Source organism: Streptomyces sp. NPDC001373 (assembly GCF_042895815.1).
In the GTDB taxonomy this organism is placed as follows: Bacteria; Actinomycetota; Actinomycetes; order Streptomycetales; family Streptomycetaceae; genus Streptomyces.
The window spans coordinates 62382-177724 of record NZ_JBIAWQ010000008.1 but is presented as its reverse complement, the minus strand read 5'-3'; the positions used below and the strand labels follow the sequence as shown (position 1 = coordinate 177724).

The window sequence follows — 115343 nt, the reverse complement described above, 5'->3', positions numbered from 1 at the left end:
CTGCCACACGTTGCTCAACGGTCTCGTCCGGCAGCAGCGGGCGCCACATGGCGAACACCGCGCGAGCGTACTCCTCCGTCTGTAGAAGACCAGGCACGGCCTTCGTCGCGTACACATGCAGCTCGACCGCCTGGGTTTCCAACCTCGCCGCGTCGCGGAAGAACGCCGGGAACTGTGCCCGCTCGACCTCCTCCTTCATCTCCTTCAGGACACCGCCCGCGTCCAGCAGCTCATCCGCCTGGTCGATGACCTCCGGCGGCGGAACCCTGCGCCCCTGTTCGTACGCGGCGATGGTGGAGACCGAGTAGCCCAGCCGTTCGCCGAACTCGGGCCGTTCCATGCCGGCCCGCACGCGGAAGCGTTTGAGCTGGCGGCCGAAGGCCCGCAGCACCCCAGCCCCTGAGTCAGGCTCAGGTCCTTGGTTTTCATCAGCTGATTGCGTCGGTTCGCTCATGCCCGGCATCACCTCCATCGGCCAACGCCGCTCCGCGTCCGCCGTCACGCTCCGCCCCGCCTACACCCGCAGACCGGTCGCCTACCGCTACCCGCTGTAAGCGCACCGTCTCTTCCCACGGTAAGGGCGTGGCGGAAGCGTGTACCCCGTGAACAGCGAAACTTCCCCCGCACCAGACGCCCTTGAGTTCTCGATGCACTTCACCTCCTCACCCCGCGGTGCCCGCCTCGCCCGTCGACTCGTCTCCCACCGGCTCGACACCTGGGGCCACCCCTACACCTCCCCCGCCAACGAGACCCTGACGCTGATCGCCGCCGAGCTCACCGCCAACGCCGTGCGCCACGGCCACGTCCCCGGACGGGACTTCCACCTCCGCCTGACCGGCACCGCCGAAACCCTGCGCATCGAAGTCACCGACACCCGCACCGAGCGCCTGCCCCTGCTCTCCCACCGCGAGCCGCCCGGTGACGCCGAGTCGGGGCGCGGGCTGCTGGTCGTGGCCCGGCTCGCGAACCGTTGGGCGATCTCACCGCGCACCAACGCTCCCGGTAAGACGGTGTGGGCGGAGCTGTGCGTTTCACGCCATTGACCAGCGGGTTTCGGCTATGCGCGGGATCTTCACACCCAACCCCCGATAGGCTCGTCGGTCCGTGTGTCCGCCGCACGGGCAATCAAGGGGGACAGTGAACGTGAGCGCCATCCACGCGGGCCCGGCCGGCTACCGCATCTCCATCGTCGACGAGGACCCGCTCCGCGCCCGGCGCGAAGCACGCGAGCTGCTCGCCGCCATCGCCGAGACCGATCCGCAGGCCGCCCTCGACATCCCCAGTCCACAGGCAACCGCAACCGACAACTCCCTCAAGGGCGGGCCGGTCGCGGATCTGATCGGGCTGGTGTTCAGCGGCGGTTCCATGGTCGCCGCCGGTATCCAGATCTGGCTGGCCCGCGTGCCCCAGCGCACCATCGTCGTCACCCGGCCCGACGGGGCCACGCTGAGCATCTCCGGCAAGCAGGCCCGGGCCGACGACGAGCAGATCGAGCGGTTCCTTTCCGGTGGCTCGGAGGTCAGCCACGAGGACGGACCGGCCGCGGAGTGAGTGACAACGACCGGTACGCCATGCTGATCGGCGTATCCACGTACGACAGCGACCGCTACCACGATCTGCCGCCCGTCCGGGCCGACCTGCACTACATGCAGGCGGTACTGGAAAGCACCGAGATCGGTATGTACAACGACTGCGCGATGGTCCCCGAACCGACGCGCGCCGAGATGCTGCACGCCATCGAGGAGTTCCTGGAGGCTCGGCAGCCCAGCGAGACCGCCCTGCTCTACTTCAGCGGGCACGGGGAGTTCTGCGAGGCCGACGGCCAGCTGTACTTCCTCACCCGGGACGCCGACCCGGACGACCTGCCGGGCACCGCCGTGCCCGCCGAGTTCCTGGAACGGATGCTCCAGTCCTGCCGGGCCTCCTCGAAGGTCGTGCTGCTGGACTGCTGCTCCAGCGGCTCGGTCGTCCAGGGATGGACCGCCAAAGGCGCGGCCGACTCGAACGATCGGCCCGCGCCCAGCACCCTGTTGCGGCCGACCGGCGTGTACTTCATCACCGCGTCCGACGCCCTCCAGACCGCTTCCGCCATGGCACCGGCAGGGTCCACCCTCGGCACCTCCCGGTTCACCGGCGAGATCGTGGAAGGGCTGCGGTCCGGGCGGATCAAGGACAGCGGCTGGATCACTCCGGACGACCTGTTCGAGTACCTGACCTCGCAGATGGTGCGCAACGGCGTGCCCCAGGAGCAGCGGCCGACCAAGTCCACGATCCGGGCGACGAACTCCCTGCCGCTCGCCCGCTCCGTGGCGCGATCCGTGAACCTCCCCGCCCCGCCCCGCGACGCCGCCGACCAGGCCGCCCAGACCTCCCCCGCACTGCTGAAGGCCCGTGCCCTGGCCGGGCTCGATGCCCGCGACGGTGTCGACTGGCAGCGGCTGCTGCGCTACTACGTGCACTGCCTCGGCGCGCAGGCCGCGTCGGGCATGCTGCCGGACCGGGACAGCGGGCGGAGCTCGGCGTACTTCCTGCTGGGTCAGGGGTCCGAGACGATCCAGTCCGGGCTCGGCGCCGCCCTGCCCGCGCCCTCCCAGCTGCCGAAACCGAAGAGCAGGGGTGCCCAGGCGGATGGCGCGGGGCTGCAGGAGTACTGGTACGGCTATCCGGCCATCACCCTCCCCGAGCGCGGCGGAGACGCCCGGCGGCGGACCGCGGTACGGATCGCGCCGTTGCTGATCCAGTCGATGGAGCTCGCTCCCGACGAGGACGGCCGCGACAGGCTCCGCCCGAGCGGGGTGCCCTCCCTGCACACGGGCCTGATCACGGAACTGCTGGACGACGACGCAGCCGCCGACCTCCTCGCCCGGTGGCAGCCGACCTGGCAGGAGGGCAACGGCGCGCAGATGGTGAAGGCCGTGCGGGAACTCCTGACGGAGCTCGGCGTACCGGAGTTGGAGCCCCTCGACCTGTCGGCGCTCAGTGAGCGCTCCGTGATGGACTCGCTGCGGCCCGGTGCGCACAACGCCGCCGTCCTCCTCGCGCCCTCGGGCGTGGAGCGGGTCGCGACCGAGGCCCTCGTGGACAACCTGTTCCAGATCTCCACGCGGACCGGGCAGATTCCCGGCACCGCGCTGGACGCGCTCCTGACGGGCGGCGGCGACGGGGACACGAGCCGCGAAACGCCCTTCGTCGTCGCCCCGGGGCCCTGCAACGAGAGCCAGGAGCTGGTGATCTCGTCGGCGATGACCCGCCCGCTGACCGTCGCCACCGGGCCACCCGGTACCGGGAAGAGCGAGGTGGTGACCGCCGTGGTCGCGACGGCTGTCGCCGCCGGCCAGTCCGTGCTGGTCGCGTCCACGAACAACGAGGCCGTGAACGTCGTGGCCGAGCGGTGTGACGCGATCTCGCCGGGGCTGCTCATGCGGACCGGAAACGCGGCGGCGCTGGAGCGCGAGGCCGCAAAACTGGAACGGCTGCTCGCCCAGCCCATCGAGGCCCCGGGGCGGGGGGCGGCGACCGTGGCGGGCGAGCTGCGCAACCGGCACTCCCGGTCGGCCGCGCACCGGACGGAGGCGGCGCGGCTGGTCGGTGACGAGATGCGCCTGCTGGAGCTGCTGCGGCAGCGTGCCCGGCAGGCGGAAGAGCTCGGACTGCCGGTGGAGCTGCTGGCAGCAGCATGGGCCGACAGCGAGGTCACAGCGCTCGCGCGTTGGGAGGAGCGGGCCCGGAAAGCCGCCGGTGCCGGATGGTTCACCCTCGGCCGGTGGCGCAGAGGGCGGGCCCTTTCCGCGTTCGTTGCCGCGTCCGGTGCGGCTCCGGCCGACGCCTGGCCGTCCTGGGCCTCGTCGCGGCCGGCTCGGCCCGAGCTCCTCCTCGCCCTGGCGGAGGCCGTGTCCGTGGAAAGCACGCTGCGGGAGCTCGTACCTCAGCTCCTCGGCCGGGACGAGGAAGAGTTGAAGCGAGCCCGGCTGGAGAGCGCGGCCGGACTGTCGGAGACGTCGGGTGAGCTCGCCCGGGCCGTGGCGGCCGAGGCCATGGTCCGAGGCCGGTCGCTCATGGGCCAGCGGCTCCAGGCACTGCGCCAGCGCTCGGGCTTCCAGAAGAGTCAGCGCAATCTGATGGCGCACCTCAGGGGGTGGGCCATCAGCACCCACTCGGTACGCCAGCTGGAACTCGTCCCCAAACTCTTCGACCTCGTGGTGATCGACGAGGCGAGCCAGTGCTCGATTCCGTCGGTCCTCCCCCTGCTGTTCCGGGCCAAGCGGGCGCTGATCATCGGCGACCCCATGCAGCTCGGGCACATTCCCGGGATCACAGCACAGCAGGAACGGCAGGCACGCGTGCGGGCCGGGCTGAGCGCGGCGCAGCTGGAGGACCACCGGCTCGCCTACCACGTGTACGCCTCGTACCACGCGGCCGCACAGCACGGTGAGGCGGCGTTGCTGCTCGACGAGCACTACCGCTGCCATCCGGCGATCGCGGACATCGTCAACGGCTACTGCTATGCGGGCCAGTTGCAGGTGCTCACCGACGTACGGAGCCAGGTCCCGGCGGCCGATCCTTTCGGCACGGCCGATCCGGCGCCGGTGCTGGGCTGGGTGGACGTGCCGCACGGCGAGTCCGCGCGCGGCGGCGGTGGCCAGTCCTGGCGGAACGCGGCTGAGGCGGAGCGGGTACGGGACACGGTGGACGAGCTGCTGGCGCGGCTGCCCGAGCATGCCACCGTCGGGGTGGTGACACCCTTCCGGGCACAGAAGGAGGTACTGGCCCGGGTCTGGGCGGACGACGACCGGGTTCGGGTGGGCACCGTGCACGCCTTCCAGGGCGGACAGCGCGACGTCATGGTTCTGAGCCCGGTGGCCACCGGCAACACTCCGCCCCGTACGACGCACTGGGTGGCGAGTCAGGTCAACCTGTGGAATGTCGCCGTCACCCGGGCGAAGTCTCAGCTGATCACCGTCGGCAGTCACGCGTTCTGGCAGGGGCAGGCGGGACTCCCCGCGCTGCTCGCGGAGCGGTCGGCGGTGCTGCGTGCGGGGACGTACGCCGACCAGGACCCGGCCGCCAGGGCGAACTCGGTCTCCGGGTTCCGTGAAGAGCTGGCCGACCGGCTCCAGGAGTACCTGGGCGCATGCGGCATCACCGATCTGGAGCGGGCGGCCGTGGTCGGTGGGCACACCGTGGACCTGCTGTTCACGGTGGACGGGGCGAACACGGCGGTCATGATCGACCCCGGCCCCCAGCACGACCAGGACCCGGCGCGCCATCTGCGGCTGCACCACGCGCGCGGCGACCTGCTGACGGGCCTGCCGTCCGGCGGTTCCGGGGCGAAGGCCGGGCCGGTGACACGGACGGTCCGGATCCCGGCATGGCGGATTCTGGCCGGCGACTCGGCGCTGGAGCCGCTGTTCGCCTGAGTCACGCCCCCAGGCTCCGGACGACGTACGTCATGTGCTGGACGTTGCCGACACGGAGCCAGACCGCGGCGTTCCCGGTGCCGGCCGAGCCGTGGCCGCGCCCGCAATCCCGCAGCCAGCTCTCACCCGCGCTGGCCGTCGCACCCCGGAAGTCCGGCAGTTCGAGGAGCTGCCGGGCTGCGGCCCGGTTGACTGCGGTCCGGTCCTCCCCCCGGGCCAGCACCTTGGCGAGGACAAAGGACTCCTCGGTGGTGTAGCGGAGCACTCCCCATGCCGGGCCGCCTCGTCCGGACGACGGCTCGCGACCGATCATCCGGGCGGGCTGGATGCCGTAGTCGCCGTAGCTGAGCCAGGGGACGTAAACGCGGTCGCCGGCGGTCAGCTCGCGCCAGACGTGCCAGTCCGCGCGGGGTTCGGGGCGCAGCCCCTGCTCCAGCATGTCCGCGGTCACCTCGGGGAAGCCGCCGCTCAAGGCTGCGGCGGTTCGCCACGGCGCCAGCGGCATCAATGCGTCCAGCGCGCGCAGCGCCTCCTTCCCGGCGTCCGGCCGGTCCGCGCGGACCGCCCCCAGGTCGAGGAGGAGGTCCGTCTCGACGGCCGGATCCGCGCGGGCGAGCAGGTCACGGACGGTCTGGGCGGAGTCGTCGTCCCACTCGCCCGCGAGCGTGACGCGTATGCCGACGCCGCTCCCGCTGCGCCGGGCCGTCTCCAGCGCCGCGGTCTGCTGGAACTCGGGGCGACCGGGGCCAGTGACCGGGCGCAGCGGACTCAGTTCACCCAGATCTGACATCACGTCGGCGAGGACGGCCAGTTGTGTCTCGCCGGCGAACGGGGCGTCGAGCCAGCCCGGTCGGTGGCGCTGAACCCTGCTCGCAGCGTGCGCCTCGCGCCGCGTGTGTGCGATGAGCAGCTCCTCGGGCAGCCCCGGTCGCGGAGGGAGGTTCCAGAGCGGCATGACGGCCGCCTGAATGGCCGGACTCAGCTGCTCGTAAGCCGCGGCGGCGTGCGGGCGGGTCGGCAGGACGGGAACGTACAGCGGTCCGGACATGGCGGCTCCCCCTTGGCTCAGCCCGTGTCCTCTTGCCTCGCTCTTCAGCATCAGTTGCGTGGCCATTTCGCGGAATGACGCCTTTTCAGCCCACGTGGCTGGAATGCACAAGAACCTGGTACCGCTGTGACCAGCGAGGTACTGTTCGTGATGCTCGGTGGCCGAATCCTCTGCGCAGCACACGCGCATGACAGTGCGTCTGCCGTGACGGATGCTTTGTCGACACCGGCCGTGCTGTGCCCGGCTGCTCCATGATTGGGCACGTGGCTTGAACCACCGGCTACTCGGACTGACAGTGCGGAACTTCCGTACGTTGACGGACACCAAGCTGCCCCTCGGCCCCTTGACGGTCATGGTGGGGCCCAACGCAGCGGGCAAGTCGAACGTCCTGCATGCCCTGGAGTTTCTGGGTGATGTGGCCCGGCAGGGAATTGAGCCGGCATTGGACTCCCGGGGTGGATTCGATGTGCTGGCCTTCCGTGGTGGTCGCCGGCCCGTGTCGCGCATCTCGATCGGCCTCGATGGCGTCTGGTCGGATTTCGCATCCCTGGAAGCCCCGGACCGCTATGAGCTGAGCATCTCTCGGCCTCGGCTGCCGGGGTCGTCTCCTGCCAGGTACAGGATGTTCCGACAGGAACGCTTCACGCAGCATCCGGTGGAGGGCTTCGAGACCGCCGCCCAACTCACGAGCAGTTCACTGAAGCTCGACAGCGCTCTGGAGTCGGACAACCAGGGGAAAACGCTCGGCAGTGTCGGCAGGCCGCTGTCCAGGGCGGTCACGTATCTCCCCGGCCCGCCGGCAAGAACCGTTCCTACGCGGACTTCGTGGAGGACCTGGCGGCCTGGCATGGGGCGGCATAGGCCCACCGGCGCAAGGGCTGCTATGCCCGCTATACGGTGGTACTGATCATCAGGGCATCGGCAAGACAAAGGGGACCGTCGTGAAGCCCACCATGGCCGCCGCCCAGCTGCGCGGCAGTCTGACGCAGTACCTCACGACGACGTACGCCCTCGCCGACGAGGACACCCGGCGGGCCCTGGAGCGCTTCCTCGGCCACCCCGAGACGGGCATCTTCCGGGGCCCCTACCTCCGGATCAGGACCCCGTTCCACCGCGCCGACGACAGCTGGCAGCGGGAGCTCGAGTGGACGGCCGGCTTCCCCGGCTTCGCGCCCTACCGGCACCAGGCCAAGGCGTGGACACGGCTGTCCACCCTGCACGGTCCCGCCCAGCCGACGCTGGTGACCACCGGTACCGGATCCGGCAAGACCGAGTCGTTCCTCATCCCCGTTCTCGACCACTGCCGCCGTCAGCGGGCCCAGGGCCGCCGCGGCATCAAGGCGGTCCTGCTCTACCCGATGAACGCCCTCGCCACCGACCAGGCCGGGCGCATCGGCGAGTACCTGAGCCGGCCGGAGCTCGCGCAGGTCACCGCAGGCCTCTACATCGGCGACCGGCCCGACACCGACTTCCGGCGGGTGATGACGCGGCGCGAGGAAATGCGCGTCACGCCGCCCGATGTGCTGATCACGAACTACAAGATGCTCGACCTGCTCCTCCAGCGCGGTGAGGACCGTTCGCTGTGGGAGGGCGCCGACCTCTCCTACGTCGTCCTCGACGAGTTCCACACGTACGACGGGGCCCAGGGCACCGACGTGGCGATGCTGCTGCGCCGCCTGGCCTCCGCGACCGGCGCGTCACGGCCGGGCAAGCCCCTCGGGTCCATCTGCCCGGTGGCGACGTCGGCCACCCTCGGAGAGGGCACCGCGGGCAAGGAAGCCGGCGGCATCCTCGATGTCGCCTCGCGCGTGTTCGGAATGCCCTTCCCCGCCGACTCGGTCGTCGGGGAAGAGCGGATGTCGGCCGAGGAGTTCACAGGCGCCGTCGACTACGAGCTGCCGGAGCCGCCGACGCCCCAGGAGGTCATCGCGGTCTCGGGCGGTCCCGGCGTGGAGGCGCAGCCCGATCTGCTCGACCTGGACGGCCTGGCCGCCAAGATGCTGGGCCGCTCCGGCCTCGACGCCTTCCGCATCGGGCGGCTGCTCAAGCGGCACGATTTCACGCACGGCGTCCTGTCGCTGCTGGGCGGGGAGCCGTTGGACGAGTGGGGACTACGGGACAGGCTGGCCCGGTTCGGATACTCGTGGGGGCGCACCGCGCGGGAGAATCCGCAACTCGTCCTCCAGGCCCTGTCCCGGTTCGTCGCCCTGCTGTCGGCCGCCCGGGACCCGGAATCCGATGAGCGCAGCCCTCGCCCCCTCCTGCACATCGAAGCGCACCTGTGGGTCCGGCCCGTCACCCGCGTCCTGCGCGGCGTAGGGCCGTCCCCGGAGTTCCGCTGGTACGAGGACAACCGCACAGCTGCCCGCCGGGCCGCCCTCAACGCCGCTCCGCTGGCCGACGAAGATCCTGACGGAGCCTCCGGCGGTTGGCCGTCGGCGAGCCGTCCACAGCCGCTGCCCGGCACGGATACGGCCGTACGCCCGGCCGAGGTGCACCTGCCCGCCGTGTACTGCCGCAACTGCGGGCGCTCCGGCTGGGCAGCCCTGTCCCCCGAGACTGATCCGCAGCGGCTGGTCATGGCGCAGGACCGGATCTGGCGGGCTGCCGTGGGCCGAGACAAGCGGCGCATCCGCTACTTCATCTCCGCCACGCAGCGAGAACGGCAGCAGGTCTTCGACGCCCTGACCGGGGCCCGGCCGTCGGACGGCGGGGTCGACCCGCTGTCGGTGGTGGTGCTGGACGGCGGGCAGGGCACCTACCGGCTGCCGGTGTCTGCGGATGCCACCGAGCTGATCGATGCCTGGTTCGCGCTGGCCCTGCTCGACAAGAAGTCTGCCGACCGGGCTGCGAAGGACGACCGCTGCCCCGCCTGCCACACCGACAACAGCATCCGCTTCCTGGGTACCTCTCAGGCAGCCCTCGCCTCGGCGACCGTCACCCAGCTGTTCACCGGTGGCGAGATCGCGCTCGTTCCCGAAGAGCGCAAGACGCTGCTCTTCAACGACTCCACCCAGGACGCGGCACACCGGGCCGGCTACGTGGCCAATGCGTCCTACAAGTTCTCGCTGCGGTCCCTCCTCGCGCACAATCTGGACGAGTCGGGGGCGCCCACCGCGCTCAACGACCTCATCGGTCATGTGCTGGAGTCCGTCGACGACCCGGACGCCCTGGCCGCCGTCGTGCCACCCGACCTGCACGACGAGCCGGGGGTCGACCGGCTGCTGTCAGGGCGCGGAACCGGCGACGCCCGCACCTGGAAGCTGATCGGCGAGCGCCTCGCCTTCGCCACCGTGATGGAGTTCGGGCTGCGCAGCAGGATGGGGCGCACCCTGGAGCTGACGCGGACCGCCGCGGTCGACGTCGTCGTGGACGAACCCGACCGGGTCACGGACATCGCCCGCGATCTCCATCTTTCCCTGCCGGGGCAGCTCCTGGCCACGGGCGGGCTGCCCACGCCCGAGCGCTACCTCGCCTACGTACGGGGGATCCTGGAGCGCCTCAGGTTGCGTGGTGCGGTACACCACCGCTGGCTCGACACCTGGATGAGGGAAGCCGGTACCAACCGGTACCTCATCTCCGGCCGCAGGCCCGACGGCATGCCCGCCTTCCCCGAAGGCGTCGCTCCACCGCGTTTCCTGCTGGACGGCCAGAAGGACAAGTCCGAGTTCGACGCCATCACCGGACGGCTGGGCTGGTACCAGGACTGGACGCGCAGGTGCCTGGACCTGGATGCGGCCGGCGCCACAGAATACCTGCGCAAGCTGCTTCCCGCCCTCGCCGACCAACGGGTACTCGCGGCACGCACCACGAAGGACCGGCAGACCAGGATCTACGGGCTGCAGCCCGGGCACATCCAGGCGCAGTTGCTCGACGACTCCGTCGTGAACAAGGCATTCGTGGGCTGTGAGGACTGCGGCTGGCAGCAGGTCGTGGCGCCCGAGCGCCTCACCCGCTGGTACGGACACCCCTGTCCCCGCTACCGGTGCAAGGGACAGCTGACCGCTCCCCAGCCCGGTATGCCGAGGAGCGGATCCAGTTCTTCCGGGTTCGGTGGGTCGGTTCGTGAGCGTGACTACACCGGCGACTACTACCGTCGGCTCTACTTGACCGGCGGCACCTTCCGGGTGGTCACGGCAGAGCACACGGGCATGCTGAGCCGGCCCGAACGGGAGCGCGTCGAGCGCAGTTTCAAGGCCGGTACGCACTACACCGACCCCAACGTCCTGTCGTGCACGCCGACCCTGGAACTCGGCATCGACATCGGTGAGCTGTCCGCCGTCCTGCTCGGCTCGCTGCCCGCCGGGCCCGCCAACTACGTACAGCGGGCAGGTCGGGCCGGACGCCGGACGGGCAACGCGCTCGTGGTCGCCTTCGGCGGGCGCAGGGCCCGCGATCTGTACTACCTGGACGAGCCGCGCGAGATGATCGCCGGGACGATCCTGCCCCCGGGCTGCTACCTGTCCGCTGTGGAGATCCTCAGGCGGCAGTACACGGCACGGCTGCTGGACCTCGCGGCACGTGGCGAGCTGCTCACCTCCGACGGCGAAACGCTCTCCCCGGTCCCCCGGCTGTCCTCGGCGCTGTTCGGCACCACGGGCTGGTGCCAGGACCTGGCAGACGCGGCACAGACCCACGGTGCCACGCTGGTCGAGGAGTTCCTCAGCTTCTTCCCGGACGGAAGCGGGCCCGAAGCCCCCGACGGCGCGGGGGTCTCCGCGTATGCCGCGGAGGAACTGAAGGCCTACGCCACCGGCGGGATCGTCAGGGCACTGCAGGAAGCCGAAGAGGACTGGACGGGACGGCGCGAGGAACTCCGTCGCAGGATCGCCGCGATCGACGAGGCCGCCGGGCATCTGGTCCGTACGGACACCGTGCAGGACCGTGAGCGCCGGGAGCTGCTCGCGGAGCGGCGCAGCGCCGGGGACCTGCTCCGGGAGCTGAGCCAGTCCAGTGCCCACGGCACGCTGGTGGAACTGGGGCTGCTGCCGAACTACAGCCTCACCGACACCACCACCCAGTTGGAAGCGACCCTCTACTGGACGGAGACCCGGGACGACGAGGAGGGTGCGCGGGCGGAGAACCCCGCTGCGGATGCGGCAGGCCGGATCTACCGCAGCGAGACGCGCGACTACGAGCGCTCCCGCAAGCTGGCCCTGACGGAACTCGCCCCCGGCAACAGCTTCTACGTCAACGGCTACCGGCACGTCGTGCGCGCGCTCGACGTCGGCACCCCCGACCGCAGGGCCTGGTCGGTGTGGCGGCTCTGTCCCTCGTGCGGGTACGCCCGTACGCACCACAACGCCAAGGACGATACGAGTCCGTGCTCCCGGTGCGGCGGTCGGGAGATCGCCGATGCGGGATGCGTGCAGTACGTGCTCCAGCCGAGGCGGGTCATCTCCCGTGACAAGCGGGACGACGCCCGGGTGCGAGACGACCGTGACGAGCGGGACCGTCGTCACTACGCGGTGCTGACGACGGTCGACGTCGACCCCGAGCGGATCGCCCCGGGATCCTGGCGGCACGAGACAGCCGTGTTCGGCGTGGACTTCACCCGCCAGGCGAAGATCCGGACGTTCAATCTGGGGCTCGACCGCGAGGAAGGGAGCAGCACGGCACCGCTCGCCGGTGCGGACGTGCGGCTCAATCCCTTCTACGTCTGCACCAGTTGCGGAGGAGCCACCGCAGAGGGACGTCCTGTTGTGGACGTGCCTCAGCACGCGCTGACCGAGTCGGGGGCGACCAGCACCCCGGCGGCAGCACACCACCTGCTGTGGTGTCCGCGCCGCCGGGGCAAGGGGACCTCCGCGGGCGACGCAGGCGAGCAGCAGGGCAAGGGCCAGGACGTCCCGTTGCTCCTGGCCCACGAGCTGAGCACCGAGGCCGTGCGCGTCCTGCTGCCCGCCTCCGTGGCCCGGGCCAAGGAACGCTTGGCCTCGTTCACCGCCGCGTTGTTCGCGGGAATCGCCGCCCAGTACGGGGGCGACCCGGACCACATCGACATCGCCGAGGCGACGATGCCCGATCATGCGGGCACCGACAGCTCGGACTGGCCGCGGCGCTTCCTCGTGGTCTACGACCGCCTGCCCGGAGGCACCGGCTACCTGCACCGGCTGGCGTCGGCCGACGGCTTCCGGGACGTGCTGCTCAAGGCGCGCGAGGTCATCGAGAGCTGCGGCTGCCGCGAGAAGGGACTCGACGGCTGCCACCAGTGCCTGCTGCGACGCGTTCCCGCGGCCGACTACGACAAGGTCAGCCGCAACGAGGTGCGGCAGATGCTGGACGATCTGCTGGGCGCGGACGGTGAGCGGTGGCAGACCGCACCGGTCGAGACGACCCGGCACATTCCGCTGGAACGGCAGGCGGAGAGCGACCTCGAGATCATGTTCATCGACACGCTCCAGGACTGGGCCAGACTGTCCGAGTCCCAGGCCGCAGCCGACGCGTACACGACCTCGGCCGGTTCGTACGCCCTGGATCTGCGGCTGACTGCGGCCGACGGCACCACCGTGAGCTGGCGCGTCTCACAGCAGCGCGCACTGGACGGCACACGGCCCGACATACTCCTCGAACGCCTCGATGCGCCCAGCCCGCGTGTTGCCGTGTACCTGGACGGCTTTGCGTACCACGCGACCCCCGCACACAACCGGCTGGCCGACGACGCCGCCAAGCGGACCGAACTGCGCAGCAGTGGGCTGCGGGTGTTCCAGTTGACGTACGACGACGTCAAGGAATGGCGCGAGCGTGTGCGCGACACCGGATATGCGGGGGCAGGCCCGGTGGACCCGGTCTGGGAACCGTACGGGACGGATGCACAGAACCGGGCGCGTGACTACTTCAGCCGGGTGGGCAAGGGGCTGCCCGGTGAGCTGTCCGACTCGGTGTGGGTCAATCCGGCCCGGCTGCTGCTCGCCTATCTACGGTCGCCGGACGCACTGCGCTGGCAGCGCCGGGCGGAGGCCGCTGCCGCCGGTCTGATCGGGACGGCGGGCGTCCGCGGCGCTGCCTTCGGATCCGACACTGTCGGTGTGGGCATCCAGGACGCGCTGCAAGGCCGAACGGTCACTGGCTCGGCCGGGCCCGTAAGGCTGGTCTACGGGCCGGACGGCTCCGGCTGCCGACTCGTCCTTGCCGCAGACGGAAGGCGCACTCCACCGGTGTGGACGGGGATTGCGGTATTGGACGACAGTGCGGCGGCCCTGACCGATACGCAAGTGCATCGGCGGCGCTGGCGGGGCTGGCTGTACTGGAGCAATGTGCTGCAGTTCCTGGAGCAAGGCGGCGGCGACAGCGTGCAGCTCACCAGCAGCCTGCTCGACGGCTTCACGACCGACGTGCTCACCGTGACCGGCGGTGAAGGGTGGCTGCCCTCAACCCGGATCGGGATCCCGGTAGCGGAGCCTGCCTTGGCCGTCACCTCCACGGCACCTGTCGAGGAGGTCGCCGGCGTCCCGAACGGCGAAAGGACAGCCGCCCCAGTCGAGTCGCCCGTGACGCCGGCAACGGGAAGAGATCCGGCATGGGACCAGGTGCTGGAGTACCTGGATCCGGACGAGGCCGGCCTCGTGGACCTCTCCCGGGCCCTCGCCGATGCGGGTGTGCCCGCCCCCCAGGACGGCTACGAACTGGACGAGCGTGGTTGGCAGGCAGAACTGGCCTGGCCTACCGTCCGCATCGCAGTGGTCCTGGCCCCCCGCACAGGAGGCCCGGAATCCACCGAGGAGCCCGACTACGAGTCCGCAGACCGGGACGAGGCATTCGCGGCAGCCGGCTGGGACGCACGCACCGCCACGGCCTGGGACGCTGCCGAGCTGATCGTCCGGTTGACCCGTCAAGCCCAGAATCACGACAGCACCGACAACGGGGAGCACAGGCAATGAACACCTCGGGCGTGACGCTGCGCCTGCTCGACAAGGCCGACAAGGAGATCCTCAAGCTCCCCCGCACGGTCAAGGGCGCCTTCTTCGACTTCCAACACAAGTTCAAGGCCAACCCGCACACGACCGGGCTCAAGCTCCAGCAGCTCAAGGGCGACAGCAGGATGTGGTCGGCGCGTGTCAGCGACGACTACCGTGCCCTGCTGCTCAGACTGGCCGATGACGACTGGCTGATCGTCTCCGTCAAGCACCGCAAGGACGTTTACGACCGGCTGTCCTACGCCGTCAACCAGGTGACCGGCGGTATCGAGTACGTCGACCTGGAGGTGGTGGAGGATAGCGTCCTTCGCCGTCTCCCCGCCCCGCCTTCGGCCCCTGCCGCTGCCGCTGCACCCGAACCGGTCAAACCCGAAGAGCTCTTCGCCGACTGGTCCGACACCCAGCTGTCGGATCTCGGCGTAGCCGCGCCGTTGCTGCCGGTCATCCGGACTCTCACCACCGAAGACCAGCTCCTCGGATTGATCGAATACGCCCCCCAGCTCACGGGTGAGGTGCTGCTCGCACTCTTCGACGGCAAGTCGTTCGACGACGTGCTCGACCAGGTGACGACCCCCGTAGCCGCCGCCGAGCCAGTCGATCCGGAGGACTTCCAGGCTGCCGCCGAGCGCCCGGCCACGGTGGTGACCACGTCCGACGAGACCCTGCGAGAAGCGCTGGAGGGCGGCGACTTCGGCCGCTGGAAGGTCTTCCTCCACCCCACGCAGGCCAAACTCGTGGAACGTCGCTACTCGGGCCCCGCCCGGGTAGGGGGCGGCCCGGGCACCGGCAAGACCATCGTCGCCCTGCACCGGGTACGTCATCTCGTACGACAGCTGCCGCCCGGCCGTGACAAGCCGGTCCTCCTGACCACGTACAACAAGAACCTCGCCGCAGATCTCCGTTCGCGTCTTCTGGAACTGGGCGGCGAGGAGCTCGTGGCCCGGGTCGACGTGAGCCATGTCGACCAGCTGGCGCTGCGTATCGTGCGGGAAGCCGAACCCGGCAGCGGCAAGCAGGCGATAGACGACAGCCAGGCCGTGCGCGAATGGCGTGCGCTCCTGGACGAGCTGGGCGAGGAGGGTTGGGACCCCGAGTTCCTGCACGACGAATGGACCCAGGTGATCCTCGGCCAGGCCGTCGCCACACGGACCGACTACTTCCGTGCGCGTCGCGCCGGGCGCGGCCGGAACATCACCCGCGGCGAGCGCGCAGAGATCTGGCAGCTCGCCGAACGCTTCACCCAGCGCCTCGACCGCCTCGGACGGCAGACCTGGGACCAGGTGGCCGAGCGCGCCGCGCGGCTGGAGATCGGGCGCGAGCAGCGCATCCTCTCGATCGCGCGTCAGCGGGAGGAGGCGGGAGGGCTCGACAACATCCACCTCCAGGACGGTTCAGGGGGCTGGCTGCGCTACCGGTACCGGCACATCATTGTGGACGAGGCACAGGATCTGCGCCCTGCGCACTGGAAGATGCTCCGGGCCATGGCCCCGCGCCAGGCCGACGACTTGTTCCTCGTCGGCGACACCCATCAGCGCATCTACAAGAACCAAGTGACACTCGGCAGCCTCGGCATCAACATCAGGGGCCGTTCCTCGAAGCTGAGCCTGAGCTACCGCACGACCCGGCAGATCCTCCGCTCGGCCCTCGACGTACTGGGGGAGACCTCGTACGACGACCTCGACGGCGCCGACGAGACGTTGGCCGGATACCGGTCCGTGCTCAGTGGGCGAGTGCCTGCCGGTCACCCGTTCGCCGACTGGGCGGCGGAACGGGAAGGCATCGCGGCTCTCATCAAGCAGTGGGACGAGGACCCGGAGTCGAGGATCCCGCACGAGCAGATCGCGATCTGCGTGCCGACGAACCAGATGGCGACCGAAGTCGCCTACACACTGAGTCTGCGCGGAATCCGCCCCGTGGAGATCCGCTCCGACGGCCCGAGCGGGAGTGAGGGCGTACACATCGGCACCATGTTCAGATTCAAGGGGCTTGAGTACCAGCGGATGATCATCGCCGGCGTCACTGACGGTCTGGTGCCGCGTGAAACTGTCAGTCGTCTTCGTACCACCGATCCGGTGCGCTATCGCCATGAGATGCAGCGCGCCCGTTCCCTGTTGTTCGTCGCGGCGACACGCGCGCGGGACAGCGTGGACGTGTTCTGGCACGGAACGCCGAGTCCCTTCCTCGGCCCGGCGTTCACAAGCAGCTGCTAGCGAGACTCGAAGCAGGAAGGACAGGGCGGGCACCCGGCCGGCCCTGATCCGCACAGGACGCGCGCCTCGTCGGCACGGGAGAGGGGAGCGGGCGCCTCGGTCCGCGGTGGCGGATGGGGGCCCGATCCAGGTTCCGCACTGGGCATAGAGGTGCCGAAGAGCCCTGTCACGGCCCGGCCCAGCAGCTCGCGCAAGGGCGGAAATACGGCCGCCATGCTCAGTAGGCCCATGACGGCCATCATGTCCGTGGCCGCTCCTCCGCTCGGAAACACGGCCGCACCTGTGAAGAGGGCCGCAGCGGTCACGAGCCAACCAACTCCGCGCAGCATGCGGTGCCACCATAGGTCCGCGGTCGTGAGCGCTGCATCGTCCGATGCCGGTGCGTGAGTCAGCAGGTGCGCGCTCACGACGACGAGGCTGTTGCGCTGGTCGCGGCCTCTACAACTGTGTTGCAGGGCGTTGGAGACCAACCGGGCCATTTCGCATACGGCCGTGCTCCGTTCCTCCCCCTCGGACAAGAGATAGCTTTCGTTGAGGTGTCCGAGTGCCGCGATCAGCCGCTCCGTATCCTGGCGGACCCGCTCCCGTGTGGTGGCCGGCATCTCGCGTGCCGTGTACTTGGCCTGGGCCCGTAGGGCACGGCACAGCTGGCGGAAGGCCTTGGCCTCGGTATCGAGTGCCGAGTCCTGGGACCGTTGCCGGCCCGGCAGTACCAGCTCCTCAAGGAAGAGTGCCGCCTTCGTGGTTGCCAGACCGGCCGCATCGGAAACAGCGACAGCCCTTACGTCGGCAGCCATGAGAGCGATGGACACCGTGCCGTATCCCGCGAGAGCCACGAACATCCACAGGGACGCGAGCGGCGTCCCCTCCGGTGCGGTGCGCGGCGGCAGAAACGGCGCCCAGGCGATGAGCAGGGGCGTCGCTTGGAAGGGCACGGCGGCACACCTGCCGGCGACGAACCGGTGCCACCGGTCGACGAGCTGCGTCCTGTCCGGCCTGTCCGCCGCGGGTACACCCTTCTCCCCCAGGCCCGCCAGCAGCGCGTCGACGCGCCTTTCGCAAGCCCGACGCCGCACAGCCTTAACGCCAGGGATCCAGCACACTGCACGTCCCGGCACGCGGCTGCGGGTGAACCACAGCATGCCGATCCACATGGCCTCGAACAGCGTCCAATAGGCCCAGTAGTAGGAGAACTCCACAAACGCCGTCCACGCCATGGACGGCAGATTGGCAGACGGCGCAAGCAGGCCACCGTAGAAGGAGAAAACTTCACCCCTCGGATACAGCCAGAGCCCATGCGGGACGGACTATCCGGATGACAGGGCTGAGGGAGGAGCCCTGTTCCTGCTGACTGACGGTGTCGTCAACGTCGAGGGCGAGGGCTGCCGGCTGCTTGAGGCAGAGCCGGACTTCTATGGAAGGGCTCACCCCCCGCCTCCCGATTGGCGGTGTGGGCTCGACTGTTCCGGTTCGGACGGCGATGAAGCTGGCGAGCGTCATTCGAGCGTCAAGATTCCGAGAGATCCGGCGGTGCTGCCGCGGGACTTCCGTCCTCGTCACCCCAAAGCAGCAGGTCAGGCAGCCCCGGCTGTGACCGTCTGCTTCGACCTGTTGTTTGTCCGGAAACAGGTCGAAGCAGGCTACGGAACCGAGAAACCGCAGGTCAGGCGCCCTTCGCCACCGGCTCCAGGATCGCCACGCACTCCACGTGATGGGTCATCGGGAAGAGGTCGAAGACGCGGAGCGTGCGGACGCGGTAGCCCGCGTCCTTGAAGTAGCCCAGGTCGCGGGCCAGGGCCGCCGGGTCGCAGGCGACGTAGGCGATGCGGCGGGCCGAGAGGCTCGCGATGTGGCGGACCGTCTGCTTGCCGGCACCCGCGCGCGGGGGGTCCAGGACGATCAGGTCGCACTCGGTGATTCCGGTGCGCGGGAGGGCGGTGTCGACCTTGCCCTGTTCGATGCGGACCCGGGGGAAGTCCGCCAGGTTGTGGCGGGCGTCCTCCACCGCGCGCTTGCCCGACTCGATGCCGAGGACGGCCCCGGTCTCGCCCAGCCGCTCGGCGAGGGCGCCCGCGAAGATGCCGACGCCGCAGTAGAGGTCGAGGGCCATCTCGCCCTTGCGCGGCATCAGGCCCTGCATGACGGCCTTGATCAGGGTGTCGGCGGCCTGCGGGTGGACCTGCCAGAAGCCGCCCATGCCGACGCGGTACGTGCGGCCGTCGGCGCGCTCGCGGACGAAGGGGCGGCCGTGGACGCGGTGCACCCCGCCGTCCTTCTCCTCCACGCGCAGGACGGAGACCGGCTTGTCGAGCTCGACCAGCGGGAGGCGGCCGCCCGGGCGGGGGGTGAGGACGACCTGGCGGTCGCCGGAGCCGGAGGCGGCGATGGCCTCGACCGTCGCCATCGCCTGCCAGGAACGCTTCTCGATGCCGAGTTCCGTGACCCCGGGAGCCGCGATCATGCAGTGGTCGATCGGCTCGATGTCGTGCGAGCGGTGCTTGCGCAGGCCGACGCGGCCGTCCTCGTCGATGGCGTACTGGACGCGGGTGCGCCACTGCGGGACCTCGCCGGCCGGCAGCTTGTCGCCCTCGGCGGGGGCCACGGTGCCGTCCCAGCCGGCCTCCTCCGGGGTGAGGCCTGCGAGCCGCTTCAGCTGCTCGGCCACGACCTCGCCCTTGAGCCGGCGCTGGGCGCCCGGCTTGGCGTGCTGCCAGTCGCAGCCGCCGCACTTGCCCGGGCCGGCGAACGGGCAGGGAGCCTCGACCCGGTCCTTGGAGGCGGTGAGGATCCTGACGGCGTCGGCGCGCAGGAACCGGGAGTCCGTCTCCCCCTCCGTCACGCGGGCGACGATCTTCTCGCCCGGCAGGGTGTGGCGGACGAAGAGGACGCGGCCGTCGGAGGTGCGCGCGATGCAGTGACCGCCGTGCGCGACGGGGCCGACCTCGACCTCGTACTCCTCCCCGACCAGTGACTGCTTCTCGTTCTGCTCGGTCATGGTGGGGAGACTCCAAGGATCAAAGATCAGAAAAGGAACGGCCGGACGACCGACCCACCAGTTTACGTGGATCCCGTCCGGCCGTTCGCCACCGCTGTCGCCTACTTCGCCGCCGGGTCCTTCGGACGCTGGCGTGGGGTGTCGACGGGGCCGCGGCGCACCGCGCCCGGGGCGTTCCACTCCTGGCGCTTGCGGGCCCGCCGGCGGGCGAGCTCCGAGGATTCCAGCTGGTAGGGCACCGAGGTGACCATCACGCCGGGGGTGAACAGCAGCCGGCCCTTGAGCCGCAGCGCGCTCTGGTTGTGCAGCAGGTGCTCGTACCAGCGGCCGACGACGTACTCGGGGATGTAGACACTGACCGCGTCGCGCGGGTTCTCGCTGCGCAGCCCCTTGACGTACTCGACCACCGGGCGGGTGATCTCGCGGTAGGGCGAGTCGAGGATCTTCAGCGGGACGTTGATGCCGCGCCGGTCCCACTCGTCCTTGAGCGCCTTGGTCTCGGCCGGGTCGACGCTGATGCTGAGCGCCTCCAGGGTGTCCGAGCGGGTCAGCTTGGCGAAGGCCAGGGCGCGCAGGGTGGGCTTGTGGACCTTGGAGACCAGGACGATGGAGTGGACCCGGGAGGGGCGCACGCTGTCGTCGGTGGGGCCCTCGTCCGCGGCGATCTCGGCGGACACCCGGTCGTAGTGCTTGCGGATGGCGGTCATGGTGCCGTAGAAGATCAGCATGCCGAGCAGGGCGACCCAGGCACCGTGCGTGAACTTGGTCGCCAGGACGACGACCAGCACGAGCCCGGTGAAGATGCCGCCGAAGGTGTTGATGGCCCGGGAGCGGTGCATGTGGCGGCGGGCGGCCTGGTCGCGCTCGGTCGCCAGGTGGCGGTTCCAGTGCCGGACCATGCCGATCTGGCTGAGCGTGAAGGAGACGAACACGCCGACGATGTAGAGCTGGATCAGCTTGGTGGAGTCGGCGTCGTAGATCCACACCAGCAGCATGGCGGCGCCCGCGAGCAGCACGATGCCGTTGGAGAAGGCGAGCCGGTCGCCGCGGGTGTGCAGCTGGCGCGGCAGGTAGCGGTCCTGGGCGAGGATCGAGCCGAGCAGCGGGAAGCCGTTGTACGCGGTGTTGGCGGCCAGGAAGAGGACGAGGGCGGTGGCCGTCGCCAGGATGACGAACGGGAGGCTGCCGGCCCCGAAGACGGCCTCGGCGACCTGGGAGATCACCGGGTGCTGGACGAAGTCCTCGCCGACGGGGACGCCGTTGTCGAGCAGGTTGGTGGCCGGGGACTCGGCCATGCGCACGTCGGTGGCCATGGCCAGGCCGATGATCCCGCAGAACATGGTGACGGCGAGGCCGCCCATCAGGGCGAGGGTGGTGGCGGCGTTCTTGCTCTTGGGCTTGCGGAAGGCCGGCACGCCGTTGCTGATGGCCTCGACGCCCGTCAGGGCGGCACAGCCGGAGGAGAAGGCGCGCAGCAGAAGGAAGACCAGCGCGAAGCCGGCGAGCCCCTGGTGTTCGGCCTTGATCTCCAGATGGGCGGTGGGCGCCGTCATGGTGTCGCCCATGACCAGGCCGCGCCAGGCACCCCAGGCGATCATGACGAAGACCGCGCCGACGAACACATAGGTCGGGATGGCGAAGAGTTTCCCGGATTCCTTCACGCCGCGCAGGTTCATCAGCGTGAGGAGCAGAATCATGATGATCGCCGAGAGCACCTTGTGCTCGATGACGAAATCGACTGCGGAGCCGAGATTCTCCACGCCGGAGGAAATGGACACGGCGACGGTCAGGACGTAGTCGACGAGCAGGGCGCTCGCGACGGTGAGACCGGCCTTGGGGCCGAGGTTGGTGTTGGCGACCTCGTAGTCGCCGCCGCCGCTGGGGTACGCGTGGACGTTCTGCCGGTAGGAAGCCACGACGGTGAACATCAGCACGACGACCGCGACCGCGATCCAGGGGCTGAAGTGGTACGCCGACACACCCGCGATCGACAGGACCAGCAAGACCTCGCCGGGGGCGTATGCCACGGACGAGAGCGGGTCGGAGGCGAAGACGGGAAGGGCGATCCGCTTGGGGAGGAGCGTTTCCCCGAGGCGGTCGCTGCGCAGCGCCCGGCCGATCAGGATCCGTTTGGGCACGTCGGTCAGTTTGGACACGCAGAGGATGGTAAGCGTTCGATATCGGACTGACGAACCCCCGCCCCATGATCCTCACCAATGAGCCGCCATTGAGGCACCGGGCGGACCCCAAATCGTCACACTGGTGACCGCCCGTGTGTAGCTTGGGCCATGGTCTGAGACCCTGTTTAGCCAGAGCATGCAATGAGGCTGGAAACCAGCGAGCCGCTGTCAGCCGGAAGGACGGCCGTGCACATCGTCATTATGGGCTGCGGAAGAGTGGGCTCCGCCCTCGCGCAGACCCTGGAACAGCAGGGGCATACGGTCGCCGTCGTCGACCAGGACCCCACCGCATTCCGCAGGCTCGGGGCTTCGTTCGGCGGCCGCCGGGTCACCGGGGTCGGCTTCGACCAGGACACCCTGCGCGAGGCCGGGATCGAGGAGGCGGGAGCCTTCGCCGCGGTCAGCAGTGGTGACAATTCCAACATCATCGCCGCCCGCGTGGCCCGCGAGATGTTCGGTGTGGAGAACGTCGCCGCCCGCATCTACGACCCCAAGCGCGCCGAGGTCTACCAGCGCCTCGGCATCCCCACCGTCGCGACCGTGCGGTGGACCGCCGACCAGATGCTGCGCCGGCTGCTGCCGTCGGGCGCGGAGCCGCTGTGGCGCGACCCGAGCGGCGGCGTCCAGCTCGCGGAGGTGCACACCTCCCCCGCCTGGATCGGCCACAAGGTCAGCAAGCTCCAGGACGAGACGGGCGTGCGTGTCGCGTTCCTCACCCGTCTGGGCGAGGCGATGCTGCCGACGTCGCAGACCGTGCTCCAGGAGGGCGACCTCGTCCACGTGATGATGCGCACGGACGAGATCGACAAGGTCGAGGCGGCATTCGCCGAGGGCCCCGAGGAGGCACACGCATGAGGGTCGCGATCGCCGGAGCCGGGGCCGTGGGCCGCTCCATCGCGGGCGAGCTGCTGGAGAACGGCCACGAGGTGCTCCTCGTGGACAAGGCGCCGACCGCCATCTCGGTGGAGCGGGTGCCGCAGGCGGAGTGGCTGCTGGCCGACGCCTGCGAGATCACCTCGCTCGACGAGGCCGCCCTGCAGCGCTGCAACGTGGTCATCGCCGCCACCGGTGACGACAAGGTGAACCTGGTCGTCTCCCTGCTCGCCAAGACCGAGTACGGGGTCCCCCGGGTCGTGGCGCGGGTGAACAACCCGAAGAACGAGTGGCTCTTCAACGAGTCCTGGGGCGTCGACGTCGCGGTCTCCACGCCGCGCCTGATGTCGGCCCTGGTCGAGGAGGCCGTCAGCGTCGGCGACCTGGTGCGCCTGCTGCGCTTCAGCCACGGCGACGCCAACCTCGTCGAGCTGACCCTGCCGGCCGACTCCTCGGTCGCGGGTACGCAGATCAGCGAGATCAACTGGCCCGAGGACACCTCGCTGGTGACGATCATCCGCGGCAACCGGGTGCTCACGCCGCACGGCGAGGAGACCCTGGAGCCGGGCGACGAGCTCCTCTTCGTGGCCGCCCAGGCCCGCGAGGGCCAGCTGGAGGACCTGCTCCAGGCCAAGCGCTGAGCCGAAGCCGAAGGGGCGGGGTGACCCTGGTCACCCCGCCCCTTCGGCGTGCTGTGCTCAGCCCCGCTTCTCGCGGGCGGCCTCCTCGGCCTCGTACTCGGCGATCACGTCGATCGGCGGCGGCGCCTTCGCCAGGAAGACCCAGGTGAAGTACACGGCCAGCACCATCGGCGGGAGCTTGAGCGCGATCAGCACCCAGCCCAGCTGGGTCTCGTCGCCCCACCAGTACAGCGGGAAGAGGATCGCGTACTTCGCCAGGAAGACCAGGCCCCAGGCCAGGCTGGCCTTGGTGTACGCCTTCTTGCGGCCGGGGTTGCGGGTGCGCCAGGAGAGGTTCTCCTTGAACACCGGCCCCAGGATCACGCCCAGCAGCGGGAAGCCCACCAGCGCCGAGAGCGTGAAGGCCAGGCCGAGACAGACGCCGTAGATCATGCCCGGCAGGTAGAAGCCCTTCGCGCTGCCCGTGAACAGGGCGAAGGCCACGCCCACGGCCACGCCGAAGACCCCGCTGAAGGCGTGCTTGACGGTGTCCTTGCGCAGCAGGCGCACGACGACCAGCAGCACCGCGACCACGCCCGCCGCGATGGCGGACATCGTCACGTCCTTGTTGATCGTGTAGATCATCACGAACAGCAGGCCGGGGAGCATCGTCTCCACGGTGCCCCGGATGCCGCCGAAGGCGTCGAAGAGGGCCGCCTGCGTGACCTCCTTCTGGTCCCCGGAGGGGGTGGAGGGCGCGGACCCTGGCGTGGTCGGTCGGTCGAGTGACGTCACCGTCAGTGCTCCTGTCCGAGCGGTCGGAGTTCGTACTTCGGGTTGAAGAGGACCCGGCGCCCGTGGCTCATCGCGATCCGTCCGGAGGCGATCATGCGCCGCCCGGGCTCGATTCCCACGATCGAGCGACGTCCGAGCCACACCACGTCGAGCGCGGCCGAGCCGTCGAAGAGCTCCGCCTCCAGCGCGGGGACGCCCGCTCGCGGCCGCAGGGTGACGGTACGCAGGGTGCCGGTCACCTTGACTATCTGGCGGTCGTGGCAGTCGCAGATCCGCGTGCACCCCGCGGCTTCTGCGTCCTCCTGCAGCTCCGCCGAATGCAGCTCCTCCTGCGAGGTGGACAGCCGCTCTATCATCCGGCGGAACCGGCCCGCCGGCCTGGCCGGTTTCGCGGGCTTCACGGGACGCGGTTCAGCACTCATACAGGAAGCCTACCGGCGCCCCGGCTCCCCCTCGAAGCCCCACCGCTACTTCTCGAACCGGTACCCCATGCCCGGTTCGGTGATGAAGTGCCGCGGGTGCGAGGGGTCCGCCTCCAGCTTGCGGCGCAGCTGCGCCATGTAGACGCGCAGGTAGTTGGTCTCGGTCCCGTACGAGGGTCCCCAGACCTCCTGGAGGAGCTGCTTCTGGCTGACGAGCCTGCCGCCGTTGCGCACGAGCACCTCCAGCAGGTGCCACTCGGTGGGGGTGAGCCGTACGTCGCGTCCCTCGCGGACCGCCTTCTTGGCCGCGAGGTCCACCGTGAACCCCTCGGTCTCGACCACCACCTCGTCCTCGCCGCTGCCGGCGGCCGGCTCGGCGCGGCGGACGGCCGCGCGCAGCCGGGCCAGCAGCTCGTCCATGCCGAAGGGCTTGGTGACGTAGTCGTCGGCGCCTGCGTCGAGGGCCTCGACCTTCTCGTCGGAGCTGTGCCGGGCGGAGAGGACCAGGATCGGGACACGGGTCCAGCCGCGCAGCCCCCTGATCACCTCGACCCCGTCCATGTCCGGGAGGCCCAGGTCGAGGACGACCACGTCGGGGTGGCGGGCGGCCGCGAGTTCCAGGGCGCCGGCCCCGTCGGCCGCGGCGTCGACCTCGTACCTGCGCGCCTTGAGGTTGATCACGAGGGCTCGGACGATCTGCGGCTCGTCGTCCACCACGAGCACCCGGGTCATTGGGGTCCTGCTTTCTGTCGTTCGGGGAGGTCCCCGGTCCGCTGCTGTCGCTCGGGGCGGAGGTCCCCGGTCCGCTCGGGCCGTAGGGGTTCAGTGTGGTCGGGCCGTAGGGGTTCAGTGTGGTCGACGCCGTCGGGGCCTGGCGGGGTTCCGCCGGGCAGGGCGCGGTCCGCGGCGCGGAGGGTGAGCACCATGGTCAGCCCGCCGCCCGGGGTGTCCTCGGCGGCCAGAGTGCCGCCCATGGCCTCGGCGAAGCCGCGCGCCACCGCCAGGCCCAGGCCCACCCCGGCCCCCCGCGGGGCGTCGCCGTGCCGCTGGAAGGGGGCGAAGATGCGGTCCTTGGCCTCGTCGGGGACGCCGGGTCCGCGGTCGACGACGCGGAGCTCGACCCGGTCGCCGAGGTGGCTGGCCGCGACCAGCACCCGCCGGCCCCGGGGGCTGTACTTGACGGCGTTCTCCACCACGTTGGCCACGGTCCGCTCCAGCAGCCCGGGGTCGACCCGCACCATGGGCAGGGTCTCCGGCACGTCCAGCTCCACGCTGTCCTCCGGTACTCCGCCCAGCGCCATCGGGACCACCTCGTCGAGGTCGATCTCCCGGATCAGCGGGGTCACCGTGCCGGTCTGGAGCCGGGACATGTCGAGCAGGTTGCCCACCAGGTGGTCGAGCCGGTCGGCGCCGTCCTCGATGCCCTCCAGCAGCTCGGCCCGGTCCTCCTCGGACCAGTCCACGTCGTCGGAGCGCAGGGAGCTGACGGAGGCCTTGATGGAGGCCAGGGGGGTGCGCAGGTCATGGCTGACGGCGGCCAGCAGGGCGGTGCGGATCCGGTTGCCCTCGGCCAGCCGGCGGGCCTCCTCGGCCTCCCCCACCAGCCGCTGGCGGTCCAGCACCACGGCGGCCTGGGCGGCGAAGGCCCCGAGCACCCGGCGGTCCTCTGCAGGCAGCACCCGCCCGGACAGGGCCAGGGCCATGTGGTCGGCGATCGGCATGTCCACGTCGGCGTCCTCGGGCCGGGCCGCCGGGGCGGGGCCCACGCTGCCCGCCCGGGTCCACGGCTCCCGCTCGCCGGCCCGCTCCAGCAGGGCCACCGACTCCATCGCGAAGGTTTCGCGCACCCGCTCCAGCAGCGCGTCGAGGGCGGTCTCGCCGCGCAGGACGCTCCCGGCCAGGGTGGAGAGGATCTCGGACTCCGCCCGCAGCCGGGCGGCCTGGTGCGTGCGGCGGGCGGCGAGGTCGACCACCGAGGCGACCGAGACGGCGACCCCGAAGAAGACCGAGATGGCCATGATGTTGCGGGCGTCGGAGATCGTGAACCGGTGCAGCGGCTCGACGAAGAAGTAGTTCAGCAGCAGGGAGCCGAAGGCGGCGGAGGCCAGAGCCGGCCAGAGCCCGCCCAGCAGCGCGGCCGCCACCGTCAGCCCCAGGAAGAGCAGCATGTCGTTGGCGAGGCCGGGGTCCGTGCTGATGTGGGTCAGCAGCAGGCACAGCAGCACCGGGAAGACCACGCCGACCACCCAGCCGGCCACGATCCTGGGCCGGCCGAGTCGGCCCGCGGAGCGGGCCACGGGCAGCCCGCGCCCCTTGGCCGCCTCCTCGTGCGTGACGATGTGCACGTCGAGGTCGGGGCCCGAGTCGCGGGCCACGGTGGCGCCCACGCCGGGGCCCAGGACGTACTGCCAGCTCTTGCGGCGGCTGGAGCCCAGCACGATCTGGGTGGCGTTGACCCCGCGGGCGAAGGCGAGAAGCGCCTCGGGGACGTTGTCGCCGATCACATGGTGAAACGTTCCTCCCAGGTCCTCGACCAGTGTCCGCTGGACCGCGAGCTCCTTGGGAGAGGCCGAGGTCAGCCCGTCGCTGCGGGCGATGTAGACGGCGAGGATCTCGCTGCCGGATCCCTTGGCGGCCATCCGGGAGGCCCGGCGGATCAGCGTGCGCCCCTCGGGGCCGCCGGTGAGGCCCACGACGATGCGCTCGCGGGCCTGCCAGGTGGAGCGGATGCCGTGCTCGCCCCGGTACTGCTGGAGGTACTCGTCGGCCCGGTCGGCGACCCACAGCAGGGCCAGCTCGCGCAGCGCGGTGAGGTTGCCGGGCCGGAAGTAGTTGGACAGGGCCGCGTCGACCTTGTCGGGCTGGTAGATGTTGCCGTGGGCCATCCGCCGGCGCAGGGCCTGCGGAGACATGTCGACCAGTTCGACCTGGTCGGCCCGCCGGACCACCTCGTCCGGCACGGTCTCGCGCTGGCGCACCCCGGTGATCGTCTCGACCACGTCGCCGAGGGACTCCAGGTGCTGGATGTTGACGGTGGTGACCACGTCGATCCCGGCCCGCAGGAGCTCCTCGACGTCCTGCCAGCGCTTGGCGTTGCGCGAGCCGGGGACGTTGGTGTGCGCGAGCTCGTCGACGAGGGCCACGGCGGGACGGCGCGCGAGGACCGCGTCCACGTCCATCTCCGTGAAGGACGCGCCGCGGTGGGTCAGCTCGCGCCGCGGGACCTGTTCGAGGCCGTGCATCATGACCTCGGTGCGCGGGCGCCCATGGTGCTCCACGAAGCCGACGACGCAGTCGCCGCCCCGCTCCACGCGCCGGTGCCCCTCGGAGAGCATGGCGTACGTCTTGCCCACACCGGGTGCCGCGCCCAGATAGATCCTCAGCCTGCCGCGTCCCATGCGCTCATTCTCGGGGACGTTCCCGCTGTTCACGCACCGATCGGCCACCGGACGGAGATCCCTGACGCATCCCTGACGCCGCGGCGGGCAGGGCTGTGCCGGCGGGCCGCCTCTCCGAGGGGCCCGCCGGCCGGTGACGACGGCGCGCGGGGCGGACCGGGGTCAGCGGACCTCGGTGATCTCCGGGCCGCGCTCCAGCTGGCCCATGCCGCCCGAGAAGCGGGAGCTCTCCTGCTCCTCGGCCGTCTGCACGCCGTCCGGCACCATCTGGGCGTCGTTCGGCAGCTTCAGGACGATGGGGTCGCGCGGGGCCATCGGGCCGTCGCCGCGGACGACGACGGTGTCCCGGAAGATCTGCTCCAGCACGCCGGCCGACTCTGGGCGCACCGCGCCCTGGCCGGAGATGACGCCCCGCAGGAACCAGCGCGGGCCGTCGACGCCGACGAAGCGCACCAGCTGGGCGCCGGTCTGGCCGTCGGGCAGCGGAACGGGGACCTGCGCGCGCAGCTCCCAGCCCAGCGGTCCGTCGACCTCGTCGATGAGGCCGCCCTGCTGGGTGATGCCGGAGGCGATCTCCTCGCGGACCTCGCCCCAGATGCCCTCCTTCTTGGGGGCGGCGAAGGCCTGGAGCTGGACGGCGCTGTCCCGCAGGACCACGGTGGCGGCGACGATGGCGTCACCGGCGACCTCGACGCGCAGTTCCATGCCCTCGACACCGGGGACGAGGATGCCGCCCAGGTCGACCCGGCCGTCGGCCGGGTTCCCGAGCACCTCGGAGACGTCCCAGGGCCCGTCGGGCCGCGGGGCCGGCGGCAGGTTCAGCCGTCGGGGCTCGCCGGCTTCGGCCGCCTCGTCGGCGCGCACGCCGTCGACCTGCTCGGCCGCGCCGCCGTCGTCGGCGGATTCGTTCTTCTTGCGACGTCCGAACACGTCACTGTCCTTCCCGGTCGGTTACGACCGAAGCGTAGCCATTCCCACCCTGCTGACCAGCGCCGGATCCGGCCACGGCCGCATGTCCGCCGGTGGAGCCGAACCCCCCGTCGGCCCGGGCCGAGCCGGGAAGTTCCGCCACCTCGTGGAAGCGCACCTTCTCGACCCGCTGGACAACCAGCTGGGCAATGCGGTCGAAGCGCTCGAACCGGACGCTCTCGCGCGGGTCGAGATTGACCACGATCACCTTGATCTCCCCACGGTACCCGGCATCCACCGTCCCCGGGGCATTCACGAGCGCGAGCCCGCAGCGGGCGGCCAGGCCCGAGCGCGGGTGCACGAAGGCGGCGTACCCGTCGGGCAGGGCGATGGAGATGCCGGTGGGCAGGACGGCCCGCTCCCCGGGCTCCAGCTCGGCGCCCACGGTGGTCACCAGGTCGCAGCCGGCGTCACCGGGGTGGCCGTAGGCCGGGAGGGGCACCTCCGGGTCGACCCGGCGGATCAGGACGTCGACGTCATGACGGGTTCCATGGTTCTTCTGGGACATCAGGGGTTCACCTCGAAGGCGCGTGCGCGCCTGACCTGGTCCGGGTCGGCCATCGCCGCCCGGATCTCCTCGGGCCGACCGTTGTCGATGAAGTGGTCGACCTTCACCTCGATGAAGAGCGCGTCGGCGCGGACGGCGACGGGGCCGTCCGGGCCGCCTATCCGGCCCACCGCGGTGGAGTAGATCTTCCGGCCCGCGACGGCCGTCACCTCGGCCTCCAGGTGCAGCACGGTGTCCACGGGGACGGGCCGCACGAAGTCGGTCTCCAGCCGGCCGGTCACCGCGATGACGCGCAGCAGCCAGTTCAGGGAGCCCAGCGTCTCGTCGAGCGCGGTGGCCAGCACCCCGCCGTGGGCGAGGCCGGGCGCGCCCTGGTGGGCGGGACGGACGGTGAACTCGGCGGTGACGCGCACGCCCTCGCCCGCGCGGGCCTCCAGATGGAGCCCGTGGGGCTGGCCCCCGCCGCATCCGAAACAGTGTTCGTAGTGCGCGCCGAGGAGCTCTCCGGGTGCCGGGGCATCGGGATGCCGGACCGGAGCGACGGCATCGGCCGGGGGCGTCAACGCTGTGTTTCGTCCACTCACAGCCGCAGACCTTACCCGCGCGGCTACCCGCCGGTCGCCTCGTGGGACGCTTGAGGGTATGCAGCTCTCCCCCGCGCACCACGACGAACGCCTCTCCGCCCCCCGCTCCTGGTGGGGCATCGCCGCACTGACCGGTGTGGCCGGCGCCCTGATCACCCTTCCGCTCGGCACCCTGCCGCTGCTGGCGGGGTTCGTCGGCGGCGGCGCGCTGGCGGGGATGCTGGTGAGCTCGATGGGCTCCGCGCGGGTGCGCGTGGTGAACGGGGTGCTGGCGGCGGGCGACTCCCGGATCCCGGTGTCGGCGCTGGGCGAGCCCGAGGTGCTGGAGGGCGAGGAGGCGCGGGCCTGGCGCACCTACAAGGCCGACATGCGGGCCTTCATGCTGATGCGCAGCTACATCCCGACTGCGGTCCGGATCGAGGTCACGGACCCGGAGGACCCCACCCCGTACGTGTACGTCTCCACGCGCGAGCCGCAGGCCCTGGCGGCGGCGGTCCGTGCGGCGCAGGAGGCGTCCGCCCCCCAGGCGTGATCGCCGGGGGCGGCCGGCGCGCGGGCGCCGGGGCCGTCAGCGTCCGAACCCGTCCGGATCCGGCGGTTCCGGCAGGGCCGGGGCGGCTCCGGAGGCCCCGGGAAGGGACTGGGCGGGGTACTGCGGGGGCGGGGCGGCGGGGAGCGCCTCCCAGGGCACGGCCCTGCGGCGCAGGTCCCTGCGCACCTTCTCGGCAACCTTCCGGGTGTCCCGGCGGTTCATGGCCGCGCCCACGACGGCGCCCACCATGAAGGGCATCAGGTTCGGGAGGTTGCGGAAGGTCCGCTTCATGACCTGCTGGCGCACTTCGCGCCTCATCTGGCCGCCGAGCGCCGCGTCGAGCGTGGTCGGTCTGGTCAGGTCGATCCCGCGCTCCTCGGACCAGGCGAAGAGGTAGGCGAGGGCGCGGTCCTTCTTCGCGCCGGGCGGCCGCTGCCCGTAGACCTCGTGCAGTTCGGCGAGGAGCTTGAGCTCGATGGCGGCGACGCCGGTGATCTCGGTGGCCAGCTCCGCCAGCAGGGCGGGCGGGACCGGCAGCATGGCCGCGGCGCCGACGCTCGCGCCGACGGCCGAGGTGGCGTTCGCCGCCCCGGCGATCAGCTTGTCGGCCAGCTGGTCGGGGCCGAGGCCGGGGAACTGCGCCCGCAGGGTCGCGAGGTCCCGGACCGGAACGCGCGGGGCGTTCTCGATGATGCGATCGACGATGTACAGGGCGACGTTGCGCGCGCTTGCGCCGCCCTTGCGCACACCGTTCTTGACGGCTTGCATCCGACGCGTCCCGGTCCTGTCCCGGGACTCCTCGTCCGCCGCTGTGGCCGACGGCACCGCCGCGGCGGTGTCGGACGGCACGACGGTCGTCCCGGAGGTCCGGCCGCCGACGGCCCCGGGGCCCGTTTCCGGGCCCGTGGTTCCCGCCTGCGCGCCCGCCTCCGGATCGCCGTTCTTCCGAAAGCGGCGCTTCCGGAACGGCGCCGAGCCGGTCACGGCCGAGACCTAGTCGCAGTCGCGGCAGATCGGCTGGCCGTCCTTCTCGCGCGCCAGCTGGCTGCGGTGGTGCACCAGGAAGCAGCTCATGCAGGTGAACTCGTCGGCCTGCTTGGGCAGCACCCGGACGGCCAGCTCCTCGTTGGAGAGGTCCGCACCCGGGAGCTCCAGGCTCTCGGCGCCGTCGAAGTCCTCGATGTCGACGCTCGAGGTGACCTTGTCGCTGCGTCGCGCCTTCAGCTCTTCGATGCTGTCGTTGTCGACGTCGTCGTCGGTCTTGCGTGGGGTGTCGTAGTCCGTTGCCATTTTTTCGCTCTCCCCCTCTGGGATTTAGCGGTGTCTCAGCGCACGTAACGCGCGAGAGGCCGGACTTGTGCCCGACCTGAGGCGGAGATTTTGCCTCACATCAAGGTCTGTTACTCAATCGACACCCAGCCCCACGCCCGCAGGGGCCTGCGGCTGGGATGACGACCGGGACCGTACACGGTCCGGGGGCCGTCTTGCACGAACGCCACCCCGTGTATTTCCCGCCATTCGAGGGGCCGGAAACCCGGACGTCCCGGGCTTTCCGGCCTTCCAGGGTTCACGGAACGCGCATGCCCGGACACTCGGCAATGTGATCGATCACACAGCCGAGGCCCTCCGCCCCGCGGGGTTATTCCGCTGACAGCGAACAGCCCCGGGGCGGATCAAAGGGGCAACGTGACACGCATCACCAGCCCGCCGCCCTCGCGCGGGGTCGCGAGGATGCGGCCGCCGTGTGCGCGCGCCACAGAGCGTGCGATGGACAGGCCGAGGCCCACACCCTTGTCGCTGCCCGTTCGCTCCGTACGCAGCCGCCTGAAGGGCTCGAAGAGGTTGTCCACCTCGTACGCGGGAACCACGGGGCCCGTGTTCGAGACGAGCAGGACCGCCTGGCCGTTCTGGACCTCGGTCGTGACCTCCACCCAGCCGTCCTCCGGGACGTTGTACCGGACGGCGTTCTGCACCAGGTTGAGGGCGATCCGCTCCAGCAGCACACCGTTGCCCTGGACCACGGCCGGGGCACGCTCGCCGCGGATCTCCACGCCCTTGGCCAGCGCCTCCCCGCGCGCCTGGTCGATGGCGCGCGAGGCGACCTCCGCCAGGTCGACGGGTTTGCGCTCCACGATCTGGTTCTCGCTGCGGGCCAGCAGCAGCAGGCCCTCGACCAGCTGCTCGCTGCGCTCGTTGGTGGCCAGCAGCGTCTTGCCCAGTTGCTGGAGCTCCACCGGGGCACCGGGGTCCGACAGGTGGACCTCCAGCAGGGTCCTGTTGATGGCCAGCGGGGTCCGCAGCTCGTGCGAGGCGTTGGCCACGAACCGCTGCTGGGCGGTGAAGGCCCGTTCCAGGCGGTCGAGCATCTCGTCGAAGGTGTCGGCGAGCTCCTTCAGCTCGTCGTCCGGCCCGTCCAGCTCGATCCGCCGGGTCAGGTCGGAGCCGACCACCCGGCGGGCGGTACGGGTGATCTTGCCCAGCGGGGAGAGCACCCGGCCGGCCATCGCGTAGCCGAAGGCGAAGGCGATCACGCTCAGGCCCATGAGGGCCATCAGCGAGCGGCTGAGCAGGTCGTCCAGGGCGTGCTTGCGCTGGTCGAGGATGCACTGCCCGATCGCGGCGTTGAACTGCTCGATCGACTGGTCGATGCCCACGCCGGGGCAGGTACTGCTGGAGACCTCGACCTTCTGGCCGCCCACGATCTTGAACGGGAGGGCGTTGCCCTCCCGCAGGGCCTGCGCGGCCAGCAGGTAGATGATCGACAGCAGCAGGATCCCGGCGATCAGGAACATGCCGCCGTAGAGCAGCGTGAGCCGTATCCGGATGGTCGGCCGCAGCCAAGGGAAGGGACCCTCGGGCTGGCCGGGGTCCCAGGTCGGCTTCGGTGGTGCCGGTGGTGGCGAGGGGGTCGCGGCCATCGGGTCAGATCCGGTAACCGGAGCCGGGCACGGTCACGATGACGGGCGGCTCGCCCAGCTTGCGGCGCAGCGTCATGACCGTCACGCGGACCACGTTGGTGAAGGGGTCGGTGTTCTCGTCCCAGGCCTTCTCCAGCAGCTGCTCGGCGGAGACCACGGTCCCCTCGCTGCGCATGAGCACCTCCAGCACCGCGAACTCCTTGGGCGCCAGCTGTACCTCACGGCCCTCGCGGAAGACCTCGCGCCGGTTGGGGTCCAGCTTGATCCCGGCCCGCTCCAGCACCGGAGGCAGCGCCACGGTCGTCCGCCGCCCCAGGGCGCGGACGCGGGCGGTCAGCTCGCTGAAGGCGAAGGGCTTGGGCAGGTAGTCGTCGGCGCCCAGCTCCAGGCCCTCGACTCGGTCGCTGACGTCACCGGAGGCGGTGAGCATGAGGACGCGGGTGGCCATGCCGAGTTCGATGATCTTCCGGCAGACGTCGTCGCCGTGCACCAGCGGAAGGTCCCGGTCGAGCACGACCACGTCGTAGTCGTTCACCCCGACGCGCTCCAGGGCCGCGGCGCCGTCGTACACGACGTCCACGGCCATGGCCTCCCGGCGCAGGCCCGTGGCCACCGCATCGGCGAGCAGCTGCTCGTCCTCGACGACGAGTACGCGCACGTCGTTTCCTTCCTTCGAGCCCCGAGGGCACAACCTGAGGGCACACCTGTATTGCGCCTCCATCCTGCCGGTTTCGGCCGTAAACCGGCTGTAAGGCGCCCCTGTACCCCTTCTCGGGGCCCTTGGGGGCACGGAAGTGAGGATTCCCTCGCCTCACGAGGTTTCTGGGCCCAGGGTGCCGGGGAGGACGTCTGCACACCCCATCCACTCCCTGACGGCGGACTGCCCCGCGCTCGTCCGCCGCGACCCACGAAGAGGGGGCGCACCCACCATGGACGCATTCACCGCGGGTCTCCTGCAGCGCATCAGCGCCACGCAGTCGGACCTGAGCAAGGCCCGTGAGACGGGCGACGACTACCTCGCGGACGTGGAACAGGCCGCGTTGGAAGACCTCCAGCGGCTCGCCGCGGAGCACGGCGTGGCGGTCACGGCGGCCTGACCGGGGCACCGCCCCGGTCTGCCTCCGGGCCGCCTCGGCCCCAGCGACAGTCCGCCCGGAAGCCCGCCAGGGCCCCGGGAGGGCACAGAACGGCGACGGACCCCCTGCCGCACCCGCGGCAGGGGGTCCGTTCGCGTCCGTGCCCGGGCCTCAGTCGTGCCAGGCCCCGGCTTCCTCCAGGAGCGGCTGGAGCGAGGCGAAGACCGCCGGAGTGGCGGCCAGCGTCAGCTCCCCCGAGGCCGGAGCGGAGGGCCGCCCCCCGGTCAGCGCGCCCGCCTCGCGGGCGATCAGTTCGCCCGCAGCGTAGTCCCACGGGTTCAGCCCGCGCTCGTAGTACCCGTCGAGTCGGCCGGCCGCGACGTCGCACAGGTCGAGGGCCGCCGAGCCGCCGCGCCGGACGTCCCGCACGAGCGGGATGATCCGCCGGGCCACCTCGGCCTGGTGCTCCCGCCGGCTGCGGAGGTACCCGAACCCGGTGGCGACGAGCGCCTGGTCCAGCGGGGCGGCTGCCCGGCAGGCCAGCCGGGTGGTGCCCGACCAGGCCCCGCCGCCGAGCACGGCGTGGTACGTCTCGCCGCGCATCGGCGCCGCCACCACGCCCACCACTGTCTCGCCCCGGTACTCGGCGGCGACGGACACGCCCCAGGAGGGCAGTCCGTAGAGGTAGTTCACGGTGCCGTCCAGCGGGTCGACGACCCAGCGGACCCCGCTGGTGCCGGGGACGTCCGCGCCCTCCTCGCCGAGCAGCCCGTCCCCGGGCCTGCGCTCCGCGAGGACACCGGTGATCAGCTTCTCGGCGGCGAGGTCCATCTCGGTCACGACGTCGATGGGACTGGTCTTGGTCGCGGCCACCGCCAGATCGGCCGGGCGGCCGTCGCGCAGCAGCTCCCCGGCCCGCCGGGCGGCCTCCAGGCCGACCTCCAGCAGTTCGGCCTTCAGCTCTTCGGAGATCACGCCGTCCCCCTACGCGTACGGGCTGTCCGCGCCGGCGGCCGCCGGGCGGGGCGAACGCGCCGGGCAGCAGCCCACGGCGCACAGGTCGTGGCTCTGGCCCAGCGTGCCCACCCAGCACTCGGCGGGCCGCTCGCCGCGCTCGCGGGCGGCGCGCTCCAGCACCAGCTCCCGGACGGCCGCGGCGAAGCGCGGGTCGGCGCCGACGGTGGCGGAGCGCTCGGCGGGCAGGCCCAGCTCCGCGGCCTTGGCCGCGGCCTCGGTGTCGAGGTCGTAGAGGACCTCCATGTGGTCGGAGACGAAGCCGATGGGCACCATGACGACGGCCGGCGCGCCCTCGGCGTGCAGGGCCTCCAGGTGGTCGCAGATGTCCGGCTCCAGCCACGGGATGTGCGGGGCCCCGCTGCGCGACTGGTAGACGAGCTTCCAGGGGCGGGCCGTGCCGGTCTCGGCCTCGACGGCGTCGGCGATCACCCGGGCCACGTCCAGGTGCTGGCGGACGTAGGCCCCGCCCTCGCCGCCCCCGGTGTGGTCCTCGACCGGGCCGGAGGCGTCGGCCGCGGCGGTGGGGATGGAGTGGGTGGTGAAGGCCAGGTGGGCGCCGTCGCGGACGTCCTCGGGCAGGGCGGCGAGGGAGGCCAGCACCCCGTCGATCATGGGCCGCACGAAGCCGGGGTGGTTGAAGTAGTGCCGCAGCTTGTCCACCCGGGGCAGCTCCAGGCCCTCCTCGGCCAGGGCGGCCAGCGCGTCGGCGAGGTTCTCGCGGTACTGGCGGCAGCCCGAGTACGAGGCGTACGCGCTGGTGGTGAGGACGGCGATGCGGCGGCGCCCGTCCCGGACCATCTCGCGCATCACGTCGGTCAGGTACGGGGCCCAGTTGCGGTTGCCCCAGTACACGGGCAGGTCCAGCCCGGCGTCGGCGAAGTCCTTGCGCAGGGCGGCCAGCAGCTCGCGGTTCTGCCCGTTGATCGGACTGACCCCGCCGAAGCCGAAGTAGTGCTGCCCGACCTCCTTGAGGCGCTCGCGCGGGATCCCTCGCCCGCGGGTGACGTTCTCCAGGAAGGGCACGACGTCGTCGGGTCCCTCGGGGCCGCCGAAGGACAGCAGCAGGAGGGCGTCGTAGGGGGCCGCGAGGCCGTCGGCCGCGGGCGCGTCGGGGGCACGGAGCTGGTCTGACATGCCCCGAATCCTGCCACCCGGGGGGTGCGCGGGAGAACCGGCCGGTCCGCGTGCCGGGACGCCATCCAGGTAAGGTGACCCTAAGTTCCATCACCCGAGATGCCTGACATGTCGGTGGCGGAAGATTGCCCGTGCGGGTGCCTCGTCGGCGGCCGTAACCTGTATGGGCCGACGACATCCCTTACGGAGAGACCTTGCCCAGTCCCTACCGCGCGATATTCGCGGCCCCCGGCACCAAGGCCTTCAGCGCCGCCGGCCTGATCGGCCGCCTGCCGATCTCCATGGTCGGCGTCGGCATCCTCACGATGATCTCGGAGATCACCGGCCGCTACGCGATGGCCAGCGCCCTCACCGGCACCCTGGCCCTCGCGGCCGCGTTCGTCGGCCCCCAGGTCTCCCGGCTGGTCGACCAGTACGGGCAGCGGCGGGTCCTGCGGCCCGCGACCCTGGTCTCCGCCGCCTCCGTCACCGCCCTGGTGCTGGCCGCGGCCAACGGACTGCCCGACTGGACCCTGTTCGTCTTCGCCGCCGTCGCCGGCTGCGTGCCGAGCGTCGGCTCGATGGTCCGCGCCCGCTGGACCGAGCTCTACCGCGACACCCCGCGCGAGCTGCACACCGCGTACTCCTTCGAGTCCGTGATCGACGAGGTCTGCTTCATCTTCGGCCCGATCCTGGCCATCGGGCTCTCCACCACCTGGTTCCCCGAGGCCGGCCCGGTGATCGCCGCCGGCTGCCTGCTCGTCGGCGTCTGGCTGCTCACCGCACAGCGCGCCACCGAGCCGCCGCCGCATCCGCGCAGCCGGGACGGCGACCGCTCCTCCGCCCTGCGCTCCCTTGGCCTCCAGGTCCTGACGGCCACCTTCGTGGCGACCGGCGCGATCTTCGGCTCCATCGACGTGTCCACCCTCGCCTTCGCCGAGGAGCAGGGCCACAAGTCCTCCGCCAGTTTCATCCTGGCCATCTGGGCGGCCGGATCCTGCCTGGCGGGGATCGTCTTCGGCCTGCTGCATCTCAAAGGCCGGACCGAACGCAGGTGGGTCCTGGGCATCTGTGCGATGGCCGTGAGTATGATCCCCCTCCTACTGGCCGGGAACCTTCCGTTTCTGGCCGTGGCGCTCTTCGTCTCGGGCCTCGCCATCGCTCCCACGATGATCACCACGATGGCCCTGATCGAGGCGCACGTACCACGCGCGAAGCTCACCGAGGGCATGACCTGGATCAGCACCGGCCTGGCGGTCGGTGTCGCGGTCGGTTCCTCCGTGACCGGTCTGGTCATCGACGCGGCCGGGGCCCGGCGCGGATACGTCGTCTCAATCGCGGCGGGGCTCGCCGCGGCGGCGGTGGCGTTCGCGGGTTACCGCCGGCTGACGAGGCCGGCGCAAGGGGAGGAGCCCTCGCGTGACGGCGACATCGGGGACAGCAGCGAAGAGCGGGCGGACCGCGTGGCGTAACTGGGCGGGCAACGTCCGCGCCACGCCCGCGCGGGTGGTGACCCCCGCCTCGGTCGACGAGCTCCGGGAGACGGTCGTACGGGCCGCCTCGGAGGGCCTGCGGGTGAAGGCGGTCGGCACCGGCCACTCCTTCACCGCGGTCGCCGCCACCGACGGGGTGCTCGTCCGGCCGCAGGCGCTCGCCGGGATCCTGTCGGTCGACCGGGCCGCGGGCACCGCCACCGTGGCGGCCGGCACGGCCCTGAAGGACCTCAACCGCGCCCTGGCCTCACAGGGCCTGTCGCTCACCAACATGGGCGACATCATGGAGCAGACGGTCTCCGGCGCCACCAGCACCGGCACGCACGGCACCGGCCGCGATTCGGCCTCCATCGCCGCACAGATCCGCGCGCTGGAGCTGGTCACCGCCGACGGGCGGCTGCTGTCCTGCTCGGAGAAGGAGGAGCCGGAGGTCTTCGCGGCCGCCCGGCTCGGGATCGGGGCCCTGGGCGTCGTCACCTCGCTCACCTTCGCGGTGGAGCCGCTGTTCCTCCTGACCGCCCGTGAGGAGCCGATGCGCTTCGACCGGGTGACCGCCGAGTTCGAGCAGCACGTCGCGGAGAACGAGCACTTCGAGTTCTACTGGTTCCCACACACCGGCAACTGCAACACCAAACGCAACAACCGCAGCCAGGGCCCCGCCGCGCCGCCCGGGGCGATCAGCGGCTGGATCGAGGACGAGCTGCTGTCCAACGGCGTCTTCCAGGCCGTCAACACGCTGGGCCGCGCCGTCCCGGCGACGATCCCCTCCATCGCCCGGGTCGCCAGCCGCGCCCTGTCGGCCCGGACGTACACGGACATCCCGTACAAGGTCTTCACCAGCCCGCGCCGGGTGCGGTTCGTGGAGATGGAGTACGCCCTGCCGCGCGAGCGGGCGGTGGAGGCGCTGCGGGAGCTCAAGGCGATGATCGACCGTTCCGACCTGCGGATCAGCTTCCCGGTGGAGGTGCGCACGGCCCCGGCGGACGACATCACCCTGTCCACGGCCTCGGGGCGGGACACGGCGTACATCGCGGTGCACATGTACCGGGGCACCCCGTACCAGGCCTACTTCACGGCCGCCGAGCGGATCTTCACCGCCCACGGCGGGCGCCCCCACTGGGGCAAGGTGCACACCCGGGACGCGGAGTACCTGGCCGCGGCCTATCCGCGCTTCGGGGAGTTCACGGCGCTGCGCGACCGCCTCGACCCGGACCGGGTGTTCGGCAACGACTACCTGCGGCGGGTGCTGGGGGACTGACTCCCGCTCACTCCCGGGCGGCGGGACCGGCGCTGCCCCCGCCCGTACCGGGGGTGGGGCCGGGGTCCGGGGTCTGCCGGGAGGGCGAGGGGGACGGGTCCGGGTCCGGGCGGCCCGAGCCGGAGGGGGTGGGGGTCGGGGCGGGGTCCTGGCCGTGGCCGCCCTGGGAGCCGGAGGGGCTCGGCGAGCTCGCGGTGCCGGGGCTCCACCCGTCCGTCCCCGCCTTGCCGTCCTTGCCGCTCTTCTCGCCCCTGCCGTCCTTCTCGCCCTGCCGGCCGCGTTCGCCGGACTCCGGGCCGGTCTTCGGCTCGGAGGGCCTGTGGTCGGGGGCGGTGCGGAACCCGCCCGACAGGAGGGTGCCGCCGCCGCTGCTGACGGAGGTCCCGGCGAGGGCCTCGTAGGCCCCGAGGCCGCCGATGGCGAGGGCGAAGGCCGCCCCGGAGGCCACCGCCGTGCGCTTCCAGCCCCGTACGCGGGTGCCGTGCACGGTCGGCTCGCCGAACTCCCCCGGCGGCGGGGCCGCGGGCGCCTCCTCCCCGGCGGGCGCGGAGACCTGACGGCCCCTCGAGCGGGCACCCTCGCGCAGCCGGTCGCCGGTGCGGCGGAAGGCGTGCTGGATGACCGGCCCGCCTGCGGTGGCCACCACGCTGACCACGCCGGCGCCGAGGATGGTGCCGTAGACGCCCAGCTGGGAGGCGAGCAACGCGGCCGCCACGGTGGCCAGGGAACTGCCCGCGACCTGGGTCACGCTCAGGTCGAGCCTCCTGCGCTCCCGGCCCCGCGCGTCGTCCTCACGGCCGCCCGGCTCGCCTTCCCCCACCGACTTCTGACCCATCGCCATCCCCTGCGTGTCCTGCCCCTCGCGCTTCTCCTCTTTCAGCAGTTACTGACACATGAGCGAAATGAGAAGTTCCGCTTCTGTGGATTCTGTGAAGCAGGACACCCCGAAACGGCCGCGTACGCAGGCGGAGTGTGTCCCGGACCCGATTCCGGGCAGGCCAACTCCCGCCCCCCGGACAACTTCGGCGGCGCGGCGGTCCACCCAGGTGGCCCGAATGGAGTACTGTGGCGAGCCCTGGGACTGTGCTTCCTTTCGGATGCCCGGACCCGGGAGAGGGGGCCGGCTGACGGAGAAGCGGCGCTCAAGACCGGTGATGCCGCGGTATCGCACGGGCTCCTGCTGCGCACGGTTACCATTTGGTCACTGTGCGTGCCCAACAGGTAACCGTGCCATAACGTCGATCAAGGGCGCATGCCCGACACGCCGGTTTAACTCGGCAAGGTTGTGGCAGGCTGCACCCGGGCAGGCCACACTCGACTAGCGGAAGCAGCGACGCACGTGACGTCGGCAGGCACCACCCGGGAGGTCCCCATGCCCGAACTGCGTGTCGTGGCCGTCTCGAATGACGGAACACGACTGGTGCTCAAGGCTGCGGACAGCACGGAGTACACGCTTCCGATCGACGAGCGGCTGCGGGCTGCCGTGCGCAATGACCGCGCGCGCCTGAACCAGATCGAGATCGAGGTGGAGAGCCACCTCCGCCCCCGCGACATCCAGGCACGCATACGGGCCGGCGCCTCCGCCGAGGAGGTCGCGCAGCTCGCCGGCATCCCGGTCGACCGGGTCCGCCGATTCGAGGGTCCCGTCCTGGCCGAGCGCGCCTTCATGGCCGAGCGGGCCCGCAAGACGCCCGTCCGCCGCCCCGGGGAGAACACCGGTCCGCAGCTCGGCGAGGCCGTGCAGGAGCGGCTCACGCTGCGCGGGGCCGACAAGGACTCCGTCCAGTGGGACTCCTGGCGCCGCGACGACGGCACCTGGGAGGTCCTGCTGGTCTACCGGGTGGTGGGCGAGCCCCACTCCGCGAGCTGGACCTACGATCCGCCGCGCCGGTTGGTCGTCGCCGTGGACGACGAGGCCCGCTCACTGATCGGCGAGTCGGACGACCTGCCCTCGACCCCGGAGCCCAGTTTCCCCTTCGTACCGAGGATCGCCCGGCTGCCGCGCGACCGGCCGCTGGACCGCACCCTCGACCGGCAGATCGAGCGGCCCGACGGCAGGACCGCTCCCCCGCCCGCGCCGGAGCCCGAGGAGGAACGGGACACGCTGACCAGCCTCCTGGAGGCGGTCCCCAGCTTCCGGGGCGACCTCGTGGTCCCGGAGCGGACCGACGTCCCGGCCGAGGAGGCCGAGGCGGAGGAGCCCCCGGCCGCGGCGGCCTCCGCCGGTGCGGCCTACGCGGACGTGCTGATGCCCCGAACGGTCGCGGGACACCGCGAGCGGCTGACGGGGACCACCGACCGGCAGGCCGAGGCCGACGGGGTCCGGCCGGGGCGCCGCGCGGCGGTGCCCAGCTGGGACGAGATCGTCTTCGGGACCCGGCGCAAGAAGCAGGAGTAGCCCGTCCGGCGGCGCCCCGTCGGGGCGCCGCCGGACCGGGACGGTCAGGGGTTGGGGCCGGTGGCCACGGGGCGCTGCGGGTCCGAGGACCAGTGCGACCAGCTGCCCGCGTAGAGGGCGGCCGGGATGCCCGCCACCTCCAGCGCGAGGACCTCGTGCGCCCCGGAGACCCCCGAACCGCAGTACACGCCCACCTCCGTACCCGGCACAGCGCCCAGCTCCGCGAACCGGGCCCTCAGGGTCTCCGCCGGCAGGAACAGCCCGTCGGGGCCCGTGTTCTCGGTGGTCGGGGCCGACACCGCGCCCGGGATGTGGCCGCCGACCGGGTCGATGGGCTCGACCTCACCCCGGTAGCGCTCCCCCGCCCGGGCGTCCAGGAGCAGCCCCGTGCGGGCCAGGGCGGCCGCGTCGTCGGCCTCCAGCAGGCCGAACAGGCCCGGGTTTGGCTTGAAATCACCCTCGGCCGGGGTTGGTGCGTCGGCGGTCACCGGTCCGCCCGCCGCGGTCCACGCGGCCAGACCCCCGTCCAGGACTCGCACGTTCGGGTGACCCGTCCAGCGCAGCAGCCACCAGGCGCGGGCGGCCGCCCAGCCCTGTCCGCCGTCGTACACGACCACCGGTTCGTCCGCGCGCACCCCGGCGCGGCGCATCACGGCGCCGAAGGCTTCGGGGTCGGGCAGCGGATGACGGCCGCCCGACCCGGGCGGACCAGCCAGTTCGCGGTCGAGGTCGACGTACACGGCGCCGGGCAGGTGCCCGGCCTCGTAGGCGGGGCGCTGGTTCGGGCCGCCCAGCTGCCAGCGGACGTCCAGGAGCACCGGAGGACGGGGGGCTGCCAGCTCGTCCATCAGTGCGGAAGCCGAGAGAATCGCAGTCATGGGCCCATCTTCCTCCGCGCCCTCGCACACGTGTGACAAGCCGGACATCGACGGGCCGCAGTGATTCGGTCATCTCCGGCCGGGCCCTCGCCGTCCGGCCCGGTCGGGGCGCGCCGCGCGCCGCGGAGTGGAAGCATCAGCGGCGTCATTCGGGACACGACGGAGGAGACTGCTGACATGACCGAGGCAGCGGGGGCTTCGCGGCGGCCGTCCGGCACACCGTGCTGGGTGAGCCTGATGGTGCACGGCCTCGGGAGGACCGAGGACTTCTACGCCGACCTGTTCGGCTGGGAGTACGAGCCGGGACCCACGCAGCTCGGGCCGTGCGTGCGGGCCATCCTCGACGGGGAGGAGGTGGCCGGCATCGGGGAGATGCCGCCGGACCGGCACCTCCCGGTCGCCTGGACGACCTACTTCGCCACGGACGACGCGGACTGCGCGGCCGAGGCGATCCGCTCCTGCGGCGGCACGGTGGCGGTCGGCCCGATGGACGCCGGGGCCGAGGGACGGGTGGCGATCTGCGCCGACCCGCTGGGGGCGATCTTCGGGATCTGGCAGGACTCGGGACACGGGCGGCCCTACGGCATGCCGGGCACCCCGGTGTGGAACGAGCTGGTCACCCAGGACACGCTGACGGTCGGCAAGTTCTACGAACACGTCTTCGGCCACGAGGCCGAGCGGCACCCGGCCGCCTCGGCCGACTTCGACTACCTGACCCTGCGGCTGGACGGCCGTCCGGTGGCCGCGGTGCACGGGGTGGGCCGGTCGCTGCCGCACGACCGGGGGCCGCACTGGATGACGTACTTCGAGGTCCACGACACCGACGCGGCGACCGCCCGGGTGGCGGACCTGGGCGGCCGGGTGCTCAGCCCGCCCCGGGACCGCATCCGGGGGCGGCTGGCCCTGGTGGCGGACCCGGAGGGGGCGGTGTTCGCCCTGGTGCGCTCCGCCGAAGAGGGCTAGGCCACGGGGAGGGGCAGGGGGCGCTTCGCGGTGCGGCCGTCGCCGGAGGAGGTGCCGCGCAGCCGCCGGCCGAGCCAGGGGCCGAGGAAACCGGCTGCCCAGCCCACCTCAGCCGCCACCGCCCGGGCGACGGTACGGGGCGCCCGGGGCGGCAGGGGGCTGCGCCAGGTGCCGTCGGAGCCGGGCAGGGCGAGGGCCTCGGCCAGCGCGGCGGCGATCCGGGCGTGGCCGAGGGGGCTCGCGTGGAGCCGGTCGGTGCTCCACATCCGCGGGTCGGTCCCCACGGCCGCCCGGGCGGTCTCCGCGACCACGACCCCGTGGCGCGCGGCGGCGGCGCGGACGCGGGCGTTGAGCTCCTCCACGCGCGGGCGCAGCGGCCGGGCCAGCGGCGCGATCCGGGCCACGTCCGGGAAGGTGGCGGTGGCCACCCGGGCCCCGGCGGCGGTCAGCGCGGCGAACATCTCCTCCAGCTCCCCCGCCACCTCGGCGGCGTCGAACCGGGGCCGGAGCAGGTCGTTGACCCCGGCGACGACGGTGGCCACGTCGGGCCTCAGCGCCAGGGCCGGGCCGAGCTGTCCCGCGCGGATCTGGCCGGCGAGCAGGCCGCGGACGGCGAGGTTGGCGTAGAGCAGGCCCGGGTGGGCCGCCGCGAGGTGCTCGGCGAGGCGGTCGGCGAAGCCGCGCAGGCCCGCCGTGTCGTCGCCGTCGCCGACTCCCTCGGTCTGGCTGTCGCCCAGGGCGACGTAGCGCAGGGGTTCACCGTTGCGCATGGGTCTGCTGCCTTTCGCGCAGTACGGCCGCGGTCCGCAGGCACCAGTCCCGGTGCTCCCGCTCGAAGGCCAGGCCGCGCAGGCAGGTCAGGTACCGCCCGACGCGCTCGCCCCGCAGGAGGTACTCCGCCTCGTCCGTGTCGCCTCGCATGTGGTGCAGGAGCTTGCCGAGGAGTTCGAGCTTGGCCCCGGCCGCGGCCGCCCGCTGCTCCAGCTGCTCGATGACGGGGCCGGTGCCGACGCGGTCGGCGGTCTGGACCTTGACGAGGAGGTCGTCGCGGATGAAGGACGGTTTGGACGCGGCCTCGGCGAACCGCTCCAGCTCGGCGCGTCCGGCGTCGGTGACCCGGAAGAGGCGCTTGTTGGGGCGGGTCTCCTGGACCACCTCCCGGCCCGCGACCAGTCCGTCCGCCTCCAGCCGGGCCAGCTCGGCGTACAGCTGCTGGGGCAGGGCGTGCCAGAAGTTGGCGACGCTGATGTCGAAGGCCTTCGCCAGCTGGTAGCCGCTGTACTCGTCGTCGAGCAGCGCCGCCAGGACCGCGTGCCGCAGCGCCATGCCGGACCCCTTCCCTTTCCTCGTACGCCTCGGCATCATACTCAAGAAAGTGACTAGTCAGATTGTTGATTATCCGAGTATCCGACCTAGCCGAGGAATCCCAGGAGGTCCCATGGAGACTGCCGAACGCTTCCGCGCCGCCGTGGAGAAGCGCGATCTCGCCGCGCTGGAAGAGCTGTTCACGGACGACGTCCGCCTCTACAGCCCGGTGAAGTTCGTCCCGTTCGAGGGCCGGACGATGGTCATAGGCCTGTTCGGGGTGCTGCTGCGCACCTTCGAGGACCTGCGCTACCTGGGGCGGCTCGAGGGGGAGGTCGAGACCACCGCGGACGGGGAGGCCGCCCCGACGGTCGTCCTGCCCTTCCGGGCGCTGGTGGCGGGCCGGCAGATCCACGGGATCGACCAGCTGCAGTTCGACGGGGAGGGCCGGATCAAGGAGTTCACCGTGATGGTCCGGCCGCAGTCCGCCGTGCACGCCCTGGGCCGGGCCGTCCTGGCCGGGCTGGTGGAGGACGGCCTCGCCCCCGGGCTCGCCTGAGCGCGTCCTCAGACCGTGGCGGCCGGCGGCGGCGCCAGACCGAGCGTGCCGCCGCCCGGCTCCCGCTCCTGCCCCTCCTCCACGCGGGCCATGGCGGCACGCAGGATGGGCGGGGCCATGAGCGAGGTCACGATCGCGACGAGGACGACGACGGTGTACGCCTCGGGTCCGAGGATGCCCAGCCGCAGGCCCGTCATCGCCACGATCACCTCGATCACGCCGCGGGAGTTCATGCCGGCGCCGAGCGCGAGGGCCTCCCAGCCGGTCAGCCGGCTCAGCTTCGCGCCGGCGTAGGCGCCCGCGAACTTGCCGAGCACGGCCACGGCCAGCACGGCGCACGCCGCGCCCAGGACCTCGGGCCGGGCCAGCGCGGTCAGGTCCATCCGGAGCCCGGCCGTGGCGAAGTAGACCGGTGCGAGGACGGCCAGCACCGTGGTGCGCAGCGGGGCCAGCCGCTCCGGCTCCAGCCGGCCGCTGGTACCGAGCAGGACGCCGCCCACGAAGGCGCCGAAGACGGCCTCCAGGCCCAGCGCGTGCGTGCACGCAGCGCCGAGCAGCACGGTCAGGGCCGCCACAGCGACGGCCGGCCCCGGCTCCGGCGACCGGCCGGCCGCGCGCAGGGCGCGCCGGACGAGGGGCCGGCCCACCAGCAGGGCGAGCAGCACGACGCACGCGGGGTACAGCAGGGAGGCGGCGAGCCTGCCGGCGGTCAGGCCGGCGGTGGCCATCGCCGAGACGACGGAGAGCAGGAACCAGCCGACGACGTCGTCGATCACCCCGGAGGCGAGGGTCAGCTGGCCGACCTCGCGGTGCAGGAGGTCCATGTCCATCAGGGTCTTGGCGATCACGGGGATCGCGCTGACGCACAGGGCCACGCCGAGGAACAGGGCGAACACCGTCGGATCGGAACCGGCGGGCAGCAGCGGACCGGTCAGCAGGCAGCCCGTGGCGGTGCCGAGCCCCAGGGGCAGGACCAGACCGGCGAGGCTCACCCGCAGGGCGGTGGCCCTGCGGCGTCTGACGAGGTCGTACTTCAGCTCCGTTCCGGTGACTCCGACGAGGAGCAGGACGCCCAGCTGGCCGACCGCGTCGAGGAGGTGCATCTGCGCGGGCCGCTCGGGCAGCAGCCGGCCGGCGACGCCGGGCAGCAGGTGGCCGAGGACCGAGGGGCCGACGAGCACGCCCGCGAGGAGCTCGCCGACGATGGCGGGCATCCTGAGGCGCGCGGCCAACTGCCCCAGACAGACGGCGAGGAGCAGGAGAAGCCCCAGCTGGAGCAGGAGCACCAGCAGCGCGTCGTGGGTGAGGACGGGGACGGGCGCGGCGGTCGTCACCCCCGAAGCGTAGGACGGCCGCCTCCCACCGGGCTCCTTCGGCAGGCAGGCCATCGCGAGTTACGGAAGTCCGGTCACCGGGCCGAGAGTTCAGGCGCCTTGCCTCCCGCCGATGGTTCACCTGCCCGGTACGTGCAGCCGACCATGGGGCGGTGGCCTCGGCCCGGTGACCAGGCCCAGGCGACAGGACAGCTGCCCTCGTCGGCCTGGTCGTCCTGCATGAAGATCAGGCTCTGCGGTCCGCGAGCCGACCCGCTGTCGGCGGTCAGGAGAGCGCGAGACTACTCCTTCCTGCCATCCGCCAACTCACGGCAAGGCGACTGCCCCGGTCCCTCACACTCCTATCCGACTTTACGGAGACAGACCTGCCAGGCATCGACCTCGCCCTCCACACGGTCAACCACCCAGAGCTCACCGCAGACCGGAAACGTGTCACCCACCTCAAGGGCATACTGACGCTCCTCGCCATCGTCCACTACAAGCTGGACCGTGAGGGGGCTTCCAGGAAATGACTCCACACGGAGCACGCCGAAGAAGCAGGACGAAGTCTGCCGCGGGACTCCTGGCCTGAGGGAAAACTCATCAATCACGTCGTTACTCCAAGGTGGTGTATCGCGGCCGGACGTACTTCTTGAACTGTTCGAGCGTCATGGACAGGTGTGATTTCTGCCAGGGATTATGCAGGCGGAAACCTCCCTGATCATCCACTCCGGTCACTTCATATGCATGGGCCCATGCTATTCCACCCGGCGGAGAAGGGGCGAGCTGCGTGTAACTCGTCAGCGGACGGCCGGTCCTCTTCTCGAACTCCTCCCTGATCTCCTTCTCGGAAGGCGTACCAACCAGCACTGGTTTTCCTTCGGCGAGTTGCCGGCGGATGTCGCCTATGAGCTGCTTGTCAGGACTGAGGCCATTCGGATCACGATGTTCTGGAAAGTCCCGTACGCTGGCGGGCCTGCCGGTGAGTTGGGTAAGCAGCTCGGCGCGGTCTCTGGGGCTAGTCCCCTGGTCAAGCCGGACGTACTCAGGGATTTCGGGGGCTTTCCGAATCCTCTGGATCTCGGCCCACCAGTCGCGACGCTCTTGGTCCCACATCTGATCGCTTCCTGCGATCGCCTTTTCAAGGATGGGCGCCCACGCTGTTCCCGTGGTCACGGAATCCGCGAAGGCAGGGCTGTCAGGGTCAGTGCCAAAGACCGGTAGATCGGATGTCACGGTCAGATTGATTTCACTGCCTGTGGGCTCGTACCTGTAGCGCGAGTAGTTGTACTTCGCCTCATGCAGCGTGACCTCGTAGTTGCCGTTCCCGGTCTCCCTGACACACTCGCGTATCGCTTCGGGGTGATGGCTGGCCACAGCGCCGAGTGTGGCGACAATGCCACAGTCATTGAGGGCGCCCTGCTTCGCCTGCTCGCGCGAGGGCTCGCCGTCGAAAAGTGGCGTCCGGGTTCCGTCGGCACGGTCGAGAGGGGTCCCGTAACGGTCCGGGGTGTCGGCCGGAGACCGGGCCGGATTCTGGAAGGCCGGGTGATCGACTGTTCCCGTCAGGAGCTCGGACCGCTCTGTCTCCTTTCGGCCCCTTCCCGCCAGCTGTTTCAGCGCGTCCCAGACTCCGCCTTCCACAGCATCATCGCCATCGTCCACACGGTCGTGCCGTCCGGGAGCATCCTCGGTGGCGGGCGCGGCGTCGTTCGGTGGAGGCGCCTCGTCCGGGCCAGAGGCCTCCGAAGCGGCGACAGACTCGGAAGGCACCCCGGGAGTGCCCGAGGAGTCGTGGGGCTGGAACGGGTCGGGCGCCGAGTCGGTGTCGTACGGTGACGTCACTGCGGTGTCACCGGCCGCGCTCGGTGGTTCGACGGCTTCGCCCGACACCGGGACGGGGGCGGGCGCGTCGTCCGCTTCCGGGGAACCGGACCCGGCCGAGTCAACGGCCTCCGCCGGAAACGGGGCTTCATCCGGATCCGGCGCCACGTCCGACGGCGCGGGCTCGGACCTGCCAGAGGCTTCGGCGGACTCAGGAGCCTCGGGCCGTTCCGGCGCGGCCGGGGCCTCCTTGACCGCCTCACCAGGCTGCTCGGCTCTGAGTGATGCGGTGTACGGGGCCGAGTACGGCACGGAGTCGCGGTAGGGCTTGAGTTCCAGCTCCAGTTCGGGAAGCCCGTCGTCCGGCTCCTCTGGATCGCCGGAGCCCTCCGGTCCTTCCGGCTCCTCGCTTTCGGCGGGCGCTTCGGGGTGCTCGGGTTCGGACGGCTCGGATGCGTCGTCCGACGCCTGTAGGGGGGTGGGTGCCTCGTCCGCCTCCGGGGAACCGGATCCGGCCGGGTCAATGGCCTCCGCTGGGAGCGGTGCTTCCGCCGGATCCGGCGCCACGTCCGGGTCCGGGCTCTCGGCCGGACGCACGGGCTTCGCCGTGTCGGCGCGCCGAGTCGGCTCGGCCGGCTCCGGAGCGTCTCCAGGGTCGAAGGTCTCGGCGGGCCCGGGAGCCTCCGCAGTGTCGGAGGACTCCGCGTCGTCCGCGTCGGGAGCCTCGTTCTGGCGTGGGGCGGCATCAGCCGCTGGGCCGGACGGTCCGGACGGCTCGTCCTGGGCTTCCGCAGCGGCGTCGTGCGGTGTAGCCGGTGCGGGGGCTTCGTCCGGTGCCGGGACGGGGGCGGGCGCCTCGTCCGCTTCAGGGGAACCCGATCCGACCGGGTCGACGGCCTCTGCAGGGGCCGGTGCTTCATCCGGATTCGGCGCCACCTCCGATGGCACAGGATCGGACCGGCCAGGGCTCTCGGCAGAGGCCGACGCCCCGGCAGCGTCGGGAGCCCCGGCAGAGTCGGAAGCTTCGTGGGGGACCGGGGCGTCTGCCGGGGTGGAGGCTTCGGCCCGGTCCGTCGGTGGGGACGGGTCGGGGGCGTCCGTGGGTTCCGGCGTGGAGGGTGCTTCCGGACGTGGGGGCTGCTCCGGCGGACGTTCGCTCATCGGGCACCTCCCGGCCGGACGTTCTCGCGGTACAGACGGACCCACGGCAGGGTGTTGCGCTGCCATGCCGCTCGGGCCACGTGGATGAACACGCAGGCCCGGTAGTCGTCCACCGCTGCGTCCCGGTCCCCTTCCGGCCCACGCAGCGGGACGGTGTCGGCGAGGCCGGTCACCCAGTCGGCGGTGTCGCGCCACCAGTCGGCCTGCTCGCGGGACGTCTTCGGGTACGCCGCCATGCGTTCCTTCAGCTTCGTGCCGTGCTCGGGCCACACCGCCGTCGCCGCCCGGGTGCGGAAGATGCAGCGGTGACGGCAGCCTTCACAATCGGGGAAGGGGGCCAGAGCGGCGTCGACCCCCTCGTGGTCGGCAGCCAAGGCGCGGAAACGGGTGCCGAGTTCCGCGTCCGTGGCCAGGGGTGCCCGGCTGACGCCCGCCTCCCTCGCCGCCTGCGCGCGTACGTCGGGGATGCGGAGCAGTCCCGGACGGTCGATGCGGTCGTGGTGGGCGAAGGCCTGGAAGGGCTCCAGGGAGGCGGCGTACCGCTCCAGGTCGGGGGAGAACCGCATGGTTCCGCCGATGAGGTTGCGGTCCTCGGCGGACGGCAGCCGGTGCATGACCTTGAGGTTGGTGTTCTTGTAGGCGTCCTCGACGAGCTTGCCGGGAACCTGCTCGACGATGACGATGCCCTCGCCGTATTTGCGGTTCTCCGCGAGGGTGTTGGCGAAGGCCTGGGCCGCTCGGGCCTGGGCATTGCCCTCCTTCGCGTCGCCACCACGGGCTATCGGCCGCCCGAGCAGGCGGTGGGCCTCCTCGATTACGGTGACGTGTGCGAGGGACCCGCCCTGGCGGTTCGCCTTGTAGTACTCGGTCATGGTCTGCAGGAGCAGCGCCGTGATCAGCGACTGCTCCTTCTCGTTGTCCCCGACTCCGGCGAGTTCGACGATCACCGGCCGCCGCAGCAGCTCCTCCACCGGATAGGAGCGAGCCGTGTCCAGGGTGGTGCCGCACGCCCCCTCCGCGAGGGACTCCGCACGCAGGCGGGACGCGGCGACGATGTTGTCGCGTACCTCGCCCGAGTAGTCCAGCTGCTCGCACTGCTTGCGCATCTCCGTGATGAAGTCACGCAGCGTCGGCCAGGTTCCGGCGTGGTTCGGCTCGGCGATGTCGGTGGGGACGATGCCCTTGCGGGCGTACGTCGCCCGCAGCGCCCGGTTGTAGATGCTGGGCAGCGGGTCCCAGAGGCCGAAGGCCGCGTCGAAGCAGGCCATGAGTCCGGCGATGTGGGTGCTGACGCGAACCCCGGCCGGCACCTCGAAGGGGTTGAGGCGCAGGGGGGCGACGGATTCGTCACCGACCGTGAGGACCACCAGGTCCTCGAACCCGGGGCGGGTGGCCAGCCAACGGTAGTCGTCGAGGACGGAGTTGACGGGCTCGATAACGAGGAAGGGCACGCTGTGGTCCCGCCACAGCTGCTCGCAGAACGCCAGGGTGGTGTTGGTCTTGCCGGAGCCGGTCGTACCCACGATCAGGGCATGCCGGGTGAGGTCGCCGAGGCCGATGCCCAGGGGGCCTGCGGGCCGGTCGTTGACGAGCTGCTGCCCGAGCGTGATGGCGGGGCCGTCCATGCGGTACGCGGTCTCACCGGCGATGCCGGGGCGCCGTACGGGAAAGCCCGTCATGTGGCCGCTGATGGCCAGAGGCAGGCGGAAGGCCGCGGCGGCCTCACGGGCATCGACGAGTTCCGGAAGCAGTCGCAGGGGCGCGGAGAGCTGTTCGGGCAGCCGCCAGCAATGGTCGCCGCCCCAACGCGACTGGTCCAGGGTGGTCAGCTGCCGCCAGGCGGCCGGCAGTTCGCCGGGGGCCGGCCAGGCCACGGTGTGGGCCGCCCCGTTGATCGTCTCGGTGAGAACGCCGCCCTCACGAGCCTGCACCGGCGGGGACACCGTGGCACCGACGAGCTCGGCGAGGGATTCCGGCAGGGGCGCCGGCGAGGCGAGCGCGATCCGGATGCGGAACACCCGGTCGGTGTAGCGGCGGGCGGCATCGGCATAGATCCGGGAGGCGTCCACGGCGAAGGCGTCGGCGGCGAGTTGGGCACCCGGCGACCACAGCCCGTCGGGGAGCTGCCCAGGGGTGCCCAGGCGTCCGTACTGTGTGGCGATGCGGTGCAGGAGCGGCCCGAAGTCGGGCGGTACGACGTACGGCTCCAGGCCGATGCTGAGCATCACTGGATGCGGGTGCGCGGCCAGTGCCTGCCACAGCATGTCCCACGGCGGGGCCGCCGCCGTGAACGGCTGCGGCGCGAGGTAGTAGTGCACCCCGGCGTCGGGACGGTTGGGGAGCCCGCTGTGGTAGCGCTTGCGGATCTCCGCCACCCCCGCCGCCCCATCGGGCGAGAAGGGGGTCAGCAGCCGTGCCGTCTCGCCACCGTCCTCGACGGGCGTGGCGTGCACATGCCGGGGCAGCGCCGCCATGCGGTCACGGAGCGCGCGTGCGGCTGCCTCGGCGCGCTCCGCGGTGGGAGCCGCCACCCGACCGAGCAGGGCACAGGAGATCCTGCGTTCGACCGGGTCGCTGAGGTATCGCAGTTCGATCCGTTCACCGTGGCCGATGTTCCACTGCCCGGTCAGCCAGGCGGTCTCGGCGGCCACCGCCTTGGTCCTGCGCTCCGATTCCGGCAGGTCCGCGTACTCCTGGGTCTCGGTGAGGTCGGCGGCGGCGTCGATGCGAACGGCCGTCCAGGCCCAGACGTTCGTGCCGTCGGTGACGGTGAGCACGCCATCCGGCCCGGCAGCGCTCAGCTTCCGCTCCTGGGAGTGCCGTACGGGGGTGTGGGCGGGGAGGGAGGCGGGGTCGACGGGGCATAGGGGGGCGGCGGGATTCCCGGGACCGACGGAGCCGGGTAGGCCTGGTGCACACGCGGCGCCATGGCCGGAGCCTCCGTCCCGGAGACGGGACCGGCGCCCTGGACCGGACCATTTCCGTTCGTGGTCACCGGCTCGGTCGCCGTGGCACCGGACTGGATGGGCGGCTCCTGGCCGAAGGTCGACACGAGCGGAACCTCGATCCCCTGGACAGCCGTCTCCACCCCCTCACGGGCCGCGGAGTGCACGGCCTCCCGCATGGCACGCGGCGTCTCGGTGCGGAGCATCTGGTTGATCGCACCTGTGCGGTTGAACATCCCGCCTACGAGATCCTTCAGGAAATGACCGATGATCACCACTCCGGAGCGGCTGCGCCACATCGTCCATCCGACGTACAGGCTGGTCCCGTAGCCGAAGACCGTGACGTAGGCGACGTACCGGCCGCTCCTGATGACCAGCCGGTTGTTCACGACCTCCGGCATGATGTCGCTGCGGATCCGGACCGGCACCGCGGACACGGGAATCTTCCGCCGTGCGAGGGCGCCGTAGACGGCCGCATAGGCGGAGGACGACGCCGCGTGCTTGTCCTCCAGCAGGGTCTTCCACTCCGAGACCGGTTCGTTGATGCGCGCGGCAAGAAGGACGACCCAGAAGGCGATGAAACCGAGGATCTGTCCGACGCTCAGCTCACCACCCGCGTCGAAGGGGCCGGAATCCGACAGCAGGGCCGGCAGCAGACCGAAGATCATGAAGACGAGGACGGAGACCACAAAGGCCTGGAACCAGAGCTGGAATACCGTCCGGAACGCCACCGATTCGTCGAAACCCAGCTCGACGTTCTCATACCGCATCGTCTGGTTGCGGTACGCGGCATTCGGCCCCACCGCCCCCGTGGCCGCCCAACCCGCCGCGCCTCCGGCTTGCATACCGTCCATGGCTCCCGTTCCCCCGCCCCAGCAGTCCAGATGATCACAGTAGTGCAGGCATCCGACTCCGGCCAAAGCCCCACGACTATCGTGGAGCGGCTGCCGAGAACGGGGTCCGCGGCCCTGCCGTCAGGCGGAGTTGACGGGGAGGACGTCCGGGGAGAGGGTGCCCGCGTGCGCCGAGGCGGAGGTGGCGCGGCGGCGGTGGTGGCGGCGGCACAGGACCTCGTAGCCGATCTCCTCCGCCGGGCGGTTGACGTCGCCCACCACGACCTGGGCGCCCTCGACGACCATCTCCCCGCCCACCGTGCGGGCGTTGTGGGTGGCGCGGGCGCCGCACCAGCACAGGGCCTCGACCTGGAGCTGCTCGATCCGGTCGGCCAGCTCGATCAGGCGCTGGGAGCCGGGGAAGAGCTTGGTGCGGAAGTCGGTGGTGATGCCGAAGGCGAAGACGTCCATGTCGAGGTCGTCGACGATGCGGGCGAGCTGGTCGATCTGCTCCGGGGCGAGGAACTGGGCCTCGTCCACGATCACGTAGTCGGCCTTGCCGCCCCTGGACAGCAGCTCCACCAGGTAGGCGTACAGGTCCATGCCCTCGGCGGCCTCGACCGCCTCGGTCACCAGGCCCAGGCGGGAGGAGATCTTGCCCTCGCCCGCCCGGTCGTCGCGCGTGAAGATCACGCCCTGGAGGCCCCGCGCGGAGCGGTTGTGGCCGATCTGGAGAGCCAGTGTGCTCTTTCCGCAGTCCATCGTTCCGGAGAAGAACACCAGCTCGGGCATGGGAGGTACGGGACCTTTCGGGTCGTGGGCGGGTGAGGAGGGGTGGAGCAGGGGAGCGCGCGGGCTCAGGTGCGGACTTCGAGCAGCGGGACCAGCTGTTCGGCGGCCGTCATGGAGCCGTGCATGCCGGTGAGGGCCGATTCGTTGGGCTCGTTGCGGGAGGCGGTGATCGCGACGTCGGCCTGGGCCGCGGCGATCACATCGCCGATCCGGCCGAGCACGCGCTCGTCGCACTCCCCCGGCGCCCCGAACCAGCCCAGTTCCAGGGCCTCTTCGCGGCTCGCGACCCAGAAGCGGTCGCCGAGCACCTCGCGCCAGACGGTCAGCACGTCGGCTTCGGCGCCGGGCACCGCGTAGACGTGCCGGGCGCGGCCCTCGCCGCCGAGCAGGGCGACTCCGGCGCCGAGCTCCCAGTCCTCGTCGAAGTCGATGCGGGAGTCCTCGTCGAAGGGGACGTCCACCATGCCGTGGTCGGCGGTGACGTAGAGCGCGGTGCGCGGCGGCAGCTGCTCGGCGAGCCGCTGCACGAGCCGGTCGACGTACATCAGCTGGCCGCGCCAGGCGTCGGAGTCCACGCCGTGGCGGTGTCCGGCCCCGTCGAGCTCGCTGTAGTACGTGTAGACGAGGGAGCGCTCTCCGGCCGCGAGCTGGATCGCGGCGAGGTCCATCCGCTCCTCGCCGGTCATCCGGCCGTGGAAGGTGCCGCCGCTGAGGGCGATCTGGGTGAGCGGGGTGCTCTGGAAGTTCGGGGCGGACACCTGGGCCGTGTGCACGCCGGCCGCGTCCGCGAGCTGGAAGACCGTGGGGTACGGCTGCCAGGGCTTGGGCGGGGTCCACGGGTGCCAGCGGAGCTGGTTCATCAGCTCGCCGGAGGCCGGGTTGCGCACGGCGTAGCCGGGCAGGCCGTGCCGGGCGGGCGGCAGGCCGGTGCCGACGGAGGCGAGGGAGGTGGCGGTGGTCGCCGGGAACCCCGCGGTGATCGGCCGGCCGGTGCCGCCGCGCGAGCTCGCGAGGAGGGAGGCCAGGAAGGGGACGTACTCCGGGTGGGCCTTGATCTGCTCCCAGCCCATGCCGTCGACCAGGAAGACGCAGTTGCGGTCGGCCGGGGTCAGCTCGGCGATCCCGGCGGCGAGGCCGGGCACGCCCTGGCCGGCCGCCAGGGTCGGCAGCAGGTCCGCGAGCGAGCCGGTGCCGTACTGCGGGACCGGGGCGCCGGCGAGATCGAGGAGTTCCGGTTCGTCCTGCCAGTTCGGCGGCGCGGAGTACGACATCAGCGGGTGGCCGCGGTGGCCTCGGAGAGCGCCTGGGCGAAGAGCAGCGTCTGGCGGACCGTCTCGGGGCCGTCGCCGGCTTCGCTGACACGGAGGCTGAGGTCGTCGGCGGTGGAGTTGCCGGTGTAGCCGTGGTCGGAGTCACAGTTGGGGTCGCCGCAGGCGGCGGGCTCCAGGTCGATGCGCGAGACCGCGCCCCAGCCGATGGTCAGGACGACCTCGCGGGGCAGCTGGCCGGGCGTGTAGGACTCCGGGTTGGCGACGACGCGGCTGAGCACCACGGAGGAGATCGTGCCGAGCTTGACCGACTCGGTCGAGGTGGTCGCGTACGGGGACGGGGACCCGGCGTCGGCGGCCTGCTCGTCGGTGTGGCTGACGATGAACCGCGTGTCGGTGAGGACCAGCACGGTCACGTGCCGGCGGACCTCGTTGGAGTCGAAGGTGGTCTCCTGGTGGACCACGTACGACGAGACCGGCTCGCCGCCCACCGCGGCCTCCACGGCCTCGGCCACGAGGGCCGGGTAGTAGCCGCTGCGCTCGATCGCCGCGCGCAGCCCCTGGGTCGTCGTACCGGATTTCGCCATGAGGTCCATCCTAAGGCCCGTACGGGGTCCCCCTACCTGCCCGTGGCTCAGTAGCTGGGCAGGGTCCGCGGGCCGAGGTCGGTCCGCGCGGGCGGGTGGGCGACACGCACGGTGGCGCTGAGCACGGAGAGGCCTTCCGTGGCGACGACGACCGGCTCCAGGGAGATCGCGGTCACCTCCGGATGGTCGTCCACCAGCCGGGACAGCCGCAGCAGCAGCTCCTCCAGGGCGGGGGTGTCGACGGGGTCGCTGCCGCGCCAGCCGAAGAGGAGGGGCGCGGCGCGCAGGGAGCGGACGAGTCCGGCGGCGTCGCGGTCGGTGGCGGGGACCAGACGGTGCGCGGTGTCGCCGAGCAGCTCGGAGGGGACTCCGGCGAGCCCGAAGGAGAGGACCGCTCCGGCGGCGGGGTCGACGACGGAGCGGACGACGGTGTCCACCCCGCGCGGGGCCATCGTCTGGACGACGGGCAGGAGCTCGGCGGGCTTGCCGAGGGTCTCGGTGAGCTCCTCGTACGAGCGGCGCAGCTCGGCCTCGGTGGTGAGGTCGAGGCGTACGCCGCCCAGGTCGGCGCGGTGGCGCAGGTGCGGGGCGGTGGTCTTGAGGGCGACGGGGTAGCCGAGGGCCCGGGCCGCGCGGACGGCGGCGTCGGCGCTGGGGGCGGGCAGGGTGGGCAGGACCGTGATGCCGTAGCGGGCGAGGAGCTCGCGGGCGGCGTTCTCGTCCAGGGTCAGCGCGGCCCCCTCGCCGATTCCGGCGACGAGGGCGGAGAGCTGGGCGGCGGCGCCGCTCTCGTCGATGTCCTCGTACTCGGGGACGTGCCGGACGTCGGCGTTGGCCCGGCGCCACTCGGCGTGGCGGACGGCTTCGGCGAGGGCCTTCACGGCCCGCTCGGCGGCGGGGTAGGCGGGGATCCGGCCGTGGGGGGCGGGGGTACGGGAGGGCGCGCCGGCGGGGGCCGGATCGCGGGGTGCGGCGGGGCCGACGGGCGGCGGGGCGGCCGCGGGGGCGGTGGCCCGGGCGGCGGAGAGGGCCTCGACCAGTTCGCCGAGCTCGACGTGGACGACGGCGACGGGCTTGCCGGGGACCTGGGCGACGGCTTCGCGCAGGGCCTCCGCGAGGTCGTCGGCCAGGGCCCGCTCGCCGACCCAGGGGATGGCGGTGACGACGACGGCGTCGCAGTCCTCGGAGGCCAGGGCGGCGGTGAGGGCCGTGCGGAAGTCGTCCGGGGTGGCCGCGGTGGTGAGGTCCAGCGGGGGTGACGGCCGCAGCCCCTCGGTCAGGCAGGCGTCGTACGTGAGCACGCCGAGGGACTCGGAGTTTCCGAGGATGGCCACCCGGGGGCCGGCCGGCAGCGGCTGCCCGGCCAGCAGGAGCCCGGCGTCGACGAGCTCGGTGACGGTGTCGACCCGGATGACGCCGGCCTGCCGCATCAGCTCGGAGACGGTGGCCTCGGGGAGCCGGGTCCCGGGGACGACGTGCCCGGCGGGGGTGTGGCGGCCGCCGAGGGCGACGACGAGGGGCTTGACGGCGGCGGTGCGGCGGGCGAGGCGGGTGAACTTGCGGGGGTTGCCGAGCGTTTCCAGGTACATCAGGGCCACGTCGGTGGCCTCGTCCTCGTACCAGTACTGGAGGATGTCGTTGCCGGAGACGTCCGCCCGGTTGCCGGCGGACACGAAGGAGGACAGCCCTCCGCCGCGCCGCAGCAGCCCGGACAGCAGGGCGATGCCGATGGCCCCGGACTGCGTGAACAGGCCGATCCGCCCGCGGGCGGTGGCCGGGGCGGGCGCGAGGGAGGCGTTCAGCTCCACCTCCGGTGCGGTGTTGATCACCCCGAAGGCGTTGGGCCCGATGAGCCGCATGCCGTACGAACGCACCTGCCGGACCAGTTCGCGCTGCCGGGCCAGCCCGGCCGGACCGCTCTCCCCGTACCCGGCGGACAGCACCACCAGCCCCTGCACTCCGTGCTCTCCGCAGGCGGCGACAGCGTCCGGCACCCGCTCCGCCGGCACGGCGATCACGGCGAGGTCCACGGGGGCGCCGATGTCCGCGACGGTGCGGTAGGCCCGCACCCCGTCCAGCAGGTCCCCCTCCATCCCCGCCACCCGGGCCTCGTTCACGGCGTAGAGGTGTCCGCGGAAGCCCCCGTCGCGCAGGTTGCGCAGCGCGGCGGCGCCGACGCCGGATCCGGAGCGGCTGACCCCGATCACCGCGACCGAGCCGGGGGCCAGCAGCCGCTGGACGGAGCGGGCCTCGGCGCGCTGCTCGCGGGCGCGCTGGACGGCGAGGGACTCGGCGGTGGGTTCGAGGTCGAGGGTGAGGTGGACGGAGCCGTCCTCGAAGCTGCGCTTCTGCTGGTAGCCGACGTCCGTGAACACCTTGATCATCTTGGTGTTGGCGGGCAGCACCTCGGCGGCGAAGCGCCGGATGCCGCGCTCCCGCGCCACGGCTCCGATGTGTTCGAGCAGCGCGGACGCGACCCCGCGGCCCTGGTGGGCGTCCTGGACCAGGAAGGCCACCTCGGCCTCGTCTGCTGGGGCGGAGGCGGGCCGGCCGTCGGGCCCGATGCGGTCGAAGCGGACGGTGCCGATGAACTCCCCGCCGATGGTGGCGGCGAGGCCGACGCGGTCGACGTAGTCGTGGTGCGTGAAGCGGTGCACGTCGCGGTCGGAGAGGCGGGGGTAGGGGGCGAAGAAACGGTAGTACTTCGACTCGTCCGAGACCTGCTCGTAGAAGCTGACCAGCCGCCCGGCGTCCTCGGTGGTGATGGGGCGGATCCGGGCGGTGCCGCCGTCGCGCAGCACGACGTCCGCTTCCCAGTGGGCCGGGTACGAGGGGTCCGACGCGGTGGTCATGGGGCCAGCCTAAGGGCAGGATCCGGCCGGGCGGCCGGGCGGCTCCGACAGGCCGGGCGGCGCATACGCCGGGAATGAGGCGTACCGGGACGGATCAGTGCAAAGCTGAGCAGGCCCGAACGGCCGCGGGGTCGGTTCCGAGGCCGGTCCGAGCATTCCGGGTGACGTGAGAGACTGGTCTAGACAACCACGAGAACCTGAAGGGCATCACCATGGCAGAGCGCCGCGTCAACGTCGGGTGGGCCGAGGGCCTGCACGCTCGTCCCGCCTCGATCTTCGTCCGCGCGACGACCGCTTCCGGCGTCCCCGTGACCATCGCGAAGGCGGGCGGCGACCCCGTCAACGCCGCTTCCATGCTGGCAGTCCTGGGCCTGGGCGCCCAGGGCGGCGAGGAGATCGTCCTCGCGTCCGAGGCCGACGGCGCGGAGGTCGCGCTGGACCGCCTCGCGAAGCTGGTCGCGGAGGGCCTGGAGGAGCTCCCCGAGACGGTCTGATCCCTTCGTCTCCATCCGAAGCCGCGGTCCCGCCGTTCCGGGGGCCGCGGCTTCGTGCCGTTCCGGGGGCCGCGGCTTCGTGCCGTTCCGGCGGCCCGGCCAGCACCTGCGCGGAGCGGCCCCGGCCCCGGCCCCGGCCCCGGCCCCGGCCCCGACCCCGGCGAATAACCGCTCCGCCGGAAATACGTATCGATGGCATCCGCGCAGCCGGAATTGGCCGGAACGCACCGGCGCGGCCGAAAGGGAATTCCACGGCGGATCCCTTTTCTACGCACCCGGTGTTAATTCCGGCCCCCTGCCGTGTTTACGGCGCGTTGCAAAGTCCTCGCCTTCGGCCGGAACGCGCCCGACGCCCGCTCCGCATGCAGCGCGGCCAGCGCGCGGGCCCGTTCCGCGTCCCCCCGCGCGACCGCGTCCACGAGCGCCCCGTGCTCCGCCCAGGAGTCCACCGGCCGCACCGGCGCCCCCACGTCGTACATCCAGGCGATCTTGCGCCGGGTCTGCGTCACCAGCGCGATCAGCCCGGGGCTGCCGGACGCCTGGGACAGGGTTTCGTGGAACCAGCTCCCCAGCGCCCGCAGATCCTCCCCCTGCGCCCTCCTGGCCCGCTCCTGACCCAGCCGCACCAGCCCCCGCAGCACCTTCAGGTGCGCCTCGGTGCGCCGCCGGGCCGCGCGGGAGGCGGCCAGCGGCTCCAGGAGCATCCGCAGCTCCAGCAGATCGGCCGCCTCCTGCTCGCTCGGCTCCGCGACGCAGGCCCCCGCGTGCCGCCGCGTGGTGACGAACCCCTCGGACTCCAGCGTGCGCAGCGCCTCGCGCACCGGCACGCGCGAGACCCCGTACCGGCGGGCCAGCACCTCCTCGGTCAGCCGGCCGCCCGGCCCGAAGAAACCGGAGACGATGTCGTCACGAATGGCTGTGCACACCGCGTGCGCCGGAATACGCAAGGCCGGACCTCCGCTGGGTTTCGTTCCGATCGAACGTGCTGCGACTGCGACTCTATTGCAACACGTGAGGATTTCCGAGAAAGCCCGGAAATCGGGAACGATTAAGCGCGCGGAACGGCGGAACCGGCGGAACCGGCGGAACCGGCGGAACAAAGAAGGCCCCGGCTCGGGGAGCCGGGGCCTTCTTCGAAGAGGGGCGGGGTCAGATACCGACACCGTGCTGGCGCAGGTAGGCCAGGGGGTTGATGTCCGTGCCGTACGTGGCGCCGGTGCGGGCCTCGAAGTGCAGGTGCGGGCCGCTGGAGTTGCCGGTGGAGCCCGACAGGCCGATCTGCTGGCCCGCTGAGACCGTCTGGCCGACCGAGACGCTCAGCGAGTCCATGTGCCCGTACTGGGTGTAGGTGCCGTCGTTGTGGCGGATCACGACGTTGTTGCCGTAGGCGCCGCCCCAGCCGGCCTCGACGATGGTGCCCGCGCCCACCGCGTGGACGACGGTGCCCTCGTCGGCGTGGAAGTCGATGCCGGTGTGGCTGCCGGAGGACCACATGCCGCCGCCCGCGCCGTACTGGGTGCTGACGTAGGAGCCGGTGATCGGGGCCACGAAGGTGTTGAGGCGCTTGCGGGCCTCTTCCTCGGCGGCCTTCTCGGCAGCCTCGCGCTCGGACTTCTCCTTGGCCTCGGCGGTGCGCTTCGCCTCGGCGGCGCGCGTCTTGGCGTCGGCCTCGGCCTGCGCCTGGGCCGCGACGGCCTCGGCGGCGCTCTGCTGGGTCTCGGCCTGGGTCTCGATGTCGTCCTGGAGGCCGTCGGCGACGACGACGGCGTTCAGCGCGCCGGTGTCCTCGAGGGACGGGCCGCCGTGGGAGTCGGCGGCGAAGGCCGGGGCCGCCAGGGTGCCCACCACGCCCGTGGTGGCGAGGGCGGCTATGCCGGCGTAACCGGCGGTCTTGCGGCTCAGACGGCTCGAACCACGGTGCTTACCGGAACCGGCTGCACGACTGCCAAACGCCATGGCGGGGGTGATCCTTTCCTTCCCTCTCGCCTACCGGGTTAGCTGACGGGTTCGGAGCAGGAAGGTCTCCTACGGGCCCCCTCTGACGAGGCGGTCCGATTCACCCCAGGGACTGATGTGGGTCCCCGGCTCCCCAGGCTCGCGCCTGACGGGGACTCGGCGATCGCTGCCCGGTGCCGCGGGTGCGGCTGGCACAAGTGACGGACAGCACGCCTGACGCTAGGCGGATCATCAGTCAATCGCCAAACAGACGCGCGGATTTGTTGCGTACGCCACACCGCATACCTGAAACCACACCATCAAACGGACAAAGGGGGCCCGGTGGATGCTCCACCGGGCCCCCTCGAAAACAGGCCGACCGCCGGTCATTTGCCGGTCGGCCTCCGGTCAGTTGGCGACGACCGTGACCTCACCGATGCCGAGGGCCAGGACCGGCTCCTCGATCTGCGCCGCGTCGCCCACGAGGATCGTGACCAGCCGGTCCACCGGGAAGGCGCTGACGACCGCCGAAGTGGCCTCCGCCGTACCGGTTTCGGCCAGCCGCGCGTACAGCCGCGCCTGGTAGTCGTCCGGCAGCTCCTGCTCGACCTGGTCGGCCAGGGTCCCGGCGACCGAGGCGGCCGTCTCGAACTTCAGCGGGGCCACGCCCACCAGGTTCTGCACCGCCACGTCCCGCTCGGCGTCCGTCAGGCCCTCGGCGGCGAGGGTGCGCAGCACCTGCCACAGGTCCTCCAGCGCCGGACCGGTGTTGGGGGTGTCCACCGAGCCGCTGATGGCGAGCATCGAGGCGCCCTTGCCGTCGGCCGTGGAGCGCAGCACCTGGCCGAAGGCGCGCACGCCGTACGTGTAGCCCTTCTCCTCGCGCAGCACCTTGTCCAGGCGGGAGGTCAGGGTGCCGCCGAGGCAGTACGTGCCCAGGACCTGCGGCGCCCAGACGATGTCGTGCCGGTCCGGGCCGATCCGGCCGATCAGCAGCTGCGTCTGGACCGCGCCGGGCCGGTCCACGATGATCACGCGGCCCGTGTCGTCGGCCGTCACCGGCGGCACCGGCCGGGGCGCGGCGGTGCCGCCCGTCCAGGCGCCCAGGGTGTCGGCGAGGACGGCGTCCAGGTCGGTGCCGGTCAGGTCGCCGACGACCACCGCGGTGGTGGTGGAGGGGCGCACGTGGGCCTCGTAGAAGGCGCGGACGGCAGCGGCGTCGATCCGCGCGACCGTCTCCTCGGTGCCCTGGCGCGGGCGGGACATGCGCAGCGTGGCCGGGAAGAGCTCCTTGGAGAGCTCCTTGGCGGCGCGGCGCTGCGGGTTGGCCTGCTCGTGCGGGATCTCGTCCAGCCGGTTGCGCACCAGCCGGGCGACCTCGCCGTCGTCGAAGGCCGGCGCGCGCAGCGCCTCGGCGAGCAGCCCGAGCGCCTTGGGCAGGCGGGAGGCCGGGACCTCCAGGGAGACGCGCAGACCGGGGTGGTCGGCATGGGCGTCGAGGGTGGCGCCGCAGCGCTCCAGCTCGGCCGCGAACTCCTCGGCGGAGTGCTTGTCGGTGCCCTCCGACAGGGCACGGGCCATGATCGTGGCCACCCCGTCGAGGCCGTCGGGCTCGGCGTCGAGCGGGGCCGCGATGTTGACCTCGACCGCGACGACCCGCTGGCCGGGGCGGTGGCAGCGCAGCAGGGTCAGGCCGTTGCCGAGGGTGGAGCGCTCGGGGGCGGGGAAGGCCCACGGCGTGGGCTCGCCGGCCTGGGGCTGCGGGTGGAAGTCCATCGTGACGGCTGCGGTGTCGCTCACTGCTCCGCCCCCTCGTTCTCGTCGCTCTCGTCGTTCTCTTCGGCGCCGGTCAGCGGCTCGTAGACCAGGACCGCGCGGTTGTCGGGGCGCAGCCGGGCGGCGGCCACGGCCTGCACCTCCTCGGCGGTGACGTCCAGGACGCGCTGGACGGCCGTCAGCGCCAGCTGCGGGTCGCCGAACAGCACCGCGAAGCGGCACAGTTCGTCGGCGCGGCCGGCGACGGTGCCCAGCCGGTCCAGCCATTCGCGCTCGAGCTGCGCCTGGGCGCGCTCCATCTCGTCGGCCGTGGGGCCCTCGGCGGCGAACCGGGCGAGCTCCTCGTCCACGGCCGCCTCGATGGCGGGCACCTCGACGCCGCTGGAGGTCTTGACGTCCAGCCAGCCCATGGAGGGCGCGCCGGCCAGGCGCAGCAGGCCGAAGCCGGCCGCGACGGCGCTCTGGTCGCGGCGGACCAGGCGGTTGTGCAGGCGCGACGACTCCCCGCCGCCGAGGATCGTCAGCGCCACGTCGGCGGCGTCGCACTCACGGGTGCCGTCGTGCGGGAGGCGGTAGGCGGCCATCAGCGCACGGGCCGGGACCTCCTCCACGATCTCCTCGCGGAGCTGCCCGCCCATGGTCTCGGGCAGGGTGCCGTCGCGGGGCGGCTGCTTGCCGTCGTGCGCCGGGATGCTGCCGAAGTACTTCTCGACCCAGGCGAGGATGCGCTCGGGGTCGATGTCGCCCACGACCGACAGGACGGCGTTGTTGGGCGCGTAGTACGTGCGGAAGAAGGTCCGGGCGTCCTCGAGGGAGGCGGCGTCCAGGTCGGCCATGGAGCCGATCGGGGTGTGGTGGTACGGGTGGCCGTCGGGGTAGCAGAGGGCCGTCAGCCGCTCGAAGGCCGTACCGTACGGGACGTTGTCGTAGCGCTGGCGGCGCTCGTTCTTGACGACGTCGCGCTGGTTCTCCATGGACTCCTCGTCCAGGGCGGCGAGCAGCGAGCCCATGCGGTCCGCCTCCAGCCACAGGGCGAGCTCCAGCTGGTGGGCCGGCATCGTCTCGAAGTAGTTGGTGCGCTCGAAGCTCGTGGTGCCGTTCAGCGAGCCTCCGGCACCCTGGACGAGCTCGAAGTGCCCGTTGCCCGGTACGCTCGCCGAGCCCTGGAACATCAGGTGCTCGAAGAGGTGAGCCAGACCGGTCCGCCCCTTGACTTCGTGCCGGGAGCCGACGTCGTACCAGAGGCAGACGGCGGCGACCGGGGTGAGGTGGTCCTCGGACAGCACCACGCGCAGGCCGTTGGCCAGCCGGTGCTCGGTCGCTGTCAGGCCGCCGGAGCCGGCCTGAGCTGTGGCCGTGTGACCCATGGGCATGTGGTCCCTTCGATCGCGATGCAGAGATTCCCTATCGACCTGCCACTGTATGCAAGCGCGCAGGTGCACGGAGAAGTTCCCATCCCTCACTCCCCCGAGGACTCTCCCCCAGCTACCGCTGGGAGGGGGCCCCCATCCAGGGGGTACCCCAGGGTCGGAGTCGGCGTTGTCGGTGGTTCGGGCCACAATGGTCGGCGGCGACCCCGTCGCACACCCCCGCCCGCACACCCCCCGATCTTGGTTAGGAGCGCCGCAGCGATGGCCCGCCGCAGCACGAAGACCCCGCCGCCGGAGGATTTCGAGGAGAAGATCCTCGACATCGACGTCGTCGACGAAATGCAGGGCTCCTTCCTCGAGTACGCGTACTCGGTGATCTACTCCCGGGCCCTGCCGGACGCCAGGGACGGCATGAAGCCCGTGCACCGGCGCATCGTCTACCAGATGAACGAAATGGGCCTGCGCCCCGACCGCGGGTACGTGAAGTGCGCCCGCGTCGTCGGCGAGGTCATGGGCAAGCTCCACCCGCACGGAGACCAGTCGATCTACGACGCCCTCGTGCGCATGGCCCAGCCCTTCTCGATGCGGCTGCCGCTGGTCGACGGCCACGGCAACTTCGGCTCGCTCGGCAACGACGACCCGCCGGCCGCGATGCGCTACACCGAGTGCAAGATGGCCGACGCCACGTCGCTGATGACGGAGTCGATCGACGAGGACACCGTCGACTTCGCCGCCAACTACGACGGCCAGGAGCGCGAGCCCGTCACCCTCCCCGCCGCCTACCCGAACCTGCTGGTCAACGGCACGTCCGGGATCGCGGTCGGCATGGCCACCAACATGCCCCCGCACAACCTGGGCGAGGTCGTCGCGGCCGCCCGCCACCTGATCCGGTACCCGGACGCGGACCTGGAGGCGCTGATGCGCTTCGTGCCGGGTCCCGACCTGCCCACCGGCGGGCGCATCGTGGGCCTCTCCGGCATCAAGGACGCCTACGAGAACGGCCGCGGCACGTTCAGAATCCGCGCCACGGTGTCCGTGGAGGACGTGACGCCGCGCCGCAAGGGCCTGGTCGTCACCGAACTGCCCTTCACGGTCGGCCCCGAGAAGGTCATCGCGAAGATCAAGGACCTGGTCGGCTCGAAGAAGCTCCAGGGCATCGCCGACGTCAAGGACCTCACCGACCGCGCGCACGGCCTGCGCCTGGTCATCGAGATCAAGAACGGCTTCCACCCGGAGGCCGTGCTGGAGCAGCTGTACAAGCTGACGCCGATGGAGGAGTCCTTCGGCATCAACAACGTCGCGCTGGTCGACGGGCAGCCGCTGACGCTGGGCCTCAAGGAGCTGCTGGAGGTCTACCTCGACCACCGCTTCGAGGTCGTGCGCCGGCGCAGCGAGTTCCGCCGCGGCAAGCGGCGCGACCGGCTGCACCTGGTCGAGGGCCTGCTGGTGGCCCTGGTCGACATCGACGAGGCCATCCGCCTGATCCGCGACAGCGACAACTCGGCGCAGGCCAAGGAGCGCCTGATGGAGCGCTTCTCGCTGAGCGAGGTCCAGACCCAGTACATCCTGGACACCCCGCTGCGCCGGCTCACCCGCTTCGACCGGATCGAGCTGGAGTCCGAGCGCGACCGGCTGACCGGCGAGATCGAGGAGCTGACCCGGATCCTGGACTCGGACGCCGAGCTGCGCAAGCTGGTCTCCTCGGAACTGGCCGCGGTCGCCAAGAAGTTCGGCACCCCGCGGCGTACGGTGCTGCTGGAGTCGGCGGGCACGGCTGTGGCCGCGGTGCCGCTGGAGGTCGCGGACGACCCCTGCCGGGTGCTGCTGTCGTCCACGGGCCTGCTGGCCCGTACGGCCAACGCCGATCCGCTGCCGATCGACGAGGGCTCCGCCCGCGCCAAGCACGACCTGGTCGTCTCGCAGGTGGCGGCGACCGCCCGGGCCGACGTGGGCGTGGTGACCTCGTACGGCCGCCTGCTGCGGCTCTCGGTGATCGACCTGCCGCAGCTGCCGGACACGCACGCCGCACCGAGCCTGGCGGGCGGGGCCCCGGTCTCGGAGTTCGTCTCCGGGCTGGAGGCCGACGAGACGGTGGTCTGCCTGACCTCGCTGGACGAGTCCTCGCAGGGCCTGGCCCTGGGCACCGAGCAGGGCGTGGTCAAGCGGGTCGTGCCGGACTACCCGGCGAACAAGGACGAGCTGGAGGTCATCACCCTCAAGGAGGGCGACCGGATCGTCGGCGCGGTCGAACTGCGCACGGGTGAGGAGGACCTGGTCTTCATCACCGACGACGCGCAGCTGCTGCGCTACCCGGCCGGGCAGGTGCGCCCCCAGGGCCGCCCGGCGGGCGGTATGGCGGGCATCAAGCTCTCCGGGAACGCCAAGGTGATCCACTTCTCGGCGGTCGACCCGGCCCGGGACGCCCAGGTGTTCACGGTGGCGGGCGCGCAGGGGACGCTCGACGGCGCCCCGGCCTCGGGCAAGCTGACCCCGTTCGACCAGTACCCGCGCAAGGGCCGCGCGACCGGCGGCGTGCGCTGCCAGCGGTTCCTCAAGGGCGAGGACCTGCTGGTGCTGGCCTGGGCGGGCAACGCCCCGGCCCGCGCGGCCGCCGCGAACGGCGACCCGGCCGCGCTCCCGGCCCCGGACCCGCGCCGCGACGGCTCGGGCGCGGCACTCCCGGCCGTGGTCGCGGTGCTGGCGGGGGCGGCACTGTAGGACCGTACGGCGGCGTTCGGGTGGTGCGACCCTGGGGACGTACCACCCGAATGCCGACTAGTGTTTTCCTTCCTGGCGTTGGTGGGGGGAGTACACAGCTGATGAGTCGTCGGGCGGGCGGAGTGATCGGGGACTGGGCCGAGGCCCAGCGTCGGCAGCAGCAGACACAGCTGATCCAGCAGCGGGAGGCCGAGCGCCGCGAGCGTGCCTACGAGCGGGACGCGAACCGCAGCCACCGGCAGTACCGCGAGGCCGAGGCCGCGCGCCGCACCGCCGAGATCGACGCCGAGGTGGAGGCCCTCAAGCGACTGCTGGTCGCGGGGTGCGGGGCGCCGGCGTTCCGGATGTCCTCCCTGGTGCGGCCCGAACGGCTGGAGCCCTTCGACCCCGGGGCGCTCGGGCAGCCCGTGCCGATGCCCCGCATCGAGGAGTTCCGGCAGCAGGGCAGCGGCTGGCCGCCCGGCTCGCACCAGCGGGCACAGGCGGAGCGGGAGGCGCACGACCGGTACACCGCCGCCTGGCAGGCGGCGAACGCCGCGGAGGCGCAGCGACGGCAGCAGCTGGCGGCGTACCGCCTGCAGTACGACCGGTGGGCCGAGGAGCAGCTCGCCGGCACGCGTGCCCACAACAGCGGCCTGGCCGCCCTGGCGGATGCCCTGCGCGCGGGCGGCGCCGACGCCGTGGTGGAGTACTTCTCGGCCGCTCTGTACGCCTCGACGGCCTGGCCCGAGGCACTGCCCCGCCAGGTGTCGGCCGCCTACGACCCGGCAGCCCGACAGCTGGTGCTGGACTGGGAACTGCCCGGGTTCGCGGTGGTGCCGGAGGCCAGGTCGGTGCAGTACCTGCCGAGCACGGACCAGGACAGGATCAGGCCCCGTCCCGTCACGGAACGCCGCGCCCTGTACCGGGACCTGCTGGCGCAGTGCATGCTGCTGGTGGTGCGGGAGCTGTACGCGGCGGACGAGTTCGGCGTCCTGGACTCGGTCGTCGTCAACGGGTTCGTGGACTGCCACGACCCCGCCACCGGGCAGGAGGCGAGGTTCGTCCTGTCCACCGTGCCGGCGGGGCGGAGCGCCTTCGCCGGGCTGCGGCTGGAGCAGGTCAGCGCGGTGGACTGCCTGGTGTCGGGGCTGGGCGGGCAGTTGTCGGCGCGCCCCGACCAGCTGACGGAGGTACGTCCGGGGCGTCGGCCCGACGAGGTCGGTGACGTCGTCAGCCATGGGGGGCACACCGGAGGCGACGAGGACGAGCCGGACCTCTTCACCATGGATCCGATCGTCTTCGAGAACCTGGTCGCCGAGCTGTTCCGGGCGATGGGCATGGAGGCGGTGACGACGCAGCGGTCGGGTGACGGCGGGGTGGACGTCGAGGCGCTGGACCCGGCCCCGATCCGGGGCGGGCGGATCGTGGTGCAGGTCAAGCGCTACCGCAACACCGTGCCGCCGACGGCGGTACGGGACCTGTACGGCACGGTCCAGGACAAGGGGGCGAACAAGGGGGTGCTGGTCACCACCGCGTCCTTCGGGCCCGGTTCGTACACCTTCGCCAACGGCAAGCCGCTGGAGTTGGTTCCCGGTGCCGAGCTGGTGGAACTGCTGCACCAGTACGGGCTCCGCGGACGCCTCGGCCCCGGCACTTCCGGCGGGCGCCCGGCCCCCGGGGCGTCCGCGCCGGCCTCCCCGGCGCCGACCCTCGTCGACACGCCGCTGGCCGCCGACTCCGCCGACTGTGCCGACCACAACGTGCTGGGCATGTACTGGTCGGGGGCGGTGGCGCTCGACGTGTGCGCGCTGGTCTGCACGGGCAGCCGGGTGCTGAGCGAGGAGCACTTCGTGTTCTTCAACAACCCCCGCACCCCGGGCGGCTCGGTTCGCGCCCGCCCGCACTCCGCTCCGGACAAGGCCGCCGTCGAAGTGGCCTTCGACGCGCTGCCCGCGCGGGCCGACCGCCTGGTGCTGGTGGCCGCCGTGGACCCGGAGGTCAACCCGGACGCGGACCTGGCGGGCTTCACCGACGCCCACATCCGGCTGCTGGACGGGGCGGGCGGGGAGCTGGGCCGCCTGGAGGTGTCCGACGGCCGCGCCGGTGAGACGGCCCTGGTGCTGGGCTCGTTCCGGCGCCGGGCGAACGGCGACTGGGACTTCGTGATCGGCGGCAAGGGCTACCGCGACGGGCTGGAGGCCCTGCTGGGCGACTTCGGCGTCGAGGTCGCCTAGCTAGTCCTCTTCCGCAGGTGCGTCCCGCGGCGGCCCGGGTACGTAGCGCAGTACGCCCCACATGCTGTCCGGGAGGCCCCGCCCGGGGTCCGCTTCCCGGCAGGCCTCCAGTCCGTGCCGCAGGGCCGGGCCGTCGACGCCCTTGCCGATCAGGACGAGCCGGGTGCCGCGCGGCTCTCCCCGGCCCCAGGGGCCGGGGTCGAAGCGCAGGAAGCGGCCGACCGCGTGGACCTCGTACCGCTCCTGGTGGCCGGGGACTCCGAACCAGACGAAGCCCTTGATCCGGTAGAGCCCGGCGGGGCGGCGGTCGAGGAAGTCGATGAACCGGCGCGGGGAGAGGGCCTGGTCGGTGGCGAAGGAGACGCTCTCGTAGGCCGCGTGGGCGTGTGCGCCGTGGTCCTCGTCCCCGTGTGCGTGCTCCCCGGCCTCCGCCAGCAGGTCCTCGAAGGAGAGCTGGCCCCGGGTCTCGGTCCAGGGGCGGCGGTCGAAGAGCAGTTCCGGGTCGATCCGCCCGTGGTCGGCGCCGACCAGCGGGGTGCCGGGGGCGGCGAGCGCGGCGAGTTCCGCCTCGATGCGGGCCCGTTCGGCGGCGTCGACCCGGTCGGTCTTGTTGAGTACGACCAGGTCGGCGACGGCCAGGTGGCGGTCGGTCTCCGGGTGCGCGGCCCGGGTCGCGTCGAACTCGGCGGCGTCGACGACCTGGACGAGGCCGCCGTAGCGGACGGCCGGGTTCTCGTTGGCCATCAGCATCCGGACCATCTCCTGGGGTTCGGCGAGCCCGCTGGCCTCGATGACGATGACGTCGATCCGGTGGACGGGCGCGGCGAGCTTCTCCAGGTACGCGTCCAGCTCGCTGCCGTCGACGGCGCAGCACAGGCAGCCGCCGCCGAGGGAGACCATCGAGTCGCCGACCTGGCCGGCCACCGACATCGCGTCGATCTCGATCGAGCCGAAGTCGTTGACGACGACCCCGATACGGGTGCCCCCGCGGTGGGCGAGGAGGTGGTTGAGGACCGTGGTCTTGCCGGAGCCGAGGAATCCGGAGAGGACGACGACGGGGATGGGCTGGACGCTGTTCACCCGGACGATCGTAGTCAGCCCAGCGGGGGCACGGGCTGGGGCGGGGTGGGGCCGGTGTAGCGCGCGGCGGGTCGGATGATCTTCGAGTCGGCGGCCTGCTCCAGGACGTTCGCGCTCCAGCCGACCACGCGGGCCGCGCAGAAGGTCGGGGTGAACATCTCGCGCGGCAGCCCGCACAGCTCCATGACCACGCCCGCGTAGAACTCCACGTTGGTGTGCAGCTCCCGGCCCGGCTTGAGCTCGGCGAGGATCTCCTCCACCTGACGCTCGACCTCCACGGCGAACTCCACGAGCGGCCCGCCGAACTCCCGGGCGATGTCCCGCAGCATCCGCGAGCGCGGGTCCTCGGTGCGGTAGACGGGGTGCCCGAAGCCCATGATCCGGTCTCCGGCGAGGACCCGCTCCCGGATCCAGGGTCCGATGCGGTCGGCCGTGCCGATGGCGTCCAGGGTGTCCAGGGCCCGGCTGGGCGCTCCGCCGTGCAGCGGTCCGGAGAGGGCGCCGATCGCGCCGGTGAGGCAGGCCGCGACGTCGGCGCCGGTGGAGGCGATGACACGGGCGGTGAAGGTGGAGGCGTTGAAGCCGTGGTCGATGGTGGAGATCAGGTACCGCTCGACGGCTCGGGCCTTGACCGGGTCGGGCTCCTCGCCGGTGAGCATCCACAGGTAGTTGACGGCGTACGGGAGGTCGTCGCGCGGCTCGACCGGCTCCAGGCCCTGTCCGAGCCGGTGCAGGGCGGTGAGCAGGGTCGGTACGGCGGCGCAGGCGGCGAGCGCGTCGGCGGCCCGGCGGCCGGGGTCGAGGTCGTAGACGGGGCGGAAGCCGGCGCAGGCGCCGAGGAGCGAGAGCGCGGTGCGCAGTCCGGCGAGGGGTCCGGAGAGGGCGGTGGCCCGGGCGAGGGCGGGGAGGGCGTCGCGGACCTGGGCGGGGAGGTGGCGCAGCGGGGCGATCTCGGCGGTGAAGGCGGCCCGCTCGGCGGGGCGGACGGGGAGGGCGCCGCGGAACATCAGGTGCCAGACGTCCTCGAAGGTGCGGGACGCGGCCAGTTCCACGGCCGAGTACTGGCGGTAGTGGTAGAAGCCTTCGCGGCCGCGGACGTCACCGAGCCCGGTCTCGGTGACCACGACCCCCGCGAGACCGCGGGGTACTTCGACGGTGGTGTTCATGGAGCGACCATCCATCTTTGATTGGATCCATGTCAATATTGACTGAATCAACATATGTAGCCTGGCCATCATGAAAGACCACCGGCACGACGCCTCCTTCGACGCCCCCGCGGAGGGCCTCCCCCGCCGGATCACCACGCAGGAGGCGGCCCGGCTCCTCGGGGTGAAGCCGGCGACCGTGTACGCCTACGTCAGCCGGGGCCAGCTCGGCAGCCGCCGTGACGCGGGCGGGCGGGGCAGCACCTTCGACGCCGCCGAGGTGGAGGCACTGGCCCGGCGCAGCCGCCGCGAGGCGGCGGGGCCCGCCGCCCCGGAGCCGGCCGTGCGCACGGCGCTCACCCTCATCGAGCCCGGGGCGGACCGGTACTGGTTCCGCGGAGTCGACGCCGTGGAACTGGCCTCCCGGTACTCCTACGAGGAGGTCGCCGAGTGGCTCTGGACCGGGACCCTGGCGCGCGGAGCCCGGTTCACCGCTCCCCCGGAGCCGCTCGCCGCCGCCCGGCGCGCGGTGGCCGCGCTGCCCGAGCACAGCGGGCCCCTGGACCTGCTGCGGGTCGCGGTGGCCGCCGCCGCGGTCGCGGACCCGCTGCGCTTCGACCTGTCCGGGGCGGCCGTCCTCGGTTCGGCGCGCTGCCTGGTCCCCACGCTGGTCGGCGCCCTGCCCGAGGTGTCCCCGGAGGACCCGGGCGACGGGCGGCTCGCCCGGCGGCTGTGGTCCCGGCTGACCGCGCAGGAACCCGAGCCGGCGGCGGTGGACGCGCTGGACCTGGCGCTGGGCCTGCTGGTCGACCACGACCTGGCCGCCTCCACCCTGGCCGTGCGGGTCGCGGCCTCGGCGCGGGCCCACCCCTACGCCGCGGTCTCCGCGGGGCTCGGCGCGCTCGAAGGCCCCCTGCACGGGGCGGCGGGACGGCTCGCGCACCGGATGCTGGCGGAGGTGCTGGAGCAGGGCGGGGCCGCGCCGGTGGTGGCGGAGTACCTGCGGGCGGGCCGGCGGCTGCCGGGGTTCGGCCACCGTCTGTACCGGGGCGAGGACCCCCGGGCGCGGGCGCTGTCCGGGCGGCTGGAGGGGCTCCCCCGCGCGGGCGCCGCCCTGGGCGCGGCGCGGGAGGTGGCGGGGGTGATGGCCCGCCACGGCCTGCACCCGAACGTGGACCTGGCGCTGGCGGCGCTGACGCTGTCCTGCGGGATGGCCGCCGAGGCCGGGGAGACCGTGTTCGCGGTGGCCCGTACGGCGGGCTGGATCGCGCACGCGCTCGAGGAGTACCAGGAGCGTCCGCTGCGGATGCGCCCGAGCGGCCGGTACACGGGCCCCCGGCCGCCCCGCCCGGTCCCCTGACGCTCAGCTCCCCCCCGGGGCGGCGCCACCGTCCCCCGATCTCACGCGCCCGGCCCGGTGGGCGGCGGCCTCCGCCTCCCGGCCCGGCAGGGCGGCCGGTTCGCCGAGGGTGCGGGCACCGGGGCGGACGGCCACGGTGAACCCGGAGGAGACCGGCGGGGCGTCCCGGGCCCCGCCGCAGCCCGAGCGCCCCGCGCAGCAGCGCGTGGGCGGTGACCGGCTCGCCCGCCAGCCGCGCGCGGGCCTCGCCGAGCAGCCGCTCGAACCACCAGGCGTCGACCGCCTCCCCGGCGAGCCTCGGCGCGTACCCGGACGGCGAACTCACCAGCAGCCGCGCCGGGGTGCGCGAGGCGCGCCCCGGTTCGAGGAGGCGGCCGTCGGTGGCGAGGCCGACGGTGTCGCCGAGGGAGTATCCGCCGGCCTCGGCGGTGCCCCGGTCGAGGGCCACCTCGCCCGCGGTGCGCGGGGCGCGGCCGGCGGTCAGCGGATGGCGGCCGTCCGTGCCGTCGGGGCCGGGGACGTAGGCAGCGGCCAGCTTCCCCATCGTGTTGCCGGCGTGCAGCGGGCTGCCGTCCTTGGCGGAGAGGGTGGCCGAGCCGTCGACGGCCGGCCGGGCCGACGCCGGGGACGGCCGCCAGCCTGGCCACGAGCGCGTCGTCGAGGACGGACTCGCGCTGGTCGGCGGGGGCGCCGAGAGGGTACGTGGGGTCCACGGTGACCGCGGTCCCGTCGAGGTTCCGTGCCAGGGAGGCGCGGTAGGCGGCGGTGGTGGAGTCGGCGAAGACGAGCGAGCCGGAGATGAAGGGCGATCAGCGTCGTCCCCTCGGAGACATGGCGATCGTCCTGGCCGCCGGAGGCCCGGCCGGCATGGTGTACGGGGTCCACGGCGCGGCGACGGCCCTGGCCGCCGCCCTGCTGCTGCGCGAACGTCCGGCCCGGCCCGTCGCCTCCCCTTCAGCCTCCGCGGCCCCCGCCGGCCGCACCGTCTGAGAGCGAGCCCCCGGCGCCCGGACCACGGTCACGCTGGGTGACTGTCCGGGCAGGCCTGAGCGACGGACATTCCGCTTCGGCGCCCGCCGACCTACGGTTACTGGTCATGCGGTTCCTCCCCCCGCGCTCGCGCCGTCTCGGGCTGCCCCGACGCGCCGTCTCGCAGATCCTCTTCACCCAGCTGGCCATTGCCGCCGGGGTCCTCGTCCTGGCCACCGGGCTCTTCCTGGCACCCCTGAGCCACCAGCTGGACGACCAGGCGATGCGGCGCGCGCTGGCCATCGCCCAGAGCGCGGCGGCGGACCCCTCCCTGGCGGCCGACCTCCTGCGCTCGCGGCCCACGGCCGACAGCCCCGTCCAGGCCGCCGCCGAGCGGATCCGCAGCGCGACCGGCGCCGAGTACGTCGTCGTCCTCGACCTGAAGGGGATCCGCCGCTCCCACCCCAGCCCCGACCGCATCGGACGGCCCGTCTCCACCGACCCCGGCGACGTGCTCGCCGGACACGAGGTGATGGAGATCGACCGGGGCACCCTGGGCCGCTCCGCCCGCGGCAAGGTACCCCTCGTCGCCGCCGACGGGGAGATCGTCGGGGCCGTCTCCGTCGGCATCGCCTACGACAGCGTGCGCGACCGGCTCCTCGGCGCCATCCCCGGCCTCCTCGCCTACGCCGGCGGCGCCCTGGCCGCCGGGGCGCTCGCCGCCTACCTCCTTTCCCGTCGCATCCAACGGCAGACCCGGGACCTGGCCTTCTCCGACATCGCCGGCCTCCTCGCGGAACGCGAGGCGATGCTGCACTCCATCCGCGAGGGCGTGATCGCCCTCGACCGCGACGACCGGGTACGCCTCGTCAACGATGAGGCGGCCCGGCTGCTGGGCCTCGACCAGGACCGCGCGGACACCCTGGCCGGCCGGCCCCTGGACGAGGTCCTCGGCGCGGGCCGCACCAGCGACGTCCTCGCCGGCCGCGTCACCGGCCGCGACCTGCTGACCGTCCAGGGTCCGCGTGTCCTGGTCGCCAACCGCATGCCCACCGCCGACGGCGGCGCCGTGGCCACGCTGCGCGACCGCACCGAACTGGAGCACCTGAGCCGTGAGCTCGCTTCCACCAAGGGCCTGATCGACGCCCTGCGCGCCCAGGACCACGAGCACGCCAACCGCCTCCACACCCTCCTCGGCCTCCTCGAACTGGGCCTGCACGAGGAAGCCGCCGGGTTCGTGACCGAGGTCGTGGGCGTCCACCGGACCACGGCCGAGCAGGTCACCGAGAAGGTCCACGACCCCCTGCTGGCAGCGCTGCTGGTGGGCAAGGCCACCGTCGCAGCCGAGCGCGGCGTCCCGCTGCGCCTCGCGCCCAAGTCCCTCCTCCCCGACCGCCTGGTGGATCCCGGCGGCCTCGTCACGATCCTCGGCAACCTCATCGACAACGCCCTGGACGCGGCGGCCGGCTCCACCGCTCCCCTCGTCGAGGTCGACATCCGCGCGCAGGGGCGCTCGGCCGTCCTGCGGGTGCGCGACAGCGGCCCCGGGATCCCCGCCGGACGCCGCGAGGAGATCTTCACGGAGGGCTGGTCGACCAAGCAGCCCGCCGCCCACCGCGAGCGCGGGCTGGGCCTCGCCCTGGTACGCCGCCTCGCGGAGCGGCAGGGCGGCAGCGCCCGGGCCGGTGAAGCAGAGGACGGAGGGGCGGAGTTCTCCGTCGTACTTCCGGAGGCCCTGCGGTGAACGAGTCCCCGATCCACGTATTGGTCGTCGACGACGACATGCGTGTTGCCCGTATCAACGCGGCGTACGTGGCGAAGGTTCCCGGGTTCCAGGTCGCGGGCCGGGCCCATTCGGCCGCCGAGGCAGTGGAGTTCCTCACGGCCCGCCCGGTGGACCTCGTACTCCTCGACCACTACCTCCCCGACGGGACCGGCCTCGACCTGGTGCGGCGCCTGCGCGAGCCGGGCCGGCACACCGACGTGATCATGGTCACCGCCGCCCGGGACCTGGCCACCGTCCAGGCGGCCATGCGACTCGGCGCCCTCCAGTACCTGGTCAAGCCGTTCACCTTCGCCGGCCTGCGCGCCAGGCTGGAGGCCTACGCGGCCCTGCGCCGCTCCCTGTCCGGCGGCGGAGAGGCCGAACAGGCCGAGGTGGACCGGATCTTCGGGGCCCTCGCCGCGGCCGGCACCCCCAATGACCTCCCCAAGGGGCACTCCCCCACCACCGCGGACCTGGTCCGCCGGGTGCTGCGCACGGCCGAGGGCCCCCTGTCCACCCAGCAGATCGCCGACCGGGCCGGCATCAGCCGCCAGACCGCCCAGCGCTACCTGAAGCTCCTTGACCGCGCCGGCCGCGTCTCCCTGGCCCTGCGCTACGGCGAGACCGGCCGCCCGGAACACCGCTACGCCTGGCTCCCGTCGGCCGGGGCCTGAACCGCCGCCCCGCGGACCTCACACCGCGCCGGCCCCTGTGAGGGAACGGACCTCCGTCTGGGCGTACTTGCGCTCGTCCGGCTCCTCCGCGGAGGTGACCGTGCCCAGCCAGCCCGCAAGGAAGCCGAGCGGGACCGACACGATCCCGGGGTTCTGCAGCGGGAAGTACTGGAAGTCCAGCTCGGGGAAGAGGGATCCGGGACTCCCGGACACCACCGGCGACAGGACCACGAGCACCAGAGCCGGGAGCAGCCCGCCGTACACCGACCACACGGCCCCCCGGGTCGTGAAGCTCCGCCAGAAAAGCGAGTACAGCAGCACTGGCAGGTTCGCCGAGGCCGCCACGGCGAAGGCCAGCCCCACCAGGAACGCCACGTTCATGTTCTGGGCGAGCAGCCCGAGGGCGATGGCCACCGCCCCGATGCCCACGGCCGCGGTCCGGGCCACGGCCACCTCGCCGCGCTGCCGGGCCCGCCGCCGCCCGAGGGAGGCGTACAGGTCGTGCGCGACGGAGGCCGACGAGGCCAGGGTGATGCCGGCGACCACCGCGAGGATCGTCGCGAAGGCGATGGCGGCCACAAGCGCGAACAGCACCGCGCCACCGGTGGATTCGGCGCCCCCACCGAGCATGCCGGCCAGGAGCGGGACGGCCGTGTTCCCGGAGGCGCTGGACGCCCGCACCGCGTCAGGCCCGACCAGCGCGGCCGCCCCGAAGCCGAGCACGATCGTCATCAGGTAGAAGCCCCCGATCAGCCCGATCGCCCACACCGCTGACCGGCGGGCGGCCCGCGCGGTCGGCACGGTGTAGAAGCGCGACAGGATGTGGGGCAGCCCCGCCGTGCCCAGGACCAGGGCCAGACCCAGGCTCATGAAGTCGATCCGCGCCGTCCAGCCCCCGCCGTATCGCAGGCCGGGGCTCAGGAACCGGGCCCCGTGCCCGCTGCGTTCGGCGGCGGACGCGAGGAGCTGGTCGAGGTTCCCATGGAAGCGCAACAGGACCAGCACGGTCAGGGCGATCGCCCCGCCGATCAGCAGGACGGCCTTGACGATCTGGATCCAGGTGGTGGCCCGCATCCCGCCGAAGGCAACGTAGACCACCATCAGCGCGCCGACCCCGATCACCGTCAGGGTCCGGGCCCCGGGGCCGGCGTCCGACAGGAGCAGACCCACCAGGCTGCCCGCGCCGACCATCTGCGCGACCAGGTAGAGGACCGAGACCACCACCGAGGAGGTCCCGGCGGCGATCCGCACGGGCCGTTCGCTCATCCGGGCGACGACGACGTCGGCGAGGGTGAAGCGACCGCAGTTGCGGACCAGTTCGGCGACCAGGAACAGCACCATCAGCCAGGCGACGAGAAATCCGATCAGGTACAGCAGGCCGTCGTAGCCGAAGAGCGAGATCAGTCCGGAGACCCCGAGGAAGGAGGCGGCGGACATGTAGTCGCCGGCGATGGCGAAACCGTTCTCCATCGGGGAGAACAGTCGCCCGCCCGCGTAGAACTCCTCCGCCGAGCCGTGCCTCCTGCGGCTGACCCAGGTGGTGATGCCCAGGGTGACCGCGATGAACAGGCTGAACAGGATCAGCGCGAGCGTCTGGTGTTCGGAGGTCACCGGCCCTCCCCCCGCCCCGCACCGGTGCGCTCCTGGCCGCGTTCCCGTTCGAAGACGGTCCAGCGCAGGTCGAGCGCGGCGCCGTCCCGTCGCAGCCGGGCGTGCCGGGAGTAGGCCCAGGTCAGCAGGAAGGTACTGAGGAACTGGCCGAGACCCGCCAGCAGGGCCACGTTGAACGAGCCCACCACGGGCCGGGCCATCAGCCCGGGCGCGGCGGTGGCCGCGATCACGTAGGCGACGTACCAGACGAGGAAGCCGGCGGTCGCGGGCACGACGAACCTTCGGTACCGGCCGCGGACCTCCTGGAAGGCGGCACTGCGCTGCACCTCCAGGTAGATGTCGGACGCGCTCGGGGCGCTCCGGTCCGCCGTGGGCCGATACGGCGGCGGGGCCTCCGAGCCCTTGCCCCAGCCCCCGGCTGGGGCGTCGTACCAGGGGTCGTCAAACCGGACCGTTCCGGCTTCACGACCTTCGTGCTTGTCCACCGAACTCTCCTTGTCCGCCGCCGCATCGGCGGCGTGCTCACAAGGATGTGCCGGATGGTCGCTTTCCGGACTGGCGTCCTGGCGCTCTTCACTCCATCAGGTGAGGGAGCGAAGAGCGCCGGGCGCCGGATCAGGCGTCGATGCGCGAGCGGTCCAGGGTCGCGGCCGAGCTGGTGATGAACTCCTTGCGGGGGGCGACCTCGTTGCCCATGAGGAGGTCGAAGACCTGCTCGGCCGCTTCCAGATCGCCGATGTTGATCCGCCGCAGGGTGCGGTGGCGGGGGTCCATCGTGGTCTCCGCGAGCTGGTCCGCGTCCATCTCGCCGAGGCCCTTGTAGCGCTGGATGGCGTCCTTGTACCGGACGTTCTTGCGCTGGAACTCCAGCAGGGTCTGACGCAGTTCGCTGTCCGAGTACGTGTAGACGTACTTGTCCTGGCCCCGCTTGGGCTGGACCAGCTCGATCCGGTGCAGCGGCGGGACGGCCGCGAAGACCCGGCCCGCCTCGACCATCGGCCGCATGTACCGCTGGAACAGGGTCAGCAGCAGGGTGCGGATGTGGGAGCCGTCGACGTCGGCGTCGGTCATCATGATGACCTTCCCGTACCGGGCGGCGTCGATGTCGAAGGTGCGGCCGGAGCCGGCTCCTATGACCTGGATGATCGCACCGCACTCGGCGTTCTTGAGCATGTCCGAGACCGAGGACTTCTGGACGTTGAGGATCTTGCCGCGGATCGGCAGCAGCGCCTGGAACTCGGAATTCCGGGCGAGCTTGGCCGTACCGAGGGCCGAGTCCCCCTCGACGATGAAGAGCTCGCTGCGGTCCACGTCGTCGCTGCGGCAGTCGGCCAGCTTGGCCGGCAGGGAGGAGGACTCCAGCGCGGTCTTCCGGCGCTGCGCCTCCTTGTGCTGGCGGGCCGCGATCCTGGTCCGGGCAGCCGCGACGATCTTCTCCATCACGGCGCGGGCCTGCTGCTTGTCGTCGCGCCGGGTCGAGGTCAGGAAGGCCTTGAGTTCCTTGGCCACGACGGCCGCGACGATCCGGGTGGCCGCGGAGGTGCCGAGCACCTCCTTCGTCTGGCCCTCGAACTGGGGCTCGGCGAGGCGGACGGTGACGACCGCCGTCATGCCCTCCATGGCGTCGTCCTTGACGACGTCGTCCTCGGCGACGCGCAGCAGCTTCGCGGAGCGCAGCACCTCGTTCACGGTCTTGGTGACGGACCGCTCGAATCCGGCCACGTGGGTGCCGCCCTTGGGGGTGGCGATGATGTTCACGAAGGACTTGACGCCGGTCTCGTAGCCCGTGCCCCAGCGCAGGGCGATGTCCACGCCCAGCTCCCGGGTGACCTCGGTGGGGGTCATGTGGCCGCGGTCGTCGAGGACCGGGACGGTCTCCTTGAAGGTGCCCGTACCGGTCAGGCGCAGCACGTCGCAGACGGCCTTGTCCTGGGCGAGGTAGTCGCAGAACTCGCTGATGCCGCCGTCGTAGCGGAAGGTCTCCTCGGTCTTGCCGGCGCCGTCGACGGCACGCTCGTCGCGCACGACGATGGTCAGGCCGGGCACGAGGAAGGCGGTCTGGCGGGCGCGCTGGTAGAGCGTCTCCAGCGAGAGGCGGGCGTCCTTCAGGAAGATCTGGCGGTCGGCCCAGTAACGGATCCGGGTGCCGGTCTTGCCCTTGGCGATCCGCTTGATCTTGCGCAGGCCTCCGGCCGGGTCGAACGGGCTGTCGGCGCCCTGCTCGGTGAAGAGCCCGGGCACGCCTCGCCGGAAGCTGATGGCGTGCGTGGAGCTGCCGCGGTCGACCTCGACGTCGAGGCGGGCCGACAGGGCGTTGACCACGGAGGCGCCGACGCCGTGGAGGCCGCCGGAGGCCGCGTAGGAGCCGCCGCCGAACTTGCCGCCGGCGTGCAGCTTGGTCATGACGACCTCGACGCCGGACAGGCCGGTCTTGGGCTCGACGTCGACCGGGATGCCGCGGCCGTTGTCACGGACCTCGACCGAGGCGTCCTCGTGGAGGATGACCTCGATGTGGTCGCAGTAGCCGCCCAGGGCCTCGTCGACGGAATTGTCGATGATCTCCCAGAGGCAGTGCATCAGGCCTCGGCTGTCGGTGGAGCCGATATACATGCCAGGGCGCTTGCGGACGGCCTCGAGGCCTTCGAGGACGAGCAGGTGCCGCGCGGTGTAGTTGGAACCGTCCCGGTCTGCTCCGGACAGCAGCGCGCTGGAAGGCACGGACGTGTCGGCGGTCACGCAGTTCGCTCCTCGCTGAATTTCTTTTCTGGCCCACTGGGGCGCAGGGGTGGCTCGGTTGCCGGTCGAAGGGTACCGAGGCCTGGTAGAGCCGATGCAACGCCACCCTCGCGCGTTCCACAGCCTAGTGCAGATCCGCACGGATGTTCGATCCCCCGTGAGGGTGAAGCAAACATCACGTTCCCTTCCAGGCATGAACCATTTAGGGTTCGGGCACGTCCTCATGCACAACCGGCACTCACGCCGGGGAGGACGAGAACTGCTACAAGCGAACGACTGACAACGCGAAACCGTAAAGCAACGCAATACGGCTCCTTCGCCGCCAACCGGCAGCAGCCGGCCAGCTTCGGAAGGAAGTTTCGAGGAAAAGCCGCGAGCGGGAACGTTTTCGGCCTGGTTGGATGTTGACCCTGGTACGACAGCTCGTCGAGCTAGAGAAGAGGCGACGTGACTACTGTTCTGACACCCGCGACCCCGCTGACGGCCGCTGACCGATGCGACCGTTGCGGCGCCCAGGCATATCTGCGCGTCGTCCTCCTGAGCGGTGGTGAACTGCTCTTCTGCGCCCACCACGGGCGTAAGTTCGAGCCGGAACTCAAGAAGATCGCCGCGGAAATACAGGATGAGACTGAGCGGCTGACGTCCGCTCCGGCCGCCCACGCAGCCGACCACGAGGACCGCTGACACAAGGCCTGACCTCGCATCCGACGAGCCAGGACCGGCAAGGCCGGTCGACGGGCGGCGTCTCTGAGACCCAGAGGCGCCGCCCGTCCTCATGTCCGGGGCGCTCTCCCCCCCGCTCGCGGGGGGTCCGCAGGGGCTCCAGCACCCCCGTGCCGGGCCGTACGGGGGTGCTGGAGCCCCTGCGGACCCCCCGCCCGACGCCTCAGACCCCGCCGCGCCGCCGGTCGCCCTGGGGGCCGCTCACGAAGTCGATCAACGGGGCGATCCGGGTGTACACCCCGGGGCTGTCGGCCCGCCCGCAGCCGCGCCCCCAGGACACCAGACCGATCAGTCGGCCCCCGGCCACCAGCGGGCCGCCGCTGTCCCCCTGGCAGGCGTCCTTCCCGCCCGACCGGTCGCCCGCGCACACCATGGAGTCGGCCCGGTACTGACCATCGGAGCCGCCCGGGTAAGCCCGCCGGCAGACGTCGTCGTCCAGCACGGTGACCTGTGCCGCTCGCAGCCCGTACGCGTAGTCCCCGAACCCGCTCGTGTCGCCCCAGCCGTACACCGCCGCCCCGGTGCCCGCCTCGTAGCCGGGGTGGCCCTCGGCTGCCATGGGGAGCACGTTCTCCGCCGGCACCGCCTCGGCCAGTTCCAGCACGGCGAGGTCGCCGACGTTGGTCCCGGGGTCGTACGCCGGGTTGACCCGGGCCGCGCGGACCGCGATCTCCCGCCCCTCGGAGGCCCGCAGCTCCGTCCGGCCCGTGATCACACGGAAGTCGGCGACGGAGTCGACCGGCCCGCCCAGTACCTGGGGGCCCAGGCAGTGGGCCGCCGTCACCACCGTGGTCGGGGCCACGAGGACACCACCGCAGAACTGTCCGTCACGGATACCCCCGAACCGGTCACGGCTGGCGAGGGCCACGACCCACGGGCTGTCGGCCACCTTCACCGGCTTCCCGCCTATGACGACGCTGTCCGCCGCCACCGTGGGCGCCTGGGCCAGCGGCACCACGGCCGCTCCCGCCACCAGGGTCAATGCGCCCGCCAGGGCACGGGCGAAGGGACGACGCATGGGGCCTCCTGACTCCGGGTGTGCATCACTCCACCCAGAGTGGGATGCCCGGTGGCCGCGCGCACCCGCGCGGCCACCGTCGTGCGCCCCTGCCGGTCCGGTCAGTCCAGGTAGTCGCGCAGCACCTGGGAGCGCGAGGGGTGGCGCAGCTTCGACATGGTCTTGGACTCGATCTGGCGGATGCGCTCACGGGTGACCCCGTAGACCTTGCCGATCTCGTCGAGGGTCTTGGGCTGGCCGTCGGTCAGTCCGAAGCGCATCGAGACCACGCCGGCCTCGCGCTCGCTCAGCGTGTCGAGCACCGAGTGCAACTGCTCCTGCAGGAGCGTGAAGCTCACCGCGTCGGCCGGGACGACCGCCTCGGAGTCCTCGATCAGGTCGCCGAACTCGCTGTCGCCGTCCTCGCCGAGCGGTGTGTGCAGGGAGATCGGCTCGCGGCCGTATTTCTGGACCTCGATGACCTTCTCCGGGGTCATGTCCAGTTCCTTGGCCAGCTCCTCCGGGGTGGGCTCGCGGCCCAGGTCCTGGAGCATCTGGCGCTGTACGCGGGCGAGCTTGTTGATCACTTCGACCATGTGCACCGGGATGCGGATGGTGCGGGCCTGGTCCGCCATCGCGCGGGTGATCGCCTGCCGGATCCACCAGGTCGCGTACGTGGAGAACTTGTAGCCCTTGGTGTAGTCGAACTTCTCGACCGCGCGGATCAGACCGAGGTTCCCCTCCTGGATCAGGTCCAGGAAGAGCATGCCGCGGCCCGTGTAGCGCTTGGCCAGGGAGACCACGAGGCGGAGGTTGGCCTCCAGCAGGTGGTTCTTGGCGCGGCGGCCGTCCTCGGCGATGATCTCCAGTTCGCGCTTGAGCTTGGGCGCCAGCTTGTCGGAGTTGGCCAGCTTGTCCTCGGCGAACAGACCCGCCTCGATGCGCTTGGCGAGCTCGACCTCCTGCTCGGCGTTGAGGAGGGGGACCTTGCCGATCTGCTTGAGGTAGTCCTTGACGGGGTCGGCGGTGGCACCCGCCACGACGACCTGCTGGGCGGGGGCGTCGTCCTCGTCGTCGGAGATGACGAAGCCCTTGTTCTCCCCGCCCTCCTCCTCTTCCTCGGCCTCGGCCTTCACCGCGTCGGGACCCTCGTCGACGGTCTCCTCGTCGCCCTCGTCCAGGTCCTTCTTGGCGGCGGTCTTCTTGGCGGCGGTCTTCTTCGCGGCGGCCTTCTTGGCGGGCGCGGTCTTCTTGGCCGCCGTCTTGCGGGCCGCCGTCTTCTTCGCGGCGGGCTCGGCCGCCGGCTCCCCGGCGAGGACGTCGGTGGTATCGGGTTCCGTCGGACCGGCTTCCGCCGCCGGGGCGGCCGCGGCCGGGGCGGCGGCGGCCGGGGCGGCCGCCGATTTGGCCGCGACCGGCCTGGTCGTCGTACGCTTGGCGGGGGTCTTCGCTGCGACGCTCTTGCGTGGGGTGCGCTTGGGCGACTCTGCGGCACTGACCATCAGCGTCACACCCTCTTCCTCGAGGATCTGGTTGAGGCTGCGCAGGACATTCTTCCACTGGGTCGCAGGAATCTGGTCAGCCTCGAAGGCCCGACGCACGTCATCGCCGGCGATCTGCCCCTCGGCCTTGCCCCGCTCGATGAGCGCCATCACGGACTCGGATTCGGCGATCTCCGGCGGGAGCGTACGGGATGTGCTGGCCGACACGAACAACCTCTCGGAACGATGGGAACGGGTTCCGACCCCGGCCTGGTGCTGGACCGGAGCCGACGACCACCGACTGGGGATGGGCCGGGGGCGCGGGCAGGGACCGGGGAGCTGCACAGCACCCCAAGGGCTGCTGTCTTCCCTCCGTCGGCCATCACCGCTTAGGTCATCGCGTGACGTCGCAGAGCGTTACGCCCAATCTTCGTGGCCCAAGTCACACCGACGTCTCGGCACCCCCCGTACACCGGTGTCGCCGGGCCCGAAAACAGGCCCGGCGACCGGTGCGGAACCCCCACGCCCCCGTGCGCCGGGGGGTCAGTGCTCGCGCGGGGCGGGCACCACGCGCTCGACCTCCGGATGCACCGTCAGGAGCTGGCGCATGGCGCTCTCGGCACCCGCGCCGTCACCGGCGGCGAGGGCCTCGACCATCCGCGCGTGGTGCGCCACGCAGGTCTCGCTCGGGCGGTCGCAGGAGGTGACGGGACTGCCGGAGACCTGGAGGGCGGCGGAGACGATGCCCGACAGGTGCTCCAGCATGCGGTTGCCGGCGACCTGGATCAGCAGCCCGTGGAACTCGTTGTCGGCGCGGGCGAAGGTGATCGCGTCGCCCTGCCCGAGGGCGTGGCCCATGATCTCGACCATGTCGGAGAGGCGCTGCTGGACGTCCGGGCGGCCGTGGCCGGCGGCGAGGCGGGCGGCCAGGGGCTCGATGGTCCAGCGGAGCTCGTTGAGCTCGCGGCGCTGGTCGTCGCGCTGGGGGCCGAAGGCGCGCCACTCGATGATGTCGGGGTCGAGGAGGTTCCAGTCGGCGACCGGCCGGACCCGGGTGCCCACGTTGGGGCGGGCGCTGACGAGGCCCTTGGCCTCCAGGACGCGCAGCGATTCGCGGACGACGGTGCGGGAGACCTCGAAGCGCTGGCCGATCTCCTCGGGGACCAGCGGCCGGTCCGCGCCGAGATCGCCGGAGACGATCATCTGGCCGAGCTGCTGGACGAGTTGACCGTGCAGCCCGCGGCCGCGGCTGCCGGCCGCCCGACGGCCCACACGGCTCAACTCGACGTCGGCGCCGTCCCAGTGGGGCGGTCCCACCCGGTCCGATCCGGGGGCCTCCGCATAGGGGTAGCGGTCGAGTTCGCCCGGGCCGGCGAGGCCGGAGTCGGCATGGCGGGCGGCGGTCATCATGGTGTGCGCAAGGGTACTCACGAATCCTTTGTCGGCCGCGCCTCCACCGCCCTTGAGGTCTTTGGTGAAAAGCACACGAAAGGGTGATCGGTGCCACCTACGCAATTGACGACTTATCGTAAAGAACCGGGCCTTTTGCGGGGAGTTGTGGTCCGCTTCGTGTGATCCGACGCGAAGCGGACTTGTCCGGTCCTCAGGGAGTCGGCCGACGCACCGGAACGATCACCAACGGACCCGACCGCGCAGTCCTGTGAACCCATAGGCGCACAACAGGACCGTCAGCGACAACACCAGTGCGGCACCGACGGGTTGGGCCATCACCCGGAAGGCCCCCAGCACCCAGCGGTCCGCCTCCGGGGGCCACGGCGCCGAGGCCAGGCCGCGCAGCCGGGAAGCGAACCCGGTCGCGGGGTACGCGGAGGGCCCCTCCAGCACTTTGCGCACCAGCGGTACGACCATCACCGGCACGGCGAGCACCGCGGCCAGGCCGGCCGAGGCGGAGCGGAACACCGCGGAGCCGAGCACCCCGGCCCAGGCGCAGCCGACCAGCAGCCCCGCCCAACTCGCGCCGGGCGCGACCCACTCCGCCCAGGTGCCCAGCGGACCGCGGCCGAAGACTAGCCGGAGGGCGGCGGCGTCGGCAGTGACGGCGAGGGCGCCGAGGAGAAGGGCGAGGACGGCGCAGACGCCGAGCTTGGCGGTGAGCAGCCCGAGGCGGCGCGGGACGGTGCCACGGTCGGCGGCGAGAGCGGGGTAGCGGTACTCCTCGCCGAAGGACAGGGCGCCGAGCAGCCCCGCCCCGAGCGCGGCGGGGGGCAGCGGGACCAGATCCGGCCAGGCCGCGAGCACCCGGTCGCGGGGGGCGTGCCCGGCCCGGGCCAGCACCAGGGCGGTCAGTGCGGAGACGGCGACGACGAGGGCGGCGGTGAGGAAGGGCGTGACGGTGCCGAAGACGCGGCGCAGTTCGTAGCGCAGCGGGCGCAGCGGCCCGCCCACACGGCGCACCGTGGAGACGGGGGGCGTGGAGCGGGTGGCCGGGGGGCGCGCGCCGGCTGCGGGGCGTTCCCCGGCCTCCGGACCGGGGGCGGGCCAGGACGTGGTCGCGGGGCCTGCCTCCCCGCGGAACCCGGCACCGCGGGCCGGGCGCGGGTCCGTGCGGGAGTCGTGGGGGACGGCGGTGTCGGGGCCCGCGGCGGCGCCCGCCCCGGCTCGGACCGGGGCCCCGGCCTCGATCCGCGCCTCCGTCTTGGCCGGTCCGCCGGCGCGGGCCTGCGGCACGGGCGGGACCGGGGCTCCGGCGTCACCGGTCTCGTCGGCGAGCTGGTGGACGAGGACGCCGTTGCGGAAAGCCGCTTCGCCGACCTCGGCGCAGTCGCTGCCGTACACCGAGAGCCGGCTGCCGCTCTCCGCGACGATCTCCACGGCACGGTGCGCGGCACGGGCCTCGCGGCCCAGGACGTCGGCCAGCCGGGCGGCGTGCGGGGTGCGCACGGCGACCCGCGGGCGCAGCCGGGTGCGGGCGAAGTCCGCGGCCTCCTGGTCGGCGACGAGTCGGCCCGAGGCGATGGAGACGACCCGGTCGGCGCTGCGGGCCGCTTCCTTCGCGTCGGCGGTGGTGAACAGCACGGCCCCGCCGAGGGAGGCGTGGCCGCGCAGCAGTCCGTGCAGCCAGGCGCGTTCCCGGGGCTGGAGGCCGGCGGACGGCTCGTCGAGGAGCAGGGTGCAGGGGTCGGCGAGGAGGGCCGCGGCCAGCCCGAGGCGGCGGTCCATGCCGACCGAGAGCGTCCCGATCCGCTGGTCGCGCAGGCCCGCGATGCCGACGACCTCCATCATGGTGTCCGCCCGGGAGGCCGGTACGCCGACGGCGGCGCAGAGCATGCGCAGCTGGCCGCGGACCGTCCTCGAAGGATGTCCGGGGACGTCACCGAGGAGCACGCCGACCTCACGGCCGGGATGCGGGATCCGGTGCAGCGGGCGGCCGCGGAAGTAGGTGATGCCGCGGCCCGGTTCGAGTTCGAGCATGAGCCGCAGGGCGGTGGTCTTGCCCGAACCCGGCTCTCCGAGCAGGGCGGTCACGCACCCCGGGCGGGCCTCGAAGGTGAGGTCGTCCACGAGGGGCGGCAGATCTCGGCGGGGTGCACTGGTGAGTCCGATGGCCTGGAGCATCGCTTCTCTCGCGGGGTGTGAGACCGCTCTGCGGCAGGGTGAGTACCCCATGCAAGATAACGCGATATGTCCGATTTTCTACGCAACCGCTCCGAGTCGCGGCCGGCATTGCGGCCGTCCGGGGCGGTGCGGGCCCGGAAGGCCCGGTCCGGTTACGGACCGAAGACGGCGGGTCAGACCTCCGGCCGCAGCATCGGCGGGTTGAGCAGGGTCGCCCCGCCGGCCCTGAACAACTGTGCGGGCCGACCGCCCTGACGGGTCGTCGTCCCCCCGGCGGGCACCAGGAACCCGGGGGTCCCGGTGACCTTGCGGTGGAAGTTGCGCGGGTCGAGCGCCACGCCCCACACGGCCTCATACACCCGGCGGAGCTCGCCCACGGTGAACTCGGGCGGGCAGAAGGCGGTGGCCAGCGAGGAGTACTCGATCTTCGAGCGGGCACGCTCCACACCGTCGGCGAGGATCCGTGCGTGGTCGAAGGCGAGGCCCGTGACGGTCTGGTCGGGGCCCTCCAGGAGCTCGTCGACGGGAGCCCAGCGGGCGCTGTTCGCGTCGCCGCCCGCCCGGGGCGCGGGGAGGTCGGGAGCGAGCACCAGGTGCGCCACGCTGACCACCCGCATCCGCGGGTCTCGCTGCGGGTCCCCGTAGGTGGCGAGCTGTTCGAGGTGCGCCCCGTTGTCCACGCCGGGAGCGGCCGGGTCGTGCGCGCACAGCCCGGTCTCCTCGGCGAGCTCCCGCGCCGCGGCGGCCGCGAGGTCCTCGTCCCCGCGCACAAAGCCGCCGGGCAGGGCCCAGCGGCCCTGGAACGGCTGCTCTCCCCGACGTACGACCAGCGCGCAGAGCGCGTGGCGCCGCACGGTGAGCACGACCAGGTCGACGGTGACGGCGAAGGGCGGGAAGGCCGACGGGTCGTAGGGCGACATGCCGCGATCATAGTCGTCTGCCTGACGATAAACAGCGCTTTCGTGATCCCGAGGACGGTGATCTCGAACCCAGTCCGCACCGTCGCGCCCAGGCGGGCCGACCACCCGTGAGGCGCCTCACCCTCCCAGTTGGAGCCCATCGGCGGCCTCCTCCACCATGCCGACGCCGAGGCGGCTGATCCGGACCGTGAACGGCGCCCCCGCCACCCGTAGTCCGGCCAGGCGCAGGGCGCCGAGGGGGGCGCCCGCCCGCGGGGTCACGGCGACCGTCCCCGCCGGGGCGTCCGGGCGGATGCCCGCGAGCGCGGTGAGGGCGTGGATCCCGGCGGCGGCGGCCACCGCCGCCGGTCGGCAGGCCGCAGGGTGCGGGAGCGGGGCGCTGCCGGCGGTGCGCTGCTCGGCGGCGTACATCTCCGGCAGCCGGTACCCGAACACCTCCGCCGCGTCGAGCAGGCCCCGCAGCAGGCCTGCGGCTTCCTTCTCGTGTCCGGCCTGAGCCAGCCCGGACACCGCGACGGCGGTCTCGTGGGGCCGGACCGCGCCGGAGCGGTGGCCGAAGGGGTTGTGTCCCGGCTCCCGGACCGCCATGCTCCGCAGCCCCCATCCGGAATCCATCGCCGGGGCGCCGAGGAGGCGGGCGAGCTGTTCGGAGCGGATCCGGTCCAGCAGCCCGGGTGCGAGGCTGCCGCCGCCCAGCAGGCCGGTGTCCAGTAGGTGCACCGTGGCCGCGGTCAGCCGGGCCAGCGGCCGGCCGTCGGGATGCAGGGCGGCGGCGGGGCGGCCGCCGTCCGGGCCGTCGATCCAGAACCGGCCCAGGAATCTCTCCCGCAGGGCGGCCGCCCACTCCCGCCACTCCTCGGCTCCGGCCCGCCCGCACGCGTCGAGCAGATCGGCGCCGAGCACGGCGGCCCGGTGGGCGTGGGCCTGGGTCTCACAGCGCCGCGGCCCCGGGTCGGGGTCGGCCAGGAAGCCGTCCTCCCCGAGCGCGCCGCGCAGCCAGTCCAGGCAGCGCTCGGCGGCCGGCAGGAGGCGGGCCACCTCCTCCTCGGGCAACCCCCACCTGCGGGCCTCGGCGAGCACCGCCGGGAAGCCGAGGGTTGCCTCGGTGCCGGTGCAGCCCGGCGGCAGCTGCGGTCCGGCGGCGCGCAGCGGCCCGGGGATCCGGCCCGCCCCGGGGCCCCGCCCCGTGGCCTGGCTGCGGGCCAGGGTCCGCAGCGTGGCGGCGGCGAGCCCGGTGCCGAGGGGCAGCGCCATCCGGGCGGCCCACAGCGACTCCGCCGGGGCCAGTCCGAGCCGCCAGGGCACCCCCGCCGCGACGTAGGCGTCGCCGGGGTCCGCGGCGTCCCGCAGGAGCAGGGCCCGCAGGTCGTCGACGCTGGTCCTCAGCCATGCCTCCGCCCTCGGGTCGTCCCCCTCGGCGCGGGCTCCGGCCAGCGGGTTCGCGACCTGTCCGGCGGGGGCCCGCGCGGTGCGGTCGCGGGTGGTCCGCAGCTCGATGGTGCGGGACTCCCCCGGGCCCAGTTCGAGCTGCCAGCGCAGCAGACCGGCGTTGGCGAGGGCATCGTCCGGGGCGGGCTCGGCGGTGGTGACGGCCAGGGCCTCCTCCGTGCTCCAGCGCAACCCCGCCGCGTGCACCCCGGCGGCGAGCTCGGGCCCTGAGCGACCGGCCGCCACCGCGGCCAGTTCGGCCAGGTCCGTGCCGAGCGAGACCTCCACGGGCAGCCGCAGGGGTCGGGCCGCGAAGCTGCGGACGGTGATGCGCTCGGTGCCGTCCGCATGCCGGACGCGCTCGATGCCGATGTCGGGGTCGGGTCCGGGTTCGACGCCCGTCCGGACGGTGGCCGCGAAGACGGCCCGGTCGGGCCCGAGGCTGCGCCCCTGCACGGCGACCGGGTCCCGCCCGGCGACGCGCAGCACGCAGCGCGACAGCAGCCGGCGTCCGGACCGGTAGACGCCTTCGATGCCCTGCCCGGTCAGCTGGCCGTGCTCGGGCGAGACGACCAGGCAGGGGGCGGCGACGCAGATGACGGCACCGTGGACCGGCGGCAGTTCGGCCCGCCGAACGCCGCCGGACCCGGGCGGTGGTCCCGGCGGCCGGACACCGGGAGCGGACCCGCCCTCGGGCAGGGCCGCCGGCGCCGGAACGTCGGGCGCGGGCGCAGTGCCGCAGGGCGCCCCCGGCGGGCGGGATCCCGAAGCCGGGGCGGTCCCGGGCGGGAGCCCCGGCGGAAGGGGGGCGGGCGCCGTCCCGGAGGGGAGCCCCGGTGGGCGGGAAGCGGAGGTGGTTCCGGGCGGGCCGGATTCGGATGCGGGGGGAGCCATGTGTCGCCTTGTCTGCGCTCCGGCCGGTTCGGCTGGGCGGCGACGCGGCCGGACCCCCACCGCCCACCGGCTGAACGCCCCTACCCCCGCCCGGGTCACGGGACCCGGTGGCGGCGGCCCGCAGCGGGTGGCGTGCGGGCGGCGTTCGGCCCCGCCCGCCGCGTCCCACAGCCGTCGCAGGGGGCGGCCCGGCGCCGGGGCCTGCCGGGCGCTCACCGCCCGCTCCCCTCGGGGCGGCGGGAGGGGCGGCGGCGCTGCCCCTCCCGCCGGCCGGGCGGACGCGTGGGGGCGGCGGTCCGCTTGCGGCGTGGTTCGCGGCGCCTGCGCTCCTCGCGCAGGCACTCCCGCAGCCCCTCGGGGTCGAGGCCCTCGTTGCAGGCGTGGTGGAGCAGCTGGGCGAACCGGTACTCGGCGTCCGCCTGGAGGGCCAGTCCGAGGGCGATCCGGGCGGTCGGCTCGTCCCCGCTGGACCAGGAGACCCAGCCGGCCAGGGTGAGCGGGGCCGCCGCGTGCTCACCGTAGGCGCCGACGCAGCGCCGGGCCAGGGCCCGCCACAGCCGCAGGGCCGGGGCCGCCTCGTCGCCCTCCATCCATTCGGCTGCGATGTCGCGGACCTCCCGGTCCTGGAGGCCGAGGATCACGGCGGCGGCCTCGTCGTTGCCGAGCAGCGCGTCGTCCCAGTCGTCCGCGCGGGGCCCGCTCTCGGCGGGCGGGGCGAGGGTCAGCCGCCTCAGGAGGGTGCGGGCCAGGCTGAGTGTCTGCGCGCCGACCTCCTCACGGGTCTGCCCGTCGAGGATTTTCGGCACGAGGGAGACCGCGGCCCGCTCCAGGGCCTCCTCCTGATCGGCGGCCCAGGGTCCGCCGAGCGGCGCCATCCGCTGCTCGATCTCCCTGAGGGAGCCTCGGACCTGGAGCCCGGCGAAGGTGGCCGCGGCGGCCATCACCGAGGTGCCAGGCGGGGCCAGCGGGGTCCCCTCGGCGGGACAGGGGTCGGCCTCGGTGCAGACATACGACCAGTAGCGGCCGCCTGAGAGGCACAGGGCCTCCAGGACCGGTACGTCCAGCGCGCCGCAGGCCGTCCGGAGCCGCTGGGCGAGCGGCCGCAGCCGGGTCATGACCCGCTGCCCACTCTCCCCGGCGGCCGGGTCCTGGCACAGGAAGACCACGATGCCGTCGGGCTTGGCGCCGCGCCGTTCGCTGCCCTTGATCAGGCACTCGGCGACCTGGCGGGCGGTGTCCTCCCATTCGGTGGTGGCGGCGGGGATCCCGACGCGGAGCCGGCCGCCGAAGCGGCCCGACGCGCCGTGCACGGCGACCATGACGAGGGAGTCGGTGGGATGGAAGCCGAGCATGTAGGGCAGCGCGTCGGCCAGTTCGGCCGGGCTGCGCAGGGTGATCTGAGGTGCGTCGGGGGCTCCGCCGGGACTGATAGAGGGCCTGCCGGACGGGCTGCGCGATTCGTTGTTCGTCGTCATGCCTCGAAGGTCCCGTGCGTGATCCGATCCGGAAACCCCTGTGGATAACTCGTCCAATGTTCAACATCCACAGACCGGAGTCCGCATTGGCGCGATGTCAGAGGGATCAGGTTGCATGGGGGCATGAACGCAGACCTGAGGTCCTCCGCCGATTCCGTACTCGCCCGCCTCGTCGGCGACCCCGCGGGCACCGCCAGGCTGCGCGAGGACCAGTGGCGGGCGATCGAGGCCCTCGTCGCGCACAAGCGGCGGGCCCTGGTCGTCCAGCGCACGGGCTGGGGCAAGTCCGCGGTCTACTTCGTCGCCACCTCCCTGCTGCGGGCGAACGGTGCCGGGCCGACCGTGATCGTCTCCCCGCTGCTCGCGCTGATGCGCAATCAGGTCGAGGCCGCCGCCCGCGCCGGCATCCACGCCCGCACCATCAACTCCGCCAACCCCGAGGAGTGGGAGGGCATCCAGGCCGAGGTGGCGGCGGGCGAGGTCGACGTCCTGCTCGTCAGCCCGGAGCGCCTCAACAACCCCGAGTTCCGCGACCAGGTCCTGCCCAAGCTGTCGGCCGCCACCGGCCTGCTCGTGGTCGACGAGGCCCATTGCATCTCCGACTGGGGACACGACTTCCGCCCCGACTACCGCCGGCTGCGCACGATGCTGGCCGACCTCCCCCCGGGCGTGCCGGTCCTGGCGACCACGGCCACCGCCAACGCCCGCGTGACGGCCGACGTCGCAGAACAGCTCGGCACCGGGACGGGCTCGGACGCCCTGGTCCTGCGCGGGCCCCTGGACCGCGAGAGCCTCAGCCTGGCCGTACTGACCCTGCCCGACGCGGCGCACCGCCTGGCCTGGCTCGCCGACCACCTCGGCGAGCTGCCCGGCTCCGGGATCGTCTACACCCTGACGGTGGCCGCCGCCGAGGAGGTCACCGCCTACCTGCGCCACCGCGGGCACACGGTCTCCTCGTACACCGGCAAGACCGAGAACGCCGACCGCGAGCAGGCGGAGAACGACCTCCAGGCGAACCGCGTGAAGGCCCTCGTGGCCACTTCCGCCCTCGGGATGGGCTTCGACAAGCCCGACCTGGGCTTCGTGGTGCACCTGGGCTCGCCCTCCTCTCCGATCGCCTACTACCAGCAGGTGGGCCGCGCCGGGCGTGGCGTCGAACACGCCGAGGTGCTGCTGCTCCCCGGCCGGGAGGACGAGGCGATCTGGCAGTACTTCGCCTCGGTGGCCTTCCCCCCGGAGGAGCAGGTGCGCCGCACCCTGGACGCCCTGGCACAGGCCGGCCGCCCCCTGTCGCTGCCCGCCCTGGAGCCGCTGGTCGACCTTCGGCGCACCCGGTTGGAGGCGATGCTCAAGGTGCTCGACGTGGACGGCGCGGTGCACCGGGTCAAGGGCGGCTGGACCGCCACCGGCGAACCCTGGGTGTACGACACCGAGCGGTACGCGTGGGTGGCCCGGCAGCGGGCCGCCGAGCAGCAGGCGATGCGCGACTACGCGGCGACCACCGGGTGCCGGATGGAGTTCCTGCGCCGCCAGCTCGACGACGAGGAGGCCGCACCGTGCGGCCGCTGCGACAACTGCGCGGGCGCGCGCTTCACGGCGGCGGTATCCTCCGCCTCCCTCGACACCGCCCGGGGGGAACTGGGGCGCCCGGGGGTCGAACTGGAACCGCGCAGGATGTGGCCGACCGGACTCGCGGCGGTGGGCGTCGACCTCAAGGGCCGGATCCCGGCCGGCGAACAGGCTGCGCCCGGCAGGGCCCTCGGCCGGCTCTCCGACATCGGCTGGGGAAACCGGCTGCGCCCCATGCTCGCCCCCCAGGCACCCGACCAGCCGGTTCCGGACGATGTGGCACAGGCCGTGGTGGCGGTACTGGCCGACTGGGCCCGGGGGCCGGGCGGCTGGGCATCGGGCGCCGACGACGCCCCGGCACGCCCCGTGGGAGTGGTCGCGCTGCCCTCGCGCAGCCGCCCGCAGCTGGTCGGCTCGCTGGCCGCGCGGATCGCGGAGGTCGGACGGATTCCGCTGCTCGGAGCTCTGGAGTACACCGACCAGGCGCCGGAGTTCGGGCTTCCGTCTTCGAACAGCGCCCAGCGGGTCCGGGGGCTCCACCAGGCCTTGACCGTGCCGCCAGCCCTGGCGGCGAGCCTGACCGAGGTCGCCGGTCCGGTGTTACTCGTCGACGACCGCGCCGAGAGCGGCTGGACCCTCGCAGTGGCCGCCCGGCTGCTTCGACGAGCGGGAGCGAGAGGGGTGTTTCCGCTGGTGCTCGCCCTTCAGCCGTAGCGGAACGAGTCGTCACCGGCGTGGCGGGGCAAGGATATGAACGGCATACCGGCGAATTCCGGTCCGCGTGCTCAAATGCTCATTGCCCCACCGTCGCGGGCCACGCGAGAATCGGAGTGCTCCCGCTCGGCTCGTCGGCACGCTCCTGGGCCTCGCTGCGGCGCGCCCACACCTCAGCCGTGCCCGTTCGCGGGCGTGTACCCGAAGGGAGGACCGTGACCTTCGGTTTCGCCCCGCCCGCGACCGCGTCCTTGACCACGGCCACCGGTGGCGCCAGTCGGCACGGCCGACTGCTCGAACCCTCCGAGTGGACCGCCGCGGGAGTTCCCCTGCTGCGCAACCCGCGGGAGGTGGTCAGCGGCCTGCACTCCCGGCACAGCCCGGTACCGTCCACCGCCGTCATAGCCGTGCTCGGTCCCGAGGAACAACTCGTCGCCAGCGCCTCGTTCGTGCAGCGCTCGGCCTCGGCGGACGGCTGGGAGTACCGCAACGCCCTGCTGTCCCGGCTGCGCCGGGTCATCCCGCACGACCTGCGGCGGCGGACCCCGGTCCGGACGGCGGTGCTGATGTACTGCCGTGAGGGCGACGAGCGATGGACCGAGGAGGACGGGGCCTGGATGTGGGGGCTGCGGGACGCCTGCACCCTGCACGGGCTGCGCTGCGGCGCCTACATCACCCTGACCCGCGGGGGTTGGCAGGTGCTCGGCGAAGGCCGGGGCGGAAGGCACCCCAGTTCGGAGTCCCTGCCGGAGCGGCTCGGCTCCATCACCGAGGTCGCATCCCTGCCCCTGGGCACGGCCAGCGGCATGGTCGAGCCGCTGCGCCGGGCTGCCGCCCGCTAGACCGTCTCCGGCCCATGGCCGTACCCGGTCCTGGGGACACGGCCCAGGCCCGCACGGCCACCCTCCCGCGAAAAGGAGGTGCGGCGGGTCGGGCCTCGGACCTCAGCGGGGCCGGCCTGCGGCCCGCCCCGCCCCCCTCACCCGTACGGGGCACGAGGCGTCAGACGCCCGCGCCCAGCACGGAGTTGATGTGCTTCGCGTCACCGCAGACGACGAGCAGCGCACCTGCCCGCGCGAGCGCGACCGGCAGGGCGGCCGCGGTCGCCCCGGCCGGTCCGCCGTTGGCCGCAAAGACCACGACGGGACGTCCGGCGGCGCGCTGCACCTGCGCTGCGTCCGCGTAGAAGACGTCGTCCTTGGCGTCATGCTGGGCCCAGTAGGAGGCCTCGCCGAAGGACAGCTCGTGTGCGGCCCACGGGTGCGGGTCGCCGGTGGTGAGCACCAGGATGTCGCCGGGCGCGCGCCCGGTGTCGAGCAGCAGGTCCACGGCCTCCTCGGCCGCGTCCAGCGCACCCTCGGCGGAGGCCGGGATCAGCTGGACCTGCGGCACCGCGGCCGAGACGGACGGCGCGGCGGAAGCTGCGGGAACGGGCCCGGGGGCGGCCTGCGCCGCGCGCTGCGCGGGCGGGGCGGGGCGGGCGGGACCGGGGCGTCCGGGCCGGGGTACTGCGGCGGGACGCGGACCAGGTACAGGGCGGGGGGTCTGCGCGGTGCGGCTCGCGGCCGGCGTGACGCGGGGACCCTGGGCACTCTCGTGAATCTGAGGCTCCTCGATGGCGGGGGTGAGAGGCATGAGTTGATGTCTATCAAACACCGGTACGAAACGTACCGGTGGGTGGCACGTGGGTGCGATCAGAAATCGAAGCCGAGTTGGCCTCCGTTTTCCAGCTCCATCGACTCCTCGCTGCGGCGCACCTTCTTCAAGTGCCGCCACTGGGGCAGCGCGTCGAGGTACGACCACGAGAGCCGGTGGTACACGGTGGGGCCGCGCTCCTCCAGCGCGGCACGGTGCACGGGCGAGGGGTAGCCGGCGTTGGCGGCGAAGGCGAAGACCTCCGTCCCGTCGCCCGGTTCGCCCAGTGCGGCCATCATCCGGTCGCGCTGGACCTTGGCGATCACCGAGGCCGCGGCGACGGCGACGCAGGACTGGTCGCCCTTGATCACCGTACGGACCTGCCAGGGCGCGCCGAGGTAGTCGTGCTTGCCGTCGAGGATCACCGCGTCGGGCCGCATCGGCAGGCCCTCCAGGGCGCGTACCGCCGCGATCCGCAGCGCGGCCGTCATCCCCAGCTCGTCGATCTCCTCCGGTGAGGCGTGTCCGAGGGCGTGTGCGGTGACCCAGGTCTGCAGGACGTCGAACAGTTCGTCGCGCCGCCTGGGGGTGAGCAGTTTCGAGTCGGTGAGCCCCTCGGGGGGCCGGCGCAGGCCGGTGATCGCCGCACACACGGTGACGGGACCAGCCCATGCCCCTCGTCCGACCTCGTCGACCCCGGCGATGACCTTGGCGCCGGTGGTTGCACGGAGGGAGCGTTCGACGGTGTGGGTGGGTGCTTCGTACGGCATGGCGCCAGCAAGGTTACGCCGCCCCGGGCCGCCTGCACACCCCGGCCCGCGGCAAGCGCGCGCACGGGGTACCGGCCGACCCGCGCGGGCACCCTCCCGAACCTGCGCCGAGACGTCCGCGGCCCGCCCGAAGGGCGCCCGGGAGCGGGGCACCGGCACCATCGGCCCTTCCGTCGTCTCAGCGATCTCCCGGTCCGGCCATTCGCTTCCGCATACCCTGGCCGGGTACGCCGGCACCGCCGGGATCACGTCGGCGACCAGCGGAATTACGGCATCCGATCGGGCGCCCACCCGCTCGATTCCGCACGGAATCAGCTCCCCGATCACCTCGCAGGCGCCTCGCGCGGCCCCTCCGGGATCACCTCACGCGAGGGATCGCCCGCCCGGGATCGCAATCGTGAAGCACGACCCTCGGCTCCTTCTCCGCCGCCGCCCCGCTCCGTCCCGTGGTGCCGGTCGGGTCCCGGGCCGCCGAACCCGTGGTCCCTCTGCGGATGTTCGCCCGCCGCAGCCGCCCGGGCACCTGCCCGTGCGCACGGCCGTACGACGGGACCCGGGGCGGGACCTTCCCCCCAGCACCCGGGTCCGCAGCGGAAAGGGGCGGCCTCTAGGCAGGGGCCGTCGGAAGCCAGGCCGGGAGCGCCTCGGTCCGGGCCAGCCAGGCCTGGGGCAGTGCGGCTTCCCCACGTGCGCCCAGGATCCCGCCGACAATCGCGCAGGTGGTGTCCACGTCACCGCCGACCTGGGCGGTGGTCCAGAAGGCCCGCTCGAACGCGTCCAGCGCCCGCGCCGCCGACCACAGTGCGAACGGCACCGTGTCGTGGGCGCTCGTCCGCCGACCGCAGCCCAGTACGGCCGCGACGGTGTTCGCGTCCCCGTAGTCCAGCATGTCCCGCGCCCGGCGCACGCCTGCGCCCACGGCGCTGCGCGGCACCAGCGCGATCACCCCGTCCAGCAGTTCCTCGGCGGTCGGCGGGCCGTCCGGGGTCGCCGCCAGCGCGGCTGCGGCGGCGACGGCCATCGCCCCGCACACCGCCTCGCGGTGCTGGTGGGTGGTGTAGGCGGAGATCTCGGCCTGGTGGGTGGCCTGCTCGGGGTCCTCCGCGTACCAGGCGCCCAGCGGAGCGATCCGCATGGCCGCGCCGTTTCCCCAGGAGCCCTGTCCGTTGAAAAGCTCGGCGGCCAGGGTGCGCCAGTCCTCGCCCTCGCGGACCAGGCGCAGCATCCGGTTGACGGCGGGGCCGTAGCCGCGGTCGAAGTCGTGGTGCTCGGCGAACGAGGCCGCCAGCGCGTCCTGGTCGATGCGCCCGTACGCGGCGAGCACGGCCACCACCGAGCAGGCCATCTCGGTGTCGTCGGTCCACTGCCACGGCTCGCTGCCGGCCGGCAGCTCGCGCCGCTTGAGCAGCGGGTAGTTCACGGGGACGAAGTACTGGGAGCCCAGGGCGTCCCCCAGGGCCAGCCCGCGGAGGCTGGACAGGGCGCGTGCGTAGCGCCGTTCGGAAGCGGAATCAGCGGTCATCGCGCGCCACTTTAGCCGTCCAGATCATAAGGCTCGGGTGTGGTCCACCGCTCAAACGGGCGGTCCATCCGGTACCGGCCGTCGGGACCGAGCTTCAGAACACGGAATTCGCCGTTCCCGGGGTTGGAGAGGGCCTCGAACTCGGCCACCGACCAGTGGAACCAGCGCATGCAGAACAGCCGCATCGTCAGACCGTGCGTCACCAGCAGGACGTTCTCGGGGTGGTCGGGTGCCTCGAAGCTGCGGTAGAGGCTCTCCAGGAAGGAACCGACGCGGTCGTAGACGTCGGCGCCCGACTCGCCCTGGGCGAAGCGGTAGAAGAAGTGCCCGTAGGCATCGCGGTAGGCCTTCTGGAGCTTCACGTCGTCGCGGTCCTGCCAGTTGCCCCAGTCCTGCTCGCGCAACCGGGGCTCCTCGCGCATCCGCACCCGCGCGGGGTCCAGGCGCAGCTCGCGGAAGGTCTGGAGGGTCCGGCGGTACGGGGAGACGTAGGCGCTGATGTGCTCGTCGCCGAAGAGCTCGCGCAGCCGGACCCCGGCCTCGGCTGCCTGTTCGCGGCCGGCGGGGGTCAGGCGCAGGGCGTGGTCGGGCTCGCGCTCGTACACCGTGTCATCGATGTTTCCCTCCGATTCCCCGTGCCGGACGAGGACGATGCGCCGTGGTCGAACCATGCCCCGACCCTATGCCGCCCGGGGGCGCGCACGCCCCGGGCACGCCGGTCGCCGGAGCGGTTCGTCGTACGGTCATACCGTCCAGCCGGGTTCGAGGTCCACGACGTCCCCGGTGAGCGCCTCGACGTCCGCCTCGGTCTGGGCGCGCAGCGAGAGCCGCTCCACCCGCTCCTGCCGGTACTTGCCGTGTTCAGCAGCCGCTCGCCACATGGACAGCACCAGGAACTCCCGTCCCGGAGCCTCGCCGAAGAGTCCCCGGATCATCCCGGGCGAACCGGCCATGGCGGGGTTCCAGACCTTCTCCTGCATCAGCGCGAAGTGCTCCAGGCGGCCTTCCCGGACCCGGGTGTGCGCGACCCGGACCACGTCGGCGTCGGTGAAGCGCGGCTCGAAGCCGGTCTTCACGTCGAAGCGGTAGTCGAAGAGCGTGACCCGGGCGTCGGTGTAGGTGCCGGCCTGCGCGGCCGCCAGTCTGTCGTGGGAGCGAGCCATGAAGGAGTCGTAGAAGGAACGGCTCTCCCAGAACGCGAAGACGTGCGCGACCCCCTGCCGGCCTCTGCTCCAGCCGCCGCCCTGCCCCCGGAATCCGGGTTCGCCGGGCAGCCCCGCCCACTTGCGCTGCCCGCGCTCGAACCCGCGTCGGTCCGTCACCGTGCAGCGAATCCACTTGACCAGCACCGCGCCATCGTACGGGCCTGGGACCGGCCCCGGTCAGTCCCAGGAGCGGTGGATCCGTACCAGTTCGGCCGCATCCCGCTCAGGCAGCCGAAGACCGAACTCCCGCTCGAGCTGACCGAGGAGTCCGTCCGGGGTGACGGTCTCCCGCTCGGTCCGCCCGTCGGGGTGGAGGCGCGTGAGTTCCCGTCCCACGAGGGTCGTGCGCACCGTGTCGCCCGGGAGCTGTACGAGGGTTCGCCCGATGAAGGAGGAGCGGGGGTGGGTGGAGCTGTAGTGGTTCAGCACGACGTAGTCGACGGGGTGGTAGCGCTGCGGGGAGAAGGCGTACAGGTCCCGCCAGGAGGCCCCGCGGCGGATGCGGAGCGCCAGGACGCCGTCCTCCTCCTCGTGGACGGCGAAGGTCCACGGGCCCTGGCGCACCTGGGTCCCGGGCCGCCCGAGCGGTACGGGGTCGCGCGGGCCCTGGTAGCCGAACCCCGCGTCGCAGAGCCACGGTTCGCCGTCGACCGTGACGACGAGGGTCGCGTGCGTCACCGCGAGCAGCGTGTCGCCCCGGGTGCGGTTGCGGGCGCCGCGCCCGGAGACCTCGAAGCCGATCCGCTCCAGGGCGGCCGCCAGCAGCGAGTTCTGCTCGTAGCAGTAGCCGCCGCGGCGGCCGTGCACGAGCTTCTCCTCGAGGGCCTCGACCTCCAGCGCGACGGGGCGGCCGAACAGGACGTCCAGGCTTTCGAAGGGGATGGCGGCGGTGTGGGCCCGGTGCACCGCGTACAACGTCCCGAGGTCAGGCCGGAGTTCCCTGCCGTCCCCGCCCAGCCCGATCCGCGCCAGGTATGCGGCCAGATCCAGATCGTCACCGTTCCACATGCCCATCCGCTCCCCCGTCGTGGTGTTCCCCGGCCCACACGTGCCCATGGGCCCCTCCCCATGATCACCGCGCCGGCTCCGCGCACCAACCGTATCCACCCGCTCCCGCACCGAAAACGCCGAAGAGGGTGCCGACCCGCGGGTCGGCACCCTCTTACGTGGCGCTAGGCGTCAGCCGTCAGCTGCAGCCGCTGGTGGAGCCGCAGCCCTCGCAGATGTAGCAGGAGCCGGCGCGCTGCATCTTCGTACCGCAGGAGAAGCAGAGCGGAGCGTCGGCGGAGACGCCCATCTGCATCTCGACCAGCTCGGCGTTGCTGTGCGCCGTCTTCGGGGCCGGCACCGGGACGACCGCCACCGGCTTGGCCACGGCGGCGACGGGCGCCGACTGGGCCAGGGACTCGGTGTCGAGCTCCTCCTCGAGCGGCTCGTACGAGCCGGTGTCGAGGTGGCGCTGGCGCTCCTCGGCGGAGTGGATGCCGAGGGCCGAGCGGGTCTCGAAGGGCAGGAAGTCGAGCGCCACGCGGCGGAAGATGTAGTCGACGATCGACTGCGCCATCCGCACATCCGGGTCGTCCGTCATACCGGCCGGCTCGAAGCGCATGTTGGTGAACTTCGCGACGTACGTCTCCAGCGGGACGCCGTACTGCAGACCGACCGAGACGGCGATCGAGAAGGCGTCCATCATGCCCGCGAGGGTCGAGCCCTGCTTGGACATCTTCAGGAAGACCTCGCCCAGGCCGTCGTCCGGGTAGGAGTTGGCCGTCATGTAACCCTCGGCGCCACCGACCGTGAAGGAGGTGGTGATCCCCGGGCGGCCCTTGGGGAGGCGCTTGCGGACCGGACGGTACTCGATGACCTTCTCGACCGCCGTGCGGATGGTCTCCTCGGCCTTCTCGGTGATCTCGGCCTTCTCCTCCTCCTTCTTCTTGGCGGAGAGGGGCTGGCCGACCTTGCAGTTGTCGCGGTAGATCGCGAGCGCCTTGACGCCCAGCTTCCACGCCTCGAAGTAGATCTCCTCGATCTCCTCGACGGTCGCCGTCTCCGGCATGTTGACCGTCTTCGAGATCGCGCCGGAGATCCAGGGCTGGATCGCGGCCATCATGCGGACGTGGCCCATCGGGGAGATGGAGCGCTCGCCCATCGCGCAGTCGAAGACCTCGTAGTGCTCGGTCTTCAGACCGGGGGCGTCGACGACGTTGCCGTGCTCGGCGATGTGGGAGACGATCGCCTCGATCTGCTCCTCCTGGTAGCCCAGGCGGCGCAGGGCCTGCGGGACGGTGCCGTTGACGATCTGCATCGAGCCGCCGCCGACGAGCTTCTTGAACTTGACCAGGGCCAGGTCCGGCTCGACACCGGTGGTGTCGCAGGACATCGCGAGACCGATGGTGCCGGTCGGCGCGAGGACGGAGGCCTGGGAGTTGCGGAAGCCGTTCTTCTCGCCGAGGCGCAGGACGTCCTGCCAGGCCTCGGTGGCGGCGGCCCAGATCGCGTTGTCCAGGTCCTCGGTGCGCGGCGCGACGGCGTTGGCGTCGGCGTGCTGCTTCATGACGCGCTTGTGCGAGTCGGCGTTGCGGGCGTAGCCGTCGTACGGGCCGACGATGGCGGCCAGCTCGGCGGAGCGCTTGTAGGCGGTGCCGGTCATCAGCGAGGTGATCGAGGCGGCGAGGGTGCGGCCGCCGTCCGAGTCGTACGCGTGGCCGGTCGCCATCAGGAGGGCGCCGAGGTTGGCGTAGCCGATGCCCAGCTGGCGGAAGGCGCGGGTGTTCTCGCCGATCTTCTGCGTCGGGAAGTCCGCGAAGCAGATGGAGATGTCCATGGCGGTGATGACGAGCTCGACGACCTTGGCGAAGCGCTCGGCGTCGAAGGACTGGTTGCCCTTGCCGTCGTCGTTCAGGAACTTCATCAGGTTCAGCGAGGCGAGGTTGCAGGACGTGTTGTCCAGGTGCATGTACTCGCTGCAGGGGTTGGACGCGGTGATGCGGCCCGACTCGGGGCAGGTGTGCCAGTTGTTGATCACACCGTCGTACTGGATGCCCGGGTCGGCGCAGGCCCACGCGGCCTCGGCGAGCTTGCGGAAGAGCGCCTTGGCGTCGACCTTCTCGATGACCTCGCCGGTCATGCGGGCGCGCAGGCCGAACTCGGTGCCCTTCTCGACGGCCGTCATGAACTCGTCGTTCACGCGGACGGAGTTGTTGGCGTTCTGGTACTGGACGGACGTGATGTCGTCGCCGCCCAGGTCCATGTCGAAGCCCGCATCGCGCAGGGCGCGGATCTTCTCCTCCTCCTTCACCTTGGTGGCGATGAAGTCCTCGATGTCCGGGTGGTCCACGTCGAGGACGACCATCTTGGCCGCGCGGCGGGTGGCGCCGCCCGACTTGATCGTTCCGGCGGACGCATCGGCGCCGCGCATGAAGGAGACCGGGCCGGAGGCGTTGCCGCCGGAGGAGAGGAGCTCCTTGGAGGAGCGGATGCGGGAGAGGTTCAGGCCGGCGCCGGAGCCGCCCTTGAAAATCATGCCCTCTTCCTTGTACCAGTCGAGGATCGACTCCATGGAGTCGTCGACGGACAGGATGAAGCAGGCGGAGACCTGCTGCGGCTGGGGCGTGCCGACGTTGAACCACACCGGGGAGTTGAAGCTGAAGATCTGGTGCAGGAGGGCGTAGGTCAGCTCGTGCTCGAAGATCTCCGCGTCGGCGGGGGACGCGAAGTAGTCGTAGTCCTCGCCGGCCTTCGTGTACGTCTTCACGATGCGGTCGATGAGCTGCTTCAGACCGGTTTCGCGCTGCGGGGTGCCGACGGCGCCGCGGAAGTACTTGCTGGTGACGATGTTGACCGCGTTCACCGACCAGAAGTCGGGGAACTCGACGCCGCGCTGCTCGAAGTTGACCGAGCCGTCGCGCCAGTTCGTCATGACGACGTCACGGAGCTCCCAGTTCACCTCGTCGTACGGGTGCACGCCGGGGGTGGTGTGGATGCGCTCGATCCGCAGGCCGCCCTTGGCGGCCTTGGTCCCCTTGGCGCGGGAACCACGTGCCGAGCTGCTCGCCGTCTCTGTCATGCCGCCTGCCTCCCATATGCGGGCGAAAACGCCCTAAAGTGCCAGCGATATTCCGCGGCACAATGCTGTGTCCTGGATCTACGAATCTCGCCCTGCCGACCGGCGGGGCCACGCTGCGCTGCGGCCCTGTCCGGTCAGTCGGCGGCGGAGGCGGGCACGGGGACGACCGGGGGGGTCCCTCCGGGCTCGCACTCATGGGGATGAGGCCGCGGCTCGCGAAGCTCCGCGATGGCGGTCTCGAAGTCTTCAAGGGTGTCGAAAGCTTTGTAAACGGACGCGAACCGCAGGTACGCGACCAGGTCGAGCTCCTGCAACGGGCCGAGTATGGCCAGACCCACGTCGTGGGTGGTCAGCTCGGCGCTCCCGGTGGCGCGCACCGCCTCCTCGACCCGCTGGCCGAGCTTGGCGAGGGCGTCCTCGGTGACCGGCCGCCCCTGGCACGCCTTGCGGACGCCAGAGATGACCTTGGTGCGGCTGAAGGGTTCCGTGACCCCGCTTCGCTTGATCACCATCAGCGAGGCCGTCTCCACCGTCGTAAAGCGACGGGAGCAGTCGGGGCACTGACGGCGCCGGCGGATCGACGTTCCGTCGTCGGTGGTACGGCTGTCGACGACGCGGCTGTCGGGGTGCCTACAGAAGGGGCAGTGCATGGTTCCCTCACCCTCCTCTTGGCACGGCTGAATCACCCCACGGAGCCCCTCAGCAACAGAGAGCGAGTCCCTGCCGGGGGCTCGTGAAGCAGCCACAAGCATATGCGATCCCGGAGGTCCGAGCAGACCCCGACCACAACTTGTGGGCTGTGACGCTCATCCAACCACTAGATCTTGCGTTGGGCATGATTTGCACCCCTACGCGTGTCGCGGGGCTCGATGGCCGGATTCCGGCAGTCGCGGTGCCACACTGGGCACGACTCCGGGCGGCGGCGATCCAACCGGGAAGGGTACCGTAAGCACCGGGCGCGGTTCCGAATCCACGTTCGGACGACGGGCCGGCCACACACGTCCGGGCCCCCGTTCGGGCCGGCCACCCACACCGGCCGTCCATACACCCACCGCTCTAACCCAGGTGGGGGATCCGCGATTTTTCACTCGAACGTGTGTTTGGCGCAACCTTTCGAAAGCTACTACCGTTATCCAGCTAGGGAGAACATTTCGAGAGGGGCCGACGTGACCACCACCGCAGACAGTGCCACCATCACTGCCCAGAACCGCTCCCAGAGCCGACTCGAGCCGGTGCATGCCATGAATGACGCAAGTCAGAACCCGGAGGCGGAGGCCGCCGCACGCCCCGCACGCTCGCTGCCAGGGCGACCTCCAGGCATCCGCGCCGACAGCTCCGGACTCACGGACCGGCAGCGGAGGGTCATCGAGGTCATCCGCGACTCGGTGCAGCGCCGCGGCTACCCGCCGTCCATGCGCGAGATCGGCCAGGCCGTCGGCCTCTCCAGCACCTCCTCCGTCGCGCACCAGCTGATGGCCCTGGAGCGCAAGGGCTTCCTGCGCCGCGACCCTCACCGCCCCCGCGCCTACGAGGTGCGCGGCTCCGACCAGCCCAGCTCGCAGCCCACCGACACCACCGGCAAGCCAGCCGCCTCCTACGTTCCCCTGGTCGGCCGGATCGCGGCCGGCGGCCCGATCCTCGCCGAGGAGTCGGTCGAGGACGTGTTCCCGCTCCCCCGCCAGCTCGTCGGCGACGGTGAGCTCTTCGTGCTCAAGGTCGTGGGCGACTCGATGATCGAGGCCGCCATCTGTGACGGCGACTGGGTCACCGTCCGCCGCCAGCCCGTCGCGGAGAACGGCGACATCGTCGCCGCGATGCTGGACGGCGAGGCCACGGTCAAGCGCTTCAAGCGGGAGGACGGCCACGTGTGGCTGCTCCCGCACAACGCCGCCTACCAGCCGATCCCCGGCGACGAGGCGACCATCCTCGGCAAGGTCGTCGCCGTACTGCGCCGCGTCTAACTCCTCGCCCCCCCAGCCAGCTCCGGGACCTCTGCGCCGGTCCCGGAGCTGTTGTATGCCCGCTGTGTGCCCGTCGGCCGGAACCTACTTGCCGTCGGCCTTCGCGCTCGCGTCGATCGCGGCCAGTGAGCGGCGGACCTGGTTGCGGTCCGTCGTGTACCAGAAGTCGGGCAGCGAGGCCCGCAGGAAGCTCCCGTACCGGGCCGTGGCCAGACGGGGGTCGAGCACCGCGACGACGCCCCGGTCGCCGGAGGCCCGGACGAGGCGGCCGGCGCCCTGGGCCATCAGCAGGGCCGCATGCGTGGCGGCGACCGCCATGAAGCCGTTGCCCCCGTTCTCCTCCACGGACTTCTGCCGCGCGCTCATCAACGGGTCGTCGGGGCGCGGGAACGGGATCCGGTCCATGATCACCAGCTGGCAGCTGGGGCCGGGAACGTCCACGCCCTGCCAGAGGGACAGCGTGCCGAACAGGCAGGTGTGCGGGTCCGCGGCGAAAGCCTTGATCAGCTCGCCCAGCGTCTCCTCGCCCTGGAGCAGGATGGGGTTGTCGAGCCGTCCGCGCAGTTCCTCGGCGGCCGCCTTGGCGCCGCGCATGGAGGAGAAGAGGCCGAGGGTCCGGCCGCCCGCCGCCTCGATCAGTTCCGCCAGCTCGTCCATCATGTCGCCGCGGGTGCCCTCCCGGCCCGGGGTGGCCAGGTGCTTGGCGACGTAGAGGATGCCCTGCTTCGGGTAGTCGAAAGGGGACCCGACGTCCAGGCCCCGCCAGAGCGGCACGCCCTCCCCCTCGACCCCCTCAGGGGAGAGACCGAGCGAGGCCGCGACCCCGTTGAAGTCCCCGCCCAGCTTGAGGGTGGCGGAGGTGAGGACCACCGAGCGGTCCTCGAAGAGCTTCTCGCGCAGCAGCCCGGACACCGACAGCGGTGCGACCCTGAGGGTGGCGCCGAAGCGGTCGTGGCGCTCGTACCAGACGACGTCGTACTCGGAGCCGAGCATGATCCGCTCGGCCACCGTGTGGACGTTCTCCACCGCGGCCAGTGCCTGCTTGCGGATGGCGTCCTCGTCGTGGACGGACTTGTCGCGGGTGGCGCCGATCGCGGAGATCACGGTGCGGGCGGAGTCACGCAGGGCGGCCAGCGCGTAGCCGAGGTCGTCGGGGATCTGCTCCAGGCGGCCGGGGAGCGCCAGCTCCATCACCCGCTCGAAGGTCTCCGCGGCGGTCTGCAGGGCGTCCGCGATCTTCTCGTCGACCAGCTTGGCGGCACGCTTCACGGCCCGGTTGACCTGGCCCGGGGTGAGCTCACCGGTGGCCACACCGGTGACGCGGGAGACCAGCTCGTGGGCCTCGTCCACGATCAGGACCTCGTGCTGCGGCAGTACGGGGGCGCCCTCGATGGCGTCGATGGCGAGCAGCGCGTGGTTGGTGACGACCACGTCCGCGAGCTTGGCCCGCTCTCGGGCCGCCTCGGCGAAGCACTCGGCGCCGTACGCGCACTTCGTGGCGCCCAGGCACTCCCGGGAGGAGACCGAGATCTGGCCCCAGGCCTTGTCGGAGACGCCGGGGGTGAGGTCGTCGCGGTCGCCGGTCTCGGTCTCGTCCGCCCAGTCGCGCAGACGCAGCAGGTCCTTGCCGAGCTTGCTGGTGGGGGCGGCCGCCTCGAACTGGTCGAAGAGGCCCTCCTCCTCGTCCTGCGGGGCGCCCTCGTGCAGCCGGTGCAGGCACAGGTAGTTCGACCGGCCCTTGAGCATGGCGAACTGCGGCCGCCGGCGCAGCTGCGGGTGGAGCGCCTCGACGGTGCGCGGCAGATCGCGCTCGACGAGCTGGCGCTGGAGCGCCAGCGTCGCCGTGGCCACGACGACGCGCTCGCCGTGCGCCAGGGCGGGCACCAGGTAGCCGAGGGACTTGCCGGTGCCGGTGCCGGCCTGGATCAGCCGATGGGAGCTGTCGTCGATCGCTTCGGCGACGGCTTCGGCCATGGCCACCTGGCCGGGGCGCTCCGTGCCGCCGACGGCGGAGACGGCGGCGTGCAGCAGGTCGGGGAGGGAGGGCTTCGTCATAGCAGGACCAACCCTACGGGGCGACGCCGACAGTGGCGTACCGCTCGGGCCTCACGGGCGGTACAGGGGGTTGGGCACGGTGCCGTGGGTGACGGCGTGCGGCCGGTCCGGGCGGTCGCGGTAGCCGTCCTGGCGGAGCCGGTTGCGGTTGAGGCAGAGCCGGTCGATCCGCACGGTGAGCAGGTCGAACAGCTCGTAGCGGTCCTTGAGCTCGGGGAAGCGGGCCTGGTGGCGGAGGATCTCCGCCCGTACGAGGGACCAGAAGTCGTCCTCGGGGACGGCGAGGCGGTCCTCGCACAGGGCGGCGAGGTAACGGAAGACCCCGACGAGCAGGCCGGCGTGGAGGAACTGGGTGAGGAAGGCGGGCGGCTCGGAGCGCAGGACGGCGCGGGCCTCGTCGGGCAGGGACTCCTGCTCGGGCAGTGGGGCGCTGCTGATCCCGACGTCGGCCACGAAGTCCTTGACCGCGAGGCGGACGGGCACGTCCTGTTCGTCGAAGACCACGATCGCGTTCTCGCCGTGCGGGGAGAAGACGGTGCCATAGCGGTAGAGGAAGTGGAGCAGTGGGGGCAGCAGGGCTGCGAAGAGCAGCTGGAGCCAGGCCGTGGGGGGTGAGGCCGGAGCGGGCGACGAGTTCGGCGGTGACGGGGGCGGGCCGGCGGGTCAGGGGTTCGCGCCAGATCGCTCCGAGGAGTTCCTTGTACTGCTACGGGACCTCGGGGAGCCGGCCGTACACGGGGTGGCGGACGGTGACGGAGGCGACCTCGCCGAACAGGATCACCCCGCATGCGTCGCTCAGGAAGGGGTCGGCGTCGCGCAGGGAGTGGATCCAGGCGGTGACGGCGGGGGCGGCCAGGGTGAGGTTGAGGAAGGTGCGGACGGACTGCTGCGGGAGCCGTTCGTCGGGGTCGGCGGGAAGCGGGACCAGGGCGCCGGAGGCGAGGGCGGGGGCGAAGAGGGGGAGGACGGCCTCGTCCCACTGCCAGGGGTGGACGGGCAGGTAAAGGTAGCCGAGGGGGGCCAGACCCCGGTCGCGGAGGGTCCGGTCGAAGACGGCACGGGTGACAGGGTCGAGATCGGCCGTGTAGAGACGCGCGGGGTCCTCCAGGCCGGCGACGCCGCGGTACTCGGCGAGGGAGGTGTGGGCGGCGAGCCAGGGCGGGCGCTGGGGGGGTGCGGGCCTCGGGGGCCCAGGCGGCGGCGTCCGCGGCGGACCATCCGACGCGGCCCTCGTTGGCGACGAGCCAGGGGTGGCCCGTCTGGTGGCCTTCGAGCGCGGCGTAGTCCAGGTCGGCGAGGACGCCGGCCGTGGGGGCGTGGTGGTCGAGGCGGGCGTCGGCGGCGAGGGTGGCGCTGAGCTCGCGGATCAGGTGGCCGAGGGTGGGGCCGTCGAGGCCGAGGAGGGTGCGGGCGCGGACGAGGAAGTCGTACGGGTCGCCGAAGGGCGTCGGGGACCCGGTGGAGGGGGGTGGTGGGGTGAGCGTGATCGTGTCCGGTGCGACCTGCCAGCTCCCGTAGGCGCGGCGGCGGGCGCGGAAGCCGAGGCTGCCGCCGTCGTCGAGGGTCAGGGTCCGGGCGTCGCGGGCGGCCGCCGGTGCCGGGGCTGGGGTGACGATCTCCTCGTAGGCGAACTCGGAGAGCATTTTGGCGAGCAGTCGGCGGGCGGCGGAGTCCCAGCTCGGGAGGTTGAGCTCGGGGGGCATGCGGGGGTGCTGGGGTGACGGGGGAAGGCGGGCTCCGTGGAGTCGGGGGCTGCGGGGAAAGTCGGCACGGGACTCCTCGTGGATCGGGAACTCCGCGGTGGGACGCGGAGTTTTCGAAGGGAGAGGCGTGAGAGAACGGCTTGGGGGGCGGACGACGGGTCGGCGGCGATCAGAGGAGATTGCGCAGCGACCGGTCCCGGATCATCAGGGCGGCGCGCTTCCCGGGGAGTTCGATTTCCGTGGCGTAGCGGAAACCGGCGGCGAGGAAGGCTGATACGGAGGGGGTGTTGCGGATGTCCGGTTCGGCGATGACCCGTGTGCAGCGCGGGCGGTTGTCGAAGACGAGCTCGGTGACGGCGCGCAGCAGCGTGGTCCCCAGGCCCCGGCCGCGGTTCGTGCCGTCTCCGATCAGCAGGTGGATACCCGTGTCGTGGGGGCGCGCCGGGTAGTGGCGGGAGACCGGGTCGAGGTCGGCCCGGTAGACCTCCCAGTAGCTCATCGGGGTGCCGTCGAGCAGGCCGAGGCAGGGAATGCTGCGACCGTCGCCGTCGAGCTGGGCCCGCAGGTGCGCGGCGGTGACGGCGGAGGCTCCGGCCAGCTCCCAGTAGGCGGCCACGTCGGGGTCGTTCATCCAGCGGGTGAGGAGCGGGAGGTCCCGGCCCGGCCGTACGGGTTCGAGGCGGAAGGCTCCGGCCGGTGTGGGGAAGGAGCCCCAGCCCGCGGGTGAGTCGAGGAGGTCCGCCTCGGCGAGCAGGGGCAGCAGTCCGACGGTGAAGCGGTGTCCGGTGGTCTCGTGCCGGGCGGTCCCCTGGCGGGCGGGGCCGGTGACGGTGCTGGTGGTGGTGTCGGCGGGGGGCATCGGGCTCTTCTCCGTGTCGGTGGGCTCGCGTCAGTCGTGGAGGGGGTTGGTGATGGTGACGTAGACGGACTGTGTTTCGACGGGGCCCACGAGCTCGTCGAGGCCGCCCAGGCGGGTGAGGAGGTTCGCCTTGCAGCGGAGGGTTGGCGAGTCCAGCAGCTGCGCGGGGAGCGGGCCGAGTCCCGTGGTCTTGCCGAGGAAACGGCGGAAGGCGGCGAGGAGTACGCGCTCGTCGGCGAGCCGCTGGGAGCCGAAGGCCCCGATGAGGCCGAGCACGTTGTTGATGCCGACGTAGTAGGCGAAGCGTTCGTCGGTGACGGCGTCGGGGACGAAGGTGTCGCTCGCGCGGCCGATGCCGGGGAGCCGGGCTTCCAGTTCGGCGCGCCGGGATTCGCGGAAGTAGTACCCCTGGTTGTCGCGGAAGCGGCCGCCGACGGGCCAGCCGGCCCGGTCGAGGAGCACCAGGGTGTTCTGCTGGTGGGCTTCGAGGGCGATGCCGGCGAGCGCGTCGAAGGCGAGGACCGGCAGGACGACCTGGTCCAGGTAGCGCAGGAACCACTCGGTGGCGACCGCGGAGGCGGGGCGGCCGGTGGTCGCCGCGAGCCGGGAGACGGTGTCGGCGAGCCGGGAGCGCATCGTGGTGCGGCCCGGCCACGGGCGCGGTGAGGTGAGTGCGGCGACGCAGACGACGTCGTCGTCGGAGCGGAAGGGGTTGTGGCGGAGCAGCGCGTCGAGGCCCGGCACGGGGGTGCCGTCGGGTGTGTCGACGGCGACCCAGGCGGGGTCGCGGACGATGTCGAAGCCGGGGTGGGTGGTCTGCCACTGTTCGGCCAGGCCGGTGCGGAGCAGCCGGTGCACCTCGACGCCGCGGTGGAGTTCCTTGCGGAGGTTCTCCCGGCGGGAGTTGGTGATGCGCAGGCCCAGGGAGAGCTTGAGCATGGCGGGCGCGCCGGGGCGGTGGACGGTGCGGACGGAGGAGGTGGGGTACCAGGGGGTTCCGTACGGACCGAGGTCGGTCAGGAGTCCCGCGTCTCGGAGGGCGGCGACGGCGGGGCGCTGGAGGAGGTCGCGTGCCTGCCAGGGGTGCAGGGGAAGGGGGGTGGTACCGGCGGGCAGCGGGAGGCCGGGGGCCAGCCGAACGAGGAGCCGGGCGGCGGAGACCGGGCGGCCGCGTTCGGTCCAGGCGGATTCGGTGGCGAGGACGGTCGGTGCGACCGCGATCCAGTGCAGAGGGAAGGAGCCGTGGAGTTCGGGTGAGTAGCGGTGCGTTTCGGCTTCGGAGAGTCCTTCGCGGCTCTTGGGGTCCGGTTGGAGGGGGTGGCCGAGGAGGAGGGACTGCTCCGCGGTGAGGAAGAGGTCACCCGCGATGGGAGCGGGGGCGGTGGGGCGGTGGCGCCGGTCGGCGATGAACTCGGTGGTGCGGCGTACCGAGTCGGCGACCCGGCCGACGAGGCCGGCGCCGCGGCCGTTGCCCTCGCGGGCGAGCAGGGACGCGAGGGTGACGGCGTCCACGGCGGGGGCGCCGGCGGGGGCGCCTTCGAGGCGGGCGGGGGCGAAGCGGTGCCAGCCGGCCTCGGACCAGTGGCGGACGGGGACGAGCAGCGCGGCGGCGGACGCGGGGAGGGGGATGCGGAGCAGGGTCCCAACGGGCCCGTCAGGGCGGCCGATGCCGCTCTCGCGGATCCAGCACCGCAGCAGGTTCTCCACGGTGGCGGCCTCGGCGGCGGTGGCCGGGTCGGGGTGGTCCAGCAGGTCGGGCAGCACCGCCGGGTCGGGCCCGGCGGGTCCGGCCCCGCCCACCCGAGGCCAGGGGGTCGCGGCCTTCTGCCGGGGCACGGTCCCGCCCGGGCCCCCCGCCCGTGCCGGGCCGGGCCCGGGGAGGCCCGGGCCGGGGGCGGCGGCCCGTTCCCGGTCCGCCCGCTGGGTCCCGGGGGCCTGGCCGGACGCGGCTCCGGCCCAGGGCAGCACCGGAGCGGGCCCGGCCTCCGGCCGCGGGGGCCGGGGGGTGTTCTGCGGCCCGGGCCGGCGGGCGGCCGCCGGGAGTGCCGGTGCGGGGGCGGGCTCCGCGTGGGCCGGCTGCCCGGGATGGTCCGGGGGCGGGGGGGCGGCCGGTTCCGGGAGCCGGCCGCGCTCCCCCGCCCCGACCGGACCCGGGTGCCCTGTCGGCAGGGCCAAGGGGGCGACCTGCCCGGATGGCGACGGCACGGGCCCGGTCGGTGTGGCAGTCGGGCGGCCGGTCCGAACGGGAGCCGGGTCCACGGGCAGGCCCGTCCCTGCGGAACGGGCCTGGCCCGGGCCGACGGGGGCCTCGCGGTGCGCCGCCCCGCCGGGGACGGCCGACCCGGCGACGGGGCCGTCCGGCCGGGTGACCGCGTTCGTGGCGGGGGTATCGGGGTGGCACGGCCGGCCCTCGGCGGGAAGGACCCAACCGGTCGGACGGGCCTCGGGGCGGGCAGCCCGTACGACGGCCGGGTCATCGGAATGGGGCGGGAGGACGGTGGTGGCCGGCTTCGTCGCTCGGGCGCCGACGCCGGCAACCCCGACAAGGGTCGGGACGCCCGTATGAGACGTGCTGACGGAGGTCGCCGGCCTCGCCGGTCGGGCTTTGAGGTCGGCAACCTCCAGTGCCGTCGGAGCGCCCGAGTCGGGCGGGCGGACGGAGGTCGGGGGCGTCGGTCGAGATTCGGGGTGGGGCGCGGCGGGGGTGGGGCCGGGGGGTTCGGGGGCGGGCATGGGGGTCCTCGGGTCAGTGGGCGGCGGCGGGGACGGCGTCGGCGAGGCGGTCCAGGACGGCTGTGGCCTGCTCGTCGGTCAGGGTGAGCGGGGGCAGCAGGCGGACCACGGCTCCGTGGCGGCCGCCGAGTTCGACGATCAGGCCGCGGTCCAGGCACTCCTGGCGGATGGCGGCGGCGAGGGCGGGGGCGGCGGCGCCGGTGTCTGGGTCGACGATCTCGATGCCCAGCATCAGGCCCCGCCCCCGGACGTCGCCGATGCAGGGCCGGTCGCCGGCCAGACCGCACAGGGCCGTCAGCATCCGCCCGCCCAGTTCCGCCGCACGCTCGGCGAGGCCGTTGCGGCGGACGTAGGCGAGGGTGGCGGTGCCGGCGGCCATGGCGAGCTGGTTGCCGCGGAACGTTCCGGCATGCGCCCCGGGCGCCCAGACGTCCAGCTCCGAGCGGTAGACGATCACCGCGAGCGGCAGGCTGCCGCCGATCGCCTTGGACAAGACCATCACGTCGGGGACGACCCCGGAGTGGTCGACGCCCCAGAAGGCGCCGGTGCGGCCCACACCCGTCTGGACCTCGTCCGCGATCAGCGGGATGCCCCGGGCCTCGGTGATCTCCCGCATCCGGCGCAGCCAGTCGTCCGGGGCCGGGTGGACCCCGCCCTCGCCCTGGACGGGTTCGACGAGCATGCCCGCCGGCGCGGGCACCCCGCCCTTGGGGTCGTCGAGCAGGCTCTCGGTCCAGGCCGCGGAGAGCCGGGCGCCCTCCGCGCCGCCGACCCCGAAGGGGCAGCGGTGGTCCTGCGGATAGGGCAGCCGGGTGACCCGGACGTCGGTGGCGCCGCCGGAGGCGGAGAGGGCCCCGGCCGTCATCCCGTGGTAGGCCCCGGCGAAGGCGAGGAGGCCGGAGCGGCCGGTGGCCGCCCGGACCAGCTTCAGCGCGGCCTCGACGGCGTCCGTCCCGGCCGGCCCGCAGAACTGGACGCGGGCGTCGGAGGCCAGCCCGGCGGGCAGGTTGGCGAAGAGCTCGGTGGTGAACGCGTCCTTGACGGGGGTCGCGAGGTCGAGCACGTGCAGCGGGGCGCCCGAGTCGATGACCCCGCGGATGGCCTCCAGGACGACGGGGTGGTTGTGCCCGAGGGCGAGGGTGCCGGCGCCGGAGAGGCAGTCGAGGTAGCGTCGCCCGTCGGCGCCCTCGATGGTCAGCCCGCGTGCCCTTACCGGGACGATGGGCAGCGAGCGCGCGTACGTCCGGGCGGCGGACTCCCGCAGCGCCTGCCTGCGCAGGATGCCCTCGGCCGCGGCGGCCCCGCGGCCGCCCTGGGGCGGGCTCTGGGCCTCGGCTGCGGCCTGCTCGGTCAGGGACACGACTGTCGGACCTCCCGCACGGATTCCTCTTCCGGATTGCGCCTCGAACACGAACGCTGCCGCGCCGTCCCCCGTACGTACCAACGACGGCGACGGCGCCGGATCACGGGTCGGCCGAAGATCCTTGCGCTCCCGCGCCTCCTGAAAATCCCTCAGCAGCCCACCGCGCCGCGCCCGCACCCGGTGTGAACAGCGGGCGAAGACGCCCGCCGGGGACCGGAACCGCCGACCCGGGGGCCGCCGTCTTCAACGGCGGCGGCATAGTGGGGTGCTGCGAAAGCGAACCGAAGCACCCTGGACGACACCGTCCCAACACCTCGAAGCACCTGGGGGACTTACGACATGCGACCGAACCGACCGGTCACCGCGGCCCTCTGCGCGGCCGCGCTCGCGCTGACCGCCGCGGCCTGCGGACCCGGCGACGGGGAGGCCGGCGGCGACGCCAAGCCGACCGTGGCAGCGAGCCTCCCGTCCGGCGGCGCCGCGGACGGCCCGATCAAGATCCCGCAAGAGCTCAAGGACAAGCTCAAAGAGCACGGCTTCGACATGGAGAAGTGGAAGGGGGGCGCTTGGAAGAACTGGAAGCGGGAGGACTGGCTCCGCGAGGCGAACGACTACGTCAACCCCATCATCGACGGCCTGTGGGACCCGGACCGGATGCGTGACGCGGAGCAGCCGCAGACCCCGGCCGTGGACCCCGACGCCGGCAAGGACCAGGGCGTCACCGACCCGACCCCGGCCCCGGTGACAGCCAAGGCCGCGGTCTCGCCGTACCACTCAAGCGTCCCGGCGTCCGGCAAGGTCTTCTTCGACGGCCCCGAGGGCTCG

At 72.4% G+C, this 115343-nt stretch carries 86 protein-coding genes, 1 pseudogene and 1 riboswitch (2 of these 88 cut by a window edge); of the genes and pseudogenes, 27 read left to right on the top strand and 60 right to left on the bottom strand.

Features of this window, described 5'->3' with window-relative positions; genetic code table 11:
* Nucleotides 1-454, bottom strand: the 5' portion of a protein-coding gene (locus ACFY15_RS20065) for a helix-turn-helix domain-containing protein (RefSeq protein ID WP_390825862.1). It extends 395 nt beyond the left edge of the window; only the first 454 of its 849 coding nucleotides appear in the window; its start codon is at nucleotides 452-454; its stop codon lies beyond the left edge, outside the window.
* Between the two features lie 148 nt (nucleotides 455-602).
* On the opposite strand from ACFY15_RS20065, the gene ACFY15_RS20060 reads away from it, so the two are divergent.
* The 3 genes from ACFY15_RS20060 (at nucleotide 603) to ACFY15_RS20050 (ending at nucleotide 5417) form a co-directional block, all read left to right on the top strand.
* A complete protein-coding gene (locus tag ACFY15_RS20060) occupies nucleotides 603-1043 on the top strand; it encodes an ATP-binding protein (protein WP_390825861.1) in 441 nt (146 codons plus the stop codon).
* Between the two features lie 100 nt (nucleotides 1044-1143).
* Entirely contained in the window at nucleotides 1144-1551 is a 408-nt protein-coding gene (locus ACFY15_RS20055) for a hypothetical protein (RefSeq protein WP_390825860.1), read from the top strand.
* Nucleotides 1548-5417 (top strand): AAA domain-containing protein, encoded by a 3870-nt coding sequence (locus ACFY15_RS20050; RefSeq protein WP_390825859.1) that lies wholly within the window; start codon nucleotides 1548-1550, stop codon nucleotides 5415-5417. Before ACFY15_RS20055 ends, ACFY15_RS20050 begins: the two co-directional genes overlap by 4 nt.
* A gap of 1 nt (nucleotide 5418) precedes the next feature.
* On the opposite strand, the gene ACFY15_RS20045 is transcribed toward ACFY15_RS20050, so the two are convergent.
* Entirely contained in the window at nucleotides 5419-6465 is a 1047-nt protein-coding gene (locus ACFY15_RS20045) for a beta family protein (RefSeq protein WP_390825858.1), read from the bottom strand.
* A gap of 211 nt (nucleotides 6466-6676) precedes the next feature.
* On the opposite strand from ACFY15_RS20045, the gene ACFY15_RS20040 reads away from it, so the two are divergent.
* Genes ACFY15_RS20040 through ACFY15_RS20030 form a run of 3 tightly spaced genes read left to right on the top strand, consistent with a single transcriptional unit; the run spans nucleotide 6677 to nucleotide 16591 of the window.
* Nucleotides 6677-7372 (top strand): AAA family ATPase, encoded by a 696-nt coding sequence (locus tag ACFY15_RS20040; RefSeq protein ID WP_390825857.1) that lies wholly within the window; start codon nucleotides 6677-6679, stop codon nucleotides 7370-7372.
* 34 nt (nucleotides 7373-7406) lie between these two features.
* The gene (locus ACFY15_RS20035; RefSeq protein ID WP_390825856.1) at nucleotides 7407-14345 is read left to right on the top strand and encodes a DEAD/DEAH box helicase; all 6939 of its coding nucleotides are present in this window, start codon (nucleotides 7407-7409) and stop codon (nucleotides 14343-14345) included.
* Nucleotides 14342-16591: a UvrD-helicase domain-containing protein gene (locus tag ACFY15_RS20030; RefSeq protein WP_390825855.1), complete on the top strand. Its 2250-nt coding sequence runs from the start codon at nucleotides 14342-14344 to the stop codon at nucleotides 16589-16591. Before ACFY15_RS20035 ends, ACFY15_RS20030 begins: the two co-directional genes overlap by 4 nt.
* Here the strand turns inward: ACFY15_RS20030 and ACFY15_RS20025 are convergent.
* From ACFY15_RS20025 to ACFY15_RS20015, 3 genes are all read right to left on the bottom strand, one after another.
* Nucleotides 16588-17790: a hypothetical protein gene (locus ACFY15_RS20025; protein WP_390825854.1), complete on the bottom strand. Its 1203-nt coding sequence runs from the start codon at nucleotides 17788-17790 to the stop codon at nucleotides 16588-16590. The genes ACFY15_RS20030 and ACFY15_RS20025 overlap by 4 nt on opposite strands.
* Nucleotides 17791-18254: 464 nt before the next feature.
* Complete coding sequence (locus ACFY15_RS20020; RefSeq protein WP_390825853.1) at nucleotides 18255-19586, bottom strand: class I SAM-dependent RNA methyltransferase; 1332 nt, start codon at nucleotides 19584-19586, stop codon at nucleotides 18255-18257.
* Nucleotides 19587-19687: 101 nt separating this feature from the next.
* On the bottom strand, nucleotides 19688-21742 hold the full coding sequence (locus ACFY15_RS20015; protein ID WP_390825852.1) for an APC family permease: 2055 nt from the start codon (nucleotides 21740-21742) through the stop codon (nucleotides 19688-19690).
* Nucleotides 21743-21952: 210 nt separating this feature from the next.
* Between ACFY15_RS20015 and ACFY15_RS20010 the strand changes: the two genes are divergently transcribed.
* Together ACFY15_RS20010 and ACFY15_RS20005 are read left to right on the top strand one after the other, a co-directional pair.
* Nucleotides 21953-22621, top strand: coding sequence for a TrkA family potassium uptake protein (locus ACFY15_RS20010; RefSeq protein ID WP_366451135.1), 669 nt, complete (start codon nucleotides 21953-21955; stop codon nucleotides 22619-22621).
* Entirely contained in the window at nucleotides 22618-23280 is a 663-nt protein-coding gene (locus ACFY15_RS20005; protein WP_366451134.1) for a TrkA family potassium uptake protein, read from the top strand. Before ACFY15_RS20010 ends, ACFY15_RS20005 begins: the two co-directional genes overlap by 4 nt.
* A 57-nt stretch (nucleotides 23281-23337) precedes the next feature.
* Here ACFY15_RS20005 and ACFY15_RS20000 read toward each other — a convergent pair whose 3' ends face one another.
* The 7 genes from ACFY15_RS20000 to ACFY15_RS19970 form a co-directional block, all read right to left on the bottom strand.
* Nucleotides 23338-24054, bottom strand: a complete 717-nt coding sequence (locus tag ACFY15_RS20000) for a DUF3159 domain-containing protein (protein ID WP_390825851.1) — start codon at nucleotides 24052-24054, stop codon at nucleotides 23338-23340.
* A gap of 2 nt (nucleotides 24055-24056) precedes the next feature.
* A complete protein-coding gene (locus tag ACFY15_RS19995) occupies nucleotides 24057-24476 on the bottom strand; it encodes an OB-fold nucleic acid binding domain-containing protein (RefSeq protein ID WP_390688883.1) in 420 nt (139 codons plus the stop codon).
* A 45-nt stretch (nucleotides 24477-24521) separates the two neighbouring features.
* Nucleotides 24522-25208 (bottom strand): response regulator, encoded by a 687-nt coding sequence (locus ACFY15_RS19990; RefSeq protein WP_390825850.1) that lies wholly within the window; start codon nucleotides 25206-25208, stop codon nucleotides 24522-24524.
* Nucleotides 25205-27874 carry an ATP-binding protein gene (locus ACFY15_RS19985; protein WP_390825849.1) on the bottom strand — a complete coding sequence of 890 codons (2670 nt, stop codon included), beginning with the start codon at nucleotides 27872-27874 and terminating at the stop codon, nucleotides 25205-25207. Before ACFY15_RS19985 ends, ACFY15_RS19990 begins: the two co-directional genes overlap by 4 nt.
* Before the next feature lie 162 nt (nucleotides 27875-28036).
* Complete coding sequence (locus tag ACFY15_RS19980) at nucleotides 28037-28804, bottom strand: DUF3710 domain-containing protein (protein WP_390688886.1); 768 nt, start codon at nucleotides 28802-28804, stop codon at nucleotides 28037-28039.
* A gap of 1 nt (nucleotide 28805) precedes the next feature.
* Entirely contained in the window at nucleotides 28806-29351 is a 546-nt protein-coding gene (dut, locus tag ACFY15_RS19975) for a dUTP diphosphatase (RefSeq protein ID WP_390825848.1), read from the bottom strand.
* Nucleotides 29351-29935, bottom strand: a complete 585-nt coding sequence (locus ACFY15_RS19970) for a PaaI family thioesterase (protein WP_042809538.1) — start codon at nucleotides 29933-29935, stop codon at nucleotides 29351-29353. The genes dut and ACFY15_RS19970 overlap by 1 nt, the downstream gene beginning before the upstream one ends.
* 58 nt (nucleotides 29936-29993) lie before the next feature.
* Here ACFY15_RS19970 and ACFY15_RS19965 point away from each other — a divergent pair, with 58 nt between their 5' ends.
* Entirely contained in the window at nucleotides 29994-30467 is a 474-nt protein-coding gene (locus ACFY15_RS19965; protein WP_390688888.1) for a DUF3093 domain-containing protein, read from the top strand.
* A 36-nt stretch (nucleotides 30468-30503) separates the two neighbouring features.
* Here ACFY15_RS19965 and ACFY15_RS19960 read toward each other — a convergent pair whose 3' ends face one another.
* The 4 genes from ACFY15_RS19960 to ACFY15_RS19945 form a co-directional block, all read right to left on the bottom strand.
* Entirely contained in the window at nucleotides 30504-31451 is a 948-nt protein-coding gene (locus ACFY15_RS19960; RefSeq protein WP_390825847.1) for a hypothetical protein, read from the bottom strand.
* A 9-nt stretch (nucleotides 31452-31460) separates the two neighbouring features.
* Nucleotides 31461-31757, bottom strand: coding sequence for a DUF4193 domain-containing protein (locus ACFY15_RS19955; RefSeq protein ID WP_042809536.1), 297 nt, complete (start codon nucleotides 31755-31757; stop codon nucleotides 31461-31463).
* A gap of 383 nt (nucleotides 31758-32140) precedes the next feature.
* Nucleotides 32141-33385: a sensor histidine kinase gene (locus ACFY15_RS19950; protein WP_390688890.1), complete on the bottom strand. Its 1245-nt coding sequence runs from the start codon at nucleotides 33383-33385 to the stop codon at nucleotides 32141-32143.
* A 4-nt stretch (nucleotides 33386-33389) separates the two neighbouring features.
* Nucleotides 33390-34043 (bottom strand): response regulator transcription factor, encoded by a 654-nt coding sequence (locus tag ACFY15_RS19945; RefSeq protein ID WP_042809534.1) that lies wholly within the window; start codon nucleotides 34041-34043, stop codon nucleotides 33390-33392.
* Between the two features lie 271 nt (nucleotides 34044-34314).
* Between ACFY15_RS19945 and ACFY15_RS19940 the strand changes: the two genes are divergently transcribed.
* Nucleotides 34315-34482, top strand: a complete 168-nt coding sequence (locus tag ACFY15_RS19940; protein WP_362063422.1) for a hypothetical protein — start codon at nucleotides 34315-34317, stop codon at nucleotides 34480-34482.
* Nucleotides 34483-34632: 150 nt separating this feature from the next.
* On the opposite strand, the gene ACFY15_RS19935 is transcribed toward ACFY15_RS19940, so the two are convergent.
* Nucleotides 34633-35436: an inositol monophosphatase family protein gene (locus ACFY15_RS19935; protein WP_390688891.1), complete on the bottom strand. Its 804-nt coding sequence runs from the start codon at nucleotides 35434-35436 to the stop codon at nucleotides 34633-34635.
* A gap of 9 nt (nucleotides 35437-35445) precedes the next feature.
* Nucleotides 35446-36612 carry a ferrochelatase gene (locus tag ACFY15_RS19930; protein WP_390825846.1) on the bottom strand — a complete coding sequence of 389 codons (1167 nt, stop codon included), beginning with the start codon at nucleotides 36610-36612 and terminating at the stop codon, nucleotides 35446-35448.
* A 194-nt stretch (nucleotides 36613-36806) separates the two neighbouring features.
* On the opposite strand from ACFY15_RS19930, the gene ACFY15_RS19925 reads away from it, so the two are divergent.
* Nucleotides 36807-38063, top strand: a complete 1257-nt coding sequence (locus ACFY15_RS19925) for an MFS transporter (RefSeq protein WP_390688893.1) — start codon at nucleotides 36807-36809, stop codon at nucleotides 38061-38063.
* On the top strand, nucleotides 38011-39342 hold the full coding sequence (locus tag ACFY15_RS19920) for a D-arabinono-1,4-lactone oxidase (RefSeq protein WP_390825845.1): 1332 nt from the start codon (nucleotides 38011-38013) through the stop codon (nucleotides 39340-39342). Before ACFY15_RS19925 ends, ACFY15_RS19920 begins: the two co-directional genes overlap by 53 nt.
* 7 nt (nucleotides 39343-39349) lie before the next feature.
* Here ACFY15_RS19920 and ACFY15_RS19915 read toward each other — a convergent pair whose 3' ends face one another.
* Entirely contained in the window at nucleotides 39350-40177 is an 828-nt protein-coding gene (locus ACFY15_RS19915) for a hypothetical protein (protein WP_390688895.1), read from the bottom strand.
* A gap of 537 nt (nucleotides 40178-40714) precedes the next feature.
* Here ACFY15_RS19915 and sepH point away from each other — a divergent pair.
* Nucleotides 40715-41740, top strand: coding sequence for a septation protein SepH (gene sepH, locus ACFY15_RS19910; protein ID WP_390688896.1), 1026 nt, complete (start codon nucleotides 40715-40717; stop codon nucleotides 41738-41740).
* A gap of 44 nt (nucleotides 41741-41784) precedes the next feature.
* Here the strand turns inward: sepH and ACFY15_RS19905 are convergent, their stop codons facing one another.
* On the bottom strand, nucleotides 41785-42618 hold the full coding sequence (locus ACFY15_RS19905) for a sulfurtransferase (protein ID WP_390688897.1): 834 nt from the start codon (nucleotides 42616-42618) through the stop codon (nucleotides 41785-41787).
* Nucleotides 42619-42795: 177 nt separating this feature from the next.
* Between ACFY15_RS19905 and ACFY15_RS19900 the strand changes: the two genes are divergently transcribed.
* Nucleotides 42796-43581, top strand: coding sequence for a VOC family protein (locus tag ACFY15_RS19900; protein WP_390688898.1), 786 nt, complete (start codon nucleotides 42796-42798; stop codon nucleotides 43579-43581).
* On the opposite strand, the gene ACFY15_RS19895 is transcribed toward ACFY15_RS19900, so the two are convergent.
* Both ACFY15_RS19895 and ACFY15_RS19890 read right to left on the bottom strand, forming a co-directional pair.
* The gene (locus tag ACFY15_RS19895) at nucleotides 43578-44351 is read right to left on the bottom strand and encodes an SGNH/GDSL hydrolase family protein (RefSeq protein WP_390825844.1); all 774 of its coding nucleotides are present in this window, start codon (nucleotides 44349-44351) and stop codon (nucleotides 43578-43580) included. The two genes, ACFY15_RS19900 and ACFY15_RS19895, sit on opposite strands and share 4 nt — an antisense overlap.
* Entirely contained in the window at nucleotides 44338-44907 is a 570-nt protein-coding gene (locus tag ACFY15_RS19890; protein ID WP_390825843.1) for a PadR family transcriptional regulator, read from the bottom strand. The genes ACFY15_RS19895 and ACFY15_RS19890 overlap by 14 nt, the downstream gene beginning before the upstream one ends.
* A gap of 112 nt (nucleotides 44908-45019) precedes the next feature.
* Here ACFY15_RS19890 and ACFY15_RS19885 point away from each other — a divergent pair, with 112 nt between their 5' ends.
* Entirely contained in the window at nucleotides 45020-45445 is a 426-nt protein-coding gene (locus ACFY15_RS19885; protein WP_390690216.1) for a nuclear transport factor 2 family protein, read from the top strand.
* 8 nt (nucleotides 45446-45453) lie between these two features.
* Here the strand turns inward: ACFY15_RS19885 and ACFY15_RS19880 are convergent, their stop codons facing one another.
* From ACFY15_RS19880 to ACFY15_RS19840, 9 genes are all read right to left on the bottom strand, one after another.
* Complete coding sequence (locus tag ACFY15_RS19880; protein WP_390825842.1) at nucleotides 45454-46779, bottom strand: cation:proton antiporter; 1326 nt, start codon at nucleotides 46777-46779, stop codon at nucleotides 45454-45456.
* A 341-nt stretch (nucleotides 46780-47120) separates the two neighbouring features.
* A complete protein-coding gene (locus tag ACFY15_RS19875; RefSeq protein WP_390825841.1) occupies nucleotides 47121-47369 on the bottom strand; it encodes a DUF6406 domain-containing protein in 249 nt (82 codons plus the stop codon).
* Nucleotides 47370-47373: 4 nt separating this feature from the next.
* On the bottom strand, nucleotides 47374-49179 hold the full coding sequence (locus ACFY15_RS19870; protein WP_390825840.1) for a hypothetical protein: 1806 nt from the start codon (nucleotides 49177-49179) through the stop codon (nucleotides 47374-47376).
* Nucleotides 49180-49739: 560 nt separating this feature from the next.
* The gene (locus ACFY15_RS19865) at nucleotides 49740-52520 is read right to left on the bottom strand and encodes an ATP-binding protein (protein ID WP_390825839.1); all 2781 of its coding nucleotides are present in this window, start codon (nucleotides 52518-52520) and stop codon (nucleotides 49740-49742) included.
* Nucleotides 52521-52540: 20 nt separating this feature from the next.
* A complete protein-coding gene (locus tag ACFY15_RS19860) occupies nucleotides 52541-53542 on the bottom strand; it encodes a hypothetical protein (RefSeq protein WP_390825838.1) in 1002 nt (333 codons plus the stop codon).
* A gap of 120 nt (nucleotides 53543-53662) precedes the next feature.
* Entirely contained in the window at nucleotides 53663-54313 is a 651-nt protein-coding gene (locus ACFY15_RS19855) for a thymidine kinase (RefSeq protein WP_390690210.1), read from the bottom strand.
* Between the two features lie 65 nt (nucleotides 54314-54378).
* Complete coding sequence (locus tag ACFY15_RS19850; RefSeq protein WP_390825837.1) at nucleotides 54379-55584, bottom strand: alkaline phosphatase family protein; 1206 nt, start codon at nucleotides 55582-55584, stop codon at nucleotides 54379-54381.
* Entirely contained in the window at nucleotides 55584-56168 is a 585-nt protein-coding gene (locus tag ACFY15_RS19845; protein ID WP_390690208.1) for a DUF5998 family protein, read from the bottom strand. Before ACFY15_RS19845 ends, ACFY15_RS19850 begins: the two co-directional genes overlap by 1 nt.
* Before the next feature lie 47 nt (nucleotides 56169-56215).
* Entirely contained in the window at nucleotides 56216-59020 is a 2805-nt protein-coding gene (locus tag ACFY15_RS19840; RefSeq protein WP_390825836.1) for a GNAT family N-acetyltransferase, read from the bottom strand.
* A 212-nt stretch (nucleotides 59021-59232) separates the two neighbouring features.
* Between ACFY15_RS19840 and ACFY15_RS19835 the strand changes: the two genes are divergently transcribed.
* Nucleotides 59233-59514, top strand: a complete 282-nt coding sequence (locus tag ACFY15_RS19835; RefSeq protein ID WP_328928048.1) for an HPr family phosphocarrier protein — start codon at nucleotides 59233-59235, stop codon at nucleotides 59512-59514.
* 281 nt (nucleotides 59515-59795) lie between these two features.
* Here ACFY15_RS19835 and ACFY15_RS19830 read toward each other — a convergent pair whose 3' ends face one another.
* From ACFY15_RS19830 to ACFY15_RS19815, 4 genes are all read right to left on the bottom strand, one after another.
* Nucleotides 59796-60461, bottom strand: coding sequence for a GntR family transcriptional regulator (locus ACFY15_RS19830; RefSeq protein WP_390825835.1), 666 nt, complete (start codon nucleotides 60459-60461; stop codon nucleotides 59796-59798).
* A 202-nt stretch (nucleotides 60462-60663) separates the two neighbouring features.
* Nucleotides 60664-61470 carry a M23 family metallopeptidase gene (locus ACFY15_RS19825; RefSeq protein ID WP_390825834.1) on the bottom strand — a complete coding sequence of 269 codons (807 nt, stop codon included), beginning with the start codon at nucleotides 61468-61470 and terminating at the stop codon, nucleotides 60664-60666.
* A gap of 12 nt (nucleotides 61471-61482) precedes the next feature.
* A riboswitch (cyclic di-AMP (ydaO/yuaA leader) is annotated at nucleotides 61483-61642 on the bottom strand.
* Nucleotides 61643-61857: 215 nt separating this feature from the next.
* Complete coding sequence (locus ACFY15_RS19820) at nucleotides 61858-63225, bottom strand: M16 family metallopeptidase (protein ID WP_390690224.1); 1368 nt, start codon at nucleotides 63223-63225, stop codon at nucleotides 61858-61860.
* A gap of 20 nt (nucleotides 63226-63245) precedes the next feature.
* On the bottom strand, nucleotides 63246-64592 hold the full coding sequence (locus ACFY15_RS19815; RefSeq protein WP_390690204.1) for a M16 family metallopeptidase: 1347 nt from the start codon (nucleotides 64590-64592) through the stop codon (nucleotides 63246-63248).
* A gap of 264 nt (nucleotides 64593-64856) precedes the next feature.
* Between ACFY15_RS19815 and ACFY15_RS19810 the strand changes: the two genes are divergently transcribed.
* A complete protein-coding gene (locus ACFY15_RS19810) occupies nucleotides 64857-67313 on the top strand; it encodes a DNA topoisomerase (ATP-hydrolyzing) subunit A (protein ID WP_390690203.1) in 2457 nt (818 codons plus the stop codon).
* Between the two features lie 101 nt (nucleotides 67314-67414).
* On the top strand, nucleotides 67415-69529 hold the full coding sequence (locus ACFY15_RS19805) for a restriction endonuclease (protein ID WP_390825833.1): 2115 nt from the start codon (nucleotides 67415-67417) through the stop codon (nucleotides 69527-69529).
* Here the strand turns inward: ACFY15_RS19805 and ACFY15_RS19800 are convergent, their stop codons facing one another.
* Nucleotides 69530-70609 (bottom strand): CobW family GTP-binding protein, encoded by a 1080-nt coding sequence (locus tag ACFY15_RS19800; RefSeq protein ID WP_390690201.1) that lies wholly within the window; start codon nucleotides 70607-70609, stop codon nucleotides 69530-69532.
* A 14-nt stretch (nucleotides 70610-70623) separates the two neighbouring features.
* The gene (locus ACFY15_RS19795; protein ID WP_390690200.1) at nucleotides 70624-71790 is read right to left on the bottom strand and encodes a citrate synthase/methylcitrate synthase; all 1167 of its coding nucleotides are present in this window, start codon (nucleotides 71788-71790) and stop codon (nucleotides 70624-70626) included.
* A 55-nt stretch (nucleotides 71791-71845) separates the two neighbouring features.
* Between ACFY15_RS19795 and ACFY15_RS19790 the strand changes: the two genes are divergently transcribed.
* The 4 genes from ACFY15_RS19790 to ACFY15_RS19775 all read left to right on the top strand — a co-directional run bounded on the left by ACFY15_RS19790 (nucleotide 71846) and on the right by ACFY15_RS19775 (nucleotide 76522).
* Nucleotides 71846-73114: a citrate synthase gene (locus tag ACFY15_RS19790; RefSeq protein WP_390690199.1), complete on the top strand. Its 1269-nt coding sequence runs from the start codon at nucleotides 71846-71848 to the stop codon at nucleotides 73112-73114.
* Between the two features lie 831 nt (nucleotides 73115-73945).
* A complete protein-coding gene (locus tag ACFY15_RS19785) occupies nucleotides 73946-74104 on the top strand; it encodes a hypothetical protein (RefSeq protein ID WP_390690198.1) in 159 nt (52 codons plus the stop codon).
* 106 nt (nucleotides 74105-74210) lie between these two features.
* Nucleotides 74211-75827, top strand: coding sequence for an ATP-binding protein (locus ACFY15_RS19780; RefSeq protein WP_390690197.1), 1617 nt, complete (start codon nucleotides 74211-74213; stop codon nucleotides 75825-75827).
* Nucleotides 75824-76522: a response regulator gene (locus tag ACFY15_RS19775; RefSeq protein ID WP_390690196.1), complete on the top strand. Its 699-nt coding sequence runs from the start codon at nucleotides 75824-75826 to the stop codon at nucleotides 76520-76522. The genes ACFY15_RS19780 and ACFY15_RS19775 overlap by 4 nt, the downstream gene beginning before the upstream one ends.
* A gap of 18 nt (nucleotides 76523-76540) precedes the next feature.
* On the opposite strand, the gene ACFY15_RS19770 is transcribed toward ACFY15_RS19775, so the two are convergent.
* From ACFY15_RS19770 to ACFY15_RS19760, 3 genes are all read right to left on the bottom strand, one after another.
* Nucleotides 76541-78133: a cation acetate symporter gene (locus ACFY15_RS19770; protein WP_390690195.1), complete on the bottom strand. Its 1593-nt coding sequence runs from the start codon at nucleotides 78131-78133 to the stop codon at nucleotides 76541-76543.
* Complete coding sequence (locus ACFY15_RS19765; RefSeq protein ID WP_390690194.1) at nucleotides 78130-78618, bottom strand: DUF485 domain-containing protein; 489 nt, start codon at nucleotides 78616-78618, stop codon at nucleotides 78130-78132. The genes ACFY15_RS19770 and ACFY15_RS19765 overlap by 4 nt, the downstream gene beginning before the upstream one ends.
* A gap of 130 nt (nucleotides 78619-78748) precedes the next feature.
* Nucleotides 78749-80869: a type IIA DNA topoisomerase subunit B gene (locus ACFY15_RS19760; protein ID WP_390690193.1), complete on the bottom strand. Its 2121-nt coding sequence runs from the start codon at nucleotides 80867-80869 to the stop codon at nucleotides 78749-78751.
* A gap of 447 nt (nucleotides 80870-81316) precedes the next feature.
* On the opposite strand from ACFY15_RS19760, the gene ACFY15_RS19755 reads away from it, so the two are divergent.
* Nucleotides 81317-81553, top strand: a complete 237-nt coding sequence (locus ACFY15_RS19755) for a hypothetical protein (RefSeq protein ID WP_042813742.1) — start codon at nucleotides 81317-81319, stop codon at nucleotides 81551-81553.
* Nucleotides 81554-81755: 202 nt separating this feature from the next.
* Here the strand turns inward: ACFY15_RS19755 and ACFY15_RS19750 are convergent, their stop codons facing one another.
* The 7 genes from ACFY15_RS19750 to ACFY15_RS19720 all read right to left on the bottom strand — a co-directional run bounded on the left by ACFY15_RS19750 (nucleotide 81756) and on the right by ACFY15_RS19720 (nucleotide 92363).
* Complete coding sequence (locus tag ACFY15_RS19750) at nucleotides 81756-82610, bottom strand: S1 family peptidase (protein ID WP_390825832.1); 855 nt, start codon at nucleotides 82608-82610, stop codon at nucleotides 81756-81758.
* A gap of 101 nt (nucleotides 82611-82711) precedes the next feature.
* The gene (locus tag ACFY15_RS19745; protein ID WP_390825831.1) at nucleotides 82712-84298 is read right to left on the bottom strand and encodes an RNA polymerase sigma factor; all 1587 of its coding nucleotides are present in this window, start codon (nucleotides 84296-84298) and stop codon (nucleotides 82712-82714) included.
* 315 nt (nucleotides 84299-84613) lie between these two features.
* Nucleotides 84614-85501 carry a FadR/GntR family transcriptional regulator gene (locus ACFY15_RS19740; RefSeq protein ID WP_390690190.1) on the bottom strand — a complete coding sequence of 296 codons (888 nt, stop codon included), beginning with the start codon at nucleotides 85499-85501 and terminating at the stop codon, nucleotides 84614-84616.
* 201 nt (nucleotides 85502-85702) lie between these two features.
* A complete protein-coding gene (locus tag ACFY15_RS19735; RefSeq protein WP_390690189.1) occupies nucleotides 85703-87646 on the bottom strand; it encodes an ATP-binding cassette domain-containing protein in 1944 nt (647 codons plus the stop codon).
* A 173-nt stretch (nucleotides 87647-87819) separates the two neighbouring features.
* Nucleotides 87820-88566, bottom strand: coding sequence for an NUDIX domain-containing protein (locus tag ACFY15_RS19730; RefSeq protein ID WP_366451068.1), 747 nt, complete (start codon nucleotides 88564-88566; stop codon nucleotides 87820-87822).
* Nucleotides 88567-88683: 117 nt separating this feature from the next.
* Nucleotides 88684-90888 (bottom strand): glycogen debranching N-terminal domain-containing protein, encoded by a 2205-nt coding sequence (locus ACFY15_RS19725; protein WP_390690188.1) that lies wholly within the window; start codon nucleotides 90886-90888, stop codon nucleotides 88684-88686.
* Between the two features lie 212 nt (nucleotides 90889-91100).
* Nucleotides 91101-92363 carry a DUF4192 domain-containing protein gene (locus ACFY15_RS19720; RefSeq protein ID WP_390690187.1) on the bottom strand — a complete coding sequence of 421 codons (1263 nt, stop codon included), beginning with the start codon at nucleotides 92361-92363 and terminating at the stop codon, nucleotides 91101-91103.
* A gap of 123 nt (nucleotides 92364-92486) precedes the next feature.
* Here ACFY15_RS19720 and ACFY15_RS19715 point away from each other — a divergent pair, with 123 nt between their 5' ends.
* Both ACFY15_RS19715 and ACFY15_RS19710 read left to right on the top strand, forming a co-directional pair.
* Nucleotides 92487-94646 carry a RecQ family ATP-dependent DNA helicase gene (locus tag ACFY15_RS19715; protein WP_390690186.1) on the top strand — a complete coding sequence of 720 codons (2160 nt, stop codon included), beginning with the start codon at nucleotides 92487-92489 and terminating at the stop codon, nucleotides 94644-94646.
* Between the two features lie 215 nt (nucleotides 94647-94861).
* The gene (locus tag ACFY15_RS19710) at nucleotides 94862-95488 is read left to right on the top strand and encodes a hypothetical protein (RefSeq protein ID WP_390690185.1); all 627 of its coding nucleotides are present in this window, start codon (nucleotides 94862-94864) and stop codon (nucleotides 95486-95488) included.
* Between the two features lie 160 nt (nucleotides 95489-95648).
* On the opposite strand, the gene ACFY15_RS19705 is transcribed toward ACFY15_RS19710, so the two are convergent.
* From ACFY15_RS19705 to nrdR, 8 genes are all read right to left on the bottom strand, one after another.
* Nucleotides 95649-96281, bottom strand: a complete 633-nt coding sequence (locus ACFY15_RS19705) for a hypothetical protein (protein WP_390690184.1) — start codon at nucleotides 96279-96281, stop codon at nucleotides 95649-95651.
* Between the two features lie 59 nt (nucleotides 96282-96340).
* Entirely contained in the window at nucleotides 96341-97051 is a 711-nt protein-coding gene (locus ACFY15_RS19700; RefSeq protein WP_390690183.1) for a ribonuclease HII, read from the bottom strand.
* A gap of 607 nt (nucleotides 97052-97658) precedes the next feature.
* Nucleotides 97659-98573, bottom strand: coding sequence for an ADP-ribosylglycohydrolase family protein (locus tag ACFY15_RS19695; protein WP_390690182.1), 915 nt, complete (start codon nucleotides 98571-98573; stop codon nucleotides 97659-97661).
* 11 nt (nucleotides 98574-98584) lie between these two features.
* Nucleotides 98585-99244 (bottom strand): histidine phosphatase family protein, encoded by a 660-nt coding sequence (locus ACFY15_RS19690; protein WP_390690181.1) that lies wholly within the window; start codon nucleotides 99242-99244, stop codon nucleotides 98585-98587.
* A 72-nt stretch (nucleotides 99245-99316) separates the two neighbouring features.
* Nucleotides 99317-99922, bottom strand: a complete 606-nt coding sequence (locus tag ACFY15_RS19685) for a YdbC family protein (RefSeq protein WP_390690180.1) — start codon at nucleotides 99920-99922, stop codon at nucleotides 99317-99319.
* 33 nt (nucleotides 99923-99955) lie between these two features.
* On the bottom strand, nucleotides 99956-100834 hold the full coding sequence (locus ACFY15_RS19680; protein WP_390690179.1) for an arylamine N-acetyltransferase: 879 nt from the start codon (nucleotides 100832-100834) through the stop codon (nucleotides 99956-99958).
* A gap of 130 nt (nucleotides 100835-100964) precedes the next feature.
* A complete protein-coding gene (locus tag ACFY15_RS19675; protein WP_390825830.1) occupies nucleotides 100965-103844 on the bottom strand; it encodes a vitamin B12-dependent ribonucleotide reductase in 2880 nt (959 codons plus the stop codon).
* 134 nt (nucleotides 103845-103978) lie between these two features.
* Nucleotides 103979-104494: a transcriptional regulator NrdR gene (gene nrdR / locus ACFY15_RS19670; RefSeq protein ID WP_079431988.1), complete on the bottom strand. Its 516-nt coding sequence runs from the start codon at nucleotides 104492-104494 to the stop codon at nucleotides 103979-103981.
* Between the two features lie 516 nt (nucleotides 104495-105010).
* Between nrdR and lexA the strand changes: the two genes are divergently transcribed.
* A complete protein-coding gene (lexA, locus tag ACFY15_RS19665) occupies nucleotides 105011-105805 on the top strand; it encodes a transcriptional repressor LexA (protein WP_390690177.1) in 795 nt (264 codons plus the stop codon).
* Between the two features lie 84 nt (nucleotides 105806-105889).
* Here the strand turns inward: lexA and ACFY15_RS19660 are convergent, their stop codons facing one another.
* The 5 genes and pseudogenes from ACFY15_RS19660 to ACFY15_RS19640 all read right to left on the bottom strand — a co-directional run bounded on the left by ACFY15_RS19660 (nucleotide 105890) and on the right by ACFY15_RS19640 (nucleotide 114509).
* Entirely contained in the window at nucleotides 105890-107860 is a 1971-nt protein-coding gene (locus ACFY15_RS19660; RefSeq protein ID WP_390690176.1) for an ATP-dependent DNA helicase, read from the bottom strand.
* 51 nt (nucleotides 107861-107911) lie between these two features.
* A pseudogene (locus tag ACFY15_RS19655) lies at nucleotides 107912-109563 on the bottom strand (IucA/IucC family protein).
* Nucleotides 109564-109732: 169 nt separating this feature from the next.
* Complete coding sequence (locus ACFY15_RS19650) at nucleotides 109733-110422, bottom strand: GNAT family N-acetyltransferase (RefSeq protein ID WP_390690175.1); 690 nt, start codon at nucleotides 110420-110422, stop codon at nucleotides 109733-109735.
* 30 nt (nucleotides 110423-110452) lie between these two features.
* Nucleotides 110453-112258, bottom strand: coding sequence for an IucA/IucC family protein (locus ACFY15_RS19645; protein ID WP_390690174.1), 1806 nt, complete (start codon nucleotides 112256-112258; stop codon nucleotides 110453-110455).
* Nucleotides 112259-113168: 910 nt separating this feature from the next.
* Entirely contained in the window at nucleotides 113169-114509 is a 1341-nt protein-coding gene (locus ACFY15_RS19640; protein ID WP_390690223.1) for a diaminobutyrate--2-oxoglutarate transaminase family protein, read from the bottom strand.
* A gap of 348 nt (nucleotides 114510-114857) precedes the next feature.
* On the opposite strand from ACFY15_RS19640, the gene ACFY15_RS19635 reads away from it, so the two are divergent.
* Nucleotides 114858-115343: the 5' portion of a hypothetical protein gene (locus ACFY15_RS19635; RefSeq protein WP_366451052.1), read on the top strand. 702 nt of this gene lie beyond the right edge of the window; the window shows 486 of its 1188 coding nt (coding positions 1-486); it begins with the start codon at nucleotides 114858-114860; the stop codon falls past the right edge of the window.

Excerpts from the sequence above, each read along its gene's own strand:
- ACFY15_RS20045 (WP_390825858.1), bottom strand. The coding sequence starts at position 6,465 with ATGTCCGGACCGCTGTACGTTCCCGTCCTGCCGACCCGCCCGCACGCC.
- ACFY15_RS20040 (WP_390825857.1), top strand. The coding sequence starts at position 6,677 with ATGCTTTGTCGACACCGGCCGTGCTGTGCCCGGCTGCTCCATGATTGG.
- ACFY15_RS20030 (WP_390825855.1), top strand. The coding sequence starts at position 14,342 with ATGAACACCTCGGGCGTGACGCTGCGCCTGCTCGACAAGGCCGACAAG.
- ACFY15_RS20020 (WP_390825853.1), bottom strand. The coding sequence starts at position 19,586 with ATGACCGAGCAGAACGAGAAGCAGTCACTGGTCGGGGAGGAGTACGAG.
- ACFY15_RS20005 (WP_366451134.1), top strand. The coding sequence starts at position 22,618 with ATGAGGGTCGCGATCGCCGGAGCCGGGGCCGTGGGCCGCTCCATCGCG.
- ACFY15_RS19995 (WP_390688883.1), bottom strand. The coding sequence starts at position 24,476 with ATGAGTGCTGAACCGCGTCCCGTGAAGCCCGCGAAACCGGCCAGGCCG.
- ACFY15_RS19990 (WP_390825850.1), bottom strand. The coding sequence starts at position 25,208 with ATGACCCGGGTGCTCGTGGTGGACGACGAGCCGCAGATCGTCCGAGCC.
- ACFY15_RS19985 (WP_390825849.1), bottom strand. The coding sequence starts at position 27,874 with ATGGGACGCGGCAGGCTGAGGATCTATCTGGGCGCGGCACCCGGTGTG.
- dut (WP_390825848.1), bottom strand. The coding sequence starts at position 29,351 with ATGTCCCAGAAGAACCATGGAACCCGTCATGACGTCGACGTCCTGATC.
- ACFY15_RS19965 (WP_390688888.1), top strand. The coding sequence starts at position 29,994 with ATGCAGCTCTCCCCCGCGCACCACGACGAACGCCTCTCCGCCCCCCGC.
- ACFY15_RS19955 (WP_042809536.1), bottom strand. The coding sequence starts at position 31,757 with ATGGCAACGGACTACGACACCCCACGCAAGACCGACGACGACGTCGAC.
- ACFY15_RS19950 (WP_390688890.1), bottom strand. The coding sequence starts at position 33,385 with ATGGCCGCGACCCCCTCGCCACCACCGGCACCACCGAAGCCGACCTGG.
- ACFY15_RS19940 (WP_362063422.1), top strand. The coding sequence starts at position 34,315 with ATGGACGCATTCACCGCGGGTCTCCTGCAGCGCATCAGCGCCACGCAG.
- ACFY15_RS19930 (WP_390825846.1), bottom strand. The coding sequence starts at position 36,612 with ATGTCAGACCAGCTCCGTGCCCCCGACGCGCCCGCGGCCGACGGCCTC.
- ACFY15_RS19915 (WP_390688895.1), bottom strand. The coding sequence starts at position 40,177 with ATGGGTCAGAAGTCGGTGGGGGAAGGCGAGCCGGGCGGCCGTGAGGAC.
- sepH (WP_390688896.1), top strand. The coding sequence starts at position 40,715 with ATGCCCGAACTGCGTGTCGTGGCCGTCTCGAATGACGGAACACGACTG.
- ACFY15_RS19905 (WP_390688897.1), bottom strand. The coding sequence starts at position 42,618 with ATGACTGCGATTCTCTCGGCTTCCGCACTGATGGACGAGCTGGCAGCC.
- ACFY15_RS19900 (WP_390688898.1), top strand. The coding sequence starts at position 42,796 with ATGACCGAGGCAGCGGGGGCTTCGCGGCGGCCGTCCGGCACACCGTGC.
- ACFY15_RS19895 (WP_390825844.1), bottom strand. The coding sequence starts at position 44,351 with ATGCGCAACGGTGAACCCCTGCGCTACGTCGCCCTGGGCGACAGCCAG.
- ACFY15_RS19890 (WP_390825843.1), bottom strand. The coding sequence starts at position 44,907 with ATGGCGCTGCGGCACGCGGTCCTGGCGGCGCTGCTCGACGACGAGTAC.
- ACFY15_RS19885 (WP_390690216.1), top strand. The coding sequence starts at position 45,020 with ATGGAGACTGCCGAACGCTTCCGCGCCGCCGTGGAGAAGCGCGATCTC.
- ACFY15_RS19860 (WP_390825838.1), bottom strand. The coding sequence starts at position 53,542 with ATGGACGGTATGCAAGCCGGAGGCGCGGCGGGTTGGGCGGCCACGGGG.
- ACFY15_RS19855 (WP_390690210.1), bottom strand. The coding sequence starts at position 54,313 with ATGCCCGAGCTGGTGTTCTTCTCCGGAACGATGGACTGCGGAAAGAGC.
- ACFY15_RS19850 (WP_390825837.1), bottom strand. The coding sequence starts at position 55,584 with ATGTCGTACTCCGCGCCGCCGAACTGGCAGGACGAACCGGAACTCCTC.
- ACFY15_RS19845 (WP_390690208.1), bottom strand. The coding sequence starts at position 56,168 with ATGGCGAAATCCGGTACGACGACCCAGGGGCTGCGCGCGGCGATCGAG.
- ACFY15_RS19840 (WP_390825836.1), bottom strand. The coding sequence starts at position 59,020 with ATGACCACCGCGTCGGACCCCTCGTACCCGGCCCACTGGGAAGCGGAC.
- ACFY15_RS19835 (WP_328928048.1), top strand. The coding sequence starts at position 59,233 with ATGGCAGAGCGCCGCGTCAACGTCGGGTGGGCCGAGGGCCTGCACGCT.
- ACFY15_RS19825 (WP_390825834.1), bottom strand. The coding sequence starts at position 61,470 with ATGGCGTTTGGCAGTCGTGCAGCCGGTTCCGGTAAGCACCGTGGTTCG.
- ACFY15_RS19820 (WP_390690224.1), bottom strand. The coding sequence starts at position 63,225 with ATGGACTTCCACCCGCAGCCCCAGGCCGGCGAGCCCACGCCGTGGGCC.
- ACFY15_RS19815 (WP_390690204.1), bottom strand. The coding sequence starts at position 64,592 with ATGGGTCACACGGCCACAGCTCAGGCCGGCTCCGGCGGCCTGACAGCG.
- ACFY15_RS19810 (WP_390690203.1), top strand. The coding sequence starts at position 64,857 with ATGGCCCGCCGCAGCACGAAGACCCCGCCGCCGGAGGATTTCGAGGAG.
- ACFY15_RS19805 (WP_390825833.1), top strand. The coding sequence starts at position 67,415 with ATGAGTCGTCGGGCGGGCGGAGTGATCGGGGACTGGGCCGAGGCCCAG.
- ACFY15_RS19795 (WP_390690200.1), bottom strand. The coding sequence starts at position 71,790 with ATGGATGGTCGCTCCATGAACACCACCGTCGAAGTACCCCGCGGTCTC.
- ACFY15_RS19790 (WP_390690199.1), top strand. The coding sequence starts at position 71,846 with ATGAAAGACCACCGGCACGACGCCTCCTTCGACGCCCCCGCGGAGGGC.
- ACFY15_RS19785 (WP_390690198.1), top strand. The coding sequence starts at position 73,946 with ATGGCGATCGTCCTGGCCGCCGGAGGCCCGGCCGGCATGGTGTACGGG.
- ACFY15_RS19780 (WP_390690197.1), top strand. The coding sequence starts at position 74,211 with ATGCGGTTCCTCCCCCCGCGCTCGCGCCGTCTCGGGCTGCCCCGACGC.
- ACFY15_RS19750 (WP_390825832.1), bottom strand. The coding sequence starts at position 82,610 with ATGCGTCGTCCCTTCGCCCGTGCCCTGGCGGGCGCATTGACCCTGGTG.
- ACFY15_RS19735 (WP_390690189.1), bottom strand. The coding sequence starts at position 87,646 with ATGCTCCAGGCCATCGGACTCACCAGTGCACCCCGCCGAGATCTGCCG.
- ACFY15_RS19730 (WP_366451068.1), bottom strand. The coding sequence starts at position 88,566 with ATGTCGCCCTACGACCCGTCGGCCTTCCCGCCCTTCGCCGTCACCGTC.
- ACFY15_RS19725 (WP_390690188.1), bottom strand. The coding sequence starts at position 90,888 with ATGGCTCCCCCCGCATCCGAATCCGGCCCGCCCGGAACCACCTCCGCT.
- ACFY15_RS19720 (WP_390690187.1), bottom strand. The coding sequence starts at position 92,363 with ATGACGACGAACAACGAATCGCGCAGCCCGTCCGGCAGGCCCTCTATC.
- ACFY15_RS19715 (WP_390690186.1), top strand. The coding sequence starts at position 92,487 with ATGAACGCAGACCTGAGGTCCTCCGCCGATTCCGTACTCGCCCGCCTC.
- ACFY15_RS19705 (WP_390690184.1), bottom strand. The coding sequence starts at position 96,281 with ATGCCTCTCACCCCCGCCATCGAGGAGCCTCAGATTCACGAGAGTGCC.
- ACFY15_RS19700 (WP_390690183.1), bottom strand. The coding sequence starts at position 97,051 with ATGCCGTACGAAGCACCCACCCACACCGTCGAACGCTCCCTCCGTGCA.
- ACFY15_RS19695 (WP_390690182.1), bottom strand. The coding sequence starts at position 98,573 with ATGACCGCTGATTCCGCTTCCGAACGGCGCTACGCACGCGCCCTGTCC.
- ACFY15_RS19690 (WP_390690181.1), bottom strand. The coding sequence starts at position 99,244 with ATGGTTCGACCACGGCGCATCGTCCTCGTCCGGCACGGGGAATCGGAG.
- ACFY15_RS19680 (WP_390690179.1), bottom strand. The coding sequence starts at position 100,834 with ATGGGCACGTGTGGGCCGGGGAACACCACGACGGGGGAGCGGATGGGC.
- ACFY15_RS19675 (WP_390825830.1), bottom strand. The coding sequence starts at position 103,844 with ATGACAGAGACGGCGAGCAGCTCGGCACGTGGTTCCCGCGCCAAGGGG.
- nrdR (WP_079431988.1), bottom strand. The coding sequence starts at position 104,494 with ATGCACTGCCCCTTCTGTAGGCACCCCGACAGCCGCGTCGTCGACAGC.
- ACFY15_RS19660 (WP_390690176.1), bottom strand. The coding sequence starts at position 107,860 with ATGACGAAGCCCTCCCTCCCCGACCTGCTGCACGCCGCCGTCTCCGCC.
- ACFY15_RS19650 (WP_390690175.1), bottom strand. The coding sequence starts at position 110,422 with ATGCCCCCCGCCGACACCACCACCAGCACCGTCACCGGCCCCGCCCGC.